General features: G+C 35.3%; 72 protein-coding genes, 1 tRNA gene and 1 riboswitch. Of the genes, 11 read left to right on the top strand and 62 right to left on the bottom strand.

Annotated elements, in window-relative coordinates; translation table 11 throughout:
* Positions 1–608: 608 nt before the first annotated feature.
* The 9 genes from glmS to ACLTBU_RS14615 all read right to left on the bottom strand — a co-directional run bounded on the left by glmS (position 609) and on the right by ACLTBU_RS14615 (position 9,638).
* Positions 609–2,438 carry a glutamine--fructose-6-phosphate transaminase (isomerizing) gene (gene glmS / locus ACLTBU_RS14655; RefSeq protein ID WP_412219651.1) on the bottom strand — a complete coding sequence of 610 codons (1,830 nt, stop codon included), beginning with the start codon at positions 2,436–2,438 and terminating at the stop codon, positions 609–611.
* Between the two features lie 67 nt (positions 2,439–2,505).
* The gene (locus ACLTBU_RS14650) at positions 2,506–2,673 is read right to left on the bottom strand and encodes a hypothetical protein (protein WP_177671550.1); all 168 of its coding nucleotides are present in this window, start codon (positions 2,671–2,673) and stop codon (positions 2,506–2,508) included.
* A 107-nt stretch (positions 2,674–2,780) separates the two neighbouring features.
* The gene (locus tag ACLTBU_RS14645; RefSeq protein ID WP_177671551.1) at positions 2,781–3,704 is read right to left on the bottom strand and encodes a DUF2935 domain-containing protein; all 924 of its coding nucleotides are present in this window, start codon (positions 3,702–3,704) and stop codon (positions 2,781–2,783) included.
* Positions 3,705–3,782: 78 nt separating this feature from the next.
* Complete coding sequence (locus tag ACLTBU_RS14640; RefSeq protein ID WP_249332535.1) at positions 3,783–4,838, bottom strand: Gfo/Idh/MocA family protein; 1,056 nt, start codon at positions 4,836–4,838, stop codon at positions 3,783–3,785.
* Between the two features lie 29 nt (positions 4,839–4,867).
* Positions 4,868–5,833, bottom strand: a complete 966-nt coding sequence (locus tag ACLTBU_RS14635; RefSeq protein WP_249332536.1) for a sugar phosphate isomerase/epimerase family protein — start codon at positions 5,831–5,833, stop codon at positions 4,868–4,870.
* A 15-nt stretch (positions 5,834–5,848) separates the two neighbouring features.
* Positions 5,849–6,571 carry a sugar phosphate isomerase/epimerase family protein gene (locus ACLTBU_RS14630; RefSeq protein WP_249332537.1) on the bottom strand — a complete coding sequence of 241 codons (723 nt, stop codon included), beginning with the start codon at positions 6,569–6,571 and terminating at the stop codon, positions 5,849–5,851.
* A gap of 13 nt (positions 6,572–6,584) precedes the next feature.
* Positions 6,585–7,361 carry a sugar phosphate isomerase/epimerase family protein gene (locus ACLTBU_RS14625; RefSeq protein WP_177671555.1) on the bottom strand — a complete coding sequence of 259 codons (777 nt, stop codon included), beginning with the start codon at positions 7,359–7,361 and terminating at the stop codon, positions 6,585–6,587.
* A gap of 134 nt (positions 7,362–7,495) precedes the next feature.
* Positions 7,496–8,581 carry a Gfo/Idh/MocA family protein gene (locus tag ACLTBU_RS14620; RefSeq protein ID WP_412219645.1) on the bottom strand — a complete coding sequence of 362 codons (1,086 nt, stop codon included), beginning with the start codon at positions 8,579–8,581 and terminating at the stop codon, positions 7,496–7,498.
* A gap of 55 nt (positions 8,582–8,636) precedes the next feature.
* A complete protein-coding gene (locus ACLTBU_RS14615; protein ID WP_249332540.1) occupies positions 8,637–9,638 on the bottom strand; it encodes a LacI family DNA-binding transcriptional regulator in 1,002 nt (333 codons plus the stop codon).
* Between the two features lie 223 nt (positions 9,639–9,861).
* Here ACLTBU_RS14615 and ACLTBU_RS14610 point away from each other — a divergent pair, with 223 nt between their 5' ends.
* Together ACLTBU_RS14610 and ACLTBU_RS14605 are read left to right on the top strand one after the other, a co-directional pair.
* Entirely contained in the window at positions 9,862–11,166 is a 1,305-nt protein-coding gene (locus ACLTBU_RS14610) for a LysM peptidoglycan-binding domain-containing protein (RefSeq protein WP_412219643.1), read from the top strand.
* Positions 11,167–11,351: 185 nt separating this feature from the next.
* Complete coding sequence (locus ACLTBU_RS14605) at positions 11,352–13,091, top strand: right-handed parallel beta-helix repeat-containing protein (RefSeq protein ID WP_412219640.1); 1,740 nt, start codon at positions 11,352–11,354, stop codon at positions 13,089–13,091.
* Between the two features lie 88 nt (positions 13,092–13,179).
* Here the strand turns inward: ACLTBU_RS14605 and ACLTBU_RS14600 are convergent, their stop codons facing one another.
* The 3 genes from ACLTBU_RS14600 to ACLTBU_RS14590 all read right to left on the bottom strand — a co-directional run bounded on the left by ACLTBU_RS14600 (position 13,180) and on the right by ACLTBU_RS14590 (position 17,679).
* Entirely contained in the window at positions 13,180–14,553 is a 1,374-nt protein-coding gene (locus ACLTBU_RS14600) for an MATE family efflux transporter (protein ID WP_412219638.1), read from the bottom strand.
* 101 nt (positions 14,554–14,654) lie between these two features.
* Positions 14,655–15,206 (bottom strand): TetR/AcrR family transcriptional regulator, encoded by a 552-nt coding sequence (locus ACLTBU_RS14595; protein ID WP_177671560.1) that lies wholly within the window; start codon positions 15,204–15,206, stop codon positions 14,655–14,657.
* Between the two features lie 106 nt (positions 15,207–15,312).
* Entirely contained in the window at positions 15,313–17,679 is a 2,367-nt protein-coding gene (locus ACLTBU_RS14590) for an FN3 associated domain-containing protein (RefSeq protein WP_249332544.1), read from the bottom strand.
* A gap of 200 nt (positions 17,680–17,879) precedes the next feature.
* On the opposite strand from ACLTBU_RS14590, the gene ACLTBU_RS14585 reads away from it, so the two are divergent.
* Positions 17,880–19,721 carry a family 20 glycosylhydrolase gene (locus ACLTBU_RS14585; protein WP_249332545.1) on the top strand — a complete coding sequence of 614 codons (1,842 nt, stop codon included), beginning with the start codon at positions 17,880–17,882 and terminating at the stop codon, positions 19,719–19,721.
* A 95-nt stretch (positions 19,722–19,816) separates the two neighbouring features.
* Here the strand turns inward: ACLTBU_RS14585 and ACLTBU_RS14580 are convergent, their stop codons facing one another.
* The gene (locus tag ACLTBU_RS14580) at positions 19,817–21,475 is read right to left on the bottom strand and encodes a ribonuclease J (protein WP_249332546.1); all 1,659 of its coding nucleotides are present in this window, start codon (positions 21,473–21,475) and stop codon (positions 19,817–19,819) included.
* A 219-nt stretch (positions 21,476–21,694) separates the two neighbouring features.
* Here ACLTBU_RS14580 and ACLTBU_RS14575 point away from each other — a divergent pair, with 219 nt between their 5' ends.
* Together ACLTBU_RS14575 and ACLTBU_RS14570 are read left to right on the top strand one after the other, a co-directional pair.
* Positions 21,695–22,402, top strand: coding sequence for a DNA alkylation repair protein (locus tag ACLTBU_RS14575; protein WP_412219632.1), 708 nt, complete (start codon positions 21,695–21,697; stop codon positions 22,400–22,402).
* Positions 22,403–22,601: 199 nt separating this feature from the next.
* Positions 22,602–23,519 carry a DUF2935 domain-containing protein gene (locus ACLTBU_RS14570; RefSeq protein ID WP_412219630.1) on the top strand — a complete coding sequence of 306 codons (918 nt, stop codon included), beginning with the start codon at positions 22,602–22,604 and terminating at the stop codon, positions 23,517–23,519.
* A 145-nt stretch (positions 23,520–23,664) separates the two neighbouring features.
* Here ACLTBU_RS14570 and ACLTBU_RS14565 read toward each other — a convergent pair whose 3' ends face one another.
* The 3 genes from ACLTBU_RS14565 to ACLTBU_RS14555 are packed head-to-tail and all read right to left on the bottom strand — an operon-like array spanning position 23,665 to position 26,582.
* Positions 23,665–24,747, bottom strand: coding sequence for a Gfo/Idh/MocA family protein (locus ACLTBU_RS14565; protein ID WP_412219627.1), 1,083 nt, complete (start codon positions 24,745–24,747; stop codon positions 23,665–23,667).
* A 12-nt stretch (positions 24,748–24,759) separates the two neighbouring features.
* The gene (locus ACLTBU_RS14560; protein WP_249332550.1) at positions 24,760–25,482 is read right to left on the bottom strand and encodes a ThuA domain-containing protein; all 723 of its coding nucleotides are present in this window, start codon (positions 25,480–25,482) and stop codon (positions 24,760–24,762) included.
* Positions 25,483–25,493: 11 nt separating this feature from the next.
* On the bottom strand, positions 25,494–26,582 hold the full coding sequence (locus tag ACLTBU_RS14555) for a Gfo/Idh/MocA family protein (protein WP_249332551.1): 1,089 nt from the start codon (positions 26,580–26,582) through the stop codon (positions 25,494–25,496).
* A 116-nt stretch (positions 26,583–26,698) separates the two neighbouring features.
* Between ACLTBU_RS14555 and ACLTBU_RS14550 the strand changes: the two genes are divergently transcribed.
* Complete coding sequence (locus ACLTBU_RS14550; protein WP_249332552.1) at positions 26,699–27,502, top strand: helix-turn-helix domain-containing protein; 804 nt, start codon at positions 26,699–26,701, stop codon at positions 27,500–27,502.
* 47 nt (positions 27,503–27,549) lie between these two features.
* Here the strand turns inward: ACLTBU_RS14550 and ACLTBU_RS14545 are convergent.
* The 36 genes from ACLTBU_RS14545 to ACLTBU_RS14370 form a co-directional block, all read right to left on the bottom strand.
* Positions 27,550–27,622, bottom strand: a tRNA-Ala gene (locus tag ACLTBU_RS14545).
* A gap of 87 nt (positions 27,623–27,709) precedes the next feature.
* Positions 27,710–27,883 carry a hypothetical protein gene (locus ACLTBU_RS14540; RefSeq protein WP_249332553.1) on the bottom strand — a complete coding sequence of 58 codons (174 nt, stop codon included), beginning with the start codon at positions 27,881–27,883 and terminating at the stop codon, positions 27,710–27,712.
* A gap of 42 nt (positions 27,884–27,925) precedes the next feature.
* Complete coding sequence (locus tag ACLTBU_RS14535) at positions 27,926–28,756, bottom strand: hypothetical protein (RefSeq protein WP_412219625.1); 831 nt, start codon at positions 28,754–28,756, stop codon at positions 27,926–27,928.
* Between the two features lie 288 nt (positions 28,757–29,044).
* Complete coding sequence (locus ACLTBU_RS14530; protein ID WP_412219623.1) at positions 29,045–30,505, bottom strand: sulfatase-like hydrolase/transferase; 1,461 nt, start codon at positions 30,503–30,505, stop codon at positions 29,045–29,047.
* A 132-nt stretch (positions 30,506–30,637) separates the two neighbouring features.
* A complete protein-coding gene (locus tag ACLTBU_RS14525; protein ID WP_177671569.1) occupies positions 30,638–31,612 on the bottom strand; it encodes a substrate-binding domain-containing protein in 975 nt (324 codons plus the stop codon).
* Positions 31,587–33,368: a sensor histidine kinase gene (locus ACLTBU_RS14520; RefSeq protein ID WP_249332556.1), complete on the bottom strand. Its 1,782-nt coding sequence runs from the start codon at positions 33,366–33,368 to the stop codon at positions 31,587–31,589. Before ACLTBU_RS14520 ends, ACLTBU_RS14525 begins: the two co-directional genes overlap by 26 nt.
* On the bottom strand, positions 33,365–34,954 hold the full coding sequence (locus ACLTBU_RS14515) for a response regulator (protein WP_249332557.1): 1,590 nt from the start codon (positions 34,952–34,954) through the stop codon (positions 33,365–33,367). The genes ACLTBU_RS14520 and ACLTBU_RS14515 overlap by 4 nt, the downstream gene beginning before the upstream one ends.
* A gap of 267 nt (positions 34,955–35,221) precedes the next feature.
* The gene (gene fucU, locus ACLTBU_RS14510; protein ID WP_412219620.1) at positions 35,222–35,653 is read right to left on the bottom strand and encodes an L-fucose mutarotase; all 432 of its coding nucleotides are present in this window, start codon (positions 35,651–35,653) and stop codon (positions 35,222–35,224) included.
* A 325-nt stretch (positions 35,654–35,978) separates the two neighbouring features.
* Positions 35,979–36,533 carry a BMC domain-containing protein gene (locus ACLTBU_RS14505; protein ID WP_412181387.1) on the bottom strand — a complete coding sequence of 185 codons (555 nt, stop codon included), beginning with the start codon at positions 36,531–36,533 and terminating at the stop codon, positions 35,979–35,981.
* Between the two features lie 3 nt (positions 36,534–36,536).
* A complete protein-coding gene (locus ACLTBU_RS14500) occupies positions 36,537–37,880 on the bottom strand; it encodes a 4Fe-4S dicluster domain-containing protein (protein ID WP_412219618.1) in 1,344 nt (447 codons plus the stop codon).
* Positions 37,881–37,893: 13 nt separating this feature from the next.
* Positions 37,894–38,172: a EutN/CcmL family microcompartment protein gene (locus ACLTBU_RS14495; protein WP_177671574.1), complete on the bottom strand. Its 279-nt coding sequence runs from the start codon at positions 38,170–38,172 to the stop codon at positions 37,894–37,896.
* A 20-nt stretch (positions 38,173–38,192) separates the two neighbouring features.
* On the bottom strand, positions 38,193–38,786 hold the full coding sequence (gene pduL / locus ACLTBU_RS14490) for a phosphate propanoyltransferase (protein WP_177671575.1): 594 nt from the start codon (positions 38,784–38,786) through the stop codon (positions 38,193–38,195).
* 107 nt (positions 38,787–38,893) lie between these two features.
* Positions 38,894–39,169 (bottom strand): BMC domain-containing protein, encoded by a 276-nt coding sequence (locus ACLTBU_RS14485; RefSeq protein WP_177671630.1) that lies wholly within the window; start codon positions 39,167–39,169, stop codon positions 38,894–38,896.
* 147 nt (positions 39,170–39,316) lie between these two features.
* A complete protein-coding gene (locus tag ACLTBU_RS14480) occupies positions 39,317–39,607 on the bottom strand; it encodes a BMC domain-containing protein (protein ID WP_177671576.1) in 291 nt (96 codons plus the stop codon).
* Between the two features lie 21 nt (positions 39,608–39,628).
* Positions 39,629–39,907 carry a BMC domain-containing protein gene (locus ACLTBU_RS14475; RefSeq protein WP_249332600.1) on the bottom strand — a complete coding sequence of 93 codons (279 nt, stop codon included), beginning with the start codon at positions 39,905–39,907 and terminating at the stop codon, positions 39,629–39,631.
* Positions 39,908–39,948: 41 nt separating this feature from the next.
* On the bottom strand, positions 39,949–40,254 hold the full coding sequence (locus tag ACLTBU_RS14470; RefSeq protein WP_177671577.1) for a BMC domain-containing protein: 306 nt from the start codon (positions 40,252–40,254) through the stop codon (positions 39,949–39,951).
* Positions 40,255–40,262: 8 nt separating this feature from the next.
* Positions 40,263–41,462: a zinc-dependent alcohol dehydrogenase gene (locus tag ACLTBU_RS14465; protein ID WP_249332559.1), complete on the bottom strand. Its 1,200-nt coding sequence runs from the start codon at positions 41,460–41,462 to the stop codon at positions 40,263–40,265.
* Positions 41,463–41,472: 10 nt separating this feature from the next.
* On the bottom strand, positions 41,473–42,903 hold the full coding sequence (locus tag ACLTBU_RS14460) for an aldehyde dehydrogenase family protein (RefSeq protein ID WP_334299080.1): 1,431 nt from the start codon (positions 42,901–42,903) through the stop codon (positions 41,473–41,475).
* Positions 42,875–43,786 carry a cob(I)yrinic acid a,c-diamide adenosyltransferase gene (locus ACLTBU_RS14455; protein WP_177671580.1) on the bottom strand — a complete coding sequence of 304 codons (912 nt, stop codon included), beginning with the start codon at positions 43,784–43,786 and terminating at the stop codon, positions 42,875–42,877. Before ACLTBU_RS14455 ends, ACLTBU_RS14460 begins: the two co-directional genes overlap by 29 nt.
* Positions 43,783–44,118, bottom strand: coding sequence for a glycerol dehydratase reactivase beta/small subunit family protein (locus ACLTBU_RS14450; RefSeq protein WP_177671581.1), 336 nt, complete (start codon positions 44,116–44,118; stop codon positions 43,783–43,785). The genes ACLTBU_RS14455 and ACLTBU_RS14450 overlap by 4 nt, the downstream gene beginning before the upstream one ends.
* A complete protein-coding gene (locus ACLTBU_RS14445) occupies positions 44,115–45,920 on the bottom strand; it encodes a diol dehydratase reactivase subunit alpha (RefSeq protein WP_249332560.1) in 1,806 nt (601 codons plus the stop codon). Before ACLTBU_RS14445 ends, ACLTBU_RS14450 begins: the two co-directional genes overlap by 4 nt.
* An 8-nt stretch (positions 45,921–45,928) precedes the next feature.
* Positions 45,929–46,330, bottom strand: coding sequence for a diol dehydratase small subunit (locus ACLTBU_RS14440; RefSeq protein WP_412219614.1), 402 nt, complete (start codon positions 46,328–46,330; stop codon positions 45,929–45,931).
* A gap of 12 nt (positions 46,331–46,342) precedes the next feature.
* The gene (locus ACLTBU_RS14435; RefSeq protein ID WP_412219612.1) at positions 46,343–46,972 is read right to left on the bottom strand and encodes a propanediol/glycerol family dehydratase medium subunit; all 630 of its coding nucleotides are present in this window, start codon (positions 46,970–46,972) and stop codon (positions 46,343–46,345) included.
* 11 nt (positions 46,973–46,983) lie between these two features.
* On the bottom strand, positions 46,984–48,648 hold the full coding sequence (locus tag ACLTBU_RS14430) for a propanediol/glycerol family dehydratase large subunit (RefSeq protein ID WP_412219610.1): 1,665 nt from the start codon (positions 48,646–48,648) through the stop codon (positions 46,984–46,986).
* Between the two features lie 16 nt (positions 48,649–48,664).
* Entirely contained in the window at positions 48,665–49,459 is a 795-nt protein-coding gene (locus ACLTBU_RS14425) for a class II aldolase/adducin family protein (RefSeq protein WP_412219608.1), read from the bottom strand.
* A gap of 188 nt (positions 49,460–49,647) precedes the next feature.
* Positions 49,648–50,430, bottom strand: a complete 783-nt coding sequence (locus ACLTBU_RS14420) for a DeoR/GlpR family DNA-binding transcription regulator (RefSeq protein ID WP_177671586.1) — start codon at positions 50,428–50,430, stop codon at positions 49,648–49,650.
* Positions 50,431–50,651: 221 nt separating this feature from the next.
* Complete coding sequence (locus ACLTBU_RS14415; protein WP_412219606.1) at positions 50,652–51,704, bottom strand: ABC transporter substrate-binding protein; 1,053 nt, start codon at positions 51,702–51,704, stop codon at positions 50,652–50,654.
* Between the two features lie 64 nt (positions 51,705–51,768).
* Positions 51,769–52,806 (bottom strand): ABC transporter permease, encoded by a 1,038-nt coding sequence (locus ACLTBU_RS14410; protein ID WP_412219605.1) that lies wholly within the window; start codon positions 52,804–52,806, stop codon positions 51,769–51,771.
* Between the two features lie 13 nt (positions 52,807–52,819).
* Positions 52,820–54,334 (bottom strand): sugar ABC transporter ATP-binding protein, encoded by a 1,515-nt coding sequence (locus ACLTBU_RS14405; RefSeq protein ID WP_412181403.1) that lies wholly within the window; start codon positions 54,332–54,334, stop codon positions 52,820–52,822.
* 182 nt (positions 54,335–54,516) lie between these two features.
* A complete protein-coding gene (locus tag ACLTBU_RS14400) occupies positions 54,517–55,629 on the bottom strand; it encodes a transposase (protein ID WP_412219603.1) in 1,113 nt (370 codons plus the stop codon).
* A gap of 103 nt (positions 55,630–55,732) precedes the next feature.
* Positions 55,733–56,236 carry a winged helix-turn-helix domain-containing protein gene (locus ACLTBU_RS14395; RefSeq protein ID WP_412181405.1) on the bottom strand — a complete coding sequence of 168 codons (504 nt, stop codon included), beginning with the start codon at positions 56,234–56,236 and terminating at the stop codon, positions 55,733–55,735.
* Positions 56,237–56,254: 18 nt separating this feature from the next.
* A complete protein-coding gene (mgtA, locus tag ACLTBU_RS14390; protein ID WP_412219600.1) occupies positions 56,255–58,960 on the bottom strand; it encodes a magnesium-translocating P-type ATPase in 2,706 nt (901 codons plus the stop codon).
* Positions 58,961–59,215: 255 nt separating this feature from the next.
* Positions 59,216–59,374: riboswitch (M-box (ykoK) riboswitch) on the bottom strand.
* 202 nt (positions 59,375–59,576) lie between these two features.
* Positions 59,577–60,392 (bottom strand): EcsC family protein, encoded by an 816-nt coding sequence (locus ACLTBU_RS14385; protein ID WP_412219598.1) that lies wholly within the window; start codon positions 60,390–60,392, stop codon positions 59,577–59,579.
* 18 nt (positions 60,393–60,410) lie between these two features.
* On the bottom strand, positions 60,411–61,616 hold the full coding sequence (locus ACLTBU_RS14380) for a histidine-type phosphatase (RefSeq protein ID WP_412219596.1): 1,206 nt from the start codon (positions 61,614–61,616) through the stop codon (positions 60,411–60,413).
* Positions 61,617–61,729: 113 nt separating this feature from the next.
* Positions 61,730–62,056, bottom strand: a complete 327-nt coding sequence (locus ACLTBU_RS14375) for a thioredoxin family protein (RefSeq protein WP_412219595.1) — start codon at positions 62,054–62,056, stop codon at positions 61,730–61,732.
* 34 nt (positions 62,057–62,090) lie between these two features.
* On the bottom strand, positions 62,091–63,932 hold the full coding sequence (locus ACLTBU_RS14370) for an ATP-binding protein (RefSeq protein WP_412219593.1): 1,842 nt from the start codon (positions 63,930–63,932) through the stop codon (positions 62,091–62,093).
* Between the two features lie 185 nt (positions 63,933–64,117).
* Between ACLTBU_RS14370 and ACLTBU_RS14365 the strand changes: the two genes are divergently transcribed.
* A complete protein-coding gene (locus tag ACLTBU_RS14365; RefSeq protein ID WP_412219592.1) occupies positions 64,118–66,169 on the top strand; it encodes an alpha-N-acetylglucosaminidase in 2,052 nt (683 codons plus the stop codon).
* Between the two features lie 159 nt (positions 66,170–66,328).
* Here the strand turns inward: ACLTBU_RS14365 and ACLTBU_RS14360 are convergent, their stop codons facing one another.
* The 8 genes from ACLTBU_RS14360 to ACLTBU_RS14325 all read right to left on the bottom strand — a co-directional run bounded on the left by ACLTBU_RS14360 (position 66,329) and on the right by ACLTBU_RS14325 (position 78,312).
* Positions 66,329–68,098: a helicase-related protein gene (locus ACLTBU_RS14360; RefSeq protein WP_412219590.1), complete on the bottom strand. Its 1,770-nt coding sequence runs from the start codon at positions 68,096–68,098 to the stop codon at positions 66,329–66,331.
* A 64-nt stretch (positions 68,099–68,162) separates the two neighbouring features.
* The gene (locus tag ACLTBU_RS14355) at positions 68,163–68,903 is read right to left on the bottom strand and encodes a glycosyl hydrolase family 18 protein (RefSeq protein WP_412219589.1); all 741 of its coding nucleotides are present in this window, start codon (positions 68,901–68,903) and stop codon (positions 68,163–68,165) included.
* A 121-nt stretch (positions 68,904–69,024) separates the two neighbouring features.
* Complete coding sequence (locus ACLTBU_RS14350) at positions 69,025–69,969, bottom strand: hypothetical protein (RefSeq protein WP_177671598.1); 945 nt, start codon at positions 69,967–69,969, stop codon at positions 69,025–69,027.
* Between the two features lie 36 nt (positions 69,970–70,005).
* Positions 70,006–74,139 (bottom strand): AAA domain-containing protein, encoded by a 4,134-nt coding sequence (locus tag ACLTBU_RS14345; protein ID WP_412219585.1) that lies wholly within the window; start codon positions 74,137–74,139, stop codon positions 70,006–70,008.
* A gap of 159 nt (positions 74,140–74,298) precedes the next feature.
* Complete coding sequence (locus ACLTBU_RS14340) at positions 74,299–75,945, bottom strand: Na/Pi cotransporter family protein (RefSeq protein WP_412219584.1); 1,647 nt, start codon at positions 75,943–75,945, stop codon at positions 74,299–74,301.
* A 156-nt stretch (positions 75,946–76,101) separates the two neighbouring features.
* Positions 76,102–76,344, bottom strand: coding sequence for a hypothetical protein (locus ACLTBU_RS14335; RefSeq protein WP_177671601.1), 243 nt, complete (start codon positions 76,342–76,344; stop codon positions 76,102–76,104).
* A gap of 181 nt (positions 76,345–76,525) precedes the next feature.
* Positions 76,526–77,515: a tRNA epoxyqueuosine(34) reductase QueG gene (queG, locus tag ACLTBU_RS14330; protein WP_412219581.1), complete on the bottom strand. Its 990-nt coding sequence runs from the start codon at positions 77,513–77,515 to the stop codon at positions 76,526–76,528.
* Between the two features lie 92 nt (positions 77,516–77,607).
* The gene (locus tag ACLTBU_RS14325; protein ID WP_249332577.1) at positions 77,608–78,312 is read right to left on the bottom strand and encodes a Crp/Fnr family transcriptional regulator; all 705 of its coding nucleotides are present in this window, start codon (positions 78,310–78,312) and stop codon (positions 77,608–77,610) included.
* Between the two features lie 195 nt (positions 78,313–78,507).
* Here ACLTBU_RS14325 and ACLTBU_RS14320 point away from each other — a divergent pair, with 195 nt between their 5' ends.
* From ACLTBU_RS14320 to ACLTBU_RS14305, 4 genes are read left to right on the top strand one after another with little or no spacing between them, the layout of a single operon-like run.
* Positions 78,508–79,362: a DUF3100 domain-containing protein gene (locus tag ACLTBU_RS14320; protein ID WP_177671604.1), complete on the top strand. Its 855-nt coding sequence runs from the start codon at positions 78,508–78,510 to the stop codon at positions 79,360–79,362.
* On the top strand, positions 79,363–79,809 hold the full coding sequence (locus ACLTBU_RS14315; RefSeq protein WP_249332579.1) for a hypothetical protein: 447 nt from the start codon (positions 79,363–79,365) through the stop codon (positions 79,807–79,809).
* A gap of 14 nt (positions 79,810–79,823) precedes the next feature.
* Entirely contained in the window at positions 79,824–81,158 is a 1,335-nt protein-coding gene (locus ACLTBU_RS14310) for an amidohydrolase family protein (RefSeq protein WP_412219579.1), read from the top strand.
* A gap of 13 nt (positions 81,159–81,171) precedes the next feature.
* Positions 81,172–81,948 carry a sulfite exporter TauE/SafE family protein gene (locus tag ACLTBU_RS14305; protein WP_412219577.1) on the top strand — a complete coding sequence of 259 codons (777 nt, stop codon included), beginning with the start codon at positions 81,172–81,174 and terminating at the stop codon, positions 81,946–81,948.
* A 93-nt stretch (positions 81,949–82,041) separates the two neighbouring features.
* Here the strand turns inward: ACLTBU_RS14305 and ACLTBU_RS14300 are convergent, their stop codons facing one another.
* Together ACLTBU_RS14300 and ACLTBU_RS14295 are read right to left on the bottom strand one after the other, a co-directional pair.
* Positions 82,042–83,565 carry a sulfatase-like hydrolase/transferase gene (locus ACLTBU_RS14300; protein ID WP_249332582.1) on the bottom strand — a complete coding sequence of 508 codons (1,524 nt, stop codon included), beginning with the start codon at positions 83,563–83,565 and terminating at the stop codon, positions 82,042–82,044.
* A gap of 507 nt (positions 83,566–84,072) precedes the next feature.
* Positions 84,073–84,219 (bottom strand): hypothetical protein, encoded by a 147-nt coding sequence (locus ACLTBU_RS14295; RefSeq protein WP_412219575.1) that lies wholly within the window; start codon positions 84,217–84,219, stop codon positions 84,073–84,075.
* Between the last annotated feature and the right edge of the window lie 215 nt (positions 84,220–84,434).

The following is an 84,434-nucleotide window of genomic DNA, read 5'->3' as shown; positions in this document are numbered from 1 at the left end:
CCTTGTACTCATAGTGTGTTTTAAATTAAGTAACTTTCTATAAATAATATACCAGAAATTATTAATAATTTAAACTAATTTTGAACAATATTTTATATTTTTTTATAAATTTTAAACTATTTATAGTAAAACTAAGTAAAATTTGTACATAATAAATTATACACTAAACATTTATATAGTTATTTTGTATGTTTTATATTTGTTTTTTTAAGCACTTTACCAACTATCATTTAAACACGCTTTTACAAATGTTAATTTATATAAAATTTAAAATATTAATTCAAGTCTATCTAGAGTTACTTTTGTTAAGTTGCTTTTATTAAAAACCTTAGCTTATTTTGCTTTAGCACTTTCTATCAAGCATTTCATATCTCTTTTACTTTAATAAATCTTTTATATTCACAATTCGCAAAATACCTGTTAATCCGAAAACATACCCTCGCAGTATCCTAAAAAAGAGGTATAACATATTGAATAGAATATGTTATACCTCTTTTACATTCTCTGTAGACTTTAGCAATCTATTACACTTACCATTTCTTTAAGATCTCATTGTGCCTTATCTAGCAGTTGAAAAATGGTTTCCGTACCTACATTTTATTTATACTTTATTCCACCGTAACTGATTTAGCTAAATTACGTGGTTTATCTACATCATTATTTTTAAGCGTTGATACATAGTACGCAAGAAGCTGACTAGGTACAACAGAAAGAATAGGCATAAATAAATCTGGGGCTTTAGGCAATTCAATAACCTTATCTGCTACTTCATGAATATGCTCTATGCCTTCCTTAGCAATAGCAATCACGTAGGCCCCCCTTGCCTTAACTTCCTTCATATTGGAAATCATTTTCTCGGCAAGCCTATCCTGTGTCACAATGGCAAGTACAGGTATACCTTCTTCTATAAGTGCTATAGTACCATGCTTCAATTCTCCCGCTGCAAAAGCTTCCGTATGCATATAGGAAATCTCCTTAAGCTTAAGTGCAGCCTCCATAGCTGACATATAGTCTAAACCTCTACCGAGATAAAAGGCACTTTTAGCTTCTAATAAAGTTTGTGCAATTTCTTTAACTGTTTCTTTTCTACTTAGTATTTCTTCTACTGCTGGTGTAAGTTTTTCAATTTGCTCTACTTTTTCTCTATAGTCATTATAGGCTATAGTATCCTTAATACGTGCAAAGTGAAGTGCCAGCATATAAAAAGCTATTAGTTGCGCTGTATAAGCTTTCGTAGAAGCTACTGCAATTTCTGGACCAGCCCAGGTATAGAAAACATCATGTGATTCTCTTGCTACGGAAGAACCTACTACGTTAGTAATGGCAAGCACTCTTGCCCCTTTTCGTTTAGCTTCTCTCACTGCTGCAAGTGTATCTGCTGTCTCACCAGACTGAGAAACTGCAATAAGTAAGGTATTCCCATCTATAAAAGGATCACTATATCTAAACTCTGAAGCAATATCTACTGTAACAGGCACATGTGCAAGCTTCTCAATAGCATACTTACCTACTAGTCCTGCATGATAGGCTGTACCACAAGCTACAATATAAACTTTCTGTATCTGCTCAAACTCTTGCTTTGATAGCTTAATATCATCTAATTGAATCATTTTGTTAGAGTCTAATCTTCTTGCAAGTGTTTCATGAATAGCACTAGGTTGGTCATAGATTTCTTTCATCATAAAATGGTCGAAACCATTCTTAGAAGCTGCTTCAATATCCCAGTCAATATGGGTAAGTGTTTTTTGTACTAGGTTTCCTGCATAATCTTGTATACGTAGTTTACCCTTCTCAATAATAGCAACCTCACCATTATCCATATAATAAACATCTCTTGTTACCTTTAAAATGGCTGGAATATCTGATGCTATCATATACTCCTGGCCTTTTACACCAATAACAAGTGGACTTTCATTTCTTACTGCTATAAGTGTATCTGGCTGATTGCTACTGATAATCCCAAGTGCATAAGCTCCTTTTAAACGTTTAGCTGCATTATAAACAGCGTTTACTAAATTACCTGCTTCATAAAAATCTATAAGGTGAGCTATCACTTCTGTATCTGTATCAGATACAAACTTATACCCATATCCTATTAGTTCTTTTTTAAGCTCCATATAATTTTCTATAATCCCATTATGCACCACGGCAATAGTACGGGCCTCATTCAAATGAGGGTGTGCATTTACTTTAGAAGGTGCCCCATGGGTTGCCCATCTTGTATGACCAATTCCAATATGCCCTTCTAAATTTTGCACGTGCATGGTTTCTTCTAAGTTCTTTAAACGTCCTTTTTCTTTCGCGTAGATTAAATGACCTGAGTCTTCTATAAGGGCAATACCTGCTGAATCATAACCCCTATATTCAAGCTGTGAAAGTCCATCTAAAACCATTTTTGCTGCATAGTCTTTTCCATAATAACCTACAATTCCACACATATTTCATACCTCCTGATTATTTATATCAGGGGGAATTCACTCAAGATGTTTTGTCCTATAAGTCACCTTATAGATTTGTCATCTTGTAAGGGTGTGATCCCTCTAGAGCATCCGCCGAATTTTCGATAACTCTAGCCCTCGTCAACTTAATTTTTCTTATTTGATTAAGTTCTGGCGCTTCATTATTTTCTGTTCCCCCTTGTGTAATAGTAATGTACTCTAACATTTTATGCAAGATTTTCCCCGTTGTTCCTTCTAGGAAATTACATCCATCTACGTAAAAATACAAAAAAGCACTTACTAGAATCAGTAAGTGCTTGAATAAGTCATTTCATATTTGGCTTATCTGCGTCTATTCATAGGCCTTTGCCTTAATAATCTAATATAATGATTGGCTTCTCTTAAAACATGGTCTGCAAGGAGTGGTAAGATGATAGAGCGTATCTTACACGCTGCTATCCCTTCTGTTCCAGCTTGCTTAAAGTCTTTAAATCTCATTGTTTCCCTTAAAGTTTCATCTGTTACACTTGCTAGCGTTTGATCTGTAGCATTTCTCGCTCTTTCAAGTAAGACCGCATACTCATTTGCAAAGTTATCTGATGTATCAATTAATTGATTCTCAGTCGGGTCAAGTAAGCCTCTTATAAACAAAGCATGCTCCATCATAATTTGATCCCAAAATAGCTCCGTTTCGCGAGGGTCCTTATTATCAATATCTTGACCATTTTCAATATCATTTAAGTAATCACGATATAACCTTGCCTCTCTTAAAATATGTTCAATAAGTAAGGGGTAATTAACAGTAAAAACATTACAAGATAATACGTCATTTAATAATTGGGTCTTAAAGTTAATGAGTCCATTAAGCACGCCACTTATACCTTGATTGATCCTCCTCACACTATCTACCATTGCAGGTGTAATATTAGGATTAGTACCGCTGTGCAGCTGTGCCTCTCTTACAGTAATACTCTGATTGATTGGGATCCCCGTAAAATTTTGTGTTTTTTGTTCAGATCCTAAAGTAAAATCAGTAACAATTTCACCTGAAGATAATACCATTGGCCTTATTACCCCACTACTAAGGTCTACAGCACGGGATAAAAGCCTTTCAAAATTTGTTTTATACCTATCTGCTTCTCTTGCTAAGTTTGCATTCTTTGGTGTAAAGCCCGCTTCTAAAAATAAAGCATGCTCCTTCATTATTCTTGCAAAGAATAAGTGTAGTTCAAGTGATAAGACTACATAGCGTTGATCACTAAGCATTTAATCACCTCAGCATAATATCTATACTATTCTATTAATCTTCTGAGTATGATATGCCCTTCTTTATCAAAATCTCTATTAAATATAGCACTCTACACTGGTATTTTTTTCAGCAGATTCAAAAATAGCATCAATGACGTGCATAACACGTAGACATTCTTCTGGTTTTACAATAAGCTCTTCTTTGCCTTCTAGTACGCCTACAATATTTTTGTAATAATCTGTCCATTCTGTTTGTACCTCAGGCAACGGAAGTGTAATCGTTGTCTCACTTGGTCTAGGAGCCATAGTACGTGTAGGTCCGGCTTCTGTATAAACAATAGTATCTGCCCATTCCATTGCTTCTTCACTATTAAGCTTAACAATCTTACCTGTGCAGCTCCAGTCTTCAACGACAGCTGTTCCTTCTTCACCAATCATATGCCATCTACACTGATTGATAAAGCAGTTAGTTGCCACTTCTACAATGGCTGATACACCATTTCCAAATTTCAGCATTACTTTTAGGTTATCATCTACTTCTTCAGAATAAATAGATTGAAGATCTGCATATACACCTATAACAGGTGCTTCTACCATCCATAACAGCTGATCAATAAGATGTACACCCCAATCTAAAAGCATACCTCCTCCGTTTCGTTTAAATGCACGCCAGCCATGCATAGCTTGCCTAGAACCTTGTACACGGTTTTCAATCATACATACTTTTCCTATTGTATTATCTTCTACAATTTTTCTTACAATCGCATAATCTTTATCCCATCGTCTATTTTGATGAACAGAGAAAAGCTTACCTGTCTCATCTCTAACAGCAATAAGTTCCTCTAACTCCTTAGCATTCATCGTTACAGGTTTTTCACTTACTACATTTTTGCCTTTTCTTAAGCACTTAATCGCAATCTCTTTATGTACATCATTTGGTGTAGCAATAGTAACTAAATCAATAGATTCATCTTCTAGCACTTCATCTAAGCTCTTATACCATTTAAGTCCTGCTGCTTTTACATTTTCCTCTACTTCAAGTCTAATATCATAAGCTCCTACTACTTCAATATCTTCTATACGTTTTGTAATATTTTCATAGTGCCATGTACCCATGCCACCAAACCCTATAATGACTAATCTATGCTTCATACAGTTTTCTTCTCCTTAGCTTTTTTTATTTAAGCCCACCACATTTGTCCTGTCTCTTCATAAACAAGCACTTGTTTAAGAAATTCTACTGCTTTTGTTAAACCTTCATTTTGACTCATAAGTCCATCTTCATGTTCAATACTAATGGCATAGTCATAACCTACTAACCTTAAAGTAGAAATAATATCTTTCCATACGGCATAATCATGGCCATAGCCTACACTTCTAAACACCCATGAACGATTTAAAATATGACCATAGTGCTCAGTATCTAACACACCATTAAGCGCTGTATTATAAGTATCTATCTTTGTATCTTTAGCGTGGAAATGGAAAATAGCATCTTTCAGCTCGCGAATCACAAGACATGGGTCCATACCTTGCCAGAATAAATGGCTAGGGTCAAGATTAGCCCCAATTTCAGGACCTACTGCCTCACGTAATCTAAGCATACTCTTTGTATTATATACAGCAAAGCCAGGGTGAAGCTCTAGGGCAATTTTATTAACACCATGTACCTTAGCAAAAGCTACTGTTTCTTTCCAGTAAGGAATGAGAACTTCATTCCATTGGTAATCTAGAACGGCTAGAAAGTCTTCTGGCCAAGGACAAGTTACCCAGTTTGGATATTTAGCCCCCTCATGATCACCAGGACAGCCAGAAAAAGTATTGATTTGATGAATTCCTAACTTTTCTGCAAGCAAAATAGTCTTCTTAATGGTTTCATCAAAAGCTTTAGCAATCTCTTTTTGAGGGTGTACAGGATTACCGTGACAACTTAAGGCGCTAATTTCTAAACCATACTTTTGAATCGTTTCTTTAAAGGTTTCTAATGCCTTTTCATCATTTAAGAGTATGTCTGGATTGGCATGACTATTACCTGGATAGCCCCCACATCCAACCTCAATCATCTGAATGCCTTTTTCACTAAAATAAGCTAAAGCTTCATCCAGACTTTTATCACTTAACAAGCATGTAAAAACACCTAATTTCATACCTTGCATCCTCCCCTAAAATTGATTTTTAATGCAGATCATACTTCTTTCAATATCCTTTAGGCCTGTAGGAGACGGCTCATCATTTTCAACAATCACCCACTCTATAGGCCATTTTTGCATAAGTTCCATCACTTGTTTCACTGGCGCTGTCCCTTCACCAATGGCTTTAAGTTCATTTCCTATGCCATCTTTAAGATGAATAAGTTTCACTCTATCTTTGTACTTCATCAAATACTCTATAACATCTACACCTGCATGATGCACCCAATAAGTATCTACCTCTGCATAAAGTCCTTCACATTTCTCAAATAGAAGATCCAATAAATAATTTTCTCCTATTTTCTTGAACTCATGGTCATGATTATGGTAAAGGAGTATCATATCCTCATCTTGTAGTCTTTGAACTACCTTCTTAAGCTGAGCTACTAACAACTCTAGACTTTCTTCATCTTTCACCTCTGACCAAGGACATACTATATTAGAATTTCCTATAGTTTTGTTGTAAGTAATGACTTCATCTAAATGGTCTACTAACTGCTCAATGGATGTATGACTGCCTACAGGTGTAAGTCCTAACCTATCTAGCTGATTTTTTAAGACATTTGCTGGGATATCAAAAAATCCTGCAAATTCTACACCTTCATATCCTAATGCTGCTATTTTCTCTAATGTTCCTATAAAATCTTTACCTGCTTCTTCTCTTACTGTATAAAGCTGTACGGCTAACTTACTCATCTAAAAGCCTCCTTTATAAAATAAGCTTTTTCATATAATTAATGGTAAAGTCTACTCCTTTTTTACCTAGTTCGCCTCGCCAGTTTTCTGAATGCGGCTCTATACTTAATCCACCATTATAGCCTTTAGCATAAAGAATAGACATAAAAGCTGGCCAATCTGTCTGATCAAGGCCTGCTGGTGGATCATCAAATCTTTCCCCATCTACAATAAGTGCACCTTTAATATGAACATGAATAAAACGATGTGCCCATTTCTTAGCTTCGCTTAAATAATCTCCCCCTGCATAAATACAGTGTGAAGTATCATACTTAATATAAAGATCTTGCAAATAGCCATGAATAAGTGACCAAGTTGGGTCTGAATGAATAAAGTTATTCCATCTACAGTTATAAGTTGCAATTTTAACACCAAGCTGCTCGCCATATTCAATAAGTTTTTCAAAATACTGAATGGCCAGTGTACAATTTTCATAGTAGGAAAGATCTGCTACATAATTACAGCCCGTAATGTAAATATTACAATTTAAATAAGCTGCCTTTTCAATAAGTGCATAGTCTATAGCAAGTTCTTCTTCTCTTATCCCTTTAGTTGTGATTTTATCCTCGCCCCATCTTCCTACAGATCCAATAGGCATATGGTATTTTTCACTATAAGCTTTAATGCTTTCTACATGATCTAGAAACTCTTTATGCCTGTTATTAACACATAACTCTATAAATGCTAGACCTTTATTTTGGGCTTCTTTAAAGTCTTCTTCCTTAATCCAACTAATTATTCCAAGTTTCATTTTGCTCACCTCGTCTATTCATTTTTAAGTAATCTTTCACTCTATGCTCTTCCTCTTTTGTATCTCCTTAATGCACGCAATCTGCACATTCTTATTTTATGTACCCTTATTACTCTATTTGAATGAAGCTACGTTTATACGTTAAATAAAACAGGCTTTCCTGTTTTAGCAGACTCATAAATAGCTTCTAAAATCTGTGTAACGACTAAAGCTTCCTCTGGTTTTACAAGTACATCTGTATCATTAAGGATGGCATCAATCCACATTTTAGCCTCTACATCTTGCGGCTCTAATGCCTTGCCATCATAGAAATCTACACCGCCAGCACCTAAACCAGGTTTTTCAATATATTGTTTATCGTATTTAACCCCATTAATACGAAGTCCGTCTTTCATATCTGCTCCAGCCTTTGTACCACAAAGTGAAGTTTGTGCTTCACCTACATCTAGTGTATTAAGTGCCCAGCTAGACTCTAGTACAATGGTTGCTCCATTTTTCATCTTAATGAATCCAAAAGCTGAATCCTCTACTGTATATTCTGCTGGATCCCAGTCTCCCCATGCATTAGCTGTTTCTGTTTGGTTCCCTAATTTCTTAAATACACTTCCCACTACCAGTTCAGGTTCATAGTTATGCATCATCCATAAAGTTAAGTCTAAAGCATGTGTACCAATATCAATAAGTGGTCCTCCCCCTTGTTCCTCTTCATTTAGAAATACACCCCAAGTGGGTACAGCCCTTCTCCTTAAAGCATGTGCTTTTGCATAGTATACTTCACCTAATGCATCATCCTCACAAGCACGTTTAAGATACATACTGTCTTCTCTATACCTGTTTTGATAACCGATTGTAAGCTTTTTGCCCGTGCGTTTAGTAGCTTCTACCATTGCTAGGGCCTCCTCGCTTGTCTTTGCCATAGGTTTTTCACACATAACATGTTTGCCAGCTTCCATAGCATCTATGGAAATAAAAGAGTGTGAGCGATTAGGTGTACATACATGTATCACTTCAATGGTTTCATCTTTTAAAAGCTCTTTGTAATCTGTATACACTTTAGCTTCTGCTGTCCCAAAATTCTTACAGGCTTTTTGTGCTCTTTCTTCAATAATGTCACAAAAAGCTACAAGTTCTACATTTTTAAGTTTAGAAAGTGCTGGCATATGTTTCTGCGTTGCAATGCCTCCACAACCAATAATACCTATTTTTAAAACTCTATCCATGTCTTTCACTCCTTTAAAAATTTATGATTTTATAAATTATTTTAATAACTTAAATCTATTTTTTAAGTGTATGCGTAGACTCTCTTATGACCAGTTCATGTGCAAGAGTCACATACTCTTTGGATGCATGAATATCTTGAATTTTATTAAGTAGAAGCTTCGCTGCCGTCTCTCCCATTTCAAAACGTGGCTGACTAATGGTGGTAAGGGTTGGATGGTAGATTTTAGATACAAAGGTATTATCAAATCCTATTACATCTACATCCCTCCCTACTTTCTTCCCTAAATCTTCTATTCCTCTTATAACACCTACTGCCATACTATCCGCTATAGTAAAAATAGCAGTGGGGCTTTCTTTAAGACTTAATAAATCATGTGCTGCCTGCATGCCTGATGAAGGGATATAATCTGTCTTGTAAAGATAGTCCGAAGCTAAGTTGATATGGTGCTTTTGCAAAGCCTCCCTAAATCCTGCTTCTCTTAAAATAGAAGAAGTATAAGGCTTTTTACTTGTTACCATAGCAATTCTTGTATGACCAAGTTCAATAAGGTAGTTTACTGCATCATAAGCTGCTTTTTGGTTATCAATACTGACCCAGCTTACTAGACTGCCTTGTATATATTCACTACACTGCACAATGGGATAACAAGCTTCTACTTCTTCCAGTTCCGCCTGACTTATTTGCGGTGCAAAAAAGATAATCCCATCTACAAGTTTTGTCTCCAAAAGTCTAATATTCTGCCTTTCTATATCTGGATTAAGATCCGTTACCCCTACCATTACGTTATAGCCTGCCTTAGCGACTTCATATCGAATCCCTTTAATAATAGTGGCATAAAACGTATTGGATAAGGTAGGTAGTAGTACTAAAATATTTTTAGTATAAGACCTTCTTAAATTTCTACCCAGTAAATTAGGTGTGTAATTAAGCGCTTCTATTACCTCTTGAACTTTTTGTTTAGTGTCTGGCTTCACCTTGGGATCGTCATTAAGTACTCTAGAAACTGTTGCTACAGAAACTTGAGCAGCTTTTGCGACATCTTTTATGGTTGCCATTATACGCCCCCTTATTTTTACAGATTCAAAAATGTAATCCATTACATTTTTAATTAATTATATCTCTTCTGAAAACTTTTACAATATATGTTTATTATTTTTTTATTTTTTATAAATATTTTATATATATTAATTTATTTATTGTGCATTATTTTTATAGTAATAGCTTAATCACCTCTTTACCTAACTTGTCATAGTATAACCCTATAAGGAGGTGCATCTTATGCAACATTTATTTAGATATTTCCCAATCCTAATTCTCATTTTATTTTCTACGCTTTCATTTACTATTTTCGCAAATGAGCCTGTTCTAAATGGTATAGACATTAGTGAATGGCAAGGTCCTATCGATTTTGAGTCAGTCAAAGAAGACGGTATAGAAGTGGTCTATATAAGAGCTGGCGAAGGTGGTAATTATGAAGATGCCTATTTCATGTCTCACTATGAAGGTGCTAAAGCAGCTAACCTTAAAATAGGTTTCTATCATTATGTTACAGCTACTTCTACTGAAGAAGCTAAAGAGCAAGCTCGGTACTTTGCTAGCCTTATAAAAGATAAGAGAATGGATTGCCGTCCTGCTATGGACTTTGAAAACTTTGGTAACTTATCCAATAATGAAATTAATGCTATTGCAAAGACCTACTTAGATACACTTACTCAGTTGACTGGTATTACCCCCATGCTCTATACAGATGAGTATAATGCTGCTAACCTTTGGTCGTCTTCTCTTAATCACTACCCTTTATGGATTGCAGAATATGATGTGATAACTCCATCCTCTCTGGGTCCTTGGGAAAACTGGTCTGGATTCCAGCATAGCGATACAGGAAGTATCAATGGTATCGTTGGTAATGTCGATTTAGACTACTTTAAAGAGTCCGCTTTTATTACAGCAGGAGAATCCCCTATTCCTTCCGAAACTCATCCTACACCTGACTTAAAGCCTACTCCCCCCCCTGTAGTTTCTACTTTCTCTACCTATATTGTTCAACCTGGTGATACACTATCTGCTCTTGCACTCCGCTTTCATACGACTGTCCAAACTCTTGTTAACCTCAACCATATCGCTAATCCTAACCTAATCTATGTAGGGCAAATTCTTAAAATACCAGACCTTCAATCAGCCCCAGAGTCTTCTGAACCTACACCACAAATGCCTGCTCCTAGCCAGCCTTCCTCACCTAGTGAACAAAAACCCGAGGCCCCTTCCTTCATTTACTACACTGTCCAAAGTGGAGATAACTTATCCACTATTGCTTTAAATTATCATACGACTGTCAACACTCTCGTAAAACTTAATCACATTATGAACCCTAATTTAATTTATATAGGTCAGGTTCTTAAAATCCCTACTTCGACTACTAAGACATCTCAGCCTACCTTCATTACCTATATTGTTCAAGTAGGTAACACCCTTTCAGGTATTGCTATGCGCTATAACACCACCGCCTCTGCCCTAGCAAAACTAAATCATATTAGCAATCCCAATTTGATTTATGTTGGCCAAACACTTCTCATTCCTCACTAACACTATTCTTAGGATAAATTAAAAAGAGTTGTAGCCTATGATTTTATCATCTACTACAGCTCTTTCGAATTTATGTTTACAGTTCATTTTTGTATGTATTATAATATAAAATAGTAAAATTGATTGATTTAGATTTAATTTTATTTCATATTTATAATTTATTACATAATCAAGGAGATTTCTTCATGCATTCAACAAAAAACATATTCGCTAAAGACTATGGTATCTTACCAAATCAAAGTACAGACTGTACTCAAGCTTTTTACAAAATGCTTACTGACCATCCTGAAAATGCTTGCTTTATTTTAGACCCAGGTACTTATCACTTCTCCTCAGAAGAAGCCTTAAGAGGAGACTATTATATCTCTAATACAGATGTAGAAAATCCTCGTCATCTATCTATTCTTTTAAAAGATATGAAAAATATTACTATAGATGGTAACGGTAGCCTCTTTCTACATAAAGGACAGACCATTCCTTTTACTGTAGACCATTGTGATACAGTAACTTTAAAAAATATTACCATAGACTGGTCTATCCCTCTTTCTGCTGAAGGCCTTATTGTGGATGCCTGCAAAGAATGGACAGATATGAAGATAGATAGTGATCTCTTCCCTCACTTTATTAAAGAGAATTGGCTCTACTTCAAAGGCGAAAACTGGGAATCTCCTTACGGCTCTTTCTGTCAGTTTGACCATACAACAAAAAAAGTAGCCTATGGTACAGCAGACTTATTCCAAAGTAGCAAACAAGAACAACTCGAAGATGGTACTATTCGATTTTATGGTCCTTTTGACCCAGTTCCTACACCTGGTAACTACGGCGTACTTAGACATAATAGACGCTTGCACCCTGGCATCTTCCTTAATCAAAGTTCCAACCTACATCTTGAGCACATTACTATTCACAACACTGGCGGTTTAGGAATTTTGGCACAGTTTTGTGAAAACCTTGCCTTCGATCATATACGCTTTGAAGCCAATAGAGCTGCTGGTAGAAAAGTCGTAAGTGGACATGATGATGGTCTTCACCTTTCTAACAACCGTGGTGAAATTACTGTCGAGCACTGCTCCTTCTACGGGCTTATGGACGACCCAATTAATGTACATGGCACAACAGTTAAAATTACAGAAATAGTAGATACACATACTCTTAAAGGTATTTTTGTCCATTATCAAGCAGTAGGCTTTGATTGCTGGGCTGAAAAAGGACAAACTATTTCCTTTATAGACCACCTCTCTATGGCATCTCGTGGCACAGGTACAGTAAATCATTTTGAACTTCTTTCTCCTAAAGAGTTTATCATTACATTTGATACACCTGTTCCAAATACCTTCCAAGTAGGTGACGCTCTAGAGAATCTCACTAACTCACCTTCTTTAATATGTCGCAACAACTACTTTGGAAGTTGCCGTGCGCGCGGCGTACTCGTTTCTACACCTAAGAAAGTCCTTATTGAAAACAACGTGTTTGAATCCGCTGGTTCTGCTATCTTGATTGCAGGAGATGCTAACTTCTGGTATGAGTCCGGTGCATGTAGCGATGTACTTATTCGCGGAAACCATTTTGCAGACTGCTGTATGACTTCTATGTATCAATTCTGTGAAGGGATCATTAGTATCTGCCCAGAAATTCCAAAGCCAGAACTTCATAAGCCATTCCATAGAAACATTAAGATTACAGAAAATACTTTCCAGCCTTTTGACTATTCTGTGCTCTACGCTTTAAGTGTTCAAGGATTGGAATTTAGCCATAACCGCATTATACGTAGCTATGTCTATGAGCCAATGGACCGCAAACATCATATGATTAACCTTGAATACTGCTCTAATGTAACTTTACATGATAATCATCTTATTGGAGATGTACTTGGTCAAGATGTACATACTGTAGGTATGGAAGACCACTCTATTTTATTTAAATAAATTTTAAAAGGCATAGCCTTCTAGTATATAAAAAGCCCGTATGAGGTAGCTATAAGCTCTACCTCATACGGGCTTTTATCCTATACTTTTATATACTATTTTTAGCTGAACGAACCATCATCATAGCAATAATAGCTGTAATGAGTTCTGTAATCGGCATGACTAACCATATACCTGTTACACCTATTAGGAGTGGTAATAAAAAGACAAGTATAGTACAAATTATAATTCCCCTTAATAGACAGATGATTAATGAAAGCTTCGGTTTTAAAACAGATTGGAAGTAGGTACTGTAGAAAATATTTAAACTCATCATAATGAAAGCAGCAAAATAAATTCTAATAGCACCTCTTGCCATATCGAGTACTTCAGTAGTAGGTTCAATAAAGATCTGTACTACTATGTCTGGGAATAAAAATCCACTTAAGAAAAGTACTATACCAATGATGACAACAGTAATACTTCCTAGTCTTCTTACACTAACTACACGTTCACTCTGATCAGCGCCATAGTTAGTCGCCATAATAGGCTGTGCCCCTTGAGAAACACCATTGAAAAAAGACATAGCTACAATGGCACTATTAGCCATAATACTGTAAACAACTACGCCTACTTCTCCTACATATTTAAGAAGCTGTAAGTTAAAGAGTAAAATAACAATACCACTTGCCACTTCAATAAGGAAGCTTGGAAGTCCACTATGAAGAATGCGGCCTATTATATTAACCTGTATCTTTCCTTTTAAAAGCTTCATCGTATTTTGTTTACTCATAAAGTGAGTGAGAAGTAGGGTTACAGACGTTACAGAACCTATAACAGTAGCAATAGCACCACCGGCCATTCCCATGCCTAATATAAAAATAAAGATATAGTCTAAAATAATATTGGTTACACCACCTGATATAACGGCAACCATGGCACGCTTTGGTGCGCCATCATTACGTACAAAAGCTTGTAGTAAACTTGAGAATAAAAATACTGGGCAAAATCCTACTAAGTATTGAGCATAACTTGTAAAAAGCCCAATGTTTACTGACGTACACCCTAACATGTATCCAATAGGTTCTAAGAATACTAAACCTAGTACTGTAAATAAAATAGCTAGAATAGCTCCACTTAAAGCAGCATGCGTAAAGTAAGTGTTAGCTAGCTTCTTATCACCACTACCATTGGCGACAGACATCAGAACTGCGCCCCCTACGCCTAATAAAAGCCCCGTTCCAAAGAACAAAGTAAAGAGTGGCAAAATAAAGTTGAGTACAGCAAGCCCATCCTGCCCTACACCTTTTCCAATCATAATCGTATCTGCTAATACATAAATAGAGGTAACAAGTGTGGCACTAATAGATGGCAATAAATATTTAAAAAATAATTTCTTTGGGTCATCATGAAGTAAATCCATTTGCTGCATAAAATTAATCCCCCAGTCAGCAATAAAGTTTTTCGTACATTTGTACGACATTTCATCACTCTATCATATCTAGATCTATCTGTCAATTAACTTCTGATACAAATTGACTTTCATATAATTAATAATGACAACACTATTTCACCACTTGCTTATTAACTATATAAAATATCAATGACCTTATCTGCCATAGCCTTTACATCAATACTTGCTTCATCTAAAAGGAGCTGAATAGCAAGCCCATCAATCATAGCAAGAAGTAAACTTGCATTAAGAGTCTCTTCTTTACCATGAGCTTTGATCTCACCATAAAGATACTCCTGAAACTGCATACGCCATACGCTATATTTTTCTTTCATCTTCTCTAGCATGGTGGTATTTTGTGCAAAAGCTTCACCTAACAAATAATAATTAAGTTTCATAAAATAGGCATTAGATGTCGCCTCTCTAAGAATTTTCTCTAGGGCTTTTTTCTTCTCTTCTAATGTAGTACTAGAAAAAGCCTCTTCTAATACCTTGTCTTGTTTCCCTGAAACCATCTCAAAAATATCAAAGAGCAGTTCTTCTTTATTGGGATAATGATACGTAAAAGTACCTATACTTATGCCTGCTGCCTTTGCAATGTCTCGTACAGATGTCTCTTTAATCCCTTGCTCTAAAATAAGCTCAAAAGTTACATCTATAATCTTCTGCTTTCCTTTTTTCACATCTCTTCTCCTCTTATTCCTTCTCTGTCCTCTTTATTTTAACAGATTTATCTCCTACACCGCCTATACTTTCTTATTTTTATCAAAACTTTTCCTAAAATTCATTTCATTTACCTTGTACAATAATCTCATCTGCAAAGATAAAGTAGAATTTATAAGGTTTAGCTTTCACTCTTACATATCTTGCTTGTTTATTGATTGTAGCTACAATATCTTTAATCTCTATATCTGGGTCACCACTTTCAGCCTGTACATTTTGAGTAAAGACTTCTTCAAAGTTTTCTCCATCTTGTGATGTATAGAAAGTGATGTATTCTGGATAGTATGGACCTGAACGTTTACTTTGCATAAGACCTATATTAATACCTGTTAAATCACGCATTTGCCCAAGGTCTAAAGTCACATCGAACAAGTCTGTTGTAATAAGCCAGCAGTTATCCACATAGTTTAGGCTTCCTTTTTCCCCATCAATCAGGTCATTTGCCCCATTACGGTTAAAGACCTTTCTATCATCAAACTTTGTAGGGCTTGTAATAGATTTCACTGGTAGGGTATTAAAGTATTTAGCCTCTACCGTATCACTTGCAAGGCGACCTTTACTAAAAGCACGTGCCTTTACAACACAGTCTTCACTTATAGCTATAGGTGCTGTATAAAGTGTATCTTCCTCCGTTGGCTCCTCACCATTTATGGTATAGTGAATGGTACTCTCTTCATTTGGATTCACCATAGTACAGTAGGCCACTTCATCATACTGCTTAACTTTTGCTTTATGGGAAAGAACGGGCTTAATGAGTTTTACATTTTTAATTTTTTCTTCATCAATAGCTACAGGTGCTTCTACCTGTGCATCAAAAGCTTTGGCATCTTTTAAATAATCTTCACTAAATACTTCAAGCTCTTTTAAGTTTTCTTTTTGTGACATAATAAGTGTACAACCCTGCACTGTAGGTGTAATGAAAACTTGGTCTTCTACCTGCATACATGTAGCATTTTCTACTGTAAGTGCATAAGTAAAGCTTTCATGTTCACAAACAAGCTTATGCTCCTGTATACTCTTAAGCACTGGTAAGGTATTGATTCTAATGCCCCATGCCATAGGTTCTGCATGACTCTCTTGGTTAAGTTCAAACTTCATGGCATCTTCTGTATGGGTAATCACCATCTTTGTACCTGCTTCTATCTGCCATGTAGCTATCCAAGTTTTATCATCTTCTTGGCCTTCAAAGGAGACCCCTATACCCTTTATCACTTCACCTGTTTCAGTGTTGATAAAGTCTATACTTGCCCTTTTCTCTTTAGTACTCCAGTAGCAAGCATTTAGAATTGGTAATGCATCAAAGACACTTTCATTATTATCAATATAATCATTTAGATACCTTGAAGCATAGGCTTCATCAAAAATGTAAAGGTCACGAATACTAAGAACGCCCCTATCGAGCATTAAGCTACTACGGTAAAAACGACTGCTGTACCAAGTTGTTTTTAAATCAAAAGTTTCATTCCAATCTGTTGTTGCTGTATAGGTTACAGGTGGTGTAAGCTGGTACTTCCTTTTAAACCATAAAGAAGAGTCCCTTAAGCTCTCTACTCTGATTTTATTTAATTTTCTAAGAGCTGCAATATGGCGCATTTGCATTTCAAAACCTTCCCCTACATTCCCCCAGATAAAGCTGTTTTCCTGTCCAGCTTGTGTATAACCATAGCCTAATTGTTCTTCTTCTGTAATGCACTCAAAGAGCCATTTTACCCAAGTTTCAGACTGACCACATGTCCAAGCCGGTTCTAATGTATAAATACCACCTGCACCTTGTCTAACTTCTGCTTCAAAGTTATAGATAGGATCTGGCCCAAGTAGCTTAAAGATTGGCATATCTACTTGCATATCATGTGTTTGAGCTGGTATGTACTCATTTACTTTACTTGGATAGTAGGCACCATTTACATAGCCTCCCCAAAGTGTAAAGCCATCAATACCCTTTTGGTCACGGCAAAGGGCTCCCCCTACTACGCCATATTTTTCTTTAGCATATTCAAAGGTTACAATATCCATCACCCAAGAACCAATTGTTTTTGGATAGTAGCCGTATACTTCTTTAAAGTCCTGCATATAAACATCTAACAATCTTTTACGTTCTTCTGGTAAGTAAGCAAGTGAATAGCCCGCTTTAACATGAAGATCAATGACATCACAGCCCTTCCAAGTTACACCTGCTTTATCTGCCATCTCCTTTGTAATTTCCCACCAAGCACCTACTTCATCTTTTTCATCTATCATAGATTTGATCAGTGCTGTATATCTTTCATCTACTACAGCATCATGCTTGAGTGCATAAGTAGCTGGTAATTGATGCTGTTTTAAAATTTCCATTTCATTTTTTAAAGTATCAAAGTCTTCTTGTGTAAAAATACCATCATTGTATGTAGATTTTCTAATAAAATGATAAATATTAACTAGAGCTTGTTTTTTCATATTTTTCTCCTTTATTATTACTACTTTAAACTAAGTTTTATAATACATTATATTTAGTCTAATTAAAACAACTTATTGTATATAGTTAGAAATTAATACAAAAATTTTTATATACTTTTATTATATTTTGATGAATAAATCTATTTTTTTGTTATAATAATTTTAGAACTTTTTTCTATTAAAATCTTAAGGAGACTTGTATGAACTATAATATTATTCCAGAACTGAAAAATGTAAGCCTTAATACTGCATCCATTAAACTTAGCGACTACATATTGACAGATATGCTTACAAAAGCACTTCCTATAAGTGAAGGCATTTTACGTGAAGGTACTTATACAGGATGTGGTACTAAATCCATTACTTTTTGCAACGCTTCTTTTGAACACAAAGATGCCTATAAACTTGTTCTAGCAGAAGAAGAAATTACAATCCATGCTTCTTCTGACTGCAGTTTACTTTATGGGCTTATGACACTTTCTGAACTTGACCGTTTAAATAAAGGTACTCTTACATGTGGCATAATTTATGACTATCCCGATATGCATTACCGTGCTATCTCTGATGATATTTCTCGTGGACAAGTTTCTACTTTTGAACACTTTAAAACCATTATCCGCAAACTTGCACGTTATAAATACAATGTATATATGCCTTATATTGAAGATGTCTTTAAACTTAAATGCTGTCCTGATTGGGGTAAATACTCTGATGGTTTAACAGGCGAAGAATGGAAAGCCCTTACTGAATACGCAGCGAAGTACCATATTTCTGTACGACCTATTATCAACTTACTTGGACATTTTGATAAAAATGCTTCTATTGCTTCTTTACAACCTATTACAATTCATCAAGAAGACGGTTCTATTACAAGTGTTATTGACCCACTTAATCCTGCTGTCAAACCATTAGTTTCAAATATTCTTGATGAAGTGGTAGAAGCTTTTGGACCTGGTATTATTCATGTAGGTGGTGATGAACCTTGTGCCATTACCGAAGTTTATGGCAAAGAAAAAGGTGGACAGCTTTTCATTGAATACTATACATGGGTGCATGATGAACTGGCTAAACGTGACTGTTCTATGATGATGTATGCAGATTTCTTTGCACCACCTTGGGGTGATTACTCTGTAGGCCTTGAACGTGCTCTGGAACTCCCACAAGGCATTAACTTCGTCTTCTGGGATTATGCAGCTCGCGCTAGCTACCCTTATGTAGAAAAACTTCATGAGATTGGTCTTACTGTAACCGTATCTCCTGGTACTTGGACCTGGAATAGATTTGCTTGTGATATGAAATTATGCTGGAATAACACCGCAGGACTCCTCCTGGCAGCAGACGGTCAGTCTACACATATGATTATGTCTTGTTGGGGAGATGGTGGGGACTGCTCACGTGAACTTAACTGGCCAGGCTTTCTTATTGGTGCTAACTGCTCATGGGCAGCCAAAACAACTTATACTTTCGAACAATTCTACGATATTTACCATGCTGTTTTCTTTGGCCTTAATAAGGAAGAAGCTGCTTCTCTTTACAACGTCTATCATTATGATAGCGTCATAGGTCTTAAAGATAACTTTATCTTCAAGCAAGAAATGTTTAAATCTGCTTTAGAGCCTATTACTTTTGCAGAAAAAGAAAAAGCATATCTTCTTATTGATGAGATGACAAAAGCATTAGAACTGATTAAATCTCTCAAAACACGTATTCAAGAGAAAACAGCTTTAGATGCTCTTTACTTAAGTGCTAAACGTATTCTTTTCACTGCTAAAAAAATCAGCTACTTACCTTGGGCACCACTTCAAAATAGAGAAGAAGCTATGAGCTATATCTCTAATGTATTAGAACTTGCCTCAGAGGTTGAAAACATTCGTCAGTACCACGAAAAAGTATGGTTTGATACAAATAGACGCTCTGACTGGGGATATGTAGAAATGCTCTACCTCGACCTTAGAGATGAACTTCAAAGACTAGCTAGACATATGGCACATGATAAAAACTTCCGCAAAAATTTAGCTTTCCATGTCTTTAAAGCAGATTAGAAGAATAAAAAGGGGCTGCTTAGCCCCTTTTTATTTACTCTTATTACTAGTCCTTATTACAACTACTCATTAGACTCTTTCTTCTTACCTTATTTTTAGACCTCCATAATAATTGGTAAGATAGTTGGTCTTCTCTTCGTCTTTTCATAAAGGAGCTGCTCTACTACTTTTTTAATGTTAGCCTTTAACATATACCATTCTACCATTTGGTAAGCTAGGCACATCTCGAGTTCTTTAGTAGCTGCTACTCTAACTGCTTCAATAAGCTCCTCACTATTTTTAGCGTATACAAAGCCTCTTGTAATTACATCTGGTCCACCCATTATAGAGTAAGTTTCCAAATCAATGGCGGCTACTACTATCAACATACCTTCTTCTGCTAAATGCCTACGGTCTCTTAGAACAATATTACCTACATCACCTACACCAATACCATCTACTAAAATATTGCCTGCACGTACACGCCCTGTTACAGCTGCCTTTTCACGGTCAAGTTCTAATACATCTCCATCCTGCATAATAAAAATATGATCATCTTTCATACCCATTTGTTTAGCTAAATCTTTATGGTGTTTTAAATGTCTATACTCACCATGGGCCGGCATAAAAAATTTAGGATGGGTTAAAGACTGCATAAGTTTAAGTTCTTCTTTATAAGCATGTCCAGATACGTGTACATCTTCTATAGCTTTATAAATAACTTCTACACCTTTTTTATAAAGTTCATTAATAACTCTTGAAACCAACCTATCATTGCCTGGTATTGGTGATGCAGATATAATAAATAAATCATCTGGCTCAACCCTAATCATACGATGATTACCAAAAGCAATACGTGCTAAAGCAGCCATTGGCTCTCCTTGACTCCCCGTCGTAATAATGGTGAGCTGATCTTGTGTATACTTACCCATATCTTCAAGGTTGATTAGAGTGTTATCTGGTATCTCTAAGTAACCTAATTCTCTTGCTACCTCTGTAATACGCTCCATACTTCTTCCACTAAAGGCTACCTTACGGTTATGTGCACTTGAAGCATGTATAATCTGCTGGATTCTATGAATATTAGAGGCAAAAGTTGTGACAATAACACGCCCCTTCACACCATCAAATAGTCTCATTAAAGTTTTACCAATTGTTTGTTCAGAAGGTGAATGTCCGCTACGCTCAACATTTGTACTATCTGCTAAAAGGAGCAATATGCCTTCCTTACCCAGCTCCCCAATCCGTTCAAGGTCCATAGTCTGTGCATCAACAGGTGTATAATCCACCTTAAAGTCACCTGTATGAAAAATAATCCCTTCTGGTGTATGCACAGCAATACAGCATGCCCCTGCAATACTATGTGTACTTCTTACAAATTCCACTTTTATATCTTCAAGTTCAATGCAATCTCCTGGTTCCACACTATGCATCTGACAGCTTTTTTCTAAACCATGCTGCTCTAACTTACTTTTAATAAGCCCTAAAGTAAGCCTTGTCCCATAAAGTGGCATATTCATCTGCTTTAAAATATAAGGAACTGCACCAATATGGTCCTCATGCCCATGGGTAAAGAAAATACCTTTTACTCTGTCTTTATTCTCTAGAAGGTAAGTAATATCCGGAATAATTAAATCAACCCCATACATCTGCTCATCTGGAAATCCCATACCGCAGTCAATCACTACAATATCATTTTTATATTCAATTACCGTAATATTTTTACCAATTGTCCCAAGTCCACCAAGTGGAATGACTTTTACTTTTTCACTCATACTATATCCTCACTTTATAATCTTTTCGTTAGATATAGTATGTGTTTTTTATATAAAAAAACACGAGTTTCTTAAATTTTAGAAACTCGTATTTTTTAAATTTTCTGTTTAACTAATACTTGAATATTTGTTATTAAACAATCTAACGCGTAATCTTGACTTAACCCTCAATCACTGTATAATTTTTCTTAAGATATTTAAACTACAAAGGATGATTCCATGGATATTCGAACAATTTTACAAGAGCTTGAATTACTAGGTACAGAAAGAACTAAAAAAACCTACATACGTAATGGTGCCCATGAACCGCTTTTTGGTGTTGCAACAGGTGCAATGAAACCCCTTGCTAAAAAGCTTAAGAAAAATCAAGACATTGCAGAAGAGCTTTACGCAACCGGCAACTATGATGCCATGTATCTTGCAGGTATGATTGCAGACCCAAGTGCTATGTCTGAGGCAGATTTTGACCGTTGGATGGGCACAGCTTATTTTTATATGATTTCCGATTATATCGTAGCTGTGACACTTGCTGAAACAGACATTGCTCAGGCTGTTTCTGATAAATGGATAGCAAGTGGCAAAGAATTATTTATGTCTGCAGGTTACAGCTGTTATTGCTGGCTCTTAGGCAACCGTAAGGATGAAGAATTTGATCAAGAAAAACTTAATAAAATGCTCGAAATTGTAGAAAAAACTATTCATAATAGCCCAAATCGTGCTAAATACGCTATGAACAATTTTGTTACCACAGTAGGTATTTCTTATATGCCACTACATGAAAGAGCAGTTGCTGTTGCAAATGCAATTGGCAAGGTAGAAGTCTCTTCAGTTAAAACGAAATGTAATGTTCCTCTAGCTTCTGAAGCTATTCAAAAAGCAGTGGATAAAGGACAATTAGGATTTAAACGTAAAAATGTTAGATGTTAAATTTTATATTGCATTTGCTTTCTAAACATAGTTTATATAAAAAGCTCCATACAGTTTTTTTAAGCTGTATGGAGCTTTGCTGTTATTTTATAAGAATAAAGTACTATATCTTCCTTTTTATTTATGTTCACTATTTTATTCATTACACATATTATATTATTGCATGGTAATATTAAAACTTTAGATAGGGGGATAAAATATGTTGTCTGATCAATGTTTTATAAAACAATCTTTAAATATTAACCTATTCTTTTTGAGAATTATGAAAGAACATGCCTTTTTTTTAGAAACATCTATACTTGAGAAAAATGCTGACCTACAACAAGAGGCAAGGAACTTTCAAGAAATTTTTAGTGACCTTCTTGTAAGAACTATCAATCTGGCTTGTGGCGTAGTTGATTTGCGACCTGATGCCCTCACAGAACATACCTTAGATGCTGAAAAAATGTCTGAACGTCTAACTGGAGTACCTATAGATACAAGTATAACGAGATTAGAAATGGAACTTTCATGTTGCCGGGATGATAATCAATTTGATCAATCATTAGTTGAAGATATTTTTGAACTAAATTGCAATGCTATTGAAGCTACTAAGGCAATTTGTGCCTTTAAATCTAACGCTTTAAAAGCCGTTTTAGAGTGTAAACTTTATACTACTGCCTATCCTTTATTAATAGATCATATTAGAAGAGAAGCTAAACTCTTTATGTCTCTATTAGTAGAATTACAAAAAAGAGAAGATATCGATATAATTGAAGATGCACTTAATCAAGAACCTTTCTGGAACAGAATAATGGCCGAACATTCTAAGTTTTTAAGAGGACTATTAGATCCTACTGAAGATAATTTAATTGAAACTGCCAATGATTTTGCAAATGAATTTGATGAATTAAGAAGGGAAGCTTTAGCTGCATCTGATAGAGCTTGTATGCTTCAAAATGTTACAGAGGACAGTTTAGAAGCAACTAAGAGACTTAGAAACTTTAAAGACCAGGCAACTGAAGGTTTATTAGCCTGTGAAATTAGCTCTATTGCACTACCATTATTAGCAGATCACATACTAAGGGAAGCTAATCACTACCTCATCTTATTGCATAAATATGATGCAAATCTATAAAATAAGTTACAGGTTTATTTAGAATTATGATATTTAAACTTCAATAAAATTTTCCACTATAAAAATACTTGTATAAAAAACTCATATCCAATCGGATATGAGTTTTCGCAATTTTTTCAGAAACTTATTGTATAGCCCTTTGTCATTATTTATTCATTGGTAATAACTCAAATACTGATTCTATAGTCACATGTTCTCCCATGTTTGCACTTCTTTCAAATCCTGTCATTACCTCTAGTACATGATAGGTTAAGTTACTACTCGTTTTTGCCTTTTCTCCTTTTCTAAGTGCCTGTGCCATCTCAAAAAGCCCAAGTCCTCTGCTATTATCTACATAATCAAATGCTATTGGAAACTCTAAAAATTCACCTTTACTTGGGCGATACAACCTTATAGGACCTCCAAAAGTATTAGGATCAGGTACAGATAATGTCCCTTCTGAACCATAAATTTCAATGTGTGGTACTTCTGCTTTGTACACATCAAAGGTTGTAAAAATGGTTCCTATTACACCACTCTCAAAAGCCATCATGCCTGTTACATAAGTTGGTACATCTACATCAATAATCTCCCCACAATGAGGCTGGCTTGTAATTTTTCTTTGTGGGAAAGAAATCTTTGTCATTCCAGAAACCTGCTTGATACCTCCTAATAAATTTACAAGTGCTGAGATATAATAAGGCCCCATATCCATCATTGGTCCACCACCATGTTTATAATAAAATTCTGGGTCTGGATGCCAAGATTCATGCCCTCTACATACCATAAAGGCTGATGCACCTACTGGCATGCCTATATAGCCATCTTCAATGAGTTTACGACAAGTTTGAATTCCCCCACCTAAAAATGTATCAGGCGCACCACCTATTCTTAAGTTTTGCTCTTCGGCAATCTTTACAAGTTCTTTCCCCTCTTCGAACGTAGCACCTAGAGGTTTTTCAGAATAAACATGCTTTCCTGCTAGCAGTGCTGCTTTAGATACCTCAAAATGCTCATAAGGACGTGTTAAATTCAATACGAGTTCTATACTTTCATCTGCAAAAAGGTCATACATGGTCTCGTATAACTTTGGAATGTTATACTTTTCCACTGCTCTTTCTGCTTTTTCTCTTACTAAATCACATACACCTACTATCTCTATGGCGTCTTTAAATCTTTTAGTTAAATTATCTAGATAAATACCGCTAATGTCTCCGATCCCTACAATTCCTATCCTTACGCGCTCCATCCCTTATTCCCCCTAATACATCTTTGCATTATTTTCGAATCGTTTCGTGGTAAGGTTCTGCTTAACAGCTATACCCTTACCCTCTGCTGCCCATAGCATCCCTCGTAGCATCATCTCTTGCGCTTCTGGTGCATGATCAAATACATTATCTTGATGTCCTAATGAAGTATAAAATACTCTTCCATTTCCCCAATATTTAATCCATGCAACAGGCATATCTATAGGCTTATTGGCACTATGATAATAATTAACTAATGGAAACTTTGTTGTGGCTAATATCTCTATAGCTGGGTCAACATGTAAGTAGTAATGTTCACTTTTCACTTTGAAATCTTCTATTCCCTCTACGATGTCATGTGATCCTTTACAAATATTAACAGTGTATTCTATACCATCTCCTCCTGGATGGCTTACCCATTGCCCTCCAGTTATAAACTGCCATTCGGTATCTTGTCTAAAGGCATCACACATGCCCCCATGACATCCAGCAAGTCCTACCCCACTTCCAACAGCTTGAGATATATTTTGCACATATTCATGTTTAATTTCACCCATCGTCCAGCAAGAAATAATTAAGTCTAAAGTTTTAAGATAATTTACATCAGCTAGACAGTCTAAATGATCATAGATTTCTACTTCAAATCCTTCTTGACGCAATAAAGCCGCAAAACGCTTTGAAACTAAATCAGGCTGGTGACCATCCCATCCACCTTGAAAAATCAATACTTTTTTCATACTTTTCCCCCTTATATACGACAAGCTATGCCGCATCCTCTTGCTTGTGCTTCAAAAATGATATCAATAACCTTCATCACTCTTAACACCTCTTCTGGCTTAACAATAAGCTCTTCCTGCCCCTCTAGGACACCTACTATATTCTTATAATAGTTCGCCCAGTCTACACTTACTTCTGGCAATGCCATCTCTTTTGTTGTATGCTTTGGTCTAGGTGCCATGGTTCTTGTAGGCCCTGCACTTGTATAAACAATCTCATCTTCCCATTCCATTTCACTATCTTCTTTAATCGTTACAATCTTTCCATTTCCATCCCAATCTTCTATAATGGCTGAGCCCTCTACACCACACACATGCCAGCGTGGCTGAGTAACTAAACAATTCATGGCAACCTCAACTAAGGCAGTGATACCACTCTCAAATCTTAGAAGGACATCAAAGTGATCATCTACTTCAGGTGCAAAAATATTATGTAAGTGTGCCTCCACTGAAATTACTTCTTCTGGGAACATCCATAAGAGCTGATCAATCATGTGTACTCCCCAGTCTAGTACCATACCTCCACCATTTACTTTATATCCACGCCAGCCATGTAAGGCACGCCTAGAACCTTGAACTCTACTCTCAATACGATAGAATTTGCCTATTAAATTTTGGTCATAAATTGCTTTCATTATCCGATAATCTTTATCCCATCTTCTATTTTGATGAATAGAAAATAGTTTTTGTTCTTGTTTACTAACCTCTATAATTTCTTCTAACTCTTTTGCATTCATGGCTACAGGTTTTTCACATACAACATGTTTACCTGCTTTAAGACAAGCTATAGCATAGTCTTTATGAAAATTATTAGGCGTTGCAATTGTCACTATGTCAACAGTCTTATCCTTTAACAACTCCTCCACACTTTTATAGGCTCTTAGTCCTTTTTCACTGGCTTTTTGCAACATTTCTTCTCTAATGTCATAGGCACCTACAACCTCTATTTCCGGTAAACTTTTTCTAATATTCTCATGATGCCATCCACCCATACCACCATATCCGATAATAGCTAATTTATAACGCATCGCACATTCCCCTTTAATTAAATTTGAGTTCATTCTAGCACTCCTAATTAAAAATTTCATGCCACATACAATAAAATTCACGCCATATATTGCTATATTCTTTAGGCTATAAGATAATAAAGTAAAATACTTGAAAGGCGAGTGTATCAATGAAAACTTTATCCTATCCCAAAGGTTTTTATGAGTTTTTTTCCAATCAAGAATCTCATATAATTCGCTCAGAGTATGTTCAAAATCTTACTTTTTTACCTCATATGCATATACAAATCGAACTACTCTATATCGTTAATGGAAGTATTCTCATTCAAATAGATAATAACAAGCAATTACTCTCTTCTGGCTCTATTGCATTTATTCCACCTCATAAGATCCACTCTTTTCATACAGAAAAAAACAGTCTTTGTATTTTAACTATCTTTGATCCTATTTTGATACCTGAAATAGATTACCTGCTAAAAAAAAGTACGCCTTCTCACCCTTTTATTTCAGATGTCCCTCATCTACTTAGCCTTAAGCACTACTTTCAAGCACTCACTCAATCATCTTCTAATAGTTTACTTAGTAAAGGTTATCTCTCTATTATTTTAGCTTCTATTCTCAATGAACTAAGTTTTATTGACACAAATACTCAACATAACCATACAATTCAAACAATCTTAGACCATATTTATATGCATTATCAAGAGCAAATTTCTCTTGATACCATTGCTACTCATCTAGGAATTTCTAAATTTTATATTTCTCATCTCTTTAATACACAGATTGGTTGTAGCGTACCTAATTACATCAATTACCTACGTATCAACCTTGCAAAGCAATTACTCTTTACAGATAAAAACATTACAGAAATTGCTTATGAATGTGGGTTTGAAAGCTTAAGAAGTTTCTATCGTGCCTTTACAACAGTTTGTAACACGACACCTCGTCAATACATAAAAGAACACCAAGAATAAAAATAACCCTCGAACCTAGTTATTTCTAAGTTCGAGGGTTTTATTAATGGAGATGAGGGGAATCGAACCCCCCACCTCTTGAATGCCATTCAAGCGCTCTCCCAAGTGAGCTACATCCCCTTTTTACTTTTATTATAGTAAAAATTTTCTAATTTTAAAAGTATTTATTTTAACTTTTACTTTACCGGCCTTCTCCCTTATTAACCCCTATTCTTCTCCATCATCACTACACGGACAAATACTGTGCATTAAAAGTGCTAACTCTTCTTTTAACAGCGTATCACAGTACTTTTCGAAATGCTCCTCTGAACAAAAATAGCCTATTTTATGATTATAGCCTTTATCTTCGATAGGCTGATTACAATACATACATTTTTTCATCTAGTCTTTCCTCTCTTTGATCAAGATTTCCTAATAACTCTTCTAAGCTTCTACTTTATCATTCCACTGAACCTGACTTGGCATCATATTATTATCCTGTAAATAGGTATAAATACTATTCTCATAGGCTTCTAATACTTTGCCACTCATCTTACCATATTTCCATTTTATACTTTGTGTACAAAAAACGTATTTGACTCCTTTATAATAACATTCATCTACCTGAGTAGAACCTTGCTCATAGACATTTTTTACATTTTGCCCTATCTTTTTAAACTTCTTCTTAATAAAGCTACTTGCACTTCCATATCCAAAACATACAATCTTTGGATTATAATACTCTACCTGTTTTAAGAATAATTGAAAAATCTTATCGCTTAATTTTTTATTCTTTAGTATAACATCTTGAATTGGTTTAGAATTTGTGCATTTAAAATATAAAAGATCTGCAAAAAGTACATAGTTAGAAGAATTCTGCCTATGTTCATAAAGATACTCTTTAATTTCCTCTTCTAAAGTATATTTCTCAATGTATTTATTAAGATAATCCTCCTTCTCCCACATCATACTATACCCTTTAAAAAGTTCATAACGTGGTTTATAGTAGGTCTGATGTGTATATTTCTTGTTATCCTTAATCCATTTGAAAGTCTTATCATTCTCTGGCGCATTAATCCACTTTAAAAAATTAATATCAGGATCCTCATACTCTCCTATACTAATAGAAGGATTAAGCCCCATAACCAATACACTTTTTTCTCCCTCCTCTAACTCTACTTTTATAAGTTCACGATTTCTATCACCTGTATAACCATCATCATTGATCGCTTGAATATCTAATTTTATAATGTCTTGATTGATTTCATTGGACAAATCTTGTATTTCTTGAAAAATTTTTTTTGCACATATATTAACTCCCTTATATAATTCATCTGTAATTAGGCTTTTAGTTATATTATATGATAATATTAAACTATATCAAATATAAAATATTTTAAAATAAAAGGTTGAGTCTTCATTTCAAAACTCAACCTTTTATTTTATACTCTATTCTATTTTATACTCTATTCTATTTTATACGTATTCGAAGTTCTATGGAGTATCAAACCATTTGAAGACGAAGCAAAGTGTTGCACTTGCTAAAGCTGTATAACCTACTCTTTATTCAGTAATCCATTTAATGGTTTCCCATACTTCTACGCCGTTATTCTTTTGAGGTATACCTGGCGTACTTCGGCCTTCTTTTACATACTTAGTTAAAAGTTCTTTAAGTTCCTTAACTACTTCAGGATGCTGCTCATAAATATTATGTTGCTCCTTTATATCCACTTCTAAGTCATAGAGCTGAACATGTGGGAGCTGCCTTTCTACTTCCGAATTAGGGACTGGATAGCTCCATCCTCCAGACCCTTTACACATCTCTAGCTTATACTTACCTTTACGAATAGATAAAGACCCATCAATACTTTGGTGAACAAGGGCCTCTCTTGTATACTGATCTTGTCCTTTCCATAACCCTAGTTCACTTACACTATCTTCTCCCATATTATCTGGCAATATAACACCTAGTAAATCTGCCATAGTAGCCATGAAATCAGCAAGACAAACTGTCTCATTACATTGACTTCCTGCTTTAATAACTTCTGGCCATTTGATAAGAAGCGGGATACGATGGCCCCCTTCATAAATATCTGCCTTATGACCTCTAAAGATATAGCTTGGATTATGTCCTTTTTCCGCTAGCTCCTTATAATCTGCTGACGGCGAACATCCATTATCTGATGTATAGATAATAATCGTATTTTCTTCTAATCCACATGCTTTTACTTTCTCCATTACCTTACCTACCATGGCATCACACATCATAACAAAGTCACCATATTCATTAGTCCCCGATTTACCTATCCATTCCTTGGTAGGTAAAATAGGTGTATGTGGTGCAGGTAATGGGAAGTAAATAAAGAATGGTTCTTCTTTATGTTCCTCTATAGTCTGTACAACTTTATCTGTAAGATGTGGCAGCACTTGTTCATGTTTAAAGTTTGGCGCTGTAGGCCCTTCTCTCCAAAAACGCTTACCAGAATCACTTGTAACCTTAGTAGGCAATTCTACTACTTTATTATTTTCAATATAAACATATGGTGGCATATCTAAAGATGCACTAATCCCATAATAATAATCAAATCCAAAATCAACAGGCCCATTTTTAATAATTCCTGTATAATCTACATTTTCTACTACCCCAAAGTCTGGTACACTTTTAAATTCCCCATGACATGGCCAGTCCATTCCCAAGTGCCATTTACCAATACAAGCAGTATAATAACCTGAGTCCGATAAAAGATTAGCTACAGTTTGTCTACCATCTTCTATAAGATGAGGTGTATAACCTCCTATTACACCTGTTTTAAGTCTTGAACGCCAATTATAACGTCCTGTTAATATGCCATATCTTGAAGGTGTACATACAGCTGAAGTTGCATGTGCATCTGTAAAACTCATGCCCTCCTCTCCTAGCTGATCAAAATACCTTGTCTTAAATGGGCATTTTTCATTGAGATAAGAAATATCTCCATAGCCCATGTCATCTGCTAATATATAGATAATATTAGGTTTTTTCATGTCAATTCCCCCAATAACTTTATTCAATATCTCCTTCTTATTTTAACTTATTATGATATACACTTCTATAAATTTATAAATTATTATTAATAATTGTTTTAATTTTAAATTGTTAATTTAACACAATAAATTTTATCTAATAATAGGATATAAAAGTTTTTGATTTTCTGTATCATAAAGGGTATCCGCTGTAATCAGTTTATAACCCGTGTCTGTGTCTTGCTCTACTTTTTTACCATCAAACAAATCAACTGCAACTTTTACTCCTAGGTATCCCATATTAAAAGGTTTCTGCACCAGTATAGCCTCTATTATGCCTTTTTCTAAAGCTTCTATAATAACATTTGAACTATCAAAACCTACTACTTTAATTTTCTTACTTAATCCTAACTCTTCAATTGCTAGACAAATCCCCTCTGTCATGTATTGATTAGCTCCTACAATTCCTTTAAGATTAGGGTATTGTTTTATAATCTCCTTTGCCTTCTTATACGCACTTTCAGTAGTCCCTTCTGTATAAACTGTAGGTAATTGCTTCACCTTAGCCTGCCCAGCCATAACTAAGTCATAGCCTTGTTCCCTTTCATTAGCTGTACTTGCCCCCTGTACAAAGTTAAGCATGATAACTTCACCTTTATTGTTAATACTTTCTAAAAGATAATGGGTCAACTCTTGTGCCGCAGCTACATTATCTGTAGCTACAATCTCTGTCTGTCCTACCACACTAGAGTCTACACTCACTAAAGTAATCCCCTTTTTCTTAGCATTTTCCACACTAAGTGCTAATCTTTCCTTATCTGCCGCTGCTAGCAATATAATATCTGCACCTTCTTCTATTTTGCTATTCATAATTTCAACCTGCTTATCAACATCTTTTTCTTCTAAAGGCCCCACATATTCAAAGGGTATTTCTTCTTCTTTAGCTGCAAGTTGTGCTCCCATTCGGATGGTCTCCCAAAAAACATACTCACTCTGTATAGATTTAGAGACGAGCACAATTTTATTTGGCTTTTTAGAAGACTGATAGCTACTATACCCTATAAAAATAAGTATTCCTATACTAACACCTACTATAAACCATTTAATAATTTGTTCTATTTTTTTCATTCCATTCCCCTATTTCTATCACCGGTATTGTAATCCTTACCTTAGTCCATTTACCATATTCACTTTCATAACTTAGTCCATAATCCTGTCCAAAATACACCTGTATGCGTTCATGAACATTCTTAATAGCTACACCACCTTTTGTAATAGATGTAGAGCTTGGCGCTTTAAGGATATTTTTAATTTGTTCACGAGACATGCCTTTTCCATTATCATAAACTTCTAGAATAATATTATTTCCCTCTCTAAATCCCAAAACTCTAATATACCCCCCTTCTTCTAAATCCTTAATACCGTGATAGAGAGCATTTTCTACCAATGGCTGTAACACAATTTTTACTATCATCTCATCAAAGATATCAGGTGATACTTCAATCGTATAAGTTAATTTACTAGCATAACGTATTTTTTGAATCTGTAGATAATGCTTAACATGTTCTACTTCTTCATAAATAGTAATAACCTCTTTACCTTTGCTTAAACTTAATCTAAAGTACCTTGCAAGTGCTGCTGTCATCTGTACAACTTTCTCACATTCCTCTCTTTCTCCTAACCAAATAATAGTATCTAAAGAGTTATATAAAAAATGAGGATTTATTTGAGATTGCAGTACCTTTAATTCGCTTTTCCTTAGTTTCTTCTGATTATCTTCTACTTGTTCTATAAGCCCCTCAATCTTATATACCATCTCTTTAAAAGAAGCGGTAAGACATTGTATCTCTTCTGTGTCACTTTGTGTATCTATCTCTACACCTAATTTACCTAGTTCTATTTCTTGCATATGCTCTGTAAGTTCTCTAATAGGTTTTGCTGTTTGACTTACAATGCGTTTGGAAATAAGAAAAGCTACAACCAAGGCAAGTAGTGTCAATATAATAAGCGGAATAATAATTTCTTGCTTTGATACAAGTAACTCTCCAATATAGGATACGCCAACTACTCGCCATCCTACTTCCTTCAGGCTATGTACTGTTACAAGACGTTTATCCTCTAGAACCTCTGTAAAACTACCTTCCTCCTGTTGCATAACACGTGCTAAATCTTCTTGCAAAATTCCTGAATAAATAAGCTGCTGCTTAGGGTGATAAATCATCTCTTGCCCCTGACCTACAATATAGACATATCCCTTTTCCCCTAATTGGATATCATTACACATGTCCGTTAAATTTTTATAGCTCATATCAATCAGTACAATACCTAGGATCTTATTTTCTTCCATAATGGCAGCACTTAAAGAAAATACCCATTTCCCCTCATTTTTAAGATAATTTTGCGTATGAGAAGCTGAAATTACAGGCTTTCCTTGTGCCTCTACTGCTTTTGTATACCACTCCATTTGTTTCACATCGATATAGTCTTTAATAGCATTTGAGGCACTATCTGTAAGAACTAATCCATTTTCTCCAAAAATATTAATACTTACCACGCCATTACTACTTCCTCTATTCCTCATCTCTTCAAGGAAATAACTTTTTCGTACAGCTTTTTGATTAAGCGGTTCCTTAAGTTGGTTAATTAAACTCGTATCTTGACTTGAAATCATCCACATAACCTCTCGCATATGATCGATATAGGATTCTATATTTCTACCAAGCTGTTTAACAATCTCATATGCATACACATGCGTGTCTTTTTCTACTATTTCTGACATTTTATAAATAAAAAATATATCTAGCATAATAACAATAATCATAATTAAAGAAAAAAAATAGGTCATCAGTTTACTCTGTAACCTATAAGACTTTTTATTTTTCATTTTCTCTCTCGTTCTCCACTTATTTTTCTATATTCTGATGGACTTTGCCCTACTGCTTTTTTAAAAGTACTACTAAAATAATGAGGATCTGCATATCCTACTGCCTCTGAAATCTCATATGTTCTAAGTGGTGTATATTTTAAAAGCCTCTTTGCTTTTTCGATTCTATACTCAGTAAGATATTGTACAAAGGTCACTCCTACTTCCCTTTTAAAGATATTACTAAAATGACTGGCACTAATATGTACACTATCACATACCATTTTCATAGATAAATCAGGCATATTATAGTTTTCTTCTATAAATCCTAAAATATTTTTTATATGCACTTTATTAGGTTTAGCTTGATCATTAATATAATTCATACATCGTTCGTAAAGTCCCTTAATCCATATTTGCATATCGGATAATGTCTTAAAGTTTTTAATCTCTTCTGTTAAATTAATACCCTCAGAAAATATTTCTGTAATACTTGGATCAATTTCCATAAACTTTTTAAATAAAGCACATGCAAGATTCCCCCAAAGTTCTTCTATATCTTTTACAGCCATCTTTCTTTTTCTAACTTCATTGGCTATTTTATTAATCACCTGCTCGAAAGCCTCTTTTTGTTCAATACTCTTTATCACTTCACTCTCCCACTGTACCCACTGTGCAAAGTGTACCTTAGTGACTTCATAAGGCTTGCTGTTCTCAATAATCTTATTAGTTCCTTGAAAGAACCTACTCAGCAACGCATAATAAGCCGTTTGATAAGATGTGCTAATTTCTTCTATTTGATTAACTAAAATGCCTACCCCTATAGTTACCGTAATACCTATTAATTCTGTTATAGCACACTTAATATACCGAATTGCCTCATCATACTTATCTTTAGGGTTTTCCTTTTCATCTGTAAAATAGAGAACTGCATTACATTCTTCTAGTTCAAAAAGTATTCCCCACTTTTTATTCACCACCATTTCACTTACAATGTTTTGTATTGCAAAATAGGTGAGTTCCTTGTTTTCAATCTGATTATCTGCATCTATTAAAAAAATACCATAAAAAGCTTTATTATAAGGTATATTAGCTTTAATGCATTTTTTAGCAATCATACTACTTTCAATTTCAGTGAAAACAAGTTCTTCTAAAAGTTTTTGCTGAATAAGTGGTATAGATTGTTCTATTTTATTGAGTACATCTGCTTCTTTTCGAATCTGTTCTCTTTCTTCATCTAATTTCCCCACTATTGCATAAAGGAGGTTGACCATTTCAGACTTTGTAACAGGCTTTAAAATATAATCTTGTACACCCATTCTTAAAGCTTGTCTTGCATAGTGGAATTCATCATACCCACTAATTAATATAATTTTAATTAATGGATAATTCTTGGTTAAAATATGCGCTAAGTCCAACCCATTTAACCTAGGCATATTAATATCTAATAACACGATGTCCGGTAACATTTCTTGTATGAGGAGTAAGCCTTTTTCTCCATCCTCTGCTGTCCCAATGAGTTCAAGTCCTAATTCTTCCCATGGAATAAGATCTTTCATTCCATCTCTAACTACGGCTTCATCGTCTATAAGTGCAATCTTATACATAATTCCACCCATACCTTTCTACTCATTCTCTCTTTGTTTCCGTTTTAGTACACTTAGTTAAATTAAATAAATTTATTCAATATATTTTTAACTTATTGTATATAATTATATATTATTTTTATTTATAGGTCAAAATTATTTTTATTTTCATATAATAATAACTTAATTAAAACTCTTTATTGGCATCATTAAAACCATGTTATTTCCTACATAATAAAAGAGGTGAAAACTAGAAAATTCGTTTTCACCTCTTTTATTAATCCTATATTAATCTACAACCACTCCTTTTTTAAGGATAATATTAGCATACAAAGCACTCTCACTTGTTGAAACAATAGCATAAGCTTTTTTGGCTCTTTCATAAAACTCAAAGCGTTCAACAAACTCAATTTTAGCTTCTTTACCATCATAAGTGGCTATAACTTGCTTATATTCATCCCAAATGGTAGGGACTACAGGGTCTCCAGGCACTACAGACATAAGACCTACAGAATGCTGCGCATAGGTGTCTAATGGAAAGAAAGGAAGTATAGCTTCTAAAAGTTCTGTTACAGTATGACCATCACATCTTACTAATCTTTTTGCATAAGCTGCAGAAGGAAAATTCCCATCAGCAAATACAATCTCATCTCCATGACCCATTTCCATCATAATCTTCATAAGTTCTGGCGTAATAATTGGCGGTATTTTCTTTAACATAAATTCACCTTCACCTCAACATTTTTTATAAAGTGGTCCCAAGTTTTTGGACGAAATACTTTTTCCTCTGGCACGCTGTGCATAGCCACTGGAATTCTAAGCATCGATGCTAATGGAATAAGATCTGCACCAATATGTTCATATCTAATTGCACCCTCCTAGTTTAATAAAGCCTTCTTAATTCTATTATTAAAACTAGTTTTATTATACCAATATAACTTTCTAAATAATGGGTATTTTTTTATGTAAAAAGTTTATTATTTTGCACTCATTAGATAACTGCATAAAAATAAGGGGGCATTTTCATGCCCCTTATTTCCTCTTCTTAAAGCATTTCCCATAATACCGGATCTGGACTTGGAATAACTGCACTATGTAAGAATAACCCTTCTTCTACAAGAATCGATTCTGCTTTTTTCATAGAGGCCTCTACTGCGGCGATTTCTCCTGCAAAAATAGCATAAGATTTACCTGTCATACCCCTTGCAAGCCTCAACTCTATAAGCCTTACAGGACTTGTTTTCACAATTTCATCTGCTACACCTACCATGGAAGCTACAGCATAACCTTCTAAAATACCTATAGCAGCTAGATTTTCTTTATCACAGGTTCCGTAAATAGCTGCGAATAAACTTTGATCTGGATTGCCTAATAGATAAGAATCTACAAGCACTTCATCAAAAGGTGCTATTCTACCTACTTTGACTGCTGCTTCTACAGAAGATAGCTTACCTGTAAACATAACAATATATTTCCCTGGACATACAGTCTGCATCATCATCATCTGTATATCAGCTGCCTTTAGCATACTGTCAGCCGCTTTCATACCGATGGCTACTGATCTATACTCCATAATCCCTAATGATTTATATTCATTCACTTACTATCTTCCCTCCTTATCATCTAAGCTTTCTATTATAATTTGATCTTCTTGAACGCAAAGAACCTTACCTGTAACACTTGCATGGATATTGGCACTTATGCCTTCCTCATCCATTTGCGCAATCAAACTACCTACTTCTACTTGATCTCCAGCCTGCACCAGTACCTTTGCCTTTTTACCTATATGCTGCCTGGTTGAAATCGTTACGATGGATGGTATAAGTATGGTTTCATCCCACTGGGCTTTATGATTATACTGACCAAGTCCTATTCTACTCGTCAATCTACTTGCTACTACTTTTGTCCCTATCTCTTTCTTAGGTACAGGATTAAGATCCTTAACCCCTCTTTCACCATGAGCTAAAAGTTCCTTTTTAATAAGTGTCATAAATTTACTTGGCGAAAGTTCATGATGACATGCAAAATAAGAACATACATTACATCCACAACAGCCTAGTGCTGTTTCTATTCCCTCATAATGGGATGTAAGTCCATTAGCAATCGCATTCATCACCTTATGAGGTTCTACTTTGTGACCTAATCTATTTCTTGGGCATAAATCTGTACACATATGGCACTGTGAACATGAAGACATTGCTCTTTTAACCGTACTCATATCAGGACTACCTTTAAGTTTATGAAGTATATGATCTTGAGGTAATATAAGAATACCCTTTGTGGTTTTTGTGATAAGTGTATCTAAATCTCCAAACTGCCCCATCATAGGGCCGCCTACTAGGATACTCTTATCTTCTAGATCTTCTATTCCTATAAGCTTAAGGAGTTCTCTTACCTTTATTCCAATAGGCGCTTTAACTACCTTAGGATTTGGCACTGCACCTCCTACCGTCATATAGGTATGGGTCACAGGTTCACCATTCCTTAAGCATCTTCCTATATTAAGAAGTGTTTCTACATTGATTTCTACTACTTTTTGGCTAGCTGGTAATTCACCTCGTGGAATAACTCTTCCTGTACATTCATAAATTAAAGTAACCTCATCGCCAACAGGATAAATATTATCCACTGCTTGAATATGTATTTCGGGATATCTCTGGGTATAATCCCTAAGTGTACTAATTAGCTCGTTATACTTTTTCTTAATACCAATAATACCTTGTTTAATCTCACAAATTTCTAGTAGCTCATGTAAAGTATCAATAAGCTCTTTCCCAAAGTGTGTAAGAATCTGGTAATCTGTATAAAGTAATGGCTCACATTCTGCACCATTAATAATCAAATAATCCATCCCTTTAGCTAACTTGAATTGTGTAGGAAAACCAGCTCCTCCAGCTCCTACAATTCCTGCCTTTGCAATCTGCTCTTTTAATACTTCATAGTTCATATACCCACCTCCTTTACAATCTATCTAATATAAAATTACTGCCTTCATCTACAATACCTACAATAGCTGCATCTACTGGGGCGCGGTCATGACTTGTTGCATACCTTGCACTAGTGCCTGTTACAACAAGTACAGTCTCCCCTACTCCTGCACCCACCACATCTATGGCTACAATTGTATTTTTTCCCTCTGCTGTCTTCTGTAAGGATTCTACAATTAAAAATTTATTTCCTACTAGCGCTTCATGCTTTCTTGTAGAAACGATACTCCCTACTACCTTACCAATAATCATTCTCGCTCACCCCTTTATATTTAGCTCATAATATATGCTGCACTTTTACAAGTTACACCTAAAGCATTGGCTTCATCTGTATCAATATGCATTTCTAGTGTGAAACTAGGATCTACTCTAATTTGTACATGATTTAAGATCCCCTCACGCTCTTCACCAATACGTACGCTAATCACCTGATTATTATAAAGACCAAAGGCTTTGGCATCTTCTGCATTCATATGAATATGACGTTTTGCTATAATACACCCTTCACTTAGATGAACAGCACCCTTCGGTCCTACAAGAGTAATAGGTGCAGACCCCTTAATATTACCTGATTCACGAATAGGTGGTGCAATACCTAATTTAACTGCATCTGTCTTTGCAAGTTCCACCTGAGTCTCTTTTCTAATAGGCCCTAACACACGTACATTTTCAATTACTCTTAGATTGGTTCCTACAAGTGTTACCCTCTCTTCAGCTGCATATTGTCCGCCCATCAGTTCTTTTTTAGGATGAAGCGTAGCACCTTCTCCAAATAAAATTTCTAGATGTTCCTTTGATAAATGCAGATGTCTTGCAGAGACTCCAATCGGTACTGTAATGATTTGTTCTATATTACAATGCTCCAACCTTGCTACCTCCTTGAAATTTGCAGTTTTCTAATTGTTTATGAAGTAAAAGGCAGGAGAAATGATTTCTGCCTGCCACTTCTAGGAATTCGTTTGTACTTTATAAGTTAAAATTTAGGAAGAATTTTTTCAATGTCTTCATGTGGTCTTGGAATAACATGTGTTGCAACAACTTCACCAAGTCTACCTGCTACTGCTGCGCCTGCTTCTACTGCAGCTTTAACTGCACCTACGTCTCCCCTTACCATAACTGTTACAAGACCTGAACCAATTTTTTCTGTTCCAACTAATGTTACATCTGCTGCTTTAAGCATAGCATCTGCTGCCTCTGTAATTGCTACTAAACCTCTTGTTTCAATCATTCCTAATGCCTGACTACCCATAATCTTTTTCTCCTCTCTCACTTTAGCCACTTCTGGCCTATTTTCTTCTACTACTTTAACTGTTTCTAAACTATCCCCAGTATCCTCTGTTACCTGAATACTTTTCTTTTTAGTTTTTGGTGATTTTTCTTCTGCCACTTTTTTCACCTACACTCTCAGTTTTCTTGCACTATGTAAAAGTACTTTTTGTACTTCTTCATGAGGGTTATTAATGATTGCAACTGCCGCTACTTTACCCACTTTCTCAGTTGCTACTTTACCATACTCAATAGCTTCCTTTACATCCGCAACACTTCCTTGCACTACAATGCTTACAAGCCTTCCTCCTAGTGCTTTTTCTGTTGTTACCAATGTTACATCAGACGCCTTCGCCATAGCATCTAACGCAACTATAGAGGCCACATTGGATGCTACTTCTAAAATGCCGATTGCTTTCATCCTATCACTCTCTTTTATGCCTTATTTTTGTATTGGTAAAATACTTGCAATATCCCCATGTGGCCTTGGAATAACATGTACTGCTACTAATTCTCCAAGTCTCCCCGCCGCATCTGCGCCAACTTCTGTTGCAGCTTTTACAGCACCTACATCACCTTGTACCATAACTGTAATAAGACCTGAACCAATTTTTTCTGTTCCAATTAATGTTACATCTGCTGCTTTCACCATTGCGTCTGCCGCCTCGATTGCTGCTACTAAGCCTCTTGTTTCTACCATTCCTAATGCTTCTTGTTTCATCATACATTCCTCCTATATTCTTTTATTTAGTATGGTTACTTTTATAAACAATTAATTGCTAGCATCTTTTCTAAGCCTTCATCCGGGCTTGCAATAACACGTGCTACTACATAGCCTGCAAGTTCTTCACTTGCTCTTTTGGCTGCATCAATACCTGCTGTGACATCTGCTACATTTCCTCTTAACTTTACCATAATAAGTAGTGGCACTTCTAAACTCTCTGCATTAGCAGGTTTATTCTTATCAATGTACTCTACCGTTACATCTGCTGCTTTACAAGCTGCATCAATAGCATAGAGCGCCGTGGCTAAACCATAAATTTCAATTAACCCTACTGCCTTTCCCATATGGCCTCCTACCTATTGACATAAGCTACTTTAATACCTTGTAACTTCATATTCACTTCCATGGCTTCATTAAGCTCATCTAAGCTAAATTTATGTGTGATCAGCTTTTCTACTGGAAGACCAATTCCTTTTGCTCTTCTTAGGAAGTCAAGTGTCGTTACATAGTCTTTAAATGTATAAGTCCATGACCCTACTACTGTAATTTCTTTTTGGCAGAAATCCCAATGAGGATTAATAGTAGCATTTCCATTATCTACAAAGAATCCAACTTCACAAAGGCCACCACCTCTGCGGATGAATTTATAAATATTTCCTGCTGCACTTGGTACTCCTGTACATTGGAAAGCAAAATCTACTCCACCATCTGTTACTTCGTGTACTGCGTCACACATGGTTTCAAAATCCTTATAGTTTTTAAAATTAAAAGTATAATCTGCTCCTAAGTCCTTAGCATAACCAAGTCTTTGGTCATCCCCATCTATTGCAATAATGTTTTGAATGCCCATTGTTCTTAATACAGTAAGTACTAAAAGTCCAATTGGTCCACACCCTTGAATGAGTACTTTACTATCAAAACGAAGTAGTTGAGTTGTTTTTGCTCTTTCTACTGCATGAACTGCAACAGCAGCTGGCTCAATAAGAATACGCTCATCGAGCCCCATATCACTTACATTAAAAATAGAAGAATTTTTACGAAGAATAATATAATCGCCAAACCATCCATTGAAACGGTATTCATCATCTGGAAGAAGACCATATACTTCTGCTTTGCTACTTAAGTTAGCGCGTTCTGGTTTAAGTGTTGTAAACTCATCACTACCTGCAAGTGTTACAGAAGTTACAACTTTATCTCCTACACGAAGTGGCTTGCCAACCATATCTTTTGTAACATTTTTACCGATTTTAATAATTTCCCCTGTTCCTTCATGGCCAAGCACAACTGGAATAAGTCCAAATGGATCGTTTTTGTATTCATGAACATCTGTTCCGCATACACCACATCCTTCAATCTTAACAAGCACTTCATCATCTGTAATTTCTGGAATATCAAAAGTCTTTACTTCAATTTTTTGTTTTTCTACTAAGTAAGCTACCCTACCTGATTTTCCATGACCCACTGAAGAAGCTACTTGAACTTCATTGTTTTGTAAACTTGCCATAACTTGTTTAACAATTTCTTCAATATTATTGATTGTATACTTTTCCATCATGCTCCCCCTATCTGATATATAAAGCATTAGACATAACGCATCTACGTGCTCTTGTAAAGCTTAATGCATTCGTTAATCCTTCTCCTGTTTTACTTGCAATTGTAAAGGTCGTAAAACCTTCACCACCAAATCCTATACCTGCATAAGACGGTGCGTTTTTTACAAAAATAGCTGTATCTAACGCCTTGCCATATTTAGTTAAGTTGTTGACATTAGAAGAATGCATATGAGCTGAGTGCCTATTACCACCTTCAAGTAGGACTGCTGTCTCTATCCCTTCATCTACATCTTTTACTCTAACAATGCCTAAGATCGGCATCATCAATTCTTCTTTAATCAGAAGATTTTCTTTACATCCTTCAAAGATAATACATTTTGTTTGCTCTGGTGCATCAATTCCAATTGCTTTTAAAATGACTGATGCATCTCTTCCTACGAAGTCACGATTAAGCATATACTTACCATTTTTTTCAATTAGTACTGTATTTGCAAGACGATTGATTTCTTCTCCTCTTAGCATATAGCAGTCATTTTCAGATAACATATAATAAATGAGTTCATCTGCTACTTCATCTACTACAATAACTTCTTTCTCTGCAATACAAGGAAGGTTGTTATCAAAACTTGCACCGTTTACAATATCTTCTGCCGCTTTTCTTATATTAGCTGTTTCATCTACAAGTACTGGTGGATTGCCTGCGCCTGCTGCCATTCCTTTTTTACCACTTTGTAAAATGACTTTAACTATACCAGGACCACCTGTTGCTACAAGTAAATCAATATCTGGATGTTTAAACAAAATGTCTCCTGATTCTAAAGTTGGTTTACGAATGCTTACTGCAAGATTTTCAAACTCTCCTACTTCTTTTGCAGCCTCATTAATAAGGTTTACTGCAAAGTTAGCTGTTTTAGTAGCACCTGGATGAGGATTAAATACGACTGTATTACCTGCTGCAATCATACCTATTCCATTGCAGAATACAGTTTCAGATGGATTTGTAGATGGTGTAATAGCACCAATTACGCCATAAGGTCCTCTTTCTACAAGTGTTAGGCCTTGATCACCGCTCCAAGCATCTATTTTGATACATTCTGTTCCTGGTGTCTTCTTAGCTACAAGTTCGTGTTTTAGAATTTTATGTCCTACTTTTCCCATGCCTGTTTCTTCAACAGCCATTCTAGCAAGTATTTCTTTATTAGCCATGATTTTCTCACGGATTTTATCAATAATCTGATCGCGTGTTTCTAGAGGCATTTGACGTAACTTCTTTTGTGCTACTTTTGCCGCTGCAATTGCTTCATTCATATCCTCAAAAATCCCTAAGTGATGGTTAGAACTTGGAGCTATCCCATTCATTTTCATCACTACATTGGCTACAATTTCTTTTAGTTGTGCGTCGTTCACTTCTTCACCCTCTTCCAAATAATCCTGCTCCATACTGGGCAAGTTCTATATCTTGTCTCGCACTTCCACCACTTACACCTATTGCACCTATTACTTTTCCATTAACTTTTATTGGATAGCCACCACCTAATGTAATAATCTTTTCATCTAGCATGCTAACAAGCCCCTCAAAATCGGCTCCTTGTTTAACAAGTTCAGCGATTTCATGAGTTCCCATCTGCAAGGCTACTGCAGAAAATGCCTTTTTAATAGCTAGTTCATAGCTAATAACAAAAGCCTCATCCATAGCCTGCATACTTATTGGTCTTCCACCTTCTTTAACAAGGGCTACTACTACTTTTATCCCCTTCTCTTTGGCTTTTTTTATAACCATTTCTATTACCTGATTGGCTACCTCTAAGTTCAATGTTTCTAAATTTAATATTGGATTTTCCTCTATGTATCTTGCTAACATGAAAAGATAATCAGATAATCTATTGATATAGCGCTTTACAACGCCTTCAACACCTTTACAAGTAATAAGGAGTCTCTCTGCTCTTCTTGCAACTGTTCTAGCAATATCTATATCTGCTGAAAGGGGCGTTTTACCTGGTAATATAAAACCTTGAAATTCATGAGACTTCGATTCATAGTCATCAATACTTCTTTCTATATTTTCTATATCTATTTCTATACTTTCTGCTTCAGCTTTATCGTAGCCTGCGACAATCCCCATAACGATAATGAGTCTTTTCTGGATATAATGGAGTTCATCTACAACTTGCTCTTCTTTAATCTGACTTTTAATCTTTCCTAGATGACTTGTTAGTTCATCTATTGTTCCCAATGCCTGAATATAGGGGTGATCCTTAGGTACTCTTGTACCGTCTAAAAGACTGGTCTCCCCATTATCTCCTGTTTTGGTATAAACCTTCATAGCTCTCCTCCTATCATCTGAGTAAAACTATTTCCTTTTACATACCTGGCAGCATTCTGCCCTAGTGTTCTATAATCTGTATTTGTATGCAATAAGGCCTTACCTCTTAATTTATGAGTTGTAAGCACTGCCTGGCTTTTACAAATTCCTATTCCCACTTCAAGCTGACTTGCTTCTGCTGCCTCCTGTGCTAATAAATGAGCTGGTTTAAAAGATTTTTCCGTCACTACCTCAGCTAGCACACTCTCTTCTTCTATTCCGGCTAAAATTTCTATAAGTATTTGATTGTCTAAGTGATTATCTATTTTTATAACAATTGTAGGTTTTATCATAGGACTTTTACTTTCGAAAGTACCAAACCTGTTGCTACAGCATTTCTTGGTCCTTCTACTCCTCTTATTTCACCTTTACCAACTACAATACCATAGGGAGTTAAATACTCTAGAAGCATTTGTGGTATTTCAAAATCCATTGCACTTCCGCCTACTAGTACTACGTTTGGAATTTGAGTCAAATCATTACCTTTAGCCACACTTTTTAGTGCTCTTAAAGCATTTTGTATAAATACTTTTCTTTTGGCTTCTTTCCTAATTGTGACTATTTTTTCTAAGCTATGTTTTGTTTCTATTGGGATAAAGTCTTTTTCTTTACAAATTACAACTTTTCCAAATATCTTAGGTGATAGAGGTTGACCAAAAAACTTGACCTCACCTGTTTCAAGGCGTATATGAAAGAGACTTTCTACCTTAGCAAGAGGATATCTCTTAATATCTTCTGCTACAGATAGATTTTCCAGCCCTAATTCTGTATTGATTAACATTGTAATAAAATTACCTGCTCCACCTAAGTGAGTGACTTTGACTTCACCTGTTTCTTCTAAAATGGCAGCGTCTGTAGAACCTCCCCCTAAGTCAAGTATGACTAATGGAAAGGTAGTTCCCTTCGTAGTAAGGGCTCCTAAAGAGGCCATAACACCTTCTACTCCAGCAACTTGTGTTGTGACTCCTATATCATCTTCTAAAGTCTTAGCAAGTTCCTGCATAGGAAGCCCTTTAGATTTAACCATAGCAGCTAGTGCAACGGCTCTTTCCATACTAATCTCTCCGGCTAGCGCACCTTCTACACTCATAGGTACAAGAACATCTACAGCTAAAGCATCTTGAATATGAACATTGGCACTTTTAGATAACTTTCCTATTTCCTCTTTCATATGTTCAATCATATGACCAATATTACTTTCCTTAGTGCCGGCCATATCTAAGATCTCTTGATCACTATCTATTGCATGCATCATTTCTTCGCTACCTCTATCTACATCCACCATACGTTTAGTCCCATCTACAAAGTAGATTGTAAGCGTTCCAGCCGGTATTTCTTTTTCTTCCACCTGACCTTTTGGACTCCTAATAACGACAGCTGATCTGGTGCCAATAAGACTTTTTGCAATAGGAATGATCCTTCTTGTTTCCTCAGGTGTAAGATTAAAAAGGTTAGCAATGCCATACGGATTTGAAAGTGTTTGAATTGTACCGCCTTCAGATGCTACTTCTATAACACAGGTGTTACCTAAAGGAATTTTATGAATAAACTTTACCTCATCTATTATAGGTATAGGATACTTAAGCCTATTATAAATAAGAACTGCTTCATCTTTTTGGACAATTGCACCCTTTATAGAGTGTCTTGATGCATTAATCAACTTTGCTGCTTCTTGATAACCTATATGACTCCCTATAATCACAATGTAGTCCTCATCTTCATATGTATCTTGCAGTTCTTCAAGCAAAACAGTCTTACCTTTTCCTAAACCCTCTCCACTTGGTGTATTGGGATTATGTCCGATCATAGTGGATTCTGTAATGATAGTCTGTGTGATTGTCTCCATTGCCATATCCCCGATAACAGGGGCAGCCTCATTTAAGAGAATCAAATCGACGTCTTTTACATTTTTATTTATTTTTCTTAGCGCTTCTTGAAGAACTTCCTTAATGCCTCTAATATTGTGCAGGGTCCCCTTCATACCTGTAGTAGGTACTAAGGCACTGCTTTCAAATACAAGTTCTTCCTTTAACCCTAATGTAGCAATACATACTTCCGTTGTAGAATTACCAATATCAACCCCTGCTACTCTCATAAGCTCACCTATTCCTTAGCAAGAATGTTTCGTTTTTTATATACCTCTAATGTCTCTTCTACAAAAGCTGCACATAAAGGTGCATCATACTCTTCTTGAAGCATTTTAATAATAGTTTGAAGCTGCGCCTCGGTGGATCTATAGGGTCTTAGCCTATTATAGATTTCTAATATTTTTGCATCAGGTACACCAATAAGTTCAGAAGCTCTTACAAAATTTTCAGCTTGCTGTACCTTTCCTTGATCTAAAGCTACCTTTGCCTGCAAAATTAATGTATCCTTTGAAATAGAAAGATCTTCAATACCTATATCCCCTTTAATTACTTGTTCCATTGTAATATCTTCTAAATTTTTACCCGTCTTGGTTTTAATTAATTCAGGTCTTTTTTCTATAAGTGGATATAACTCCAAGCAGATCCCTCCTTATGATTCCATAACATGCACTTCTATAGGCTCTGCACGATCTCTTACTAATTCGGTCTCAACTGTATGCATGAGTGCCGCCTTCACTTGATATTTAGGCCTTACCATTGGGTCATTTTGAGTAGCAATAGGTATTACTCTCTCGCCTTTTGCATATTTAGCTGCATTCTTACCAATGATTCTGTACAATTCTAAAGTAAGTAGTGGTGCTTGTGGAAAAAGTTCCAAATTTGTAAGCGGATAAAGATCTTTTTGATGAATCACAGCTGTTCCCTTTGATTGTAAGCCTATTGCAATTCCTGATCCCATGAGCTTAGCTGTATCATTCCCCATAAAGCACACATCTGAAGTTCTTAGAACTCTCACAACTTTAGGAATCATACCTTCCTCTTCTATACCTGCCATGATTTCTTTTAATACATCTACCACATTTAACCCGTTTATTGTATGATGAATCTTCTTTCCAAAAGCTGGTCCTATACCAATTCCTACTTCTTTTGGGTTATGCCCTTTTATAGCCTGACTACCTTCTTGCAGCCACGTACCAGAACTTCTTCCTTGCATTTTTTGATTCATTTCATCCACGACTTTTTTGACCACATTTTGTATTTGCTGATCTGTAAGTTGCATGCCTTCACCTCCTACAGTGCATCAGGTGAGATGATATGAGGGATCTTTTTAATTTCTTCCCATCTTTCTTTACTCATCTTATACCCTGTTCCTGGCCCTTTATATTGATTAGGGAAATTCACTGCACTCTGGACTTTAAACTGTTCATCCAAAATAGCTGCAGTATGAAGGTAATCTCCTGTAATACGCTGTTTAAACATATTAAGAAGACTTTCGGCTACATCACTAAAGCCACCCTTGTGAAGTGCTTTAATAATCTCCACACCTGTTACTTTCTTTTTCATCATCTCATCAATAGCAGCAAGATCTGCTACTGTATCTCTATCTCTAACATCATCGCTTGAATGTGCATAAGTAATAGCTTCTACTTCTTCATCGGTTACTGGTGGAAACCCAAGCTCTTTAAAAATTACCTGCATAGCTTTTGCTGCTCTATTCCTTACCTGTATCACATCTTCTTCTTTGACAGGTCTAAGGCCACCATCTACCTTTAGATCACGTTGAAGAACATTATAGTCATCAAAGTCTTCTGCATCAAAGTTAGAACCTGCAAACATATTATCCTTATTAGGAGTACCACTGTATCCCGAGAAAATAAAATCTGTACCCGGTAGCATTTGCATAAGCATCCTTGCAGTTCTTCTAATATCTGAGTGAGAGAAGGTCTGATCATTACTTGAAGCAACTTCTAAGTCTAGGATTGCTGCAATAAGGTTTTCTGCTAAGATTGCTCTTACGCCTGATGGAACCGATGAAGTGATTCCAACACAGCTTACTGCTCCATTCTGAATACCTTGTACACCAGCTCCTTTTGTCACCATCAAGCACCTTGTTTCTAGATAAAGCATAGACTTTTGTTCCGCATTACCCATAAGTACTTCTGATCCTGTACCAGAAGTATATCTCATCTTAAGACCACGTGATGCATAAGCTGATGCTAAGAAAGCCTTTGAAAATGGTGTATCATCTCCATCTATGAACACTTTTTCTGTGCCATAAACAGAAATAGTTTCTGCATAAGTAGTTAATCCTCTCATACCAAGTTCTAACTCTACTGCTTCCTCTACTGCACACTGTGTGAGTACACCTTTTGCGCCTACTTGTGAGCCGACTAGAAGACCAATGGCTGTAAACGGTGCATATCTTGCAATCCCTACAGTTGTTTCTTCCTCTCTAAAACCTCTTAAAGCTCCTTCAGCTGCATCTGCAGCGATTAACACAGGATTATCTTTAGCATTAGTAATATGAGCCTGATTAGCAGGATGGCTTCTTGCTCGCATTTTTTGCATAGCCATCATCATTTCTACTACATTTAGCTCATCCATCACCTCTGTGAGTTTCTTAGGTGTAAGTCCTTTTGCTATTTCAACAATTTCTTCTCTTGATACATGAATATCCACAAGCATTCTTGCTATTTCTACACTTTCAAGCTGCATACTTTTAGGGGCTATATTCTTGTCTATGTAATGATCTGCTATAAAATAGTCTATAAAATCGAAGGCTTCTCTTGGCTTTCCATCTAATTCAACAACTTGATTATGCTTAATTTTTATAGAAGCTACCGGATCATATGGACTTGCCATTGCAACAAAACCTTTCTCCGGCCATTCATTAATGAAACCATCTTGATTGACAGGGCGACCATCTAATACTTGCATTCTTTTAGAACGCTTCATAGCCATTCCCCCTTATTTACTTATTAAGTTGCGTAATAACTTCTCTTGTAATCTTTGCAATTAAGTCTTGATCATTTGTTGTTTCAGCTTTTACACTAGCACATATTGTTTTCTCTGCTCCTCCACAATCTTGGTTGCCATCAATACATGGATGTTTACCTGGAAGATTCATACCTTTTCTAAGATCTACAAGTCTTTGTACTTCGTGCGCTGGAAGCTCTTTTGGTCCACCCATCATTTGTGTAATATATGAAAGTTGTGCATAGAATTCTAACCCTTCCATTTTGAAGTAAGCACCAAGAAGATCTATACCCCATGCTAATGCACCATGATTTTCAAGAAGTACTGCATCATAACTACTAAAGAATGGTTCAATAGCATCTGGAATCTCTGGCGTAGATGGCATACCATATGGTGCTATTGGTACTTCACCAAGGAAGATTGTAGATTCTGGCATAATTTGTTTTGTTAAAGGTGTTCCACAGATTGCATGTGCTGTAGCATACATTGGATGTGCATGTACAACTGAATTTACGTCTGGTCTACATTTATAAACTCTAAGATGCATTTTAATTTCTGAAGAAGGTTTATGAATTCCATCTGTTTTAAGTACATTACCATCCATATCTACTTTACAAATCATGTTTGGTGTCATAAATCCTTTACTTACTCCTGTTGGTGTACAAAGAATTTCATTTGGTGAAATTCTCACTGAAAAGTTACCATCATTAGCAGCAACCATTCCCCTATTGTATACTCTTTGCCCGATTTCACACATTTGTTTTCTGATTTCAAATTCATTTACTAACATACTTAGCCTCCATTTTTTGTTTTGTGCTTTTTCTTGTTGTTTTTTCTTTAATTAGTTTTATACTACCACCACAACTCACATTTTTCAATATTATTTTTATTAAATTATAAATTTATTTTTTTATTCAAAAAAATACCACAAAACAACTTATTTCATACCTTTAAGTTGCTTTGTGGTATTTCTTATTTTTATTCTGCCACAATAATTTTGATTTTATTTTTAGCACAGGTTTCTTCCCACTCTTTATCAAGTGGCTCATCTGTTACAATATAACTTACTTCTTTTAATTCCATCAATTTATGGATCGTACTCTTATTGATTTTGGCATGGTCTACAGCCAGAATAACCTCTTTTGCTACAGCAATGAAGCTTTGCTTTATCTCTTTTTCTAGTTCATTAGATTCCATAACACCTCTTTTAAGGTCAATACCCTTACAAGATATAATGGCTTTATCTGCATAATAATTTAAAATATTGCTTTTAGCTGTAGGGCCTATTAAGGAGAGAGATGTACTTCTAAGTGTTCCACCTGTAGAAATAGCCGTCACTCCTTTATACTGGCTCAGAATAGTCATTGCACTTACACTATTTGTTATAATGGTAAATGTCTTATCTTGCGGCAACTGCTTTGCAACCTCTAAACACGTCGTACTTGAATCTAAAGCAATAGTCTCCTGATTCCCCAACAAACGTGCAATAGCTCTTCCTATCTTTTCTTTACCCGTGGCATTTTCTTTTATACGATGATCAAAGGATGGATCTTCCATATCCTTTTCTTTTTCCTCACTCCGACTTACAAGTAGTGCACCACCATATGTTTTTTGGACAATACCTTGTTTAGCCAGCTTTTCTAAATCTCTTCTAATTGTCTCCTCTGTTACTTCAAACTGTTTACTAAGTTGTACAACTTTAACTGTTTTTTCTCTCTGAATAAGTTCTATAATTTTTCGTTGCCTCTCTAATGCTAACATGTCTCCCCCCCCCTACTTTTACAATGCTATGTTGTTTTTATTTGTTTTTCATTGTTTCATTTGATTATATCATTGTTACTCTTTCCAATCAATACTTTCAGCTACTTTGCACCCTATAATAAGACACGCCTATAAAGTCTTCTTTATATTATAGCAAAATCAAACTTTCCTGTAATATAAAAAGGGCTATTGCTCATGCAATACCCCCTTTATGAATTGGTTTATTCGTAAATAACAGCTTGGATTTCTGGTGTATCAATATTGGTTTTATCAAACCATTTGAATCCAGTATCAATGAATTCTGGGTTTTCTTCACCTTTATAAGCTTTATAAGCTGCTTCAACAGCTTTATATCCAATACCTACTGGATCTTGTGTAATAGAACCTGCTGCAACACCACTATTGATCGCATCAATCATAATTTTACCTGAATCAAAACCTACAATTGTAATTTTACCAACTTGATTAAGTTCTTTTACAGCATTGATAACACCTGCTACAGATCCTTCGTTTGCACCATAAATCCCTTTAACATCTGGGTTCGCTGTAATGATAGCTTTTGCTGCTTCTGTTGATTTTGCATGGTCTCCATCACCATATTGTGGTTCTAAGACTGTAATATTTGGATATTCATTTTTCATTGTATCCATGAAACCATCACGTCTATCTTTTGCTGATTGGCTTGTTTGACCATGCACAACAAGACCTACCTTACCTTCACCACCTATAAGCTCTGCCATTTTATGTGCTGCTGCAGCAGCTGCTGCATAGTTATCTGTAGCACACGTTGTTTTTACAATAGGGCTATCTACTCCTGAGTCAAAACCAATTACAGGAATACCAGCTGCATCTGCTTGCTCAAGGTATGGTGTAGCTGCTTTTGAATCAAGCGCAGCTAAACAAATTGCTTGTGGATTCTTAGCTAATGCTGCTTGTAACATTTCAAGTTGCTTATCAATTTGATCTTCCGTTTCTGGTCCTTCAAAAGTAATGCTTACACCTAACTCTTCAGCTGCTTGTTCAGCTCCCATTTTAACTGCTTGCCAGAATTGATGCTGGAATCCTTTTGATACGACTGGAATGACAATTTCCGCTTCTCCCTCTGTTTTCTCTTCGTTTTTTTCTTCTACCTTTTCCTCTGTTTTTTCTTCTTGTTTAGAGGTTTCTGTTTTTTGCTCATCTTTTGGAGCTGGCTTATCTGTTGAACATCCTGTCATAACGCCCATAGCCATTGCCACACTTAATCCTAATACTAATAATTTTTTAATCCTCATATCTATTTCCTCCCTTATTGTTTAAATACTCTTCTATTCTTCATCCTCTTTCGAGAATCTAGAATCAGTTTTTCTGTTTTCTACGCATTAAGTCGAGTAATACAGATACAATTAGTACCCCACCAATGATAACTGTCTGCCACTGTTGTGGCACAGCCATAACCTTTAAACCATTTGTAAGCGTACTCATAATAAACGCGCCAATAACTGTTCCTAAGATTGTTCCAGAACCACCACTAAGAGAAGTTCCTCCAATAACTACAGCAGCAATTGCATCCAGCTCATAACCTTGACCAAGAGCTGGTTGTGCTGACCCTAAACGAGATGCCATAACAATACCTGCAATACCTACAAAAGCACCACCAAGTGTGTAGATAGCAATTTTCCATGCATTAACGTTAACCCCTGATAATCTTGTTGCTTCTTCATTACTCCCAATTGCAAAATCATAACGACCAAGTTTCGTTTTATTTAAGATAATACTTGCAATAACAATCATTGCTAAGAAAATCCATACTGCATTAGGAATAACAACATCACCAAATTGAACACCATTTCCTAAAGCAATATCTCTAAATACAAATGCACTAGGATTTTCCGGTGTTTTATCTGGAAAGTATACAGGCGCTGCGTCTGAGATAACTAAAGATAAGCCTTTTGTTACCATCATCATCCCAAGTGTTGCAATAAATGGTGGCAACTTAAGTTTTGAAATAAGTGTACCTGTAACACATCCACAAAATGCTCCTGTTACAACGGCAATAATACAGCCTGCCCAAAGTGGTAATCCCCAATTACTAATACTTACTGCAGCCATAACTGAAGAAAAGGTCATAACCGTTCCTAATGATAGGTCAATTCCTCCAGTAATAATGATAAAAGTTACACCTAAAGCTAAAATACCATTTACACAAGTTGCCAATATAATAGAAATAACATTATTAGCTGTTAAAAAGAATTCTGATGCTAATGAAAAGAATATAAATAAAATAATAAGTGCGGCAAACGCTAATACTTTTTGTGCAGCTGTACCATTTAAAAAGTTTCCTAATCCTTTTTTTTCAGTTTTTTCTTGGTTAACAAGTATATTTAAATTGGCCATTCCTAATCCCCCTTTAATTTTCTCTATTCGTTGCATATTTCATGATACTTTCTTGATTAGCGTCTTCTATAGCAAGTTCACCTGTCACTCTCCCTTCACACATAACAATGACACGGTCACTCATACGCAATATTTCTGGAAGCTCTGAGGAAATCATAATAATAGACTTTCCTTCCTGTACAAGCTCAGATAGTAAATTATAGATTTCACTCTTAGCACCAATATCAATTCCACGTGTAGGTTCATCAAAAATGAGTACATCACAGTCTTTTAAAAGCCATTTTGCAATAACAACTTTTTGCTGATTACCACCTGACAAATTTTTTACTATCTGTCTACTACTTGGTGTCTTTATAGCTAATTTATTAATGTAGTCATTAGTAAGCTGTGTAATGGTTTTAAAATTTGTAAATCCATACTTTGTAAACTTCTCTACACTGGCAAGAGATACATTCTCTTCTACTGTTTCACTAATTGTAAGTCCATAACGTTTTCTATCTTCTGAAAGATAACCTACGCCATGTTCTACAGCATCTTTAGGCTGGCGAACTTTAACTTCTTTTCCTTTAATCAAAATTTTACCACTCTCTAGTTTATCTGCACCAAATATGGCTCTCGCTACTTCTGTTCTTCCAGCTCCCATAAGTCCTGCAAACCCTAAAATTTCTCCTTTATGTAACTTGAAGCTTACGTCTTTTATAGTTTTGCCCCTATTAAGATTTTTGACCTCTAATACAACTTCTCCTTTACTATTTTTACTACTTCCTCTAGGATTATGGTAAATAGTACGTCCTACCATCATACTGATAATTTCATCAAGGCTTACATCCTTTGTATTAACAGTATTTACATAGCAACCATCACGCATAATCGTAATACGGTCACTAATTTTCTTTAATTCTTCCATCCTGTGCGAAATATAGACAATGGCAACCCCTTTAGCCTTTAAGTCTTTAATAATTTTAAAAAGCTCCTCTATTTCTGTATCTGTCAGTGCAGCAGTAGGCTCATCCATAATTAAAATAGAAGATTCAAAAGAGAGCGCTTTTGCAATCTCTACCATTTGCTGTTTAGCAACAGTTAGTGTACCTACCTTTACTTTTGGGTCTAGGTCAAGGTTCATCCTATCGAAAATCTCTTGTGCCTTTTTGTTTGCAACTTTATCATCTACAAACAGCTTTCCCATTCCCATAAATTCTCTTCCTATAAAGATATTTTGAGCAGCAGTCAAGTGGGGCGCTAAGTTCAATTCTTGATGGATAATGCTAATGCCTAGCCCCTGTGCAACTTTTGTACTAGAAATATCTACTTCTTCTCCCTTATAAATAATTCTTCCTGCATCTTTGGTATAGACACCTGTTAGAATCTTCATAAGCGTTGATTTTCCTGCACCATTTTCACCTACCAGTGCTAACACTTCCCCAGCATTTAACTCCAACCTACAATGATCTAAAGCACGTACACCTGGAAATGATTTATCTATTCCCTCCATGACAAGTAATTTATCACTCAAAAGCTTCACCCCCATTGTTTAAATAAGCCGATTATCTTAATCAACTTATATTCATTTTACTGTTAAACAGACCCTATTTTAATTCAATATCTTATACATATAGTTTGAATTTTTACTATTTTCTAGAATTAGTCAGTTACTTTTGCATAATAAAATAACCTAAAACTTAAAAATTTATTTAAGTTCTAGGTTATTTGCTAATCAATAATTTCTTCTATTCCTTCATACACTTCTTGACCAAATTCATGAATAAGTAAATTTTTATTGACTTGATAAACTGGTCTATAATCTTCTTCCTTAAATAAATGATTATGCGCTTCTTTATGAATACATCTAAGCTCTACATCCAAATCCTTATAACTTCCCCATCTACCATATTCTTTTGCAAAAACTTCATCCAAAGCTGAAGTAAGCAAAATAATTTTTTTCTGCTTATCTGTAATCAGTTCTATGATTTCTAAAGGATACATTAAACAAGATAAAGGGCATAAATCATAACTAGGAATATGCTGCTCCAATGCATACTTATGGGCTAGGCATTTCCAGACCCCTTCATGCTCTACCAATAAAGAGCAACGTCCCTCACATTCACGAATAGAACCTTTTTCTCCTAAAAAACCACCTAACGCTTCTACTTTCTTATAGTAACTTTCATCTAACTTTTTCATTTCTTCTATTATATTAGGCATATGCTGTATAAACATTTTTCTATTTTTAACACTTAAATCACAAGGACTACCGGAGCAGCATCCATACTTATGGATTTTAGTACACTCAAAACAATTTAGATTAATCTCTGTATTAAGTGCCTGCACATCTACTAAGAAAACACTCTCTCCATAATCTATAATACCTAAGTTTCTATGAGCTAAATACATTTTAAAAACATCTAGATCATCCGTTACACCTTCATCTAAATCATAGTACTCTGCTGACCATAAATGATCAAAAATCTTTTCAATCCTAATGTCTACCTCTGAAGGATTTTGATTTATACTTGTTATTACGTACGTCTTATCCCACAAATCTCCCTCTGTACTTTTAAGCTGAGTAAACTTTTTGCTTAAAGATTTGTAGGTTTTCTTCTGCATATTTTTAAGTATTTTAGTAATATTAAGCTGTTTTTTTGAGCTAATAAGTAAAGAAAATGTATCAGGTTTTAACTTTATATGCTCTACCTGTATACATAGCTCATCACATAGCTGATGGATAAGCTCCACAAATCTTCTTTCTACTTCCTCTACTAAAACTGCTTTGTGCTTATAGGTATACCATATCATACGATACTGCCATGTATCTCTTTTATTCATCTTATTTCCTCATTACATATTTTTGATGTATAAGCATTATACTACCACTCGCTAAAAGCTTCAACATCTATAAGGTTTATACCCTTTAAAAGCACTGTTTTTTCTACTCTATGTTGCTACTACATTTATAGCCAACTCCCCAGACAGTAAGTATGAATATGGGATTCTTTGGATTAGGCTCAATTTTTTTTCTTAGCTTTCTTATATGGGCCATAATATTACTATCATCAAAGGTATAGCTCTCTTTCCAGACACTATTATAAATCTGATGTTTTGAATAAACCTTCCCTTTATTACTTGCTAAAAGATAAAGAATATCAAACTCTTTTGGTGTAAGTTGTATAATTTGATCTCTATAATAAACACTTCGATTGGCACCATCTATTAGTAAATCACCACATTTTATTTTTTCTACTTTTTCCCCCTCATAAGACATAGCATCTATCTTATTTATAATTAATGAACCATACTCATTTTCCTTTAATCCACTAAGCCCTTCTAATAAATCATTAGCAGCTTCAATATCGTTATTACCTTCTTTAAGCTGGTGGTAGAGCCATTCACATAGTTTTTGATCTATAGATATTACTAAAGCTTTTTTATTCATTTTTCTCACTCCATCCTATTAAAGTAATTCACCATATTTTCTTACATACAATTTCTTTAATAAGGTGGCTAATATCATATAGCAGAGTATAGTACCTATTAACCATACAAAATAAACATGTGGCATCCTATACATTCCCAGAGCTGTTCCTACTGTTGTATAAGGAATAAGGGTTCCTACCAATATAGCAAGGGTTGTAATAAGTGTTACTGGCAATGATGCCTTACTTTGAATAAATGGTATTTGAGGTGTTCGAATCATATGGATAACAAGTGTTTGAGACCATAAAGATTCTACAAACCATCCTGCATTAAAAAGTGCCATAAATAAGGCTTTATCTACACTTGGATCATTATAATAACCTCCACAAACCATTGGACAAATTACAAAGAACATCAAAATATAAGTTGTAATATCAAATACTGAACTGATTGGCCCAATCCATAGCATAAACTTACCAATAGATGAAGCATCCCATTTTCTAGGTTTCTTTAAAAAATCTTCATCCATGTTATCCCAAGGTATAGAGATACAAGAAATATCATAAATAAGATTGAGTACAATAAGCTGAATAGAACGCATTGGAAGAAATGGTAAGAATGCACTTGCTACCAAGACTGAAAACATATTTCCAAAGTTTGAACTCGCAGTCATTTTAATATACTTAATCATATTACCAAAGGTCTTTCTTCCTTCAATAACGCCATCTTCCAGCACATTTAAATCTTTTTCTAAAAGAATAATATCAGCTGATTCTTTAGCAATATCTACTGCTGTATCTACTGAGATTCCAACATCTGCCTCCTTCATAGCAGCTGCATCATTAATGCCGTCTCCCATAAAGCCAACAACATGGCCATTATTTCTTAACGCTCTTACAATTCTTGATTTTTGCTGAGGTGAAAGCTTAGCAAAGATATGCTTTTTCTCTACTGCCTGTGCTAACACTTCATCACTCATCATTTCAATCTCTCCACCAAGTACAATTTTATCTGTACTTAATCCTACTTGTTTACAAACAGATTTTGTAACTCTTTCATTATCCCCTGTTAAAACTTTTACTGCTACTCCATATTCCTTTAAGGATTCTATAGCCTTCTTAGTACTTTCTTTTGGTGGATCTAAAAATGCTAAGTAACCCATAAGAACCATATCTGACTCATCTTGAATAGAAAATACACCTTCTACTGATGGATTTGTTTTTTGAGCTACAGCTATAACCCTCATTCCTGAATCATTAAGTTTGGCTACTGTTTCTAAAATTTCTTTTTTAATTTCTTTGGTAAGTGCTTTAACTTCTCCTTTATACTCAGCATAGGCACTTATACCCAGCATTTCCTCAACCGCACCTTTAGTGATAAGCTGAGTTTTTCCCTTCTCATCTGCTAAAACAACGCTCATACGACGTCTTTGAAAATCGAAAGGAATTTCATCTACTTTATTATAAATAGTGAATAAATCTTTTTTACCCATTTTTTCTGCAAAGTCAATAATTGCAATATCCATTAAATTCTTTAATCCTGTTTGATAATAGGCATTCATAAATGCATGTCTTAAAACGCGTTCATCTTCATTGCCATGAATATCAAGATGATATTCTAAAACCACTTTATCTTGTGTCAAGGTTCCCGTTTTGTCTGTACACAAAATATCCATAGCTCCAAAGTTTTGAATAGCATTAAGGTTTTTTACAATCGTTTTCTTTTTTCCCATTTCAATTGAACCCTTAGCTAAGCTTGTTGTAACAATCATAGGTAGCATTTCAGGTGTTAATCCTACCGCTACAGATAGAGCAAACAGTATTGCCTCCATCCAATCCCCTTTTGTAAATCCATTTACAAATAGTACAACGGGTGCCATAATCATCATAAATCTAATTAAAAGCCATGAAACTGAATTCACCCCACGCTCAAAGTTAGATTCTGTTTTCGTTTCAATAATAGTCTTTGATAAATTTCCAAATAGAGTATGGTCACCAGTAGCTACTACAACACCTAAAGCTGTACCACTTATGACATTTGTCCCCATAAACGCTAAATTAGGACATTCCATTGGTGTTTTATATTGTATATCTCTTCTAATCTCCTCTATCTTTTCTACTGGTTCACTTTCTCCTGTAAGAGCTGATTCACTTATAAATAAATCTTTCGCTTCTATAATCCTCATATCAGCTGGTACCATATCACCTGCTGATAGACACACGATATCTCCATGTACTACTTCCTCAAGTGGTATCTCTACTTTACCCACTCGCTTTCTTTGTACGCAGGTAGTTATTTTAACCATTGCACTTAATTGCTCTGCATCTTTACTTGACCTTGTTTCTTGAACAAAACGAAGTGTACCACTAATAGTAACCATGGTTAAAACAATGATTACTGTTGTAAAATCTGCTTCTCCTTGTCCTGCAAGAATAATATCTGTAAAAACTGAAATCGTTGCTAATACAAATAGTACAATAGTAAAGGGATTAATAAATGCTGTTGCAAATCTCTTCGCTAAAGAATTTTTTTGCTCATGAGTAATTTTATTATCTCCCCATTCCTCCCTTAGTTTTGTAACTTGCAGCTCATCAAGTCCATTTAGAGAAGTATTAAAGTTCTCTAAAACAATTTCCTTATTTTTACCTGCTACATTTAATAGCCATTTATTTATGCTAATAGCCTGCAATTCTTTTCTATCAACTATTCTTGCTTTTTGTCTTCTTAAAATGCTTTTTTTCATGTCTTTATCCCCCAATCATTTTCTTGAAATAAATTTAGATTTGGAAAGACACGAAATCCGATAACTCAGTTATTTAAATAGCGAAATATTCAGTTTTAAAATTATACGGCAGGAAAATGGAATCTTTCTCCTACCATTATCCGATCCCGTGCCTATACTACTACTTCCTGCTTCCATTTTCCTCACCTCCTTAAAACAAATGCACATAAAAAAACCCCTTTGCCAAAGCATCACAATGACAAAAAGGGGTATCCTTACTAATCTCATCGTTCAAGCTTTAGCATCGTAGGGCGGTGAAATTGTGTTAGGTTATGCCTTGGTTTCGACATCTCCTGCTGACCAACTCATAGTGTCTCCACTATTTCGCGGTAACAATCCATATCCCTACGGTAGCCTCACCTACCGAAGTTATTTTATTTTAATGATACTCTTATTATAGCAAAAAAATCTTATCTTTCTAGGACTTTTTTCTTGCTTTTTCCTTGCTTTTACCCCCTTCCTACTTCCTAGAGATAAGCTTTATGTTGCTCGCTAGCTAAATGCTTTGATACGTATAAGCTCTACATCCTCCGAAAGATAATTTAATCATCCCTGAAAGGTTTATAACCTAAGTTTTTTAATTTATGAGTTTTTCTTTTAAATAGCGCTTTTTGTACTTTACTTTCGCCATCTCACTAATATCTTTCATAATGGTAAAATTAGAAAAGCCACCTACGACACCTACAATAGGTAATCCTTGTATAAATTTAGCTATAAGCATAGCTTCTGCCAAGCAATGTGCAGTTTCTTTAATAACAGCATCTAAATGCTGCGTGTCCTTTAGCCTCTGTTCATCACCTTTTGTAATTTCATCTAGATGCCTATTGTACATAGCCTGCACTTCTTCTTTGGTAACCCCTGCACAAATTAAGTAAAGAATATAAAGCTTCTCCTTATCTTCTGTATAGTCAAAACCATAGGATAAACTAATTTCATAAATATTTTTAAGTAGCATCCCTATAAGGAGTGGAATATCTGGCAATCCTATACCAAGTACCCCTAACACACCACCTTCTACTGTAGTCAGTAACTGATTGAGTAAAATACCCTTACTAGCACTCTTATCTATTTTATTAATATTTTTATGACTCATTTGCCTTTGCACAGCATAATGCTTAATATCAAAAGCCGCACGTTTATCTTCCTTATTATAGCTTTTCTCTATAACGCCTATACCCTTTTCAAATACTAGCTTAAAACCGGATTCAAAAGCAGCCTCTAAGGTCTGTTCAAGCTTCTTTGGAATTTTCTCTTCTATCTTTTCTTGAATAGGTGCAATTTTTTCTTTTACAAACTTAAATTCCTTTTTCTCCAATATCTTAGTTTCTTTCTTCTCTATTTTCTGTAGCTGCTTTTTAAGTAATTTATTCTTTTTTAAATCTTCTTTTTTCACAAACGTTTTTCTTCTCCTTTACCTTACAGTATAATACTTTACTTGTTCTGTAATACTCCCTACTTGGGGTATATGAAGCTTACTAATCACATACCAATAGAAAGCTTTGACATCCTCCCATAAATAATAAGGTTTACAATAAGGCCGAATAGGGAGAGTCATAACCTCCTCATTATAAAGCATTTTCACTAAAATAGTTCCTTGATGCGAAGACTTATAAAATATCCATTGTATATTGCCTGCCATAGGTGCTACCTGACTATCACACCAAATCTTGGCCACTTTACTTATATGATCAGTCTGCTTAGAGCAGCAACATAACTTTAGCAAACTTGCAAAAGGAATAAGTGTTTCAGCATGTGCAAACCTTAAATCAGCAGATACATTTCCTGTTTGCAAGGCCTGCTCCGAAGTCTTTAGAAAGTCTTCTAAAAGTGCAAAAGCAATATTGGTAGGTAAATCTTCTCCTCTATAACTGGGACCTTTTTCTAAGAAATTTCTTAGATTTGCATTTTCCCAATAATAATAAAGTATTTTATCATCAAAATATCTATTTATCCCTAAATCTACTGTTAAGTTAAAAGTATTAGCATAGATGGTATATAAACTTGTTCCTAACTCTAAAGCCTCTTCCTGTCTTAGCTTATAACTTGATTTAAAAAATTGTGCCATAAAAGGCATAGAAATATTTTTTCTCTCTTCAAACTTTCTAAGGGAGTCTTTCCACTTTCCATTTTCTTTATAATTTAAATAAGCTAGGTTTAAATCAAAAAATCTTAAAATAGGATCTATCTCACCATTGCTCAAGGCAACAAAATTATTAGAAGGCGTATACTTAGCCAGCTCTTCTAAAAAAGCCTCCATACTTTGCTTAGCACGTGTAACATAAGTAGATACAGCTCTAACTTCTCTTCCAAAAATCTGTGGAAATCTTTCGTACATACGCCTAGCAATACCCTGCTCTTCCTTTACGCCAAGTGGTGTCAAAAGTCCATACTTCCCCTCTGATAAAGCAAGAAAATCACCTATTTGCTTTTTGAGTATACATCCTGATTGGGTAAGTTGATTTCGGCTATCTGCTTCATCTAAGGTACTATAAAGTACTTCTGCTTGATTAGGACTTGTCACATACCTTGACCCATGCCTACCTAAATGATTCACATAAATAGGATAGTATCCTTTAGGTGGTGATTCCTCCGGAATGCCTTTCTTGTAATAAGGCATCTCCGTCCCCAAATACCATGTGCTTGTATGAAACTCCTTCATTGTATCAACTCTTCTCTATCCTGATACAAAATTATATTCTTAAATTTAATGTCTCATACATCTTCTATCACCTATTCTTCTAACATAGATTGATAACGTAAAATTCTTTCCTCAAAATTTAAAAGATTTACATGTTTACTTTCTCTTACCACTTCTTTGGCTCTAACAAATAAAATAAATATAGGTAAAGTAAATACGCCATAGTCTGCTGCAATATGAGGCCACTTCGCTCCATTTACCTCTATCCCTTTCACATAAGGATACGTCCTAAGCATAGCTTCTAACTTGCTACGAATCGCCTGACAGGCTCCACATGTACTTCCGGTAAAATAGAGTACTACCATTTCATGCCCATTAAGCTCATCCTGAATCTGCTCTTTGGTTGTTACTTCTTGCATATAGTCTATCCTTTCTAAAATCCTTTAACTTAAACTATATTAAATCTGAAAACTCAAATTTAGTACGTTCAACAAACTCCATTTTACTATATAAGCTAGAATAAATAGGTTCATCTGGCCCCTGTATATCTGGTAAGCTTATAATAAAACGAGTTCCTTTACCTAATTCACTTTGCACAAAAATCTCACCATTATGCATATTAATAAAAGATTTTACAAGATACAAACCTAATCCACTGCCTTCTCCTACTTTAGTAAAACGATTATTCACTTGGCTAAACTTTTCAAAAATATTATCTAAATAATCTTTTGGTATGCCTACTCCGTTATCTTCTACTATAATTAGAACATTATCCTCACCTTGCTTAACCGTAACGAATAGCTGAGTACCTTTGCTATATTTAATAGCATTAGAGAGTAAATTCAAAATAATACGCTCCATAAGCTCTAAATCAAAATAAAGTATCTTCTCTTCCATCTCCGTATCAAAAATCATTTCTATATGGTTTTGCTCACAATAAGCCAGCACTGATAGGGCAGTATCTTCTATCACACTCACTACATTATAATTTTGAGGATTATATTTAAAATAACCAGAGTCAATTTTAGTGGAATCAATTAAATTAGAAATAAGTTTTAAAAGCCGTGAAATATTTTGATTACAAATATCAAAACATTTACTGTAATCTTTTTCATCTAACTGCATTCTCTTAAAATTTACCCTTAATAACTGCAAGGCACTATGTATTAAGTTAACAGGTGTTTTAAACTCATGAGAAAGATTAGCAAAAAATTCATTTCTTAAATTCTCGAGTTCCCGTTCTTTTTGTACTTGAGACGTAATATCAGTTACTACCAGTATCCAGCATCCATCTGGCATAGCTTCATACTTCATATTAATCCATCTTTCTTTACCGTCTCCACGTAAAATTCTTCCTTTTGCTTGAAAAGGTTCATTATAATTTATCGGCTGTATCTTTGCTAAATCTTCCTTATATACTTTATCTAATATATAGTTCATTTCTATATCTTCATGGAGTTTCTTATAGCTCTCACCATAAATTTGCTCATAGGCATCATTGACCTCTATAACCTTTCCTTCTTCTATAATCATAATAGCATCTGATATATTATCAAAGACTTGCTTAAAACGCTTTTCACTATGGATAATTTTTTCTTCTGCTCTTCTTTTTTCCGTAATATCTCTACATATGCCTATGATGCCTAGTAAATGATTATCTCCTGACCAAAATGGTACCTTTAAAGATTCCATAATACGTACATCACCAGATGGTAAAAAAACTTTCTCTTCTACAGTAATGCCTGTTTTAGATTCTATGACTTTTTGGTCAAACTCTTTACATTTATGAGCCTGTAATACAAGAATATCTATCTCTGAATCCTTTTTACCTATGATATAATCTTTATCTTTATTGATTAAGTTTGCTAATGCCTTATTACATGTTATGTAAGTTTTATTAACGTCCTTATAAAAAATAATATCCGGAATAGAATCTATAAAAATTTCTAATAAGGATTGTTGCTTTTTGAGTTCATTTTGCGCTTCTAATAGTATCCTATTTTCAAAATCATATACCCATATCACGAACTCGTCATCCGAAAGCTTCTTAATAGAAAATTGAGCTTCTGTATATTCTCCTGATGCTATGGTTTCTTGTAAGCAATAGTCCCAATCTCTATTTATAGCTTTAAAAAGATGTATTTCACCTAGTGTTCTATTGCACCAAAATTCTTCTTCTGTATTACTTTCATATATTTGCAAAGTATATTTAGTATGTTTTTTTACAAGTCTTCCATAAAAATATTTGCCTGGCGTTGTATCTAATATTCTACTCTTTAAACTTGCATCTATCATGATGTGCCTCCTCAATCTATTAACGTCCTACCAAACTACTTATTATACTACTGTTAATATTGAAAATTTTCAACATTATATTCATATATCACCTATAATAATTGTATAAATGACAATTGACAAATATAAACATTTCATACTAACATAGAATAAATTAATAAATTTAAACTTTTATGAGGTTAAAAATGGGACAAATACAATCTATCTATTCATTAATGGAACGTTTTTCTAAAGGTATCAGTAATTATTTCCAAATTGAACTTACTAAACGTGAGCCCAATGAAGAAGAATGGTTTAAATTAAGCTCTTGTAATCATCAGTATTATATTCAATCTAATACACTAAATGGTGCTTGCAGTGCCTTTGGCTATTTTATTAAACACGTATTAGGCCTAGAAATCGAGACCTATTACGGCAAAATACTCCCTACTGAAGCTTTTCCAACGCTCGATACACCTATTTATAAAACAACACCTTTTACCTACAGGTACAACTTAAATTTTTGTACATTCAGTTATTCTATGGCTTTCTGGAGCTTTAAAGAATGGGAAAAAGAAATTGATCAGATGGCTATGCATGGTATCAATATGATGCTAAATATTGTAGGTCAAGAAGCTGTTTACCGTGAATTACTTCTAGAGCTTGGCTATACAGAAGAAGAGGTGGGACATTTTATATGTGGTCCTAGTTATTTCGCATGGTTTTTCATGGAAAATATGAGCAGTTGGGGTGGCCCTCTTCCTTTAAGCTGGTATAAACAACAAATTGCCTTAGGACAAAAAATAAATGACAGACTTTTTGAGCTAGGCATGGAACCCGTTTTTCCTGGCTATGCTGGTATGGTGCCACAAGACTTTAAAAAACGTTTTAACACTGAAGTCATTCATAAAGGGGCTTGGTGTGGTTTTGAAAGTCCAGATATTCTACTACCTGAACATAACCTCTTTAAAAAAGTAGCTCATCTTTACTACAAACATCAAAGTCAGCTATTTGGTACACGTACCAAGTACTTTGGCATGGACCTTTTCCATGAATTCGGTGCACCTGATCATATTAATTTAAGTACCAATGCTAAAGCTATACAAGACGCTTTAGAGCGTGATATACAAGATGGTATCTGGGTGATGCAAGGATGGGGTGGTAATCCAAAACAAGGTGTCCTCGAGCTACTTGATCATAATAAAGTACTTATTTTAGACCTTTGGGGTGAATCAGACCCTCGATTTAATGAAACCAATGAATTTGATCAAACACCTTGGATTTGGTGCATTATCAATAACTTTGGGGGTAAACAAGGCCTATTTGGCAACCTAAAAAACATCCTAAACAGCACAGCTTTACTCGCTAATGATAAAACGCTTCGTTATTGCCAAGGAATTGGTATGGCTCCTGAAGGCATTGGGACTAATCCTATTATCTATCAAGCACTATTAGATAGAATATGGGAAACAGATGCTATTTCTGAAGAAGACTGGATTAAAACCTACCTTACAAGACGTTATGGCCAACTTACTTCTAATTCCTCTAAAGCATGGAAACTTCTCCTACATGGTATCTATAACTGTCAAATTAAACAGCAAGGAGCCTGTGAATCTATTATCTGTGCAAGACCCCATAGAAATATTAAAAATGTTACCACCTGGGGTCCCGATACTTACTACTACGATTTTAATGAAGTTAAAGAAGCCCTTAAACTTCTTATAAAAGATTATAATGAGCTTAAGAATTATGATGGCTATCTATATGACTTAGTTGATATTGCAAGGCAAGTGATAGCAGATAAAGCAAGACTCTGTTACTCTGACCTTCAACAAGATTTCCATAATAGCGCACTTCAAGAAGACTTCTTAAATCTTATTAAAGTACAAGATGCACTCCTTAGTACAAGAGCAGAATTTCTTCTTGGTAACTGGCTAGAGCTGGCAAAGGCTAAAGCGACTACATCACAAGAAAAAGAATGGTTAGAATTTAATGCTAGACGCCTTATTACTTTATGGGGCAATGAAGAAGGTTCCAAGCTTCTAAGAGACTATGCATGTCGTGAATGGGCCGGACTCACACTAGACTTCTACTACAAAAGATGGCAAACTTACTTCCATGCCCTCTCCCGTGGTACTGAAAATCTTATTGATTGGTATGCGCTAGAAGATGCTTGGACTAAAGAGCTGAGCCTCTTTACAACTAAACCTGAAGGGGATATCCAGCATATTATTCATACATATATACTTACAGAATAATACCCTTTAAGCACTATGATCTCTAGACTGTAAGGCTTAAGACCAAAGTGTAATATAAGAGGAGTGAATATAAATTTAACTTTACATTCACTCCTCTTAATTTTTATCTTCTATTTTTTATTCTCTCTTTCTATCCTATTATACCTTCTGCTTGATTCCTTAATTAATTTTTATATTGACCAATAACTGATTGATTTTTTCACTAATCTTTTCTCTTTCTGCATAAACCCATTCTTCATCAAATTCTAGGCCAAAATTCTTGGAGAAAGAATAATACAGATTAATCTTTTGATAATAGGTTTCAAGGTTTTCTAAACTCCTCTCTCCTTCTACCGGCTTAGTAAGCGTAGCACTCTTCCTTATAAAATACTCATTAACAAACTCTAAGAAGGTATCACACAGTACATCATTTCCTACATCAAAAGGCAATTTCATAAGTTTCCACTGCACTGATTCACTCAGCTTATACTTTTTAATCATATCTAAAATAATCAAATAATCTCTTACATCCATCTTACGATATAAGGGAATTTTTTCTTCCCTTGTTGCCCATAAGGCTAGCTTCTCTTTAAGGGGCAATTCTTCTATGACAAGTAAAGCTTCACTAGGACCTAGTACAGCTTCACCAATAGGCTCATCTTCACAAGAAATACTTTCTTTAATAAAGCCAGCCTTCCCTCCTGCTGCATTCACATAACCTACCTCATAAATGCCTTTACGACCTGCCCGTCCAGCAATCTGCTTCACTTCCTGTGAAGTAAGATATCTGACTTCATCTCCATCAAACTTTTTAATATCCATAAATACAATACGTCTAATAGGCAGATTAACACCCATGCCTATAGCATCAGTAGAAACAAGTAGTTCATTTTCTCTTGTAATAAATTCCTGATACTGAAGTCTTCTCACTTCTGGTGGCAAATCTCCATAAATAATGCTAGTCTTTATCCCTCTATCTTTATAGCGTTTAGCCAGTTCAAGTACACGCTTTTTAGAAAAGGTAATAAGGGCATCACCCGCCATAGCACCTTTCAGGTCGAAATACTGCTCCTCTACCTCAAGAGGCACATTTCTCATATAAGTTTTAACATCTATAACATCCTGACAGTCTTCTAGTATTCTAAGAAGTAAGTCTTGGGCATTTTTTGCTCCGCAAATGTGTAATTCTTTGCACTGAAGTCCTAATAGTGCTCTTGTCCATGCAGCACCTCTTTGAGAGTCACCAATCATCTGAATCTCATCTATTACAGCTACCTCATAATGTTTATCTATATTAAGCTTCTCTACAGTTGAACTGATATGCCTAGCCCCTTCTACTAGCATTTCTTCTTCGCCAGTAAGTAAATTGCATTTAACCCCTTCATCATTAAGGCGTTCATAAATTTCTAATGCCAATATACGAAGTGGTGCCAGGTATATACCCGAATCCGCTTCCATAAGACGCTTAATCGCATGATAAGTTTTACCTGTATTGGTATCCCCTAGGTGAAGATAGACTTTACGCTTCATGCCTCTTGCAAGGGTATACTCATCCTTTGGATTAGCTGGAAAGTGTATTTCAAAGGCATGTGCGATTTTTTTAGGAATATGCACTTTCATAAGCACTGTCAAAATACCGGAGTTTAAATATTCCTCTGGATTTTCTGCAATAATTTCAGAAAGTTTATAAGCCTTTTTGTTTTTCTCGTTATAGTCTTCTAATATACGCTGTGATAGATTATCTAATAAAGTTCTATACCCTTCATAAATAGCGTCGAATCCTTTTATGCCTTTGCCTTCCATCTGCTTCAGTACCTTTAGCTTTTTACGCACGGCGGCCTCATGGCTCCAGAGCTGTGAAACTCTCGTATAGGCTGCAATCTCTTCAATTTGCCCTAACTGCTGCTTGAGTATTTTAAATTCCTTTTCCATTTGACGACTTTTCTTCACAAAAAAACAACCCCTATTCGTATAGACTCCTAGAGGTTATTTTAAACTGATATATGTTTTTCATTTATAGATTTTCATAAATCACATCAAAGAGTTCACCTTTTACATCTGCATCATGTACCCAGTAAAAGATACCTGCCATATGATGTGCTTTTGCATACTCACATTTACATTTAACGGACTCTTTGTCATCATAAGAGAAGAATGTACTACCATTAAAAAGGTAAGGAGCTTTTGCTGCTTCATCAAAATATTTCACATAGCCATTTTTGCTTTCATACTTCTCTACAATCTCTGTATAGCCTGGTCCCCAGTTATTAAGCTCTGTTGACTCCTGGCGATAACCATGATTCACGTCTGGTACATGATTCCACTGCTGTGAATAGAAAGCTGCGCCTATTAGAATTTTCTCTATAGGTACACCAGCTGACACCATCAATCTTATATGATAATCAGCACTATGAGGTCTAATACCATCTCCTGCTGGCTCATATAAATTGGTGTGGTGACCTGTCATCTTACCTCCTGTATTAGAATCATAAGTCATAAGCCCTTCAGGTGTTCTTGTTGCTTCTCCATGTCCATGGTTATTGCCACCACCTGTAGAGACTAAAATATTAAGGTTTGGATTAGCTTTTTTAATACGATTAAGCTCTTTAATGTGTGTGTCTTCTAATTCCATCACTGTAATATCACCTACCATTGGTGCAAAGGCAATATTAAGATGGGTCAGTTTTCTAGCCTGTTCATCTGTTACTGTTTCCATTCGTCCTTTATTTACATATCCAACAAAATACTTACTCATAACTTTTCTCCTTTTATAAGTGCTCTAACTTCTATTTGTACAGAATAATTTACACTTATCTTAGATTATAGTAAATATTTTGTGTAATTAAAATAACTTATTTATATTTTTATTTTATATTCTAGGCTATCTGACTATTAAGGATCTTAATCTGCTGGTCTCTTACATGATAGAGCGTATCTACTATAAATCCTGCTATTATTAAAATTACTGCTGTTAATCTAAATCTGCTAAAGAGCATAATAAAAATGCCTAACCCCATTCCTTTTGTAAGACCTATAGATTTTGTCTTTGTATAAACATATTTACTTACAAAATGATGAGCATCTCTTAGTACAAAATAAAGCGCAATCCACTGCACAGTACCGAGTACAGTCTTAACATATAAAGGCAGTTTAAATAACATAAGAAACTGAATGCCAACAAGGTAAATGGTCCATCTATTTGTGATGCTTCTAGAACAGCATAAGTAACCGCCATATACTTTAAGATTTTTAATTACCTTAAACTTATATTTAGCTTGTCCATTCAATAAGTGCAATCTACTAGCAGCTAATAAAATACCTATATAAGTAATAAGACTTGTTCCTACTGGTAAACTAGCAAGCCCTATAGAGACAGCGACTTCCTTTGTCACATCCGGTACCGGGAAGGATTCTAATGTCTGCCATAACTCCTTAATAATACTCATGCCTAAAATATTTTCGCAATAAATATCAATAAAGATAACGATAAAAGCCCCACCAATAGAACACCATAGTAAATCATCCATTAAAGTAGACTTTCTAAAAATAGCTACCGAACAAATAAGTCCTATTATAATACTTTGAATCATCCATATAGCTGTTGGAAGATTTCCAAGTCCAAAGAAAATAATACTCACCGAAATTATTCCACATAGACTCGTATACTTAAAGCCGCATTTCATATAGACAAGGCCAATAAGAATAGGCAGTGCCAAATCTAGATAGAAAGTATACCCAATTCCTGTCATCATAACAAAGACTGTGCTTGCTACAATAAGGGCTGATAGCATTCCTCCATAAGTTAATTTTTGTGTATTCATTATATGTCACCACCTAATATTGGACTCTTATAGACTTTATCTCTTCATTTTTTCTTGTATTTCATCTACCAATTGATTTAATGCTACTTCTGGATTTTGGTAAAAACGTGATGCACTCACATAAACCATCTCCCAACCAATACGTTCAAGAACAGCAAGGCGATTGATTTCTTCTTCTAAAGCTGTACCTTCTTGGTATTTTTCACTCTCACATACAAGTCTTACTTCCCTTTGCTTTCCTTCTATAACAAGACCTGTAAGACATGCTCCTGAAGGACTATGGCTGCGTACTTTAAAGCCTCTTCCTTCTAATAAGGTCTTCATCTCCTGTTCAAATGGCACTAATTCTTCTTCAAACTGTTTCTTTTCTAAGGTCTGTTCTTTACCGCAGCTTCGGCAGTATGCAAAGAGTTCCTTACGAATATCCTCTTCTTTTAAGTCTGTATCTGGATTAAAAGAATGCATGATAAACACTTGGTCACGTCCACGGCTCATAGCTACATTATAACGTTTTTTATAGAGATTATCACTGCCATAAGTCATAAGGCGAAGTGTTTCTTTGTCTCCTTTAGCATCTACCATAGAAATAAAGATAATATCTCTTTCATCACCTTGGAAGTGAGCTGGACCACCACATAAGATATGACGTTTTTCATAAGCACGAGCTGTCATTTCTTTTTGCAGTAGGCTATCTATATAAGCCGCTTGTTTATCCCCTTTTAAGCTGATTACGCCAAAAGTTTTACCTGTATAAAGATCATTGGTGCAGCATGCTAAAATTTGATTGACAATAGCCTCAGCCTCTACCTTATTAATCTGCCCTTCTTCCTTACCTTCCGGTAAATAATTCATGACAATACTTGGTTTTAGGACTTTAGAGTTTTCTCTTAATGGCTCAATCTGCCCCTTATAAGCCAGCTGATTGCTATAACCAATCAATTCTGGGACACATCTAAAGTGTTCTCTTAATCTAACTGGTTGGTAACCTGATAGCTGTGCTAAGTCATAAATTGAAAAGCGTCCTGAATAGAGATAATGGTTTGGCACATCTTCTAAGTAAGTTTTAATAAGACGTTCAATCTCTTCTGTATTTTCTCCTACAGCTAATGGGCTTACCTGTTCATCATCCCCTACAATCAGAACTTGCTTACCTAGGTATAAAGCAATAAGTGCTGTTACATCTGCTTGACTTGCCTCATCAATAATCACTACATCAAAGACATTTTCTCTTGGGTCAAAGTGTTCAGCTACTTTATCAAGCGGCATGATCCATACAGGTACAGCCTTCTGGCATTTTGGCATAAGCTTTCTTGCCTCTTGTTTAAGAAGTTCACGATTTCGCCCTTTGCCTGCCCCCATTTTCAGGATAACTTGTTTCCAGCCTTCTATAGCTTGAATCTCACTACGGTTAGCATCAAAGTCCACAAGTTTGTGTAACCACGCTTTGTCACATACAAGTTGTTTGGTATGATAATTTAAGCGCTTTTCTACTTCCTGCATCTCTTCTTTAATCACATTAGCATTTCGTTCGTGACGCTTTGCTAATATATCTACGAATTGTCTCCAAAGCCATGCCTCTTCTACACCAGTTGGTACAATAATTTCTTCGCCTTCTTCTTTGAAAGCCTCTAAGTAACTTGCCCATCCCGGCGCTGCAAAAGCTAGTTTATCTAAAAGTTCTGCTTTTCTAGCTACTTGCTTCTTTTTAGTTCTTGCTTCTAGGAAATCTTCATAGGCTTTTTGGTACTGCTCTAAATCTTTTGTCTTTAAGGAGACTTTAAGCGCTGTTAAAATCTTGCTTTCCTTAATAAAGGTTAAATTGTTTAACCACTTTTCAAAGCTCTCTTTTTCTCTAGCTACTTTAAGCTTCTCACATCTTGCTACTTGATAATCAAGCACCTGTAAAACTTCTTCTATGACTGTATGGTAAAGATAATGTACCTGACCATAACTGCTCTGTGTAAAGTCTTGCTGTTCCATAAGCCCTTCTATATCTACACCATATTGAGCTAGCTGTCTCGCAATAGGGAGCCATTTCTTTTTATACCAATCTAAGTATTTTAGAATAGCTTCACCATATTTCTGGCAAGTAAGTTCAAATGGCTCTTCCATATCTTTAATAGCAGGTGCACCTAGTGGTACCATTTGTCTTTCCCATCTTGCTTTTAGAGATTCTCTTTGCTCTTTAAGCACCATATGGTGGATGAGTACTTCAAACTCCTGCATAGTCTCTGGCTGCTTGTTATTGATGCGACTTGCCTGAATAAGGGTTTTCATTTGAGGATTTAAAAGAAGGGTCATCTTAGAAAGCTTACCTGAACTTTGTAGCTTCTGATTAATCTGACTATAAAGGTCTAATGGCTTAATCTTCTCATCAATTGGTAAAATTTTAGGCTCATAAGCCATCATCTCATCTGCATAAGTTAGGCTAAGCTGATATACTTCTTTAATCTGTGCAGCCAAAGTTTGCCACTGCTCTTTCGCCTTATCTTCTCGTCCTGCTTCTAAAGTCGCCATACACCAAGGTGCTTCTAAATGGACCTGTTCTTTAATGAGCTTAATGCTAGCTATTAATTCTTTTAGAGCTTCTACTTCGTATAAGCTTTCATCTTCTTTAAAGTAAGTAAGCCACTTTGGTTCTTTTTTCTTTTTGAAAACCTTTTCTACTTCTATGTATTGTTTTAACTCCTCAGCTGTCAAGATATTTGCCATATCTATATCCAAACTACAAATAAGGCTATCTTCCTTTGTAAGGCTCTCTTTAATATGATAAAGCTCCTGAATTTTCTCTTCGCTAAGAGGGAGTAAAGAGCCTTGTCTTACAGGACCCGGTAACCAGCTGCATGTCGCTCTCTTCTCATTAATATAATGCGCTGCTTCTAAAGGTTTATAGGTTTTGCCTGCTACTTTGATTGGTGTGTATTCCACAAGCTTACTATTTTTAAGTTCACCATTTAATTTATCTAAGCTTCTAAGGCAAGCCTCTCTATTTTTCTCATGCATGGCTACACGTCTAGATAACTCACTTCTCTCTAAGGTAGCACGTACATGATGAATGCCCTCTAAAGTTGCTTCTAATTCTTTTCGGCTTTCTGCATCTTTTAAAAGACTGATACAAAGGGTCTGCAGTTCAGGTATAACATGCTCTTTAACTACGCCTAACGCCTTTTCGCTATAGCTTGTTACTAAGATACGCTTCCCTTCTGCTAATAAGTGCCCAATCATATTGGCAATAGTATGAGTCTTCCCTGTACCAGGTGGCCCTTGTACAAGTACAGCTTCATTTCTTTCTAAATGCTTAGCTACTAAAAGCTGTTCTTTATTAGCTGGTTTAGTAAATAAAATCTTCTGGTCAATACCATTCACATCTAAAGCAAGCTTTTTCATAGTTTCTTTGGCATTTTGATTCTTTCTTACAGCATCTCCTGCCCCTACAATATCGGCAATAAAAGGGGTAATCTGCTTTTTCTTCTGTAAGTCTTCTAAAATATAATCAATGGCTACCTGAAAACCTAGCTGTTTCTTTCTTAAAAAGAGTGTTGGATAGTTTTCCTCTAGTGTAATCCCCGAGTCCTCTTTAAACTGCTCACGCACTTTCATGCAGAATGTCTGTATTTCACTAGGCTCCAGTGGGCTTACTGCTTGACTTTGGAAAAGCTTGATAAACTCAATAACTGCTTCTTCCTCTATACCTTCTACAAGACCTAATAACCCTTGATACAATTCTGGTGCTTTATCTGTGAGTACAAACGAAAAACTTTCAGACTCTGCATCAAAAACTAGAGTCACAGGTTGTAAAACTAATGGATGGTCAATAACATCCATTCCTTCTACTTTTAATTGTCCATTGCCATAAACAAGCTCGAGTATTTCTGGCTCTTTTTTTAGCCTTGTATAAACGCTATAAATTCTGTTATAAATCCCCTCTACTTCGACAGCCACGTTCTCTTTTAAGAGCATGTCCTCTGTAGGCTTTTTAATAATGCAGATTGGCTCACCTATTACTTGGTTTTGCCACTTTGTTTCAATGCAAGGATGTTTGGGCCACGTTTTGAGTAGCTCTAGCCATTCCCTGTCTTCTCGGTTGGTAATAACCGGACTCTTCATGCTATGATACGCTTTTAAAAAGGTATATAGATTCATGACGCGGTCTATTTTATTATTTGCCATATTGCCCTCTTTCTTTTGTTATATTTATTTAAATGAATTTTTCTATGATTATCTAACTCTATAATTCTAGCATAATTTTTCTATATAGCCAAAGTTCTTTATATGTAAAGTACCTTGTCCTATCCTCTATTAGTGCCGAATAGAACAAGGCATTTTATTTTATATTTCTTCTAATACAACTTGTGCAATATTTGAGGCATGGTCTGAAATACGTTCTATATTATTTAAAGTATCTAGAAAAGCGATCCCTGCCATAGGCTCACAAACCTTTTGCACTAATCTTTTAATATGATTCGTACGCATATTACTTTCTAGCTTATCTACATGATCTTCTAAAACCATGGCCTTTTTAGCTAACCTATCATCAGTAACCTCATAAGCTTTTAGAGCTGTCTCTAAACACTGAATCCCCATCTCATTAATACGTGTCAGTTCTTTTCTCGCTTCATCAGAGAATTTAGAGTCATCTTCTATCATAGTGGCAGCAAGCTCAGCAATATTATCTGCATGATCCCCTATTCTTTCAATATCACTTACGATGTGAAATAAATTAGTGACTCTTAAAGATTCCTTTTCTGTTAAAGATATATTACTTAGTTTAACGAGATACTGATTAATGCCATTTTGCAATTCATTAATTTCTCTTTCTGTATCAAAAACCTCTTGCACTTTATCTCTATTTTTCTCAAATAACGCTTGCATAGCAACTTCCATATTATTTTTTGCAATTTCTCCCATACGTACTACTTCTTTCACTGCATTTTCCACAGCAAAAGAAGGGGTTTCAAACAAACGTTCATCTAAGTGTTGTAATTCTCCGGGCTTCGCCTCATTCTTACCTTTCACAAGATGCTCTGCTAAATAAACTAAACTACCTGCAAATGGGAAGAGTAGTAAGGTATTAGCTACATTAAAAATGGTATGGACAATACTAATTTGTGTTACATCAATCATCTGACTACCTAAACCTGGTGCTATAAAAGTGAAGATTACAATAGCTAAAATACCAAAAATAACAGATCCTAAAAAGTTAAAAATAAAGTGAATCGCCGCTGCCCTTTTGGCATTAATATTAGCACCAATACTAGAAAGAATAGCTGTAATACAAGTACCTATGTTCTGGCCAAGAATAATATAGATAGCTGAATTCCATGGTACAAGTCCTGCTAAAGCTAATGCCTGTAGGATTCCTACTGAAGCTGAAGAGCTCTGGATAATAGCTGTTACACCTGCTCCTGCTAAGATACCTAGTATAGGGTTGCTTCCTAATACAACAAACATATTTTTGACTGCTTCTAACTCCCTAAGTGGCTTAGCCGCATCACTCATCATATCTAGACCTAGAAAAAGTGTACCAAAACCAAAGAGAATAATGCCCGTATGCTTAGCCCCTTGCTTTTTAGCAAACATAATTAAAACTATACCTACAGCAATACATAAGGGTGCAAGTACAGAGGGCTTTAAGAAACTTGTCCATTCCCCTAATGACACAATCCATGCTGTAATAGTAGTTCCAATATTAGCTCCCATAATCACCCCTACAGCCTGCTTAAGGGACATAAGACTGGCATTTACAAAACCTACTACCATAACAGTTGTCGCAGATGAACTTTGAATAAGTGCTGTAACCCCTGCTCCTACTAGTACACCTAATAACCGATTACTCGTTAGAATACTGAGGAGCTTCTTCATTTTAGGCCCTGCTGCTTTCTGTAAGCCTTCTCCCATATATTCCATTCCAAATAAGAAGAGCCCTAATCCACCGATAAAGCTTAAGCCTATGTCTAACCAGTTGATTTGATTCATATATTTTGCTCCTTACTTTTATCTTATGTTCTTAGTTGATTAGTTCTTAATATGTGCATTTTCAAACCATTTTATGACAAAAGCACCAAGGTCATCGGGTATAACCTCAGTGCTTTTTATATGTACATTATAAACTTTAGTACTCTATAAACTTTTTTATAAAACCTTCCTAATCTGCTCGAGCCTATAAGCTTTAATGCTTCTATTTTTACTACTTGTAATAAGTACCTCTACCTCATCCTTTTTAATCCTATAAACTTTACCTTTTAATTTAGTTCCTGTCACATTAACAGGTGTACCTAACTTTAGCTCTTTTACGCATCCCTCTTCTTGACAGCTACAAGGATTACCTTCGTTAAAAATCTTTTTACATGTACTGCAAAAATACGCTTTACTCATTTTATTTCCCCCTAGACTCAATTTAACTTTTATAAAAAGCTTGTATAAAAAACCTGTTACCTTATTATAATAAGCGTTCCCTAAATTTATGACTGCTTTTCTAGCTTTCATCTTTTCTTCTATAAAAGTAAAGTCCCTCTTATGCAGATAATAGAATACTCTGCACTTAGAGGGACCTCATTTATTTCTTTAGTTTATTTAGCCTATCAATATACTCATTAATATAAGGAGAATCTCCCCTGAAAGCCTCAATATCATGACCTTCCCGACTCATATGAATAAGAGCATTTCTTCTAATCACATTTTTGCCTCGCCACCCGCAAGAAGTAGGAGCTATTTTTTCTTTAAAATACTTATTATCCATCCCTGCATAAATAGCTACTTCATCATTCATATGCTCCAGCATTTTAAACTCTTCTAAACTAATCTTTTCTGTCTTTTCATTATAAGGACACTGAAGCTGACAAAAGTCGCACCCAAATACATTCCCCTTTAATAACTGAATTTCTTTATCACTTAAGTCTTTCTTCTGAGTCATATAGGAAAGACAAATATTTGGATTAATGCGTTTTTTATTAATCGATTTAGTTGGGCATTCATGAATGCAGTGGTCACAATCTCCACACTCTTTATATGTTGCTAGTTCCTCAAAGCATCTTTGATCCTGACACTCTATCTCTAAATCTGTTATAATCTCACCTAAAAACACATAAGAACCATACTTCTTAGTAATAACCATATTATTTCTGCCAATAAAGCCTATTCCTGCTAAGTAAGCAATATACCTTTCTGGCAAAGCATTACTATCCACTAAGCTTACTGCTTCTCCGCCTAACGTCTCAATATACTCACATACCTGATCTAAATATTTTTTAACTACTCTATGATAATCAAGCCTTTTGGTATAAATAGAAAAGCCATTTGACTGTATCTTCTCATCCTCTTCATCATAATAAGGAAAAGCTATAGAGATAATAGTCTTGCCTTTTTCCATATAAAAGTTAGGATTTATACGCTTTTCTATATTCTGCTCTTCAAATTCATTTTGTAAGTTCTGCTTCTGTCTATTTGTATAAAATACTTCTAATTCATGAAACGTCCTGCAAGGTATAAATCCTACAGTATCTAGACCTATAGAACTACAGAAGTCTTGTATTTTTTGTTTTAACATTTATAATCACCGTATTACTTCTTATTTTTTAGCTTACATGGTTCTTATTATAGCCTAGATTAAATCCTTTTTAAACTAAGTCCCTTTTATAGCTAAATTGTTTGCTTTAAAATATGGTGCATTTCTTTTAGTAAAGTCTCATACTGGGTGTACTGTATACATATTTTCCCTTTATGGATACAAATAAGTCCCTGCTCCTTAAGCTTCTTTACACTTCTATTAAGTGTCTTAGTCGTCATACACATTTCTTCTGAAAGAACTTCTCTCGTTTTATGAATGGTAATCTGCTGCCCTTTCTGTATATTTTTTGTTTTGGCATATTGAACAATATACTCCATTAAAAAGAATATAGCTGGATAAAAAAGCTTAGCACCTCTATTATAAGAGGATCTATATAATTTATAAGCAACTTTTTGTGAGACTAATCTTAAGAACTGATTATCCACTGTAATCCAGTATTCAAAATCTTCTCTAGGAATCTGCAGCACAATACAGTCTGTCAATGTTTCAATGGTTACAGAGGTTGTGGGCATACCTGCTAAAATGGTAACCTCCCCTATAAAATCAATAGGTTCATTTTTCTCTATCATAAAGATGTTCCCATTTTCAAATTCATTAATGACCCTATGCTCACCTGTGCACACAATAGCAAAATAATTAAGCTCATCATTTTTCTGATGAACTAAAGTACCTGCTGGAATGGTCTTAATGACATATTTATCTTTAATCGATACCGGCATGTTTTCAATATAAGGATAGAGCTCTGGCACTTTAATCAATAATTCCTCTAATGACATAAAAATCCCCCACTGTCTTATTTTATCATTTAATCTAGTTTATCTTATTATAATAAACTCGAACTATTTTTTAAAGTTTTTTAATAAATGTTCCCCTTTGTCCTTTTTTTATTTTTATTTTTCAAGTATGATAAAACAATCTTAAACACTATTATATACTTAAATATTAAGTAAAAAAACACACAGGAGGTTACAATGGAGAATTATACTTATTGTTCGACAAAAGAAAGATTTAAAGTAGAATATAAAATTTATATTGCTGCTTTTATAATGATTATTATCGCTGACTCTATCGGCCAGATTAAGCTCCCTATAGGACCTGGACAACTTCTTTTATTTCCTATTTTTTATGCACTTTTACTCGGTATTATACAAGGCCCTCATGTTCTTAAAATCTTTAATGAAAAAGAAGTAAAAGCAGCTTCTAAGCTAGTTATTATAGCCATCTGTCCATTTGTGGCTAAACTTGGGATTTCAGCAGGCTCCAATTTGTCTGAAGTCATTTCAGCAGGTCCTGCCCTTCTCTTACAAGAGATTGGTAACTTAGGTACTATTTTCTTAGCTCTTCCATTTGCTATATTGCTTGGCCTGAAACGTGAAGCTGTTGGTGCTACACATTCTATTAACAGGGAAACAAATCTAGCTCTTATCAGTAATCTGTACGGACCTGATTCTGATGAAATGCGAGGTAGCCTTTCCATTTATATTGTAGGTGGTATGATTGGAACCATTTACTTTGGATTTTTAGCTACAATCTGTGCTGCAACTGAGCTATTTCATCCTTATGCACTTGGTATGGCATCAGGGGTAGGTGCGGGAATTATGATGGCATCTGCTACATCTAGCCTTGTAGAAATCTATCCTGCTCAAGCTGATCAGATTTTAGCCCTCGCTGGAATGAGTGAAACAATCTCTGGTATTACAGGTATTTATGTTGGCTTATTTATAGCTATCCCATTATGTAATAAACTTTATAATTTCTTAGAGCCTAAAATCGGCAATTTATGGGGTAAATCTCAAAAAACTCAACTTAAATCGGAGGACATGTAAATGAGATATAAAGAACACATAGTACTATTACTTATTGTTGGACTAGGTATTATCACAGCTAACTTTGTAGGATTTAAAGTAGCCTTTTTAGAATCACTACCTGGTACACTTATTTTACTTGGTATTGCTTTTATTGCTTTTATCCTAAGTAAACTTTTACCATTCAAACTGCCTATTGTAGCTTATTGCTCTATTTTAGGCTTACTTCTAGCTTGTCCTATTTCACCTGTGGCAAGCTATGTTATTGAAGCTACATCTAAAATCAACTTTACAGCTCCCCTTACTATTGTCGGTGCCTTTGCCGGTATCTCTATTGGTAGCGAAGTAAAAACTTTTGCTAAACAAGGCTGGAAGATGGTCATTCTTGGTCTTTTAGTTATGACAGGTACTTTTGTAGGTTCTGCTTTTATCTCTCAGATCGTACTTAAGCTGACTCATGCTATTTAGAAAGGAATTCTCTCATGTCTATACAAAAACAAACTTGTGACCTTATCATCCAAAACTGCTCTATTTTAACAAAAGATTATACTATCCTAGAAAATCAAAGTATTGCAATCTGCGAAGGAAAAATAGTAGCTATAGAGGATGCTTTTACTCTAGCTAATACTTATACCGCTTCCTCTATAAGAGATGGGGCTCATAAGCTCTATATGCCTGGCCTTGTTGATGCTCATATGCACACTAATCAACAACTTTTACGCGGTCGCATTATGGATGAGTTACCTATGATTTGGACACGCATTATGCTGCCTTATGAAAGTAGCCTTACATCTGATACTGTAGAGCTTAGTGCCCAGCTTGCCGCACTTGAAATGATTAAATCTGGCACAACAGCCTTTGCTGATGCCGGTGGTAGCTTTATGGATACAGCTGCTACAGTTTATCTTCAGTCTGGTCTACGCGGCGTACTGACTTACTCTACAATAGACCAAGGTAATGTGCCTGATGCTATGAAGACTTCTACCAAAGAAGCTACTAGACGTACTAAAGCACTTTATGATGCTTACCATTTAAAAAATGATGGCTTACTTCAAGTATTCTTCTCACTTCGCTCTATTCTTTCTTGCTCACCTGAGCTTATCCAAGAAACTTTTGGTATAGCCAGTGAACTTGATACAGGTGTGCATGCTCATATGAACGAGTATGGTAATGAAGTAAATTACTGCCTTGAGCACTTTAAAATGCGTCCTTTAGAGTATCTAGAGTCACTTGGTGTACTTGGTACTCACTTCCTTAGTGCTCATAGCCTTATGCTTTCTGAAGCAGAGAAAAGCATACTTGCTCAGTACAATATTAAAGTTGCTCACTGTCCATTTAGCAACTGTGGTAAAGCTGTCCCTCCTACACCTAGCCTATTAGAAAAGGGAATTACCGTTGCCTTAGGTACAGATGGCACAGCTCATGGTGGTATGAGTCTTTGGAATGAAATGAAGATTTTCCGCTCTGTTATGAATGTGACTCATGGCATTCAGACAAGTAATCCTGTCATTATGCCAGCAAAGACTTTATTACATATGGCTACACAAGGAGGCTCTGAAGCTATTAAACAAAGTCATCATACAGGCCAGCTTACAGTTGGTTATAAAGCTGATTTAATCGGTATTAACATTGATCAGCCACACCTTTATCCTACACATAATCTAGTCAATACACTTGTTGAAAGTGTCAACGCTAATGATGTAGTGGATATGATTGTAAATGGTAAACTTATCATGAAAGACCGTCACGTTCTTACATTAGATGAAGAACGCATCTTATATCATGCCAAAAAATATTTCTCTGCACTAAACTCATAATAGGAGGTTATTTATGTTTTTTATTCTTAGTTTGGCCAACCTAATTGTAGGTGTATTGGTAGGTATATCAGGCATTGCTGGATTTCTGCTTCCAATTACCTATGCAGGCCTATTAGCAATGCCTATTAGCAGTTCTCTTGCCTTAAGCTTTACTTCCTTCCTAACTTCTGGTGTTATAGGTGCCTATAAGTATCACAAAAATGGGCAAGTGCATCTAAAATCTGGTACTGTCTTAAGCATAGGAAGTTTAATAGGGGGCCTTATAGGTGTACAGCTTAACTTACTCATTCCAATGCCTATTGCCAAAATACTTCTTTATCTTGTTGTACTTTTTTCAGGTTTATCCATCTTATTAAAAAAAGATGCTACCCAAACAGATGAGACCCAAGAACTACCTAGTCATTCCTTACTCAATCACATACCTTTTGCCATACTACTTGGTATTGTAACAGGTACAATCTGTTCCCTCTCAGGCGCAGGCGGTCCTGTTCTTGTCATGCCTCTTATGGTAAGTCTGGGTATGCCTATTAGACTAGCTGTAGGAACAAGTTTATTTAACTCTATTTTCATTGCACTACCAGCTTGCATAGGGTATATAGCTCAGTGCGACCTTACAAGTTTATGGCCACTTATTCTAGCAAGTATCTTCTTTCAATCTATAGGTGTCCTTACAGGTGCCAAAATAGCTGGTAAGATTAATATTAAACTCCTTAAACGTAGTGTCGCTTTTCTCTCAATAGGTGTATCTATTTATATGCTTTATTCAGCTATCACAAGCCTGATCCTTTAAATGTCTATATAAAAATAATGAACAAAATCCCTAGGCCTTTACTTAAGACTAGGGATTTTGTTCATTATAGTTAAATAAACCTAATAATCTTTTCTACTTACTTCGTACCGCTTCTTTCATTTCTAAACCCGTTGTATAATCTAACTGCCTTGGTTCATATTCCTCGTTCTCTTTTTGTCTTGTAAATCCAGTATAACTCCAGGTAGGCTCTGCAGAGTCTGTCCTCCATGGTCTATCCTCCCAGTAATATCCTCGGAATGGATCTCTTGTACGATTCATTTCCTCTAATAAAGCATTATGGAGCTTGTTACGTATAGCTTCATATTTAGTATTTTCAATAAGGTTATTCACTTCATAAGGATCATCTTGTAAATCATAAAGCTCATCAGAAGTAAGTAAATTAATAACTAGCTTATATCTTCCATCAAAGATAGCCCTTACAATCTGTATCCCCCCAAAACCATCATGGTCTACCTCATACCTTCCAAACTCCATACATATATGGTCTTTAACCCTTTTTCCTGTCCTAATTTGTTCTTTAAGACTTTGACCTACAAACATTTTTGGTATAGGTACGCCCATGAAATCAAAAATAGTAGGAGCCAAATCGATATGTGAAACAGGATGTGAGTCTACTATCCCTTTTTGCTCCCAACCTTTACACTTCATAATAAGTGGAATATTCGTAATCTCATCATACATAGCAGGTCCTTTAGCACAAAGTCCATGTTCTCCAAAGAATACGCCATGGTCACTCGTATAAATAATAAGTGCATCTGGTGCATACTGCTCTATAGCTTCTACTACCCTACCAATTTCTTCATCTACAAAAGTATTACAACCAAACAAAAGTTGATGCCCTATACCCTTTCCATAGTTGGTTGCTTCATCTATCCTTTCCTGACTACGTTTTACTTCCCCCTTTTTTAAACCTGCCCATACTTTTTGATGTTGCGGTTTATGCTCTAAATTATCTAAATGAGCAGGTGTAACAGGTACTCTGTACTCTTTATATGCCTCTGAATAAGCTTCTGGTGCCAGATAAGGATCATGAGGCTCATCATAAGATACGACTAAAAAGAAATCCTCTGCGTGATGTTTTTCTAAGAAGTCAATGGCTCTATTCGTGCATCTATACCCATAAGTAAAGCTTTTTTCCACACCCACTGTATGAATGGTATTAGGATCTCTTGAAGCTATTCTTTCCTCTGGTGTAAGCTCTTCCAAATATGTCCTCATATCATACCAATACTGTGCATCCCATCCATCTGGACATCTACCCATTCCAAAGTAATCTCCACCATCTAGATGCCATTTTCCAACATATGCTGTATGTATACCATGATCTGTTAGTCTTTGCCCAATGTGCTGTACATCCTGGCCTATTCCCATAGAGTTAGTCCATCCCCCAGTAGAATGTGGATAAAGTCCTGTAAATAAAGCTGCTCTTGCAGGTTGGCACACAGGTTGTGCACTGTAAGCCCGATCAAATCTTATTCCCTCTTCAGCTAAAGCATCAATATAAGGTGTCTTCATTTGCGGGTGTCCATAACATCCCACCATATCTTTTCTTTGAGTATCTGTCATAATAAAAACAACTTTTCTTATATTTTTCATTTTCTATCCCCACAGTTTTTTAATTATTAAATACAGTTCATACTATATTTTATCAATTATTATAAACTTTTCAAAATATTTTACCCCTTCTTTCATTTCTCTTATAATCCTTGCATACATTGAAATAAAAACTAAGGAGCCTTTATGCCAATTAGCACTTCAGAACAAGTCACCTATATTACTCTATATTTTTTTGCTCTACGCAACTATGGAAGGTTTTTAAATCGATTCTATTTTTATCATTTTCCTTATATAAAATTTATAGAATACGCTTTAGCACTCATACTTTTATTTTTATTTATCCATATTATTTACCGCTATTCCCTTTACTTTGTAAGACTCATGCTTATTCTCTGTCTCACCTTTGCACCATGGTTAGTACGACTTATCTAGTTAATACCAGATATACTTATAAAGAATAAGACACTCTCTTTTCTACAGCAAAAAGCCACACCTATGCAGTTGTTTCAAAGAAAAATTGTATAGGTGTGACTTTTACATTTTTATTTAGTAACTTTCCTCAAAATGATTTTCTAGCTTTATAACTCTTATCTCACCTTTAAAATAATGGGTATGACTACCTCCTGCATGATTTTTGATTGCTCCTAATAATAAACTATTTCTAGTATTGATTTCCAATCCCTCTTCTTGCATCTCATCTACCTTTTCATCCCCTATATAAAGGATGTAAGTCCCATCATGATAAATGAGTTTAATCTCTACCCATTCCCCTAACTCAACAGGTACTTTTGACTCAAGTCTTACCTCTTTCTTTCAAGAAATATCACTTATAATAAAGTGTATAATGCCTTTCTCTATTTCTAAAGTAAAATCATCTACTTTATAATTCTCTATAATTCGTTATTTTC

Origin of the sequence: Zhenhengia sp., assembly GCF_046966505.1 — a bacterium.
In the GTDB taxonomy this organism is placed as follows: domain Bacteria; phylum Bacillota; class Clostridia; order Lachnospirales; family Cellulosilyticaceae; genus Zhenhengia; species Zhenhengia yiwuensis.
The sequence above is the reverse complement of the archived record's forward strand: the minus strand, read 5'-3'. Positions and strand labels throughout refer to the sequence as shown.

What these genes read in the sequence shown, in the direction of transcription:
- ACLTBU_RS14350 (WP_177671598.1), bottom strand. Translation starts at nt 69,969, where the DNA reads ATGAATACACAAAAATTAACTTATGGAGGAATGCTATCAGCCCTTATT.
- ACLTBU_RS14295 (WP_412219575.1), bottom strand. Translation starts at nt 84,219, where the DNA reads ATGCAAGAAGAGGGATTGGAAATCAATACTAGAAATAGTTTATTATTA.
- glmS (WP_412219651.1), bottom strand. Translation starts at nt 2,438, where the DNA reads ATGTGTGGAATTGTAGGTTATTATGGAAAAGACTATGCAGCAAAAATG.
- ACLTBU_RS14415 (WP_412219606.1), bottom strand. Translation starts at nt 51,704, where the DNA reads ATGAGGATTAAAAAATTATTAGTATTAGGATTAAGTGTGGCAATGGCT.
- ACLTBU_RS14460 (WP_334299080.1), bottom strand. Translation starts at nt 42,903, where the DNA reads ATGGAGCAGGATTATTTGGAAGAGGGTGAAGAAGTGAACGACGCACAA.
- ACLTBU_RS14635 (WP_249332536.1), bottom strand. Translation starts at nt 5,833, where the DNA reads ATGAAATTAGGTGTTTTTACATGCTTGTTAAGTGATAAAAGTCTGGAT.
- ACLTBU_RS14345 (WP_412219585.1), bottom strand. Translation starts at nt 74,139, where the DNA reads ATGGCAAATAATAAAATAGACCGCGTCATGAATCTATATACCTTTTTA.
- ACLTBU_RS14425 (WP_412219608.1), bottom strand. Translation starts at nt 49,459, where the DNA reads ATGTTAGTAAATGAATTTGAAATCAGAAAACAAATGTGTGAAATCGGG.
- ACLTBU_RS14525 (WP_177671569.1), bottom strand. Translation starts at nt 31,612, where the DNA reads ATGAAAAAAATAGAACAAATTATTAAATGGTTTATAGTAGGTGTTAGT.
- ACLTBU_RS14605 (WP_412219640.1), top strand. Translation starts at nt 11,352, where the DNA reads ATGCATTCAACAAAAAACATATTCGCTAAAGACTATGGTATCTTACCA.
- ACLTBU_RS14515 (WP_249332557.1), bottom strand. Translation starts at nt 34,954, where the DNA reads ATGTATAAGATTGCACTTATAGACGATGAAGCCGTAGTTAGAGATGGA.
- ACLTBU_RS14380 (WP_412219596.1), bottom strand. Translation starts at nt 61,616, where the DNA reads ATGCCTTATTACAAGAAAGGCATTCCGGAGGAATCACCACCTAAAGGA.
- ACLTBU_RS14310 (WP_412219579.1), top strand. Translation starts at nt 79,824, where the DNA reads ATGTCTATACAAAAACAAACTTGTGACCTTATCATCCAAAACTGCTCT.
- ACLTBU_RS14400 (WP_412219603.1), bottom strand. Translation starts at nt 55,629, where the DNA reads ATGAATAAAAGAGATACATGGCAGTATCGTATGATATGGTATACCTAT.
- ACLTBU_RS14450 (WP_177671581.1), bottom strand. Translation starts at nt 44,118, where the DNA reads ATGATAAAACCTACAATTGTTATAAAAATAGATAATCACTTAGACAAT.
- ACLTBU_RS14430 (WP_412219610.1), bottom strand. Translation starts at nt 48,648, where the DNA reads ATGAAGCGTTCTAAAAGAATGCAAGTATTAGATGGTCGCCCTGTCAAT.
- ACLTBU_RS14465 (WP_249332559.1), bottom strand. Translation starts at nt 41,462, where the DNA reads ATGGAAAAGTATACAATCAATAATATTGAAGAAATTGTTAAACAAGTT.
- fucU (WP_412219620.1), bottom strand. Translation starts at nt 35,653, where the DNA reads ATGTTAAAGAAAATACCGCCAATTATTACGCCAGAACTTATGAAGATT.
- ACLTBU_RS14305 (WP_412219577.1), top strand. Translation starts at nt 81,172, where the DNA reads ATGTTTTTTATTCTTAGTTTGGCCAACCTAATTGTAGGTGTATTGGTA.
- ACLTBU_RS14420 (WP_177671586.1), bottom strand. Translation starts at nt 50,430, where the DNA reads ATGTTAGCATTAGAGAGGCAACGAAAAATTATAGAACTTATTCAGAGA.
- ACLTBU_RS14620 (WP_412219645.1), bottom strand. Translation starts at nt 8,581, where the DNA reads ATGGATAGAGTTTTAAAAATAGGTATTATTGGTTGTGGAGGCATTGCA.
- ACLTBU_RS14405 (WP_412181403.1), bottom strand. Translation starts at nt 54,334, where the DNA reads ATGGGGGTGAAGCTTTTGAGTGATAAATTACTTGTCATGGAGGGAATA.
- ACLTBU_RS14300 (WP_249332582.1), bottom strand. Translation starts at nt 83,565, where the DNA reads ATGAAAAATATAAGAAAAGTTGTTTTTATTATGACAGATACTCAAAGA.
- ACLTBU_RS14320 (WP_177671604.1), top strand. Translation starts at nt 78,508, where the DNA reads ATGGAGAATTATACTTATTGTTCGACAAAAGAAAGATTTAAAGTAGAA.
- ACLTBU_RS14325 (WP_249332577.1), bottom strand. Translation starts at nt 78,312, where the DNA reads ATGTCATTAGAGGAATTATTGATTAAAGTGCCAGAGCTCTATCCTTAT.
- ACLTBU_RS14640 (WP_249332535.1), bottom strand. Translation starts at nt 4,838, where the DNA reads ATGAAGCATAGATTAGTCATTATAGGGTTTGGTGGCATGGGTACATGG.
- ACLTBU_RS14335 (WP_177671601.1), bottom strand. Translation starts at nt 76,344, where the DNA reads ATGAGTAAAGCGTATTTTTGCAGTACATGTAAAAAGATTTTTAACGAA.
- ACLTBU_RS14520 (WP_249332556.1), bottom strand. Translation starts at nt 33,368, where the DNA reads ATGAAAAATAAAAAGTCTTATAGGTTACAGAGTAAACTGATGACCTAT.
- queG (WP_412219581.1), bottom strand. Translation starts at nt 77,515, where the DNA reads ATGTTAAAACAAAAAATACAAGACTTCTGTAGTTCTATAGGTCTAGAT.
- ACLTBU_RS14580 (WP_249332546.1), bottom strand. Translation starts at nt 21,475, where the DNA reads ATGAGTGAAAAAGTAAAAGTCATTCCACTTGGTGGACTTGGGACAATT.
- ACLTBU_RS14315 (WP_249332579.1), top strand. Translation starts at nt 79,363, where the DNA reads ATGAGATATAAAGAACACATAGTACTATTACTTATTGTTGGACTAGGT.
- ACLTBU_RS14355 (WP_412219589.1), bottom strand. Translation starts at nt 68,903, where the DNA reads ATGAGTAAGTATTTTGTTGGATATGTAAATAAAGGACGAATGGAAACA.
- ACLTBU_RS14375 (WP_412219595.1), bottom strand. Translation starts at nt 62,056, where the DNA reads ATGCAAGAAGTAACAACCAAAGAGCAGATTCAGGATGAGCTTAATGGG.
- ACLTBU_RS14590 (WP_249332544.1), bottom strand. Translation starts at nt 17,679, where the DNA reads ATGAAAAAACAAGCTCTAGTTAATATTTATCATTTTATTAGAAAATCT.
- ACLTBU_RS14575 (WP_412219632.1), top strand. Translation starts at nt 21,695, where the DNA reads ATGGATATTCGAACAATTTTACAAGAGCTTGAATTACTAGGTACAGAA.
- ACLTBU_RS14370 (WP_412219593.1), bottom strand. Translation starts at nt 63,932, where the DNA reads ATGATAGATGCAAGTTTAAAGAGTAGAATATTAGATACAACGCCAGGC.
- ACLTBU_RS14645 (WP_177671551.1), bottom strand. Translation starts at nt 3,704, where the DNA reads ATGCTTAGTGATCAACGCTATGTAGTCTTATCACTTGAACTACACTTA.
- ACLTBU_RS14550 (WP_249332552.1), top strand. Translation starts at nt 26,699, where the DNA reads ATGAAAACTTTATCCTATCCCAAAGGTTTTTATGAGTTTTTTTCCAAT.
- ACLTBU_RS14570 (WP_412219630.1), top strand. Translation starts at nt 22,602, where the DNA reads ATGTTGTCTGATCAATGTTTTATAAAACAATCTTTAAATATTAACCTA.
- ACLTBU_RS14495 (WP_177671574.1), bottom strand. Translation starts at nt 38,172, where the DNA reads ATGATTATTGGTAAGGTAGTAGGGAGTATCGTTTCTACAAGAAAGCAT.
- ACLTBU_RS14480 (WP_177671576.1), bottom strand. Translation starts at nt 39,607, where the DNA reads ATGAAAGCAATCGGCATTTTAGAAGTAGCATCCAATGTGGCCTCTATA.
- ACLTBU_RS14455 (WP_177671580.1), bottom strand. Translation starts at nt 43,786, where the DNA reads ATGAAGGTTTATACCAAAACAGGAGATAATGGGGAGACCAGTCTTTTA.
- ACLTBU_RS14615 (WP_249332540.1), bottom strand. Translation starts at nt 9,638, where the DNA reads ATGGCAACCATAAAAGATGTCGCAAAAGCTGCTCAAGTTTCTGTAGCA.
- ACLTBU_RS14470 (WP_177671577.1), bottom strand. Translation starts at nt 40,254, where the DNA reads ATGGGAAAGGCAGTAGGGTTAATTGAAATTTATGGTTTAGCCACGGCG.
- mgtA (WP_412219600.1), bottom strand. Translation starts at nt 58,960, where the DNA reads ATGAAAAAAAGCATTTTAAGAAGACAAAAAGCAAGAATAGTTGATAGA.
- ACLTBU_RS14585 (WP_249332545.1), top strand. Translation starts at nt 17,880, where the DNA reads ATGAACTATAATATTATTCCAGAACTGAAAAATGTAAGCCTTAATACT.
- ACLTBU_RS14500 (WP_412219618.1), bottom strand. Translation starts at nt 37,880, where the DNA reads ATGAACTATGAAGTATTAAAAGAGCAGATTGCAAAGGCAGGAATTGTA.
- ACLTBU_RS14340 (WP_412219584.1), bottom strand. Translation starts at nt 75,945, where the DNA reads ATGAATCAAATCAACTGGTTAGACATAGGCTTAAGCTTTATCGGTGGA.
- ACLTBU_RS14610 (WP_412219643.1), top strand. Translation starts at nt 9,862, where the DNA reads ATGCAACATTTATTTAGATATTTCCCAATCCTAATTCTCATTTTATTT.
- ACLTBU_RS14530 (WP_412219623.1), bottom strand. Translation starts at nt 30,505, where the DNA reads ATGAAAAAACCTAATATTATCTATATATTAGCAGATGACATGGGCTAT.
- ACLTBU_RS14395 (WP_412181405.1), bottom strand. Translation starts at nt 56,236, where the DNA reads ATGAATAAAAAAGCTTTAGTAATATCTATAGATCAAAAACTATGTGAA.
- ACLTBU_RS14630 (WP_249332537.1), bottom strand. Translation starts at nt 6,571, where the DNA reads ATGAGTAAGTTAGCCGTACAGCTTTATACAGTAAGAGAAGAAGCAGGT.
- ACLTBU_RS14475 (WP_249332600.1), bottom strand. Translation starts at nt 39,907, where the DNA reads ATGAAACAAGAAGCATTAGGAATGGTAGAAACAAGAGGCTTAGTAGCA.
- ACLTBU_RS14565 (WP_412219627.1), bottom strand. Translation starts at nt 24,747, where the DNA reads ATGGAGCGCGTAAGGATAGGAATTGTAGGGATCGGAGACATTAGCGGT.
- ACLTBU_RS14445 (WP_249332560.1), bottom strand. Translation starts at nt 45,920, where the DNA reads ATGAGAGTAGCAGGGGTTGATATTGGTAATTCTACAACGGAAGTATGT.
- ACLTBU_RS14625 (WP_177671555.1), bottom strand. Translation starts at nt 7,361, where the DNA reads ATGAAACTTGGAATAATTAGTTGGATTAAGGAAGAAGACTTTAAAGAA.
- ACLTBU_RS14600 (WP_412219638.1), bottom strand. Translation starts at nt 14,553, where the DNA reads ATGTCGTACAAATGTACGAAAAACTTTATTGCTGACTGGGGGATTAAT.
- ACLTBU_RS14410 (WP_412219605.1), bottom strand. Translation starts at nt 52,806, where the DNA reads ATGGCCAATTTAAATATACTTGTTAACCAAGAAAAAACTGAAAAAAAA.
- ACLTBU_RS14555 (WP_249332551.1), bottom strand. Translation starts at nt 26,582, where the DNA reads ATGAACTCAAATTTAATTAAAGGGGAATGTGCGATGCGTTATAAATTA.
- ACLTBU_RS14365 (WP_412219592.1), top strand. Translation starts at nt 64,118, where the DNA reads ATGGGACAAATACAATCTATCTATTCATTAATGGAACGTTTTTCTAAA.
- ACLTBU_RS14435 (WP_412219612.1), bottom strand. Translation starts at nt 46,972, where the DNA reads ATGCAACTTACAGATCAGCAAATACAAAATGTGGTCAAAAAAGTCGTG.
- ACLTBU_RS14540 (WP_249332553.1), bottom strand. Translation starts at nt 27,883, where the DNA reads ATGAAAAAATGTATGTATTGTAATCAGCCTATCGAAGATAAAGGCTAT.
- ACLTBU_RS14485 (WP_177671630.1), bottom strand. Translation starts at nt 39,169, where the DNA reads ATGGGTAGTCAGGCATTAGGAATGATTGAAACAAGAGGTTTAGTAGCA.
- ACLTBU_RS14560 (WP_249332550.1), bottom strand. Translation starts at nt 25,482, where the DNA reads ATGAAAAAAGTATTGATTTTTCAAGGTGGATGGGATGGTCACCAGCCT.